Source organism: Paenibacillus sp. N22P23 (assembly GCF_059383735.1).
On sequence record NZ_JBXENT010000003.1, the window covers coordinates 345,854 to 461,196 of the forward strand.

Genomic DNA, 115,343 nt, shown 5'->3' on the forward strand with positions numbered 1-115,343 from the left:
CGTACCGTAAGCGACTTTCCCATCTTCCGAGGCAAACAGTATCTTCCCCGTGTAATTGTTCTGTATCCGTACGAATTGAGACTGACTTCCATCTACTAAACTGGCAGCCTCTGCAGTCTGAGCTCCCCCACCGGGAAAAACAGGGAAGTAAGTGCCCAGCACAAACAGGACCATAACGAGCATCGATAATCGGCGCATCTGGCTTTTCCGCATGAATAGACTCCACCTTGATTAAATTTTGGGCTTCCTAATGCTCGGAGTCCGGGCAACCCCGGACTCCGTTCCTTTAATGCGTATAAATCAGGTATTCCCATGGCGCTAACTCGACTGGCTGTTCTGCTTGGACATCCACTGCTGCCCCTGAAGGAAACGCCTTATAGCTTCCTGCGACTCCCCCCATTTGAATCGTGCTCTTCACGCTTTCGCCCGACAAATTCATAACGACGATTACTGTATTACTGTCTTTCGTTCTCTCAAAAACAAGGATATCGCCGTTGTCGCCGGCCGCTAAGGTGCGATAAGCTCCTCCTGAATTGCCGTTCCATAGTGCCGGATTGTCATGCTTCAATTGAATGAGCTCCTTGTACAACACCGTCATCGACGCAGACAAATCGCCGTTCCAAGCAATCTCATCCTTCTCGAAGAACTGGAGCCGCTTGTTCAATCCGGCTTCCTGTCCCGAGTAGATCAAAGGCATGCCCGGCATGGTGAAACTGAGTGCCGCCAGCGGTTTCACCGCATCTTTCAGCCTTTCATATTCCGTCCCTGTCCAGGAGTTCTCGTCATGATTGGACGTGAAGTTCAGCGGGTAGGTTCCGCCGGGATACGTCTTCGCAAGCCGCTCCCCGTACTTCTTCACTTGATCCGCATTGCCAAGTCCTTTGGCAATCCGATTCATGATGTTGTACAACTGCCAGCCGTAATTGGAATTGAACGCATGCTTTAAGAGTCCAATCTGCTGATCATCCTCCGCCAGCATGTAGACCGGCTTGATCTGCTCCAGCTCCACGCGTGCCTTCTCCCAGAAAGCCGTCGGCACGCCGCCGGCATAATCGCAGCGGTAGCCGTCAATATCGAATTCCGAGACCCAATACTTAAGGGCATCAATCATCGCCGCCTGCATGTCCGAATTGTCAAAATTCAGATCCGCTACATCCGTCCAATTCGTACCCGGAGGCTGCACGATATGGCCATTCTCATCCGTCGTATACCAGCCCGGATTTGCTATCCAAGGATTGTCCCAGCCTGTATGATTGGCCACCCAATCCAGCATGACCTTGAAGCCCATTTCATGGGCCTTGTTCACCAGTGCCCTGAAATCCGCCTCCGTCCCAAACTCCGGATTGACCACTTTGTAATCGTCAACCGCATAATAGGACCCTAAGGTTCCGTTGCGGTTCTTCTTGGAGATGGGGTGAATGGGCATGAGCCATAAGATATCCACGCCAAGCTCCTTGAGCCGCGGCAGATGGGCTTCAAAGGCTTTGAACGTCCCTTCCTTCGTGTATTGCCGCACATTCACCTCGTACATAACGGCATTATCAGACCAAGCCGGAACCGCGGTTCCTTGGCTAGTCTGCTTCTGTTTCTTATCCTGATCCTGCTTCTGATCAGTCAATGCCTTCACCTCCGCTTCGCGATTCGAGCTGCTGCAGGCGGAAGCCAGGCAAGCCAAGCTGAGCAGACAAACCGCCAGAGGCAGAGCAACAAAGCGTTTCATGACTCACCATCCGTTCGCTTATTAACCTTTTACGGAGCCAAGGGTAATCCCTTTGACGAAGTACTTTTGCAAGAAGGGGTAAATGACAAGCAGCGGCAGCATGGAAATGAAGATTTTGGCCGCATTAAGCGTCTGGTTGGATAACTCGGACATTCGTTTGACCGATTCCTCATCCATCTTGGTCGGATCGATCACCACCGCGACCTGCCGGATGTAGGATTGCAGCGGATAGTGAACCGATTTATTCATCAGCACGAGCGCTTGGAAAAACTCGTTCCAGTGGTACACGATCGTAAACACGAGCACGGTAGCGAGCACCGGCATCGCCAGCGGCAAGAAGATGCTGAACAATATTCGCCATGGGCCTGCACCGTCCATTAAAGCGGACTCTTCCACTTCCTTGGGCATATTCCGGAAATAGTTCATGACGAGAATGACATTAAATACAGGCAATCCCCCGCCTAGCACCAAGCCCCAGATGCTGTTGATCATGCCGAGCGATTTCATCGTCAGATACCAAGGCACTAAGCCTCCGTTGAACAGCATCGCGAAGACCAGAAGCCACATGATCACGTTTCTGGCTTTAAATTCCTTTCCGCTCTTCGAAAGCGGATAGGCCATTAAGAGAATAACGAAGAAGGAGATGACAGATCCATAGAGGACCCGCTGCACGGAAATAAAGAACGATTTGAAAAATTGGCCGTCATGCATGATCGACTCATAAGAACCAAACGTGAAACCTTTAGGCCACAAGAACACCTGTCCTGCCGACGCCGCAGCTTTATCGCTTAATGAGATGGATAAGGTATACCAGACCGGCAACAAGCACAAACTCATGACCGCCAAGAGGAGAACGATATTTAACCCGTTAAAAAGTCTGGAAACCGCTGAACGCTCGGTAATCATCATGCTTTCATCCTTTACCTTAGAAAATTCGGTAGTTTGCAAACCGGTAAGCCAAGCTGTACGAAACCGCAATTAAGACGAATCCGACAACCGATTTCAATAGCCCCACCGCCGTTGCTAAGCCATACTGCATGTCAATGAGTCCTGCCCGGTACACCCAAGTATCGATAATATCGCCAGTCGAATAGACTGTCGGGTTATACAAGTTGAAGATTTGATCGAAGCCCGCGTTTAGAATATTGCCCATACTTAGAGTCGCAAGAAGCACAGCAACCGGTATGATGCTCGGAAGGGTAATGCGGGTCAATCGCTTCCACTGGGAAGCCCCGTCAATCGCAGCAGCCTCGTACATCTCCGGGTTAATCGACGTTAAGGCAGCGAAGAAGATGATGGCGTTGAAGCCGAATTCCTTCCACACATCACTTCCGACAACAAGCGCAGGGAAGATCTGCGCATCCGCAAAGAACAACACGTTATCGATTCCAAGACCGGTTAATACTTGATTCACCGGACCCGAATACGAGAAAATATCCAGCATCATACCCGCAACAATAACCCAGGATAGGAAATGGGGCAGATACACGACCGTCTGAACCGCACGGGTAAACACTCTATTCTTTACTTCATTCAGCATAAGCGCAAATGCTAATGGAACAACGAGATTGCCCACCATTTTGGCTAATGCAATGAAGATCGTATTCCGGAAAATAATCTTACTGTCATCAAGCTCAAACATGTATTGAAAATTTTCTAAGCCGATCCAGGGGGACTTCAGGATACCCATGCCCGGATTAAAATCTTTAAAGGCCGTCATGATGCCGTACATAGGAAACAGATTATAGAAGAACAACCAAATCAGTCCGGGCAATAGCATGAGATAATAATGTTTCGCGAATCCTCTGTTCGTCTGCATCCTTGATTTCCCCTTATTAGGAAGTCAAGACGAGTAGCGAGTACCCGTCTTGACCAGTTTCTGGAAGATGCTTACTGCGCCACTTCAGGTCAGCGCCAGCCGTTTCTTCCGAACTATTTAAGTTCGTTAACCTCTTCCGTGATTTTGTCTCCGCCTTGATCCTTCCATTTCGTCACGAACGTATCGAAGGCATCCAATTCTTCACTGCCCATAATGATTTTGAGGAAGGTTTCATCTTCCATTTTCTTGAGGTTCGTCCATCTGGATTCCATTGTTTTCGTTTGAGCCGTTGCAATACTGCGTACCCAATTGATATCCGCATCCACGAAGGTCGAGCCGCCGTTCAGATGGGCATAGATATGCGTGAAGAATCCGGGATCAGCCGCTTGGTCGAACGTTTCGATGTCATAGCTGTCGAATGGCTCTTTCTTAATGGCGTCTACATGCTTCGCCATTTCATAAGCCCAGCCGTAGTTCACTTGATCGAATTCTTCAATCTTCAGTTCACCTTTCAAATGCTTGCGCAGGGAGTTTACAGCGTACTCAAGCTGGTCACCGGCACCGAGAATCAGGAACAGCGGCACTTCTTGCGAAGTCATTTGCTTGCCTGCCGTCAGCTTGTTGAATTCCTCGTCTTTGCCCCATTTATGAATGGAAGTCATCTTCACGATCGCTTCTGGGTGTTTCGCATTTTTGCTTACTACGATATAGCTGCTACCTGTAGCTTGGTTGGAGTTGAATTTGCCTGCAGCATCAAGCGGCGCTGCATACGGTCTCCAGTTTGCTTTCGGATCGTTCTTAATGTTATCCGGGATGTTGTTATAAGCAGACCACCACGGTCCGAAGAAAATACCTGTTTGTCCGGCTGCAACGACTTCAGCTGTACTTTTGCGAACACCTAATTCCTTGTCCAGAATCCCCTTGGCGTACCAGTCTTTCATCATCGCAAGGGCTTGCTTCGTCTCCGGCGTTGTGGAGCCGTACACCGCATTGCCGTCCTTGTCTTTCACCCAAATGCCGGGATAAGCATCGTTCGCGAAGAATAAGGAAGAGAAATTATACCAGTGATCCGTGGAATTCAGGAATGTGGAGTAGAGCGTGCCTCCTTGCTGCGTGCCTACGATCCCAACTGTTTTGTCTCCGCCCATCTTGTTATCAATGAAGGCTTTTGCGATCGTTTCCAGATCCTGCAATGTTTTTGGCGGCTGCAGCCCCAGCTTGTCGAGCCAATCTTTACGAATCCAAGTCAGCGGTGCAGAAGGAAGTGTCGTTTCAGGAAGAGCGTACAGCTTTCCATCGAACGTTACGCCGTCTAAGAGACCCGGGTTGGAATCGTAAACCGCTTTCAATTCCGGACTTGCATATTTGTCATAAACTTCGTTCAAATCTGCCAACTGATCTGCTTTAACCATTTGTCTCAGCTGCGTTTCGTTGACGACCATCGCATCCGGCAAATCATTGCTGGAGATCGCTAGGCTGACCTTCTGCTGATAATCCGGGCCTTGTGCCGCTTCCCATGCATGCTTGACTACAATGTTGAATTTATCCTTCAGCCAATGGGTGTACACATTGTCTTCTGCCGTATCGGTACCGTCAAACTTGTAATTCGGATCAATCCCTCTGCCGATGGATACCTCGGTAGGTTCCGCGAACTTCGCGAACGGATCGATGACTTCATCCGTTGCCGTGTTAACAGCTGCATTATTACTCGCTTGTGTGTTGCCGCTGTTTGCCGCTTTATCGTTGGTCTGCGCCTGGTTGTTGCTGTTGCTGCTGCTGTCGTTGTTGCTGCCGCAAGCGGCCAGACTCGCCGTTACCAGCAGCACAGCCATGGTCGATAATATACCCTTTCTCATCTTGCTCCCCCTCGTGGACATTTCGTTTGTTTCTGACAAATTCAATATAGCATGGCTCTGTATTTTCCCGAGTTAGAGCGTTATTCCGGAATAGGTAGAGGATTCTTCACAAAATAAAGAATGCGTACGAAAAATGTCTACCCATCTTTCGTACGCATTCTACCCTATTTGGTGCGGCCTTCTGATTGCTGCCTGAATTCGCTTGGCAGAACCCCCACCTGCTCCCGGAATAAGCGGCTGAAATATTTCTCGTCGTTGTAGCCGATTTGCTCCGCGATCCACTGAATCGTCTTGGTCGTGTTTCGCAGATACTCCTTGGCCCTCTCCATACGAATATCACGCACGTAGTCCGAATAGGTCTGGCCCACATATTGTTTGAAGCATTGGCTGAAATAGCTGCTGCTCATGTTAACCTGCCCGGCAATATCAGCGGCCGCAATCGGCTCGCTGATGTTCATCTGCGCCAAATTCATCGCTTTCACGATGCTGTTCTGGATCTCCTTGGAGAACAGGGGCTTGGTATTAGCCGCATTGATCCGATCTCGCACATCCGTAAGCCACTCTTCGAACCGGAACCAGCTGGAGAAGAAATCCTCGATCATGATCGGCTCGGACAAAATTTGCTGATACAGCCTATTCCATTCGTCAGAGAGCGAGAAGAAGATACGGGCCAACCGGATTGGCGGCATGCGGTAGCCCTTCAGTTCATGAACCATCGACTCGAATGCAGATGCTTCATAGATCCAATCCGCAGCTAGCCATTTCCCTTTAATCTGCTCTACTCCGAAGCTTCGGTCCGCTTTCTCCCGCTGTAACAGCTCTGCAGCGTTCACGAACTGAACAGACTCCGTGGGGTCAAAGTCATAGAACAAATCGCTCTTCCTATACCCTCGAATGAGCTGCAGTACCGTCTTCCTGTCTATGTTTGTTACATGCTGAAAGCATACCAGTGCAGCATTGGGATCGGGCAAATAGGATACCGGCAAGCTGCCGGTCCAGTACCAGATGCCGGCCTCCGCTTCCATTGCTAGATCAGGGAGGGCGTATTCCGCTGACTTGGAATCCTCGCTCTGCGGATGCAGCGAGTACAGAACAAACCATTTATCGGCTTGTTCCGCTTCCTCGTCCGGTACAGATACCGTCTTAGAGCCTTCTTTCTGCTCCATCAGTGTTTTGATTCTGCCCAGCACTTCCTCGAATTGCTCCCTCTCCAGCTGTACCTTCGCAATATAATCAATGGCTCCAAGCCTTAATGCCTCCTGCACATATTCGAAATCCTGATGAAGCGTCAGCACCACAATCTGAACATGCGGATATTGCTGCCGGACGATTCTCATCAGCTCGATGCCGGACATGACAGGCATGGACAAGTCCGTAATCAGAAGATCGACTTTGCTCTCTTCCATAAATTTGAGCGCATTCTCTCCGTTATTCGCCTCGCCAATGACCTCCATCCCGAACTCTTTCCAGGGCATGGCCGAAGCAAGACCTTTGCGTACCAACTTGTCATCATCTACGATCAACACGCGAATCATCGGTTATATTCCACTCCTTAAGATCGGAAGACGCAGCGATACAATCGTCCCTTTTCCAATCTCGCTTCTGATTTCCAGCACTGCCGTCTCGCCGTAAGTGGCTTGCAATATTCGCTTCACATATCTCATGCCGATGCCCATGCCGACCTTATGGCTGTCTTTGGCATCATCATCTAGCAACCGATCAATCGTTTCCTGCGGCATACCCGCTCCATTATCTTGAATCGTAATCTGCAGCGCTTGCTCGTGCCATTGCACTCCTACATAGATGTACCCATCGTCGCTTACGCCATGATAAAGCGCATTCTCAACTAATGGCTGCATGAGAAACCGAGGGCAAGGAATCGTCAGCGCCTTCTCGTCCACGTCCAGATCCACATCAAACTGGAAATCATACCGAATCTGCTGCAGCTGCAAATATTCCTTCAACGCGTCGATCTCATCGCCGATCGTTGAAACCTCGCCCATTTTCCCAAGATTATAATAGAGCAATTTATTTAAGGAAAGCACCAGCTTGTCGATCTCGTGCTGTCCGTTCATCAAGGCCAGCCAGTGTACGGTATCGAGCGTGTTCATGAGGAAATGAGGATTGATCTGATAGAGCAGCTTCTCTACCTCCAAATCCGCCCTTCGTTTCTCCTTCACTTCGATTTCTTCATATAAGGCCCATATCTTGCCCTTCATGCTGCGCGTCTGATAGAGCAAATAATCGAATTCCGGGATATGCGTCACTTCCGTATGTTCCTTCACATTGGAGTGGATCAAGGACTTAATCTCCGTATTAAACTTATCAAGCGGCCGGTATACCATCTTCCACAGCAGCCAGGAGAAGAAGACTGCACCTACAAAGAAGGCTAGGAAAATGCCCGTTATCTGAAATAACCACCGGTTCCGCTCCTGATTCAGCTCATTCCCCGGCGTAACCGAGACGATGCTCCAGCCTTGATTGCTGGTCTCCCGATTCCAGAAATAATCGCCGTGATACCCGGAAATCTTCTCCGGATTAGCCGACGGAAACACCGTATTCGCCGGAAAAGCATCCTGCACTTCGCTGAAAGCAATCCGGCTCTGATCATCCAGAATGAGTAGGCGGCGAGAGCTTTCTTTGCGGTTCTGAGGGGCGAATAAGGATTGAATAGCGTTTCGGCCGGTCTCTATGTATAAGTACAAATTTTGATCCGGCAAGTTTACCTTCCTCATGATGCTGAAGACAAACTGATTGATCGAGCCATTATAGCTCTTATATGGCCCATAGTAGGTAATCTCCGGATATTGTGCCAATACCGGAAGCTGATCCGGCGCGAAGGTACCCCGAACTCTGAAATTCTCGAAATCATGCGTATCTTTCTTAGGATCATAGAACATCATTAATCCGACATTCGGATTAGAGAAGGAGATGACATTCAGCTCCGTCTTAATATCATTCATCAGCTTCAGCCGTTCATAAGGCTCCTGCTCCACAGCCAGCTGTTCGATCAGTCTGTTCGTTCCTCCGCCGTAGGCCAGCTGCTGGGAAACGTGGTTTAAGTTGTTAATGGCATTCTCCAGCGTCATCAAGTCCTGCTTCAAATTGCTCTGAAGCGCACTCTCCACCTTATTGCTGATAATGGAATCAATCGTATAGAAGGAAATAAACCCCAAGCAAATAAACGGAGTCAAGCTGCTAATTAGGAAGATGATAATAATTCTGTTTTTGAACGTTACGTTTCTAAGCCGCAAGAAGTCCGTCTTCGTAAGCCATCATCCCTCTCTTGCTTCAGTTCCACCCTATCGATGGGGAAATGTGCTTCCCAACTTCTTATCATACCCTGAAACGACAAAATGTGTAGGAGACATTTTTCTTGAAACAGGGGGAGGATTTTTAGTTAGGACAGAAAAACACCCCAACCGTTTCCGGCTGAGGTGGTGTTTACGATCTCATATTTTCGGCGTTACTCTACAATCGTAGCTCTCAATCCTTCCGGAACGCGAACGTAGTCGAAGACACGCGCGCCATTCTCGTCGGTATGCCACTTCACTTCAATCAGTCCGAGCGCGTGCGGCACAGCGCCTTCAGCTTCAGTTACCTCAGCAGTCTGCACATGGATGACAACCTCATCCGGTTTCTCAATCGTGGGCAGATGAACGCCAAGCACATGCGTGGACATGAAGTAAGTCGGACACGCCGACCATGCGTGGCATAGACTTTGTCCCAGATCGTAATACTCCGGCGTCTGCTTCAGTCCCTTCTGCAGGAACCAGCCCCAGCCTTGGCGCATCATCCGCTCCGCCGTGTCCGTAAGACCAATCAAATACAGTCCTTCGAAAATATAAAAGGAGAAGCTCGGAGAAACAAACACGCCGTCTTCCGGCCCATATCCATTGACGAACAGTGACTTCAAATCGCTGCGTACATGTGCGCGCACCGGCTCCAGCTGCTCTGCCGTCAGCACGCCAGCGCGTGCTGCGAACAAGCTTGCATGCGCCGAATGCGACAGCTTCTGCTCGTTATCGCTGTAGCAGCCGCGCTCTTCGTCCCAGAACGTATCGCGGATCGCTCGCTCTACAATAGCAATTCTGCGCTCCAGCTCGCCGACTTCCTCCTGCCTGCCGATGGCCTCGGCCAACTTAGCCGCGGAGCGGAGCGCAATCAGATACGTACAGCTAAACACGCAGTGAATGCCTGTAATGTCCAAGTACCCTTTCACAATTGCGAGATCGCCATGGAACCCGCCGTAATGCGCCTTAATGCCGCGCTTCACATCCCACTCCGCATCGAGCAGCAGATCTTCCCGCTCATCAGCGAGCTCATGGAACCAAGCCAGGTTATGCTGAATCGCATCCCAGTACGTCTCTACCAACTGCGCATCGCCGGTTTGTTCATAGTACGCCCAGAAGCCTTCCAACGCATTCAGCGCAAAATCCGAAATCGTATAGTCGCCTGTATTCGGATAGACCGCTCTGAACTTACCCGTCGCATCCGGCGATTGCCCCATCAGCTGAAGGCTGCGCCGCATAAGCGCATGATCGCCGAAAACCGCTAAATTGTTATGGTATTGGATAATAGTATCGCGGATGTACTGCCCACGCTCGCGCGTCACGCAGTCTGTATAGGCATCCTCCATATTAACCGCTTCTGTCCGAACACCCATCTCCCAAATCTGCTCAAGCAGCGGGTCGGAGCAGCGGAATGTCCCTTTTGTCTCCACCGGGTAGCTGGCTGATGCAAGCTCCAGTCCTCGCAGCACCACATCTTGCTTCGGACTGCGTACCGTTAACTGCACGTAGCGGAAGCCCCTCGGCTGCGTCAGCCGCCAATCCAATTGCGCACACCGTTTGTCACCATAAGCTCTGTCCCCAAGCCCATACCAATGATAATGACGCAGATGCTTGCCGTCCGCGTTCAAGTGCTCGCCATAGGTCAAGTCGATCGTTGCACCGCCAGCACCTTCAAGCACGACACGCGGAAGAACAAGACGAGTCAAGCCTAAGTCGAGCAGTAAAGAGAAGCCGTTCGGATAGTCGGCCAAGGAGAATACGCGATCGGCCATTTGATTCCCATCAATCGATTCGAAAGCATTGCCGTACGTGTCCCAGCCCGTGGACATCGTCGGACTCTCGCCTTGCTCATGAACCGTGACTTCGATCCAGCCGCCAACATCCGCGAGTTCGTCACTACCTGCAAAAGGCAGCTCACGGCCACTTAGCGCAGAAGCGTACAGGTCATGCGAGACAACAGGTGAACGGTAGAACATCACTGTACCTTCGGGATCACGATCCGCTGATACGACGAGCCCGAAACCTTCAGGCAGCGCGAGGTAATGGTGATACATATCTTGAAGCGAATCACATTTGGCAAAATAAGAATTCCAGCCTTTGCGCAGACTTACGCGGTGATTCAGACGCATGCTTTTGTCATCGGCATACAGGCCTTTGGCAATCGTCTCTCCGTTGATCCAGCTGTTCTGATAGAACAGTCCCATCGTAATGACGACGTCCTCCGGTGAATAAATCCAAGTCTTCACCGCCATAAATCGGCTGGTCATCTCCGGCTCATGAATTTCATTCACATGCGGCATCGGCACGCTGAACGAACAGAGTAGCTCTTGCGGCTCAAGCGGCATCAGATGCAGCACGCGTTCTACCGGAACCGGCTCACCGGACATATACGGGATTCCCCGTGCTTCGGGTTCTCCCCAAGCTTGTTGATTCGAGAGCTCTACTCCGCTCAGCCAGCTGCTGTCGTCGAATGCTATCCCGCTCCAATCCCCTGCTTCCTCCAGACGCTGATCATAGAGATCGCCTGCCTTCAAGAACAGGCTCGATTTGGCCGCGTACCGATAAGCCTGAGCCGAGGACGTTTTCCATGCTGCGCTTCCTGTCGCAAGATCGATTCGCTCGCCGCCTGCAAGCGCAACTTCGCCCCAAGCCGTGAAACCGGCTTGCGACAGCATCGTGATGAACGTTTTGTGTCCCACATAGTTGACCTGGACCGAGATCACATTGCGACCTTCGTGAAGCAAACCGCTCAAGTCATGGGAGTCGTACACCGGATGCTGGGGATCGAATCGCAGCGAGCCCAAACGGACATACTTACCATTAACGTACAGCTGGTAAGTCGTATCCGCGAACAAATGGAGAATCGCGTTCTCCGGTTTGCTTTTCAAATCCAGCGTCAGTCTGAACCTTGCATAAAGATTGCGTCCTTGTCCGGACTCATCGTACCAAATCGCTTTTGCCTGCATGAGTGTACACACACCTTTTCCCCAAAATTGTTCGTTCTTATTCGACGTAAGTGATCTGTCTGCCGTCATCATCGGCTGACTGCATCACATTCTCAACTAATCGTAAGCTGCGAAGTCCTTCTCGAATCGGACAAACCTCCGGTCCTTCGCCGCGCAATGCCGCGATGAATGCGACTGTTTCATCTGCATAGACATCGAGCTTGGAATCGAAGCTTTGACGGATTGGCTCCGATCCGCCGGTAAACACAAATTCCGCATCGTTCGCGCTTGTGAAGTAAGCGGTCAATTTACTGCAAATGACCGTAAAGCTGCTGTTCCATTCGCCCGGGACAGCACAGTTGGAAGCCGTGATGGAGGCCATCGCCCCGGAGCGGAAACGAATAACAGCCGCACTCGTATCCTCAACCGTGTAGCCCTCAGCTTCGCGATGGTTTAAATTCGCTGTAAAACCGCTGATCTTATCCGGCGTACCCAAGAAATACATCGCCAGATCGTACGTGTGAATCGCCTGCTCGAAAACTTGTCCACCCGAGAGGCTGCGGTCTCTCCACCAAGACGAATGCAGCGAGTTGCAGTCGTAGCGGCCATCGAACAGCGTAGGAACGCCTGCTGTACCGTCCTCGATCAACCGTTTGAGCTCTTTTACCGCTGCACCGAAACGGTTGTGATAGCCAACCTGCGACACGACGCCCGCTCCCTCTACCGCCGCAGTCATCCGCTCGGCAATGTCAGTATTCAGCGCAATCGGTTTCTCAAGGAAGACCGCAATGCCTTTGCTCGCCGCCGCTTCCACTTGGCCATCATGCGCATAAGGCGGAAGGCATATATATATCGAATCAAGCGTTTCATTCTCCAGCATCGTGTTGAAATCTTCATAGGCGTTTGCCACACCGCCTGTATGAGATTCACAGAACGCTTCAGCCTTTGCAAGCGTGGTACCGCAAACCGCAGTAACTTCAACTCCTGGCAATGTGAGCAAATTACGCGTGTGCATCTGTCCCATCATGCCAAGTCCTGCTATACCGACTCGAATCGTCTTTACCATATCTATAATTCCTCCAATGGGTTAATTGAACTGGCTGCCTGCTCCTCCCGCCAATCGGCTTGTCCTGTATTTGAGCGGGGATAGGCCTGTTTTGCTTTTGAAAAAGCGCGAGAAGTCATCAATGTCCTCATAACCGGTCAACCGCGCGATCTCCGTGATCGGGCGGCTCTCGGTTTCCAGCAATTGCTTCGCTCTGCGAAGTCGAAGCTGCAATTGAAGCCTCGTCGGCGTAATGCCGAACAGCTTCTTGAAGCGCTCCGCAATGTAAGTGGGATGCATATAATAACGTTTGCCAAGCTCCGCAAGGTCGATTCGGCGCTCCGGATTGTCCAACAGCTCCGTCATGATGCTCATGAACGGATCGGAATGCTCCGCTTTGAGCAGCACATCCGGATGATGGATGGCCGCGTCGATCAGAATGGCAACAAGCTCGAGCGCTTTGGCCTTCTTCATCAGGCTGCCCGACAGCGAGCTCATCCCGCCTGCAATTCGGCTATATTCATGGAACACCGATTCAAACTGCGCCGGCTGCGGCAATCGAAAAATAACCGGAAATCGAAAAGCCTGCAGGGCATCGATGCAGCCTGCAACCTGGAGCGTAAAATGCCACCAGAGGAATTCCGTTTCCTCATTGGTGTCTTTGACATGATCGTGCAGCTCGTAAGGGGGAATCAGCACGACGTCCCCAGGCCCTGCAAAATAGTCTTTGCCTGCAATATGGAGCCTGCAAGAACCTTCTTTGATGTAAGAAGCAATATAGAAAGGGAGCTTGCGGTTCACTTGCCGCAGCTCGGTTCGTCTGTGCAAATCATGCTCCAGCATATGAAGCGAGGCTTTCTCAATAACCGGAAGCCACGGGTGATTGTTCGTCATGGTAAGACTCCTCACTGCCCCATAGGATGAGGCATGGGCTGTTTATACATCTATTATACAAACAGCTTGGTTGACCTCGTGAGGGAAAACTGTCTGCTGCGGGGGGATTTCCGTCCACTGGTGATTCGAGACCTTGGGGAGTTTTCCCCGAGGTCTTGATCGTGCCGAAACCCACGGGAGAGATTTCCCGAGGATTTGAATCGGCACCAACAGCTCGAGGAGAGCTCCTGTCTTGGTGCAAGCGCAAAAGTGCGGGAGGTTTTCCCGAGTCTTGGCGCCAGCAGCAAGAGCTAGGGAATAATCTCCGAAGTTTCACCTTTGTTTGGCGCTAACGAATCCTACAGGCCTTATTCCCGCAAAATTAGCCTCTTTCTGTATCTAACGAATTGAAGGAGCCTTATTGTGTGAATTTGCAACGAAAGTAGGCGATTTGACACCAAATAACGGCTGTACGGTTCGTTAGAATTTCAAAGCCGGCCAATTGGTTGAAATAAGACCTCTACGGTTCGTTAGCGTGGGTGCATATCTAACTCAGGAGCTGCCAAACCGCTGCTAAGCTAAGCCTGCTGGGAAATCGTGTTTGACATGCAACCTTTCACCTCTCCCACCAGTCCCAGCCCACCGCCTAAACAAAAACTCCGGCAACTGCGCCGGAGTTTTCAATCACTACCACTAGAATTTCAGTACCACCTGCAACGATTTCTCCGTATTGGCATCGAGCATCCGGTACGCATCTGCCGCTTCTTCAAACGCCACTTGATGCGTAACTAGTTCTGACAACTTGAGGCGACCCGATAACGCCAGCTCCATAATCGTCCGTTCCATACGCAGCCGATCCCAGCGATTCGTCAGCTGCAAGTTAATGCCGCTAATTTGCGAACCGATCAACTGCACGCGGTTATGATGGAACTCTTCGCCGAGGTAGAGATCCTTCGCTCCGCCTTGATAGAAGCCCGCAGTCACCACTCGGCCATTGTAGACTACCGAGCGAATCGCTTCGTGCAATGCACCGGAAGCGCCGGAAATTTCAATCGCGATATCTGCTCCTTTGCCGCCCGTCAGTTCCTTGATGCGGCTCGCCACGTCGCTGCAATTCCGCGAGTTAATCGTATGCGCTGCTCCGAATTGCTCGGAGAACCCCAGCCGATAATCGTCCAAATCGATCGCTATGACTTCCGCTCCATTCAGCCTAGCCAGCTGAGCAACAAGCTGTCCGGGCACGCCTTGTCCGAAGACGGCGACCGTTTCCCCGATGTGTATATCCGCATCCAGAATCGCGTTCAGCGCAATCGCGCCCATTTGCGAATAAATACCTGCGAGCGGATCGAGACCTTTAGGCAGCAGATGATCGCGCGCGAAGTCTTCTGTCACGACATGCGAGCTCTTATGTCCCCATGTTCCATATACGACATCGCCTTCCTTAATGCCGCTAACCGCCGAACCTATTTCCGATACGACGCCGACCTCTTCATAACCCCAGCAGCCGCGTACCGGATACAAGGACGATGCTTCCTCGGTGCGCTCCGTGAAGATCCGCTGTTCCCCATCGAACTGTTTTTTCACAAAAGGATTAATACCGCGATAGGCCATCAATTGCGTTCCGGCGCTGATGCCGGAGTACAGCGTCGTAAGTCTTACTTCCTTCGCTTCCAGCTGACTATTCTCAAGCTCTACAAAAGCAACTTCCTTCGGAGCAATGAAGTCCAAACGTTGTGCCGTCATGATTGTCATCCCTCTCTTCTCAACTTTCACCAGTCGAACCTGAACCTGAAGCTATCGTAGCATTCACCGTTTGAACGCTCCATCTCCGAACGCCAGCGGTTTTTGTCATTTCTACAGGTGGTTAAGAAGAGTGTATATACGACAATTAATACCTTGGGTAATAGCCTTCCACCTCATCATTAGCAGGATTAATAACCACAACAATGGGGCCGAGCAGCCCGTCTTGATCGGTATTGAACGTCACGGTAACAAGCTTATGGTAGCGGAGCTTCGTACGATCCTTATTGGGCACAATCCACTGATTGTTCATAATGATCGTTGTCACTACGGCATCTGTGCTGCGTCCCGTCACATGCTTGCGCTGCCCCTCTTCAACCGTTGCCCAAGCGATTTCGCGATACTTCGCTTTGCTCGATTCCGTCAGTTCCAAAGGTGGATCGGGCACAGCAGCATAACCACGCAGATCCTGAACCACCTTCGCTATACGATCCCTGTTCGACTGGAAATCCGTGATGTCATAGAGCACGACATTGTTGATCTGATAGCGGGTATGTGGAACTACATCGGCAGTCGCCGTCTTATCTTCGAAATCTTTTATCCCCTTAACAGCCTCCCCTTGGGAGGGATAAATATAGATACTAATCGACTGCTTCGTATCCACCAAGAAACGGCTCGGAGTGACGCCATTGTACTTCCTGGAAAATACAGCCTCCGGATTACCGCCCTGTATCGGTACGAGGGGGATCCCATAATGGCCTGCGATTTCTTTGACATCAGCCAGCGAAATGGAACTTTCTTCGTTCTTGCACCCAGCCAGGCAAACAAGCAGCAGCAGGAGCGAAAATATCATTTTCTTCATATCATCATCTCCAACATGATTGCATCGCTAACCCTTCGTGTTTACTTCAACCGTTCTCGTTCCCCCGTTCCACTTCACTTCGACTCCGAGCAGCTTGCCGATATCGCTGACTGGGATGTATAGGCTGCCGCTGAGCACAACAGGCGCAAAAGACAACGGGGTCTGCCCGCTTCCCACGGTTGCGAAAGGAGCTCCATCCGCCAAAATAATCGAGCGGTCGCCGCGCGTGACGGTTGTTTGTTTGGTTTGTGCATTGTAGCTGGTTTTAGCCCCGATTTCGCTCACGAGAAAACGAAGCGGAACAAGCATCCGATTGCCGGTTGTCATCATGCTGGGCTCGAATTTCTTGAGCTGGCCATCGATAGAGAGGCTGGCATCCGCTTTCGTATAAGCACCGGTTCCCAGTCCATTGCCGCTGATCGGCTTGCGCAGTTCGGTCGGAAGCGTAAAGGCATAGAGCTTACCCTCTGCCTGCACAAGCAGCTTATCTCCCGCCACCTGGAAAGGACCATAGGTCCGAGCGGATGTTTGATAGCGGGAAAGGGCTTTGCCTGTCGCAACGTTCAGCGCATACACCTCTCCATCGGTCTGCCCCACATACAGACCCGAATCAATTAGATCTACTCGGCTAGCCGGATTGTCCAGTCCCTGATAGAAAACCGGCGTATGATCGACTATTTTGCGCGCATGCAGACCGATGTTGTCTCCGTTCTTATAAATTAGTTTGCCGTTGTAGGGTCCAGCGATCCAAGTGCCGTCATCCTGGATAATTTCCGGTTTTACAACCGATGGGTCGGCACTCAAATTATAGTGGTAGACCTGATGGTCCTTGGTGGACACGTAGACATCATTGCCTTCAAGCACAAACTTCGTTGCGTACTGGTACATCGGGTCTTCCCCTTGCTTGATGGGGACAAAAGATTGGGTAGCCATGACGCTGCCCGTTTGCAGATCAACGACGTCCAAGTCTACGAGAAATTTGGTGGTATCGTTCTTCGGCCAATCGTTTTCAAAATAAAGCTTCTCCCCATCCACCTTCAGCACATGCGAGTGGCTGCCCGCCAGTCGCCAAATGGTTTTTCCGGTAGTTTCGTCAATGGCATACGTTGTCGTCACCGTTATCGCGCCGAATTCCATCGCCAGTACGAGCAGCTTACTGCCGACTTTCTCAGGAATGCTGTTCACGTCCGTGTTGCGCCATTTCTCATGACCTGTTGCAAGATTGACCGAGACAAGCCCAAGCGAGGAGGCAAAATACAGCGTACTCCCTTCCACCTTAAATTGGCTGAATGTCGACTTCTTATTAGCCTGATATACTTTCTTGGCAGTGCCTGTTTTGGCAGCCACTTGATAGACCGCTCCGTCCTGCCCGCTTATGTATAGGCTGCCGTTTAGTAGTTGAATGGCTCCTGCCTGCAGCTTGGTGCCGTAGGACCAGAGCAGCTTGCCGGTTTGTATCGTTCGCGCTTGCAGCACGCCCGACTTGATGATGTAAAATATGCCGTTGTCGATGACAAGCGGGGCTTGATAGCTGTTCTCTACCGTAGGTTTGTCCAGTTCAATCGTCCAAATCGGCTTAGCAAAAGGCACCTTATTCGACACAGCCGGCATCGTTTGGCCATCGTAGCTCGTATTCGGATCCGGGGTTGCTTGTGCAGAGGCTACCGCGGTGCTGGACATCAACAGCCCAGCAGCCACCAGCGCAAGCGTGGTGTGTTTCCATAACTTCATTGCGACATGCTCCTCTCAGCTCTCGTTTGCGATCATCATCTCTATAGACGGCGCTCGTAGGGAAAAGTTACATGGCGTTCTCGCGCCGGACTTTCGCTGAGAGCGAATATGCCGCTTTCAGCGCTCAAACTAGCCTAATCGCGACCTCGATAGCGGATATACCGCTCTCGTTGCCGCCAACGCTCCATATTCGCTCCTTTCTCGCACCTTTCCCCCGCCGAGAGCGGATATGCCGCTTTCAGCGTTCAAACTAGCCTAATCGCGACCTCGATAGCGGATATACCGCTCTCGTTGCCGCCAACGCTCCATATTCGCTCCTTTCTCGCACCGGTCTTCCGCTGAGAAAGTCGGAAATCAGAATCTCAGCTGGCATTCCGCGAACTAACCCCTTACTCGGCGTCTGAGAAGCCGAAAATCCGACTCTCAGCACCAATGCAACACTAAAAGACAGCTGAGAGTTCCAAAATCAAACTCTCAGCGGACAATCACTCCGGTTTTGAGGCTGAGAGGCGGAAAATCTGACTCTCAGCACGATATCAGCACATAAAAATAGCCGAGAGTAGGAAAATCCTACTCTCAGCTAACCTTCAACTACCCCTTTGTGCTAGAGGTAGCATTTTAGCAACGATAGGGTTGCTCAACTTGCCGTGCCCGTCACTTCGCCGTCTGCATCGATATGCTCGACAGCGGTCAATCCTTCATACACCGTAGCGATAACGATGCAAGACACCGTCTCCCCAGGCTGCAAAACTTGATGCGTCCCGCGATCCAGTCCATCCTGCAAGCCGACAGGATAGCCGGAACATGGCTCCAGCACAACGGTTTGCAGCTCGCGCCATCCTCCATAGGAAGCGAACAGCCAGCATGTCGGCAGCACACGGTTATCATAGCTCAGGCCAAACCCGATGCCTTCCCGCGTATGTGTCAAAGCGCACCAGCCAGCCTGCATGTCCGTGGCATATTGGAACTCGCTGACGCCTGACGAATGCGGCAGCACCTGGCGCATGTCATGCACCTTGCCAGCGTCGTCCTCGGAATAAGGCCACTGGTAGCTGTACGAAGTTTTACCTGTACGCGGCGATCCAAAGCCTTCCATCTCCATGGTGCGGGCAGGCAAATCAATCCGCGAATGCTCATCGGCTGCCATTGCCGCATGCAGCTTCCACAAGTAAGGCTGCGGTTTGCGACCGAGATTCGTAATCGTATGCGCGAATCGCAGCTTCGATTCACCGGCGCGAAGCGTAACCCGCTTGCTCAGTCGCGTTGCACTGATTGGCGTCTCTACCCACATGTGCAGCGTGACTTCTTCAGGGTCCACTCGCTCCAGCGCGTACTGCCACGGCAGCGTCCAAATCTCCCCGTGATCCGGGAACATCTCGCCATCAATTGTCTCCGCGATATCATTCGGATACAATTCATCCCAGCCGCCGAAAAAATGATCGTCATAGACGGTATGCAGCGCGAGCTTTCTCGGTTTCATTCGGGGATGATGCCACAGCAGATCCTTGCCGCGCGGCTTGAACGTGATCTGCCATATTTTCGCGCCTAAGTCAGGCATGATGATGACACGGAGCAGCTCATTCTCCAGCAGCACCGTTCGAAGGTCGTTGTACGTCCAATTGGTATCCACCGTGACTGTCATAAGCATCTCCCCTTTTCGCCTCACAGATTACTGCGATCTACACTGCAAGCTCGACTTCGATGTCGGCTTCAAAATTGCCTCTCATCTCGCCTACCGACCACAACTCCACCTTAGCTCGCCCTACTCCGTTATCGTAGCCAGCAAATCCTCACGCAGCGGCGTAAAATTCTCAATCATCACTGTATCCTCCAGCGCCTTCACCTCATGCACCGCATCGCCTGGCACATGAATTTGCTCACCTGCACTAACGATCGTCGTTTCGCCGTTCATTGTCATGGCGATTTTGCCGCTGATAACAAACGTAAGCTGCTCATGCGGATGTGAATGAGCCGGCCCAATCGAGCCTGAATCGAGCGTAAGCATCATGCTCATGATCGACTTGCCCGGCGGGAAAATTTTGCGGCTGATGCCGGCAATCGGCGAGTGCCATTCATCAAAACGCGGCATTACGATACACCTCCGGGAATAAGCAATACTTTGGACACGTTGCCCGGCGATCCGAGCAAGGTCTCGAACCACTTCGCGCCTTCACTAAGCGGCGCTTCTACTACACCTTCATCAAGTCCGACGCGGCCTTCCTCAAGCCACTCAAGCGCCGTACGGAAATTCATAGCCGAATAGGCAAAAGAGCCCGTCATCGTAATCTCGCTGCGGATCGCAATGTTGATCGGCAGTGCAGATTCTTCCTCATGCAGCCCTGTAAAAACAACACGGCCGCCGGTTCCACAAGCTAACACGCACTGCTTGCGTGTCAGCCCCGCGCCAACAGCGTCAATGGCAATATTCACTCCGCTGCCGCCGGTCAGCCGTTTCACTTCCTCCAGCGTATCCACACCGGCTGGGCAGATCACGTGCTTCGCGCCAAGACGTCGTGCAATCGCAAGGCGATCCTCATTCATGTCCACGGCAATCACTTCGTGAACCCCATATTGCAGTACGGCTTGCAGAGCCAGAAGTCCAATCGGCCCCATGCCGATAATGAGCACCTTGTCCGTCGGCTTCGCAGCTGCAAGCTCAGCAATACGTACAGCGCATGCAACAGGCTCCGCAAGCGCTGCCTGTTGCAGCGTCATCCCATCCGGCACCGCATAGACAAACGCAGCCGGAATCTTCACGTATTCCGCGTTGCTGCCGGGCAGCGCCGCGGAAAGCAGCTTCCGCGAGACGCACAGCTGCTGCTTGCCGCTCGCGCATTTGTCGCAATGCCCGCAGGTCACAAGCGGATTCGCCGTGACACGCTGCCCGAGCGACCAAGCGCCGGAGGCTTCAACACGGCTGCCCATGGAGGCAATGGTGCCGGAGAACTCGTGGCCGAAGATCATCGGAGGCTTACGAAGTGAGTTTTTGCCCAAGAAGCCGCTTAACTCCGAGCCGCATATCCCGCTAAAAGCGACCCGAATGACAATTTCGTCTTCCCCTGCCACCGGCGCTTCGACTTCCCTTATATTCATTTCCTTCGGACCTTCATAGATAAGTGCCTGCATAGCCTCTAATCTCCTCTCAGGATTAAAGAGGCGCAAGGAGCCCATTCTCCCGCACCACTCTCGTTTGTTAAAAGGTTATCGACAATCCGCCGTCAACCGGAATAACGGCGCCGCACATATAAGACGCATCCTCCGATGCAAGGAATGCGATAACGCCGGCCACTTCCTCCGGCTGCCCCTGCCGCCTTTGGGCGATTTTGCCGCGGGCGACATAGATATCTTGAAACCAGTCCGTCTCATGCTCCTTCACGCCATCCACCACCGACATCGGCGTCTCGATAAAACCGAGCGCAACCGAGTTCACGCGGATACCGACATCAATCAGCTCCAGCGCCGTATTGCGCGTTAGTTGGTCCATCGCGCCTTTCGCCGCATTATAGCTCGATGATTCATCCAGCGCGCGGCTGCTGTTAATCGAGGATACATTGATGATCGAGCCACGAATCCCCTTATCCGTCATCATGCGCGCCGCAGCCTGTGTGCAGTGGAAGGTTCCATTCACGATAATGTCGAACACCTTGCGCCAGTCTTTCATCTCCGCGCCGAGGAATCGCATCGGCTCAAACGTTGCCGCATTGTTCACCAGAATATCCAGCTGCCCGTAGATGCTCTCCACTTGCGCGAACATCGCGGCAACCGCCGGTTCATCCGACACGTCGCATGCGATAAACCTAGCGCGATAACCCTGCTCGACCAGCGCCGAAGCAGCACGATCTCCGACATCCGTGCGGCGTCCCGTAATGACGACCGACGCGCCTTCCGAGGCCAAGCGGCACGCCGTTGCATAGCCGACACCTGTTGCGCCGCCTGTAATGAGCGCCACCTTGCCGTCAAACCTGCCCGCTTTCGCCATATGAGATGAAGCCTCCTATTTTACGCGGTATTTTTCCACGACTGCTTCATCGACCCTCACGCCAAGACCCGGACGATCCGGTACGTACACGTAGCCGTCTTTAAACTCAATCGCCTCCGAAACCAATTCACGTGCAAGCGGAGATGTGGAAGCGGTATGCTCGATCATAAAGCCGTTCGGAATCGCCGCAGCAAAATGCGTACTCGCCGCAACCAGAATCCCTGTCTTGAACGCATGCGGTACAACAAGCTTATGACGCTCATGCGCCATGTACGCGATGCGTTTACCTTCGGTCAATCCGCCGCAGCGGCCCAAATCCGGCTGGACAATATCATGTCCGCCATCTTCAATCAACCGGCGAAACGCGGTCACGCCGCTCTCCTGCTCGCCGCCTGCTATGCGAAGCGTCGTCCGTCTGGACAGCTCCTGATAGCCGATCAGATCCTCCGGATGAAGCGGCTCCTCGAGCCAGAACACGCCGTATTTCTCATACACTTCCGCCATGCGGAGTGCGCCTTTCAGATCCCACGCCAGACCGCCGTCGATCATCACATCAATGTCTTCGCCCACGGTTTCACGGATGGCGCGAATTTGCTGCTCATCGAATTTCGGATCGCGGCCGATCGGCCCCCAGCCAAACTTCATCGCCTTGTAGCCTTCCGATGCGAAATGCCCTGCCAGGCGAACCGCTTCTTCAATCGTGTCAGGCATAAGCGAGCTTGCATAGGCTTTCAGCTTGGAACGGTACGTGCCGCCGAGCATTTCGGACACCGGACGTCCAGCTTTCTTGCCCGCAATATCCCACAGCGCCATATCGATGCCGCTCATGGCATGCATCACCGGACCGCCGCGGCCGAAATAAATGGTACCCCGGTACATTTTGTCCCATAAACGGTCGATCTCAAGCGGGTTTTCACCAATTAGAAGCGAGCGAAGTCCCGTAGCAATGGAATGGGAAGGCGGTGCATCAATGGCAGCCTTCGCCACGAGCGGAACAGAGTCAACCTCACCATAACCGGTAATGCCTTCATCCGTATGAATGCGGATCATAAGCGTGTCTTGCGTGCCATCGCACTTCTCAGCATCCAAATCCGGAATACGCAGATAAATCGATTCCACTTCTGTAATTCTCATTGCTGGTTCCCCCTGCTCGCGTAGTGTCTTCATGCCGTAAAATGTTCATCGTATTAATAACCGCCAACCTGCAAATATCGGCAATATGACTGCAATAATCAACTTCATAGTATAGCGCTTACATTGGAATAAGCTTATTGTAGTTCCGGGCTCGAAATATTGTCAACAATATTTACCGACATTGTTTATTGTAGATTGTCAACAAAATACAAACAAAGTGCTTTTTTTCGGCTTTCCACGTATACTAAGATTTATCCGGTTACACGGGCACCATCAAGTGGGTCTTACTCTTATAAGGGAGCAATTCTGATATGGCTGAATTTACATTCAAGCAGCAAGCGAATACGTCGCTTCGCGAGAAAGTGACGCATGATTTACGAGAAGCGATACTCAACGGACATTTGCAGCCGGGCGCGCGCATTAAAGAGATGGAAATCGCAGAGCAAATGGGTGTCAGCCGCGGCCCTATTCGCGAAGCGATCCGCCAGCTCGAACGCGAAGGCCTGCTGCTATCCGTTCCCTATAAAGAAACCGTCGTTGCCGATCTGGATGCCGATGAAGTGCAGAACATACTCATGCCGATCCGCTTCCATATTGAATGGTTCGTTGTGAAACGGTATTTGGATAAGCTTGATGACCACTTCTTCAGCAAACAGCAGGGGATCATTGATGAAATGAGAGAAGCTGTAGCGAGCGGTGCGAAGAGCCGCCTCGTCGACCTCGATATTCTTTTTCACCAGTCCATCCTGGAGATGGCTTCTGAACGGACGGTTATGCTCACGTGGCAAAGCATCGTCAATCAGATCCGCCTGCATTTCTCCAAAAACTTACCGTTCTACGACTTGGACCACATGGAGAAGGATCATCAGGATCTGCTCGATGCGTTTCAAACCAAGGATCTGGAGCTGATTCAGCAAGCGATATTGGACCATCTTCACAGCGACGACAATCTGCTTTGCTTTACCAAATAACGATTATTCTCCTCAAACGGGACCGCCATGGTCTCGTTTTTTTGTTTTCTCCCCGTATTCTCTAACAAAACTAACAAAAACCTAATCGTTTTCCCCTCCTTTTCATAAAATTATTTAATAGTTTAGGTGGATAATGATTATAAAATGAGATGATAGAAAGTTGGTCCTATTCATGAAACGCACTTTATTCTCACTAACTCTACGAAACAAGCTTATTCTGGCCTTCACGGCTATCCTGCTTATTCCGAGCCTTGCTATTGGCTGGTTCTCGTACGGAACTGCCAAAGATCAAATTGAAGAACGAATGAACGCGACCGTTAACGAAAATGTTCGGGTGCTGGATCAAATGCTTACCGGCTATGTCGAGCCGATTCGCAGAGACGTCGATTTCCTCTCGCAAAGTCTGTCCGCGGCTGCCCCCGTTGATCTTCTAGGAAAGTTGGAGAAATTCGGGAATCTTCACCCGGAGATCGACAACACGTTTGTCGGCACCGCAACAGGAGAAATGCTGCTCACGCCTAAGCAGGAACTGCCGGAGGATTTTGACCCGCGAACACGTCCTTGGTACGAGCACGCGATGAAGCAGGACGGACAAATTATCGTGACGGCTCCTTATGTCAACGCAACGGACGGCAAGATTGTCGTGACGATCGCCAAAGCCGCACCGGACCATTCGTATGTGATTGGCGTTGACCTTAATCTGGGTGCTTTATCGAAGCAGATCCAGATGGTGAAGATCGGCAAGAAAGGATATGTCACGATCTCCGGTGCAGACAAAACCTACTTGATTCACCCGAGCTTGCAGCCGGGCGCTCCCGTTCCTACAGCAATCGCGACTCCGATGTATGCGACCGATTCCGCGTTCTTCACCTATGAAGAGAAGGGTCAGACGATGAAGGAATCCGTGATTACGAACACCATGACAGGCTGGAAGCTTGCAGGAACGTTCAGCGTGGATGAGATCAATGAGGATGCGGCAGCGATTCTGTATCAAACCATTCTTGTTATCGTGATCTGCATGGTTGTCGGCGCAGCAGGGATCTATCTCATCATTCGTTCCATCGTTGCTCCAATTCGCAGACTGATCACCGTTTCCAAACAAATCAGCGGCGGCGATTTAACGGTCGCTATCGATACATCACGAGGCAACCATGACGAAATCTCGCAGCTGGGCACAAGCTTTAACGACATGATTCATTCACTCAAAACCTTGCTGACCGAGGTGAACGAAACCTCTCATCAGCTCGCTGCGTCTTCCGAGCAGCTGTCCGCCAGCTCCGATCAAACGTCGGTGGCCACGCAGTTCATTGCAGAGAATATTCAACTGATGGCAATCGGCGCCGAGAAGCAAGTTAACAGTGTGAAAATCGGTTCCTCCTCGGTCGATGAGATGTCTAAAGGCGTTGAGGAAATTGCCTCCAATGCACAGCAAGTCACTGAAGCGGCGGTTCAGACCTCTCATATCTCAGTTGAGGGGAACGAAGCGATTCAAACTGCCGTCGCGCAAATGCAGTCCATCGAGCGTACGTTTGAGCATCTGTCTAACGTCATTACCAATTTGTCCGGACAATCGGTGGAAATCAGTCAAATGGTCGGCATGATTCAAGATATATCGAGCCAAACGAACCTGCTGGCCTTGAACGCATCCATTGAAGCAGCCAGAGCCGGCGAGCATGGAAGAGGTTTTGCCGTGGTCGCTCAAGAAGTGAAGAAGCTTGCCGAACAAACCGCCCTTTCCTCCAAAGGCGTTATCGAGGTCGTCCAATCGATGCAGAGCAGTACGCATATGGCCGTTGAATCCATGCAGGCCACATCCGTTGAAGTAACGGAAGGAATTGCCGTTATCAGCCGCGCAGGTGTCTTGTTCAAACAAATTCAAGGCTCTGTGCTCGAGGTGGAATCGCAGATTAAAGAAGTTACTCATGTCTCTCAGCAGATTTCAAGCGATGGCAGAGAAACCGTTGCTGCAATCGGGGCCATTTCCGAGGTCGTGGAAGAGAACGCCATGGCTACGCAAAATGTGTCCGCCGCCGCGCAGCAGCAGCTCGCATCGATGGAAGAAATCGCTGCATCAGCCGCCTTCCTGACGAAGATGGCGGAGGATTTGCAGGAACGTGTAGACCGTTTTAAATTATAAGCTTGGAAGGGGGCAGCAGCTCTTAGGCTCATCGCGAGATGGCATAAGGCTGCTGCCCCTTTATTTGTTACCCGCGCATGTTCCGAAACTGCTCCGGCCCTTGCTCGCATTTCGGCGAGTTTAATCCCATGTAGATCTCCCAGTGTGCTTCTTTCTCGATAAGCCTCACCTCCCCACCCAAAAAAAGAAGCCCCACATAGTAACGGAAACCGTTACTCAGTGGGGCTTTACAATTCAGGGCATCCCGACCCTCAACGGCAGGCGCGGGAGATGCACGGTCCGCTTGGCGTAGTCGCCGCAGACGGAGTCGACCTGCTCCAGATGTTTACGCCGCTCCTCTGTGGCACTGCTTAGCATCGCTTGACCGTAATAGTGGTCGCGGCGAAAGTGGGCATGCATCAGGATGTAGCTGCGCAGCTCATCTATCTCTTCATTCTTAAAGCGCTGGCACAAGTTCAAGGTGAACATTCTGCGCTGTGAGCTTCCACCGAAGGAAGCGTGAAACAGATTATGATCGAACACCAGCACATCGCCGGGAACGACGTCGAGGATCTGCGCAGGGATTTCAGTACCATCAATGCCAAGCTTCCCAGCGGACTGGTACACTTTGGTCGCATCCTGACCGTACTGGTCATCTAACCGATGCGTACCCGGCATCACACGAAGCGCACCGCTTGCCCCGTCCAGCTCATCTAAGTACAGCGCCATCTTAATATGCCGACGCGCCCGATTCTCCCCATCCCGATGCCAAGGTGTGTCACCGGTGTAATAGTTCCCGTCACTGCCCATGTAATTAAAATCCTCACCTAGCAGCGACTTCGCTATTCCGGCAATTCGCGGGTCATCGATCAGCGAGCACAGTCGCTCACGCTGATCAGCGAAGGGAACGATCATCGTTCGCTTAGTACCGTCATGCTTTTCCTCAAGCATCGGAAAAACCGCTTCGAATTCCTCCGTAATCCAGCTGCTCTCAGCCTTCAAGAGTCCGGCAAACTTAATAAAGCCAAAGGTGTCAAAGAACGCAAGCTGCTCATCCGTCAACTTCATCATTCATGCTCCTCCCATTGTCTTTCATGCACAACACTCTATCCTGAACTGCAGAACTACTGCTGCTGCCTCTACTGAACTCTCACTCCGGCGAGCAGTTCCTTCAACCCAACCTCCGGCGCGGCAACCGGGAAATATTCCAGTCCCATATAACCTTCGTAGCCAGCCGCATCAAGCGCATCGAAAATCCGACCGTAATGCAGTTCCCCCGAACTCAGCTCATGACGACCCGGATTGCCCGCAGCATGGAAATGACCAATCAGTTCCAAATTCGGAAGGATGTTCGCAAGCAGATTGCCCTCCATAATTTGCTGATGATAGATATCGAAGACCAGCTTCACGTTCGGACTTCCGACCTGGCGGATAATATGAAAAGCTTCTTCGGATGAGGATAAATAATAGCCTTTGTGATCAACAAGCGTGTTTAGCGGTTCCAGCACAACGGTGATGCCTGCTTCCTCAAGCAGCGGCGCGCTCGCACGAAGCCCGTCAATAATGGATTGCTGCTGTACTTCCCGCGGCACATCGACTAATTCTTGGCCAACGGTCAAAATCAATGTCCGGCAATTTAGCTGCTTGGCAGCGGCAATGGACTCTCGAAGTCCATTCAGATAAGCCTCTCGCAACGATTCATCGACCAAGTTCGCCGATTTCACGCACATGGACGCAATCGTCATGTTGTAATCGCTTGCATATTGCGCAAGACGGTCCACATCCTTATCCCACCACGACCAGAACTCAACGGTGTCATACCCGATGCCGCGAACTTCCTCCAAGCTGGCGAAAAAATCCTTCCCGTTATACAGAGCGTCCAAACATACTGACAGTTTCATTACAGCATCCCCTTAGACCACTGAATTTTCCACAACTTCCGCGAATCCAATTAAAGCATTCTATACTTGGTCTTACAGCTACTTATGTCTGATCGGTCAGCCTAATTAAGTACTACCCGAGTCGATTATAGGTCTGCTGGCAGGCAGCTGTAAAGAAGATATTGGAAAAGGGCTGAGCACCGGATTTGATCCGAATGCCAGCCCTTAAAAGTAAGCGACGTTTTATCCTTCCACTTGAAAAGCTTCCTTCAAAGTCTGAATCCCTTTGCTGGCTACTTCAAGTGCCGTAAGCGTTTCAAAATCCTCAATGAACAATTCCACCGATAGAAAACCGCGGTAGCCGGAAGCATATAGCACTTCAGCAATCTCTTTCAGTGGAGCAACACCTTCACCGGGGAATACCCGTTCCGCATCCGTAATGGATTCTCTAGAAGGGGAGGCCGGATAGTCATTGGCATGCACAATGCCGATCTGACTGCCCTGCAGCTGTTTCAAGTCCTCAACACGACTTCCGCCAGTGTACATATGGAATGGGTCCAGCAGTACCTGTGCTTGCTCGATGCCGGAAGCAAGAACGACTTCCTTCGCTTCGTTAACGGTCGAAAGCTTGCTCGCTCTGCCCCAGAACTCCAAATAAACATCAATGCCGATTTCACGGCCAAGCGCCGTCAGTTCCGCATAATACTGTCCCATTTCGCTCAAGGAAACACTGGCCACATCGCCAAAAGGAGGCGCAGCCGCAGCGCGGCAGCCAAGTTCAGCCAGCATACGCAGCTCGCGCTCCGCTTGGGCAAACCCCTCTGCACGTACTGCTGCATCCGCATCCGCCCACTTAAAGAAAGCAATCGCGTTCGCGAACACAACGTTGTTATGGCTCAAGCACGCTCTGATTTGCTCAGCTGTGCCGCCGCCTGTCAGGAAAGCTTCAATATCCGAAACCCAAAGCTCAATACCTTCATAACCTGCTTCGGCAGCAACCTTGATCTGCTCCAGCACATTCAGCTTAAAAGGAAATAATGTCGAAGCGTTCAATGACGCTTGGAATGGAAACATATCTTCGTTCCTCCTATTTTGCAGACGAGCCCGTCAGCCTAGAGCTTAACCGGCAGCGTTCTGCCTTCCTCACTGCTTTGAAGCGCAAGCTCGATCAAACGGATCGCATTTCTCGCTTCTTCCGGCTTCACATTCAGTTCTGCTTGTCCAGTGATATGCTTGTAAATATTCTCGTAATACCCCTTGTAGGACGAGTGAAACGTTTCAACAACGCCTTCAAAGTGCATGCTTCCGATCGAAGAATTGAGCTTTCCCCAATTTTCTCGCGGTTCCATACCGAATCCGTGGTCGCCCGGCATCCCGCCGCCAAGCAGCGTAGCCTCCTGCGGATCGGTTCCGTATTTGATGAAAGAGCCTTCCGTGCCATGCAATACATAACGCGGGCTGGCTTCACGCACAAACTTCGAGGACTTCACTCGTACTCTCATCTCATTGCCATAGAACAGCGTCACATCAAAGAAATCATGAGCCTCTGCTCCTTCTCGCTGCACACGCACATCGCCGTTGATGGCATCAGGTATGCCGAAGAGCGTAAGTGCTTGGTCGAAGAAATGAACGCCCAGATCGTAGAACACGCCTGATCCAGGTTGTGCGCCTTCACGCCAGTTTGTTGAATTCATGACCGGATCGAAGCCGTCCCATGAGAAGGTAACGTCTTTCACTTCGCCGATCATGCCTTGACGAAGCAGTTCTTGAATGGTCAAGTAATCGCCGTCATATCTGCGGTTATGATAGACGCTGAGCACTTTGCCCTGCTCTTTGGCCAGGGCAATAAGCTCGTCCGCTTCTGCGGAAGTTGGCGTGAAAGGCTTCTCTACGACCACATGCTTGCCAGCGAGCAGCGCGTCTTTTACGAATGCGTAATGATCCGTACTTGGTGTCGTCACGATAATAAGGTCGATGCTCGGATCCTCATACAGATGTCGGACATCGTTAACGACGTTCACCCAAGGGTATTTCTCCTTGGAATGAGCGCTTCTGCGCTCGACAACGGCAGCTAGTTCCAGCCCGTCAACAGCGTCTACAAAAGGCGCATGAAAAATACGGCCGGCAAAACCGTAACCGATCAGTCCAACTCGAATTTTTTCACTCATGATTTTAAGACCCCCATCTTATTTCAAATGTGCTATGCGTCTAGTTGATTATATTTCAAGCCAAGCGGCAGTGGAGCCGGCACTTCGCATGGTGCTGTAACTGCAATATGTTTGCCGCTCTCAGCGCTGTCGAGTATACCAATTGTAATATCAAGCACATGCCTGGAAAGCTCTCCGCTTGCACGGTGCGGTCTTCCGGATTGAATCGCATAAGCCATGTCGGCTACGCCAATGCCGCGGCTGTTCTTCGAGAAACCGTGGGAATATGGGAACTCTCGCACCGTACCGTTCGCTTGCTGCAGCGTAATCGCACCATCAAACATGTTCGGATCATTTACAACCAGATTGCCTTCTGTACCGTAAATCTCCAGGCGCGGCGTGTAGCCGAAGCTCTCTTTGCCGACTTGCAGCGTTGCGGAGACGCCGTTATCAAACTCCAGCAAGGCAGAAACATGCATAGGCGCTGTAACCGGTACCGTTTCGCCAAAACGAGGCGATTTCGGGTTCGTCACCGTAAACTCACGATTCACATTGCCTACGGAGCCAGACACTTTACGAACCGGACCAAGTAAATTAACGAATGCCGTCAGGTAGTAAGGCGCCATATCGAAAATCGGATCCCAGCCGGTTTGCAGGAAATTGTGGAATCCCGGATGCATCGCGTCGTAAGCGTTGCCCATAATAATCAATCCGCTTGCCGCATACGGTGTACCAATCCAGCCATCTTCGATCAGCTTGCGAGCGGTTTGAAGGCCTGCACCAAGGAATGTATCCGGCGCGATTCCGACACGGAGACCTTTCTCGCGAGCCAAATCAAGGACGCGGTCAGCATCTTCACGTGTTAGCGCAAACGGCTTCTCCGCATAGACATGCTTGCCAGCATGTAGGATCTGCAAGTTTACTTCAGTATGAACAGTCGGGGAAGTTAAGTTAATGACGATTTCTACCTCAGGCATAGCCAGCAGTTCTTCAACCGAACAAGCCTTAGGGATGCCGAACTCCTCTGCACGCTTTTGCGCAGATTCTACGAACAGATCTGCGATGGCGACAACTTCAAGCACACCGCTGAAAATGCCCGTGCAGTTCTCCAGATAAATGCCGCTGATTGCGCCGCAGCCAATGATACCCACTTTCGTTTTACGCATACGTCCACCTTTCCTGATCCAATACCATTAGGTTTATTAGAATAAACTTACTATCGTTCAACTTCTCTCTATAATGCCGTAACTCCTTCTTTCTTTCCAGTCTAAAATTTGGTGGAACGGCGTCCATGTTTTATTTTCTCGGTTCTACTATGGTAAAGTTTGAATTAGCAATGTAGAGAACAATTCGGAAAAATCGCATCTGGCGGAATGGACGCCTACGGGAGGCAGAACGATGATTGAGCGTATTTTTGAGCTGCAATGCGAAGACGGTACCATTCGTCATGCTTGTGAATGGAGGCCCGAGAATAGGCAGCTTGTTCGAGCCGTTATATGTCTCATCCACGGAATGGGTGAGCATATCGGCCGTTACCGGCATGTTGCTGAAATGTTTGCGGCAGCCGGGTACGCGGTCTTCGGCTTCGATCAAGTAGGCCATGGGAAGACCGAAGGCAAACGCGGACACACATCGTCTTATGATGCACTGCTTCGCGGTGTTGATTCCATGCTGATTACGGCAAATGAAAGCTTCCCGGATACACCGGTATTCCTATACGGACATAGCATGGGCGGCAATGTTACGCTGAACTACGCCCTCCGGCGGAAACCGGATGTTGACGGGGTTATCGTCACGGGTCCTTGGCTGATGCTCGCCTTTAACCCGCCTCCGCTCCAAGTCATGATCGCACGTATTGTAAACCGATTATTCCCGTCTTATTCCAATAATAGACCTATGGTCGGTGACCATTTGACTTCTGATCCGGTCATGATCAAACGGTTTCAAGAGGATCCGCTTGGCCATGGCTCCATCACCGCTCGCTTCTTCCTCAGCGTGCAAACTGCCGGAATGTGGGCTTTAAAGCATGCTGCCGAGTGGCGATTGCCGCTGCTGCTCATGCATGGTGGGAGCGACAAAGTAACCTCAATTAAAGCCAGCCGGCAGTTCGCCGACTTGGCTGGTGCTCCCTGCACCTTCATCGAGTGGCCCAGCCTCAAGCACGAGCTTCATAACGAGCTCGATCGCGAGGATGTGTTCGACACGATGAAGGAATGGCTGGCGCAGCAGCTTGGGGAGTAGCTCGCTTGGCGCGAGGTGCGCGTCGGTGGGGTGACGCTTAGGCGCGGCCGGCGCTGGCGTTTGGAAGCTGAGAGTCGGGTTTTGCGACTCTCGTGCTTCGGCACGAGCCGGATTGTAGGTTTTTCGATGCTGAGAGTCAGGTTTTACGACTCTCAGCTTCTTTTTGGGGCGGTTTGGCCGGTGAGAGTCGCATTTTGCGACTCTCGCGCTTCGGCGCGAGCTGGATTGTAGGTTTTTCGGAGCTGAGAGTCGGGTTTTGCGACTCTCAGCTCCTTTTTGGGGCGGTTTCGCCGATGAGAGTCGCGTTTTGCGACTCTCACCGCTGCTATCGGTGGTCGATATCATGCGCTGGAGGTTACTTTTCTGCGGCTGCGAATACTTTAAGCGGAATATCCGCTTATCTCGCCTCTTTCGAGCTATTTCCACCACTATTAGCGGATATGCCTCTTACATCGGTGGATATCATGCGCTGGAGGTTACTTTTCTGCAGTCGCGAACTCTTTAAGCGCAATAGCCGCTTAACTTGCTTCTTTCGAGCCATTTATTCCACTGTTAACGGATAAGCCGCTTATTCCGGTGGAAATCACCCGCAGGATGCAACTTTTCTTCGGTCGCGTGCACTGTAAGCGGAATAGTCGCTTACAGTGCCACTTTCGAGCCGCTTCTTCTTCTATTAGCGGATATGCCGCATATGGCGGGGGATCATGCGAGGGCAGCTACTTTTTCGCAGATGCGGGCACCGGTAGCGGATATGCCGCTTATAGCGGTGGAGATCATGCGCAGGAAGCTATTTTTCTGCGGTTGCGGGCAGCGAGCGCGGAGGATATCAGCTCGGTCCAAGCACCTCGCTGCCACAACAAAAAAAGTCGAGAACAAGCCGCATCGCTCAGCCTGTTCTCGACTTCCTCTCTACCCTAGGACGATCCGATCGTCCGACAGCTGGCGGCCGCTGATTTGCTCGAATTCGCCGAGCAGCTGCGGAACCGTCAGGTCGCGTTTGCGTGATTCTGGGATATCCAGAATGATGCGGCCTTTATCCATCATGATCAAGCGATTGCCGAGGCGAATCGCCTGCTCCATATTGTGCGTAACCATGAGCGTCGTCAGCTTCATTTCGCGGACGATCTCTTCTGTTAAGACCGTGATGAGCTCCGCGCGAGCCGGATCAAGTGCTGCCGTATGTTCGTCCAGCAGCAAAATTTGCGGCTTCGTAAACGTCGCCATCAGCAGGCTGAGCGCCTGACGCTCGCCGCCGGACAGCAAGCCGACCTTCGCGCTCATCCGTTCCTCGAGCCGAATGCCTAAGCGCTGCAACTGCTCGTGGAAAAGCTTGCGCTTCGCTTTACTAGCACCCCAGCTGAGGCCACGCTTCTTGCCGCGCATATAGGCCATCGACAGGTTCTCCTCGATCGACATCGTCGGAGCGGTACCTGCCATCGGATCCTGGAATACACGACCGATCCAGCGGCTGCGTTCATGCTCCGGCAGATGGTGAATCGTCTTGCCATCGATGCGAACCTCGCCGATATCCGGCTTCATGACGCCGGAGATGATGTTCATGAGCGTCGATTTACCTGCGCCGTTGCTGCCGATAACCGTAACGAAGTCGCCTGGATTCAGCTTCAGCTGAATGTTCATCAGCGCGATCTTCTCATCCGGCGTTCCGGGATTAAATAGCTTGGATACTTGTGCAATTTCCAGCATGTTAAGCTCGACCTCCCTTACTGCCAGCGCCAATGAGCAGCTCCTGGGTTCGTTTTCGGGCCAAAGCCTTCTGCTTCATGGAGCGCCGAACGGTCGGAATAACCAGTGCAGCGACTACGATCAGGGCCGTAATCATTTTCAAATCTGAAGCATCGAAGAACTCGACACGCAGCGCAAGCGCGTAGATAATCCGGTACACAATGGAGCCGAGAACAGCTGCCAATGTTGCTTGAAACACGGTGCGGAAGCCGAATATCGCCTCCCCGATGATAACCGAAGCAAGCCCCAGTACGATCGTTCCGACCCCCATGGACATGTCCGCAAAACCCGACTCCTGCGCGATTAACGCACCGGATAGCGCAACGAGTCCGTTCGATAGACTCACGCCGATGATTTTGGTCGTATCCGTGTTGGCACCGAGGCTGCGAATCATGCGGGCATTATCACCGGTTGCACGAAGCGCAAGGCCCACATCCGTATGAAGAAACCCATCCAGCAGCAATTTAACGAGCAGCACAAGTACGGCAAGAACCGGAATGAACACCCAGCTATTGTCCGAAATAGCCGAGAACAAGGTGTCTGTATTCACAAGCGAAATGTTCGGCTTACCCATAATCCGCAGATTAATGGAGTAGAGAGCGATCATCATGAGAATACCGGCAAGAAGCCCATTGATTTTGCCTTTTGTATGAAGAAGGCCTGTCAACGCACCCGCAGCCAACCCGCAAAGAAAAGCACAAATGGTTGAAATCCACGGCTCATAGCCATGCGTAATCATGATCGCCGCAACAGCGCCGCCTGTCGTGTAACTGCCGTCAACAGTCAAATCGGGAAAATCGAGTATGCGGAACGTGATGTAGACGCCGATCGCCATTAAAGCATACAGCAGACCAAGCTCTACCGCTCCGATCATTGATCCTAGCATCGTCATTGCCTCCTTAATAAAATAGAAAAGGAGCGAGCGACAGGAACCGCCCACTCCGATTAACCTTTAATTATTTAATGATGTTAGTGTCTTGATCTTTCACTTCGCTCTTCATCTCGTCTGTGACCGTGATGCCTTGTGCTTCAGCGGCTTTCAGGTTAAGGATAAGATCCAGCTTCTCCGGCACAGTTACTTTCATGTCAGCTGGTTTCTTGCCATCCTTCAAAATTTCAACAGCCATTTGACCAACTTGGTAGCCATGATCATAGTATTTGAAGCCTACCGTTGCAAAAGCACCTTTCTCAACTGTATCGCGATCGCTCGAGAAGAATGGGATTTTGTTATCGTTAGCTACTTTAATGATGGAGTCAACACTGCTTACGACTGTGTTATCCAGTGCGATGTAAAGTGCATCTGCACGACCAACCAACGATTCAGCCGCTTGGCTTACTTCGGAAGTTGCCGTTACAGGCGCTTTAAGCAGCTTGATGTTGTGCTCGGCAAGAGCTTTCTCAGCCAGGTCTGCCATAATTACCGCATTCGGCTCGCCTTCGTTGATGACCATACCTACTGTTTTCACGTTCGTGAATTTACTTGCGACAAATTCCATCAGCTGTGTAATCGCTGCAGGGTTCGTATCGGACGCACCGGAAACGTTACCGCCCGGCTTGTCCAAGCTGCTGACGATCTTCGCCGCAAGCGGATCGGTTACAGCCGCGAACAATACCGGATTTTCTTTCTCTTCTTGTACAACAGCAAGCGCTGACGGTGTTGCGATACCTAGAATGAGATCGTAATCTTTGGAAGCGATCTTCTGAGCGATAGATAGATTATTGCTGGCATCCGCTTGCGCGTTATTCATATCAACCTTCAGGTTGTCACCTTCTGTAATACCGGCATCCTTAAGTGCTGCCAGGAAACCTTCACGTGTTGCGTCAAGCGACGGGTGCTCGACATACTGCGAAATCGCGATCGAATACGTTTTGGAATCTGCGTTGTTGCCAGAACCTGACGTGTTGTCATTTTTGGCCCCACAGCCAGTTACCGCTACAAGTGCAGCCGCTGAGATAAGGAGAGAAGCAATCATCTTTTTCTTCACAATTATTACCCCTTTTCATAAATGTTTGTCTAGTAACCCGTTAACGCACATATGCTTTGACTCGGAAAAGTGCCAAAGTGATAATCCTTATTCTAACGGCGAGGACACAATTTCGTCAATTTATTAAACAAATTTAATAGTTTTCCATTGTTTAGGGGTTGTTCGGTACGTTTTTTTGAATAATCGGATAAAATAACTCGTCTCCATCCCAAGCTGCATTGCGACCTTCTCCACACTGCCGCTCGCACCCCCAAGCTCCTCCAAGAGCTGTACCGCCCGCTTCATTCGGATGCGATTCATATACTGATTTGGCGTCATCCCATAGTGGCTTACGAACAAGCGATGAAAATGCTGTGCCGAGTAACCGGACGCTCGGGCCACATTAGTCAGCAGCAATCGTTCATTATAATGGTCATGCATCAGTTGAACGCCTGCTTTCAGCGCGGCATTGCCGTCGCCCCCGGGGGTAACGGATTGCTTCAGCTCCCTGTCGCCTTTTCCCCGAATGGCAGCTAATAGCAAATCATAAGCGCCAAGAGAAGCCTCCCAATAGCCGTCTTCACCGCTTACGCCGATCAGATGCCATAGCTGTTCGAGCTTCTCCCACAGCTCGTTAAAGTTAGATGGGTTAAAAAGATAATGGTTGTCCCGCGCTGCCGCTTCCGTTTCCGTTTCGGATGATCCAATGATCGTATCCAGCATCACTTCCGCCGCTGTACCTCGAAACGCCACAAAACCAAGCTCCCACTCCCCATCCGCGACAGAGTGAGGATAATATTCATGGCTCACATGCTCCTTCAGCAGCAATGCACTTCCCGGCCTCAGCACGATATCCTCACTGCCTTTGATGCAAAATATGCCTGTCCCTTGTCGAGTCAGAAACAGCTGATGGGTGGGGAATCCTTCGGGCCTTATCAAATGCTTCTGCTCATGGCTGCCTATGCAATATATGGACAGCGGCAGTGGTTTATTTCGCTGAGGCAGCTCTGCCAGTACAAAAGGGAGCATACGGTCATCATCCTTTTATGTTCAAATTGTCCGATTTATTATTCATTTCGTTCGATGCGAATCATTCACTAATATTCTAATATGGAGTTCATACGGACTGCAAACCAATAATCCTAATGCGTGAATTGTACGATAATAGTTCAGGAGGATTTCAATCATGACAACGATGACGCAAAAGTTTCCACCGATCAGTGATAAGCTCCCTGCTTTCATGCACGGCGCCGACTACAATCCGGACCAGTGGCAGCAATACCCGGAGGTCCTTGCCGAAGATATTCGACTGATGAAGCTCGCAGGCTGCAATACGATGGCTGTAGGCATTTTCGCATGGGCTGCACTGGAGCCGGAGGAAGGTGTATTCACCTTCGAATGGATGGACCGCCTTCTGGATACATTCGCAGCCAATGGGATCTTCGCTTGGCTTGCTACACCAAGCGGCGCGCGTCCGGCATGGATGGCTCAGCAATATCCCGAAGTACTCCGCATAGAAGCTAACCGTGTACGTAACCTCTTCGGTATGCGCCATAACCACTGCTTTACTTCGCCTGTTTACCGCGAGAAGACCGCCATTATGAATACGAAACTGGCCGAGCGGTATGGTAATCATCCTGCTGTCCTAGGCTGGCATATCTCGAATGAATTTAGCGGCGAATGTCATTGCGATTACTGTCAGGATGCTTTTCGCGATTGGCTGAAAGCCAAATATGGCACGTTGGATGCGCTGAACGCTGCATGGTGGACGACGTTCTGGGCGCATACCTATACGAATTGGGAGCAGATTGAGTCTCCCGCTTTCCATGGTGAATTTCTGGTCCATGCTCATAATCTGGATTGGCGTCGTTTCGTCAGCGACCAGACGGCGGATTTCTGCAGGCACGAAGTGGCCTCGGTTCGACCGGCTAATCCTAAGCTTCCGATTACGACCAATATGCATATGATTGAAGGGCTGGATTACCGCAAGCTGGCCAAAGAAATTGATGTCATTTCGTGGGACGCTTATCCGACTTGGCATTCAGCCGCCGACGACAGCGGACAGGCTGGTTTCTTTGCCTTCTATCACGACTTGTACCGTTCTTTGAAACGGAAACCTTTTCTGCTGATGGAAAGCACGCCGAGCTTAACGAACTGGCAGCCCGTCAGCAAGCTAAAGCGTCCCGGCATGCATCGACTTTCTTCGCTTCAAGCCGTGGCGCATGGCTCCGATTCGGTGCAATACTTCCAGTGGCGCAAAAGCCGCGGCTCCAGCGAGAAGTTTCACGGTGCTGTCGTCGATCACGACGGCACCGAGCATACCCGCGTATTCCGTGATGTTGCCGCACTTGGGAAGACGCTGTCCGGCTTGGCGGACGTGCTCGGCAGTGCCACGCCTTCGCAAACAGCGCTGCTCTTCGATTGGGATAATCGGTGGGCAGTCAAAGATTCGCAAGGACCGCGGAACATCGGGCTGCGTTATGAGGAAACCGTCATTGCACATCATAAGGCATTCTGGGATCTCGGTGTTCCCGTTGATGTCGTGGGCTCCGATGAGGACTGGTCTGGCTACAAACTCATCGTCGCTCCGATGCTGTACCTGTGCACGGAAGAGACGGGCCGCCGCTTAGAGGCGTTTGTCGAGAACGGCGGCACGCTCGTCACAACCTATTGGTCGGGCATTGTCGGTGCAACCGATCTCTGCCATCTCGGTGGATTCCCGGGGCCGCTGCGTAAGACGCTGGGCATCTGGGCAGAGGAAATCGAAGGACTGTATGACCATGATCGCAACGGTTTGGTACTGTCCGAAGGTAATTCGCTGGAGCTCAGCGGCACATATGAGTCGCATGAAATTTGTGAGATCATCCATGCAGAAGCCGCTGAAGTCCTTGGCGTTTATGAGAGCGACTTCTATGCTGGACAGCCGGCGCTGACCGTGAATCGACTTGGTGCAGGTCGCGCTTATCATATGGCTACGCGGCTCAAGGGTGATTTTCTGCGCGACTTCTATGCCCGTGTTGTGGAAGAGGCGGGAATCAGCCGTACATTGGACTCGGAGCTGCCGAATGGTGTGACTGCGCAGCTGCGTTCAGATGGAAAACATGATTATATCTTCGTAATGAATTTCAGCGGCAAAGCACAACATGTAACGCTGGATGGACGGGCATACGAGGATCTGGAGAGCGGAGCTGCGGTCAGCGAGTCTGTCCAGCTTGAGACGAACGGGGTCGTGCTGTTGAAGCGGAAATCGCGGGAGTAAGTCTAGACAGGAAAAGAAAAGGCGAGCTGCGTGGGATTCAGAATCCCTGCAGCTCGCCTTTCTTCAATTTAGTGAATGGATTATGCTTGCTGCACGCGGGAACGCTCACGTTTCTGCAGCAGATAGCCAATTGCGATGACAAGCAGTCCACAGATAAACGGGAAGATATTGTCCGCATACTCGGAAACTTTGTGCAGCCCCGATTTCACCGTTTCACTCTCTTCCAGCATCTCACCAGCCGTATAGCCCAGTATACCAGCGCCTATGTAGACGAGAATCGGAAACTTGTGCAGCAGCGACATAATCAACTGGCTGCCCCATACGATAATCGGGATGCTAAGCGCGACCCCCAGCGACATTAGCCAAATATTGTTGTTGGCAATGGCGGCGATCGCCAGTATATTGTCCAAGCTCATAATAAAGTCAGCCATCACGATGATACGAATGGCTTTCACGAGGGATTGCGCACCTTCAATGTCTTTGCTGTCGCCATCATCCTTGAGCAGCTGTATCGCTACCCAGAACAATAGCAACGCGCCGGCCACTTCTATGAACGGGATTTGGAGCAAATATACGGCAACTGCAGTCAAAATAATCCGCAGTCCTACAGCGGCCATCGCTCCCCACCAAACCGCTCTCTTACGGTGCTGCACAGGCAAATTACGGCTCGCAAGCGCGATTACAACAGCATTGTCGCCGCTAAGCACGAGATTAACCAGCATGATTTCTGCAAGCAATAATAGGTATTCCATTCCTCAAACTCCTTACGTCAGACTTATTATTGCAACTCCTTTGCGAAAAAACGCCGTTCTCCTTCATGCGGCTGAGGGCTCGACCTTCGCTTATCTGGCTGGCGTAGATCTTGATCTTCTTCAGCTAGTATCGCCGAATTTGCTCTTTTGTAGATCTTCTATAGCGGATTTACCGCTATCGAAGAAACAGCCGTGCCTCCGCGGCAATCTTCAGCTCACTATCCACAGCTTTACGCACAAACTATCCACATTCGATCAACAGTCTGGGGATAACTGCCATAGTTATCCCCGTTATCCCACTCCGCAGCTCTTCTTCGCAGTTGCAGTTGCAATTCCGCCTGCTCCCGCGGCAAGCTGCTGACCTTTCTGTCCTTGCGAATGACGGTACAGCTCCTCATAGTATCCGCCACGAGCGAGCAGCTCCCTATGATTGCCTTCCTCGACAATCTCGCCCTGCTTCATAACGATGATCCGGTCAGCCCCCATTATGGTGGATAAACGGTGCGCGATAACCAGCGTCGTGCGACCTTGGGAGACGACTGTCAACGCCTCTTGAATAAGCTGTTCGGAATGCGAATCCAAGTTGGCCGTCGCTTCGTCGAGGATAAGAATCTTCGGCTTAAACACGATGATTCTCGCGAATGAAATCAGCTGGCGCTCACCGGCAGACAGCCCGCTTCCCCGCTCAGACAAGCGTGTATCGTAGCCATCCTTCATCCGTCCGATCAGCGTATCTACGCCTACCAGCCTGCACGCCTCCATGACTTGTTCCCTCGTAATCGTCTCGTCAAACAAGCGGACGTTGTCGATGATGCTGCCGGAATAGAGATATGGCTCCTGCTGCACCAAGCCTATCAACCGATGAAGCATATCCTGCGGCAAATCGCGAACATCGGTGCCGTCAATCGTGACGCGGCCTTCCTGCACATCGTAGAATCGGCAGAGCAGACTGATCAGTGAGCTTTTGCCTGCCCCGGTTGTGCCGACGATCCCGATCATTTCGCCCGGCTTCACATGCAGATCCAGGTGATGAATAACCGGCAAGCCATCCTTGTAGCTGAATTTCACGCCGTCAAAATCAATCTGCCCCTTCACGGCCGAAACATCCAAGCTCCGTACCTTCTCCGCATCCCGCACATCCGGCACCGTACCGAATATTCCCCAAATCCGGTTTAAGGATACCGTTGCGGATTGAAGCGTATTCCACTGCTGCGAGATATTATTGATCGGCTGGAAGAATTGGCGAATGTACGTAATAAACGCGAAGAGTACACCAAACGGCAGACTTTCGCCAAGCACCGCATTCCCGCCAAGCCACGTGACGAAAGCAACGGACAAGTTGCCCATAATTTCAAAAGAGCGGTTAAACAGCACGTTCGTCCGAATCTCCCGCAGATTGGAGCGGAAGTAGAGCCGATTCTTCTCATCGAACTGCTTCTGCTGTTCTCTCTCCTGATGGAACACTTGAATGATGCGCATTCCGGCCAAATTTTCTGCAACAAACGCAACCATCCGCGACAGATTGGTTCTCGCCATCTGATAGGTCTTATGCATATAGGAACGGAATGCGATCGCATTCAGTGCTATGATCGGCAGCAAAATAAGGCAGTAGAGCGTCATCCTTACATCGAGCTGAAACATTAACGCGATAATGAACACCAGTGTCAGGCCGTCGCGCAGCACACTAAGCAGCACTTGCGAGAAGAACTGATTGAGCGACTCCGTATCGCTCGACACATGTGTAATAAGACTGCCGCTTGGCACGCGGTCGAAATAGGACATCGACTGCTTCGAAATATGACGGAACAGCTTCTTGCGAATCGCAGCAACGATGCCTTGGGCGGCCTTCTGAAGCAGATTATTTTGCAAGAACGTAAAGACAAAGCCTGCGATTGAAAGTAGAAGATAAAGGCCTGCAATGAGAAAAAGCGTGTCCGGGCTGCGATCACCCTTCATCAGATGATCATCGATCGCAATCTTAACCAGGTAAGGCTGCAGTAAATCCGCCGCGATGGCAACGATAATACAGCCAAATACCGCCAGAAAAGTCAACCGATGCGGCTTCGCATAAGCGATAAGCCCCTTGTAAGCGATCTTGTTACTCTCTTTGCTGGGAGCAACCGGATTATCTAATCTACCGTCTATCTTCTCGTTGTTGATTATTTTAGCCAACGCCGCTTCCCTCCTCCTGAATGGCATGGAGCATGGCATAGATGCCGCCCTGCGCAAGCAGTGATCCATGCGTTCCCCGCTGCACAATCCGGCCCTCGTCGAGCACGATGATTTCATCGGCATGTTTGAGCGCGCTGATCCGGTGAGCGATAATAATCGTTGTTTTATTCTTACGCTGCTTACGAATCGTATCAATAATGGCTGTCTCCGTAACGGCATCGACGGCACTTACGCTGTCATCCAGTATGAGAATAGGCGCATCCATCATCATGCCGCGTGCAAGTGCAGTCCGCTGACGCTGACCGCCGGAGAGCGTAACTCCCCGCTCGCCAAGCCTCGTCTCGAAGCCATCGGGAAACGACATGATGCTCTCGTGAATCTTCGCATGCCTCGCTGCTTTCTCCACCTGGGCAAAATCTGCGCTGCGTTTGTAGAACGAAATATTATCCCGAATCGTCGAGCTGAATAGGAACCCATCCTGCGGAACATAAGCAATTCCACCGCGCAAATTTTCAAGCTTCAGATTGCGTAAGTCCTTGCCACCGATGGTTACGGCCCCCAGAGGAGGATCGTAAACGCGAAGCAGCAGCTTGGTAAGTGTTGTTTTGCCGGAACCGGTTTTCCCTACGATGCCGATGGTCTTGCCCGGTGCCACCTGAAGCGAAATATGCTTAAGCGCCTCTTCCGGCGAATCCGGATACGCGAAGGACAAGTCGTTGATCGACAGCGTCTCGCGCTCCCAATCGACCTCCACCGCAGAAGGCTCTTCTATAATTTCCGGCTGCTTATTCAGCAGATCATTCAATCGCTCGACAGACGCACGAGAACGTTGAATCGTATTGATTACATTTCCGATCGCCTGCAGCGGGTTAACCATCATGCGAACGTAGAGCGTAAGGGCAACGAAGTTACCGAGCGTAATCGTACCGCCAAGTGCCAGATACCCGCCGTAAGCCAGTGTAATGATGAGGGATAGTGCCCCGAGAAAAGGAATGAGTGCTTGAAAATAAGACGAGATACGCACCAGCTTCAGCTGGTTATCCATGATTCGGTCTACTGATTTGCCGAAGCGATCATTCATAATGTCCTCTACGGCAAATTTCTTCGTCACGCGAATGCCGCCGAACTGTTCTTCCGCAGATTCCGTCATAGCACCAAGGGACTCCTGTACGGCAAGAGAGCGCTTACGAATATCCGGTCCGATTCGCACAACAACCCATGGAATGAGCAGCAGCGGCGATATACAAACCAGAATCAGATAAATCGGAATGTCGCTCAGAATCATCATGACGATAACCGATATAATGAGCATCACAGCGTTCGCCGTCTGATTAACGCCCATCGCAATCGATTCTCGAACAGTCGTTACATCATTCATGACATAACTAAGCAGCTTACCGACACCGTTCTTCGAATAGTACTGCTCGCCAAGCGTGGTGAAATGGCTAAACAGCCGCCTGCGTGTATACCATTCAAATTTTCGGCCCACATACATAATATGAAACTGCCCGATCCCGCCCAGCACGCCGTATGCAACGCCGATTAAGAGTAAGATCATGCTGGAATCCCAAACTGCGTCTTTGGTAAGTCCACCCTGCTGGAGTTGATCCGTGAAACTGCCAAGCACCTTCGGAAAATAAGCCTGAAATAAATTAGCCGCAATTGTAAACGAAATGCCGGATGCGTAGATATACCAGTTAGCTCGTATATACGTCATCAGCAACCCTCGCTGACTTGCCATGAAACAGCTCCTCCCTCTTACCAGTAATTGCATATCCTCACACAAAATTGTGTGCACAATTTAACGATCTACTCTTAGATAAATCAAGCAACTCACGCAAACATATGATTATCCAAATTTTTCTTTTTTCACACAAAATACTCAGCAAAAAAGCCTCTTCCAGGTAGATGGATAATAGAGGCTTTGCGTCACAACCATTCGATTAGTGCGGCGCTTGCGATTGGACGATAAGATGAATTTCGATGCCGGACGGGTCGCGTACGATGACCGTTCCGCGGTCGGTTTGCAGGGGTACACTCGCAGCCTGCAAACGTGCGAAGAGCTCCATTTGTGCCGCTTCGGACCCAAGCACGATTTCAAAATAATCGAGTCCCGGCGCGTTCTCCGGTGTAAGCTCCGCACCGATTCCGGCCCATACATTGAGTCCAATGTGATGGTGATAGCCGCCTGCTGCGATGAAGAGCGCAGAATCCGCCATTTGAGCGACAATCTCGAAGCCGAGCACATCGTGGTAGAAATGTTCGGTAGTTGGCAGTTCCGAGACATGGAGATGGATATGTCCCACTGTCGTGCCTGTAGGCAGTCCGCTCCAAGGTGTATCTGCGGCTTCAGCCAACAAGCCGTCCCAGTCGATCGGATCGAGGCCCATGACATACTGCCCCTTCTCATCGCGTTTCCATTCTTCGCGCGGACGATCTCGGTAGATTTCAATCCCGTTGTTGTCGGGATCTGCAATATATAGTGCTTCGCTTACAAAGTGATCAGCCTGCCCGATGTGGATGCCGCTTGCAATGAGGTTGCGCAGCGCTTGGCCGAGTGACTTGCGGTCCGGCACCAGCAAAGCAAAGTGGTACAGACCTGCTCCTGATCGGCGTGGACGCGGCACTGCATTCGGAATTTCCCGCAAATGCAGCAGAGGCGCAGAGCTATCCTGTGCACTCAGCTCCGCAGTCCCTTCTCCTTGAGAGAGAACCTGAAGTCCTACAACCTCACGGTAGAACGCAAGCGAACGATCCAAATTGCTTACCCGCAGATGGACCATTCCAATTCGGGTTTCGGCATCAATGACAAAGGACATTCTAATCACCTCTTCTCTATAAATATTCCGCTACGATCCCTTTAATCCGGTCAAGTCCTGCCCACATGTCGCCAGGGCCATCATAGATGAGCACGATTGCACCGTTAAACTCGGCTGTACGCACGGTTTCTAAGCATTTTAGAAATTCTTCTCGATCGGGAAATCCATCGCTATCATATTGCGCCTTGGCGTGAACAGATACGCTGCGCGGCAAGGTCATCGCGAATTCTTCGTATTTGGAAGGGCATGCGAAATTGCCGAAGTCTGTAATGAAATCTGCCGCATCACCGATGCTTTCCAGCAGCTTCACACTCGATGAGCCTGTTGAGGTGAGCGGCTTGAAGTTCTCCGTAACGACGCGTACACCTTTCTCCGAGGCATATCGGCCAAGCTCGATAAGAGCATCCGCTGACTTACGGATCGCTTCTTCCTGATCCGGCTTCGCCTCTCCGGCAACGATGCGAATTTGCTTCGCGCCTGCCAGCGATGCGATATCAATCCACTCGCGCATGAAGCGAATGTCTGCTTCGCGCTTCACCTCGTCCTCAGAGGTTAAGTCTCCGTAATCAAGCAGCAACGTATCGAAGGACAGTGCTGCAGCGCTGAATGCTTCCCGCAGCTCAGCTAAATAATCGGGATCTACCGATGGAAAATGAAAATGGCATACTTCTGCGGCTTGGTAGCCTCTTCTCGCCAATTCGGCTGGAAGCTCCATCAGGGTCAACGCTTGCGGCTGTTCCTGAACACTTTGTTCATGCTGCCCGGTCGCGCCATTCCACGTCGTAAACCGAAGCGGCCCTAGCAACCGATGCAAACTCCACGTGCTAATCGATAAATAAGACATTCCAAAAACCTCCCCATAACTCGATTAAAAATAAACAAAGAATGTCTACATCGTATCATATTACGGATGATTTACCAATTTCGGGAAGGCAAAAACATCTATCATTTTTTACATATGTACTTGCAACCACCACTGCCGATGCATCACTGCATGCAAAACAGGCTACGATGAATTTTCCATCATAGCCTGTGACTCTAATATTCTTTTTAAGAAGGCGTATAAGACAAACTGGCGCTAAATGAGAGTTGCGTGATATCAGCTGCTGAAGGATCCGTCGACTGAAGCGTCCTTATACGAATCCCAATTCGATCTCCTGCAGCAACTACTAATGATCCCACATTAATATTCGTTGCGGCACGGAAAGTGCCCGCTGTAATGACATTATTCGGAAAACCGAATCGAACCGAACTGGTTAGCGGCGTTGTCACGTAAGGTGAAGCGCTGTGATCAATCCCGCTATTAGGAACCGACGGTGCTAGGAATACTGTGAAATCATATTGAAGGCCGAGCGTATTTATGGAAACCACGGAAGCAACCAATAGATCCGCACTGATTTGTAAATTTTGAACGGTACCCGCGAATGGAATTGGGAAAGCAAACCCCCCTGCTTCCGGTGGCATCGTCGATTCTCCGGAACCGTCAATGACTTCAACCGTGTGACTACCAAAGCCCATCAAAATTGGAGCAGCTGATACGACTGTAGCACCGCTAATGATAATCCCCGTCGAAAATGGAATTAATCCTCCAGCTCCCGCAGCTCCTGTTGATCCTGTTGGTCCTGCCGGCCCTGCTGCTCCGGGAGCCCCGGCTGCTCCTGCTGCTCCGGCTGGTCCTGCCGGTCCTGCTGGTCCCGCTGGTCCTGCCGGTCCTGTTGCTCCTGCCAGCCCTGCTGCTCCAAGTGCCCCGGCAAGTCCTGCCAGCCCTGCAGGTCCAGCTTCGCCAATGGCTCCTGCAAGTCCGGCTAACCCAGCTGGTCCAAGCGCTCCCGCTAGTCCTGCGGGTCCTGCAGCTCCAATTGCTCCGGCAAGCCCTTGAAGCAATTGCGCCCCTTCTGCCAGAGGCCCTGGAGGTCCTTGGGGCCCTCGCGGTCCTTCCGGTCCCGGAGGTCCAGGAGGACAGTTCTGTTTACCCATATAGTCTCGTCTCCTTATTAGTAAAGTAAAGCTGTTTCATCATATTCATCATCCGGCAAATGGATGGGAGTAGTTGCCTACATATTTGAAAATGGGTGGAAATTAATGTCTATTTTTCCAACCTATTATGTTGTTGTCCCTATCAAAAATACCACTCCAGCATTTAATAGTACTAGCGATCGAAGACTGGGAGAGTGGATAGATTGGAGAGTCAACCGTTAGTAGGGATTTTAGTAACCGAGAGAAACAATAGAAAAAGTATTTTGAAGCTCTATCAGCGGTATGACAAATTGAACATGAAGCTTTTTGCCTTTACCCCGGCGGATATTGATTGGAAGGAACAACGTATCCAGGGACTTAGCTTAAATAAAGGCTTATGGAAACAAGGACTGTTTCCTTTTCCTCATGTCGTCTACAATCGCAGTTTCAACAAGAAAACAATCACCATTCAACGCCTGGAGAATGTCATTGGCAGGAACAAATGCTTCAACAATATCAACTTTTTTAACAAATGGGATCTCTATAATCTATTGAAACAGTCATCTCTTAGCCCCTATATACCAGACACTTATCTATACAATGATGTGAGCGTATCAGAGCTCATCGAGAAATATAAAATCGTATATATAAAGCCTACGTACGGTTTTAAAGGAAAATCCGTCTATCGAATTGAGCAAACGGACACAGGGGATACACATATCTCCCTGAACGCCTTAGCTCCAAAATATATTTGCAGAGCGAATGAGAGCATCTCGCAAAAGTTAGATGAGCTTCTCGGATCAGAGAACTATATGGTTCAGCAGGGAGTTAGCATACGTCAACTGAATCATCGTTATTTCGATATTCGGGTTCTGGTTCAAAAAGACATTCAGGGTGAATGGACGGTATCCACCCTTGCATGCAGAGTGGCTTATCAGGACTATTTCAATACGAGCGTTTGCGAATTCATTTATGATGCCGCGGAAATATTCCACCTCTTATTTAGCCCGGAAAAGACAAATGAGATGCTCCAATCCCTTCATGAGATAAGTGCAGCGGCTGCACAAACAGCAGAAGCTCATATGGGTTCGTTAGGCGAATTGAGTGTCGATTTTGCTTTAGATGACGCAGGCAAGCTATGGATCATCGAACTAAACGGGAAACCGCAGAAAAGTATGTTCAACGACCTGCGTTGGTTTAAAGACAAAGACATCATTTACAGCAGACCGCTGGAATATGCCTATTATCTTGCTCAGTCTGAGCGATAATCCTTGTGTTCTCTTTTTCACAGAATGGTTCCTGGTATATAATACGGGGGACTCTTACTGTGAAGATAGGAGAAATCATATGGATATTATTCAAATTGCGACTCATTTGATCGATGAAGATACCGACCAGCCGCGTTATCAGTTTGATGAAGAAGCGCTGCAGGAGCTTATGAAGAGCATCGAGGAGATTGGCCTGCTCTCCCCGATTAAAGTGAGAACAACCCCAGGCGGACGCTACAAAATCATTTACGGCAACAGACGCTACAAAGCGAGTAAAATGCTCGGTAAAGAAACAATTCCATGCATCGTATCGACGGTGACCGATGAAATGGAGATTTATTTGGAGCAGATCGCGGAGAATTTGACGCGCGAGGGCTTCTCGCCGATTGAGGAAGCGGAAGCCTTCCACAAGCTGATGAATGAGTCTAAGTTCAACAGCTCGATCAAATATCTTGCCGGCAAGCTCGGCAAGCCCGAGAGCTATATCAAGAACAAATGCGAGCTGCTCAAATTCGGGAATTCCGTGCGCAAGCTGATTGTCAGCGGCACGGAAATCCGCAAGGACAAGCTTACCGAGGATCAGCTGCTGCCGATCAAGGATCTTCCGATTGAGCATCGCGATCCGCTTGCGCTTATCATCGCCCGCGACGAGCTGCCGGTCAGCGATGTGAAGAAGATCGCCAAGCTGTTTAAGGACAAAGAAATTTCGTCCGGCACGAAGGACAAGCTGCTGTACAAGAACGGGCATGAGCTTCTGCAAACGTGGTCCACTGTGCAGCAGAACAAGGCGGAGCGCGAACGTGCCGCGGAGCTTGCGGCCGAGAAGGCCGAGCTCGCCGCGGAAGCGAAAGCCGAGCGAGCGCGGCGTGCAGCCGAGGCAGCGGCCGAAGCGGAAGCGCTGGCTGCTGCGGCGGTGACGCTAGCCGCGAGCGGGGCGATGTCGACGGCTGCTGTAATCGGCGGCGGCGATTTGTTCGCTGCCGTGGCGGTCGAGACGGTCATAGCTGCGGGCAGCAAAGTCGCAGCTATCTCGGCAGCGGCTCGCGAAGAAGCTCGGCTTCTTCTGTCCGCGCTGCCATTGCCGAGCAGCTTGGCGGATGACTCCGCCTCTGGCGTGGAACTGCAGGCTCTGATCACGGACATCGACGGGGCCTTGGCCGCTCTCGCTGCGCGCGCAGCAGCATGGCAGTCGCTGCGCGAGCTTGCAATCGCCGCCACTCGGGAACGGTAGCGCTGTCATTTCCATTTTCTTTTATCAGATTAGGATTGCCAATCGAGCAGCCTCCTGTGGTACTATTAGCAGGAGGTTTTTTCTTCACAGGATTAAAGACGAGAGAGTGAGGATGTTTACACATGAGAGTTGTTATCCTAGGCGGTACCGGCAATATCAGTACAAGCATTGTTCGTCTTCTAGTGGCACAGGGTCATGAAGTGACTTGTTATAACCGCGGTCAAAGCAGCGTCGAGCTGCCTGCCGGCGTCCGCATCATTAATGGCGATCGTCAGGATCGCGACAAATTCGAGCAAACGATGCAGCAGGAGAAGTTCGATGCCGCTATCGATATGATCAGCTTTAATCGTGAGGATGCGGAGAGCAGCATTCGTGCTTTCCGTGGCGTGAAGCATTTTGTCCAATGCTCGACGGTTTGTACGTATGGCGTGGATTATGAGTGGATGCCTGTTACTGAGGATCACCAGCTTCGTCCGATCAGCGGCTACGGCCAAGGTAAAGTCGATGCCGATACGGCGTTGATGGAAGCTTACTACCGCGAGGGTTTCCCGGTTACGATTCTGAAGCCTTCGACTACTTATGGTCCTGCAAGCGGCGTTCTGCGCCAAGTGGCATGGGACTTCTCTTGGATCGACCGTATCCTCAAAGGCAAACCGATTCTGATTTGCGGCGACGGCAAAGCGCTGCATTCCTTCCTGCACGTGGATGATGCGGCAAAAGCATTCGCAGGCGTACTGGGCAAGAATCACTGTCTTGGCCAAACGTATAACGTGGTTCCGCGCGGCTTTACGACTTGGGAGCAGCAGCATAAGCTGGCAATGAAGGTTCTTGGCAGAGAGGTTGAGCTTGTAGGTGTACCGCTGCAAACCTTGAAATCCACGGACGCCGGCCGATTCGGCATTTGCGAAGAGATTTTTATGCACAATGATTACTACAGCTCCGAGAAGCTGATGCGTGATGTTCCTGAATTTGATCCGACGATCTCGCTGGAGGAAGGCATGCGCCAAGTGTTCGAAGTGATGAAACAAGAGAATCGCATTCCGAACTCCGACAACGAGACTTGGGAAGATGAAATCATTGCAGCGTACCGCGGCGCTTTTGCACCGCTTGCAGCCAAAGCTTAATAAAACAGGCGAAATCCCCGAGGATAATGCTCCGGGACTTCGCCTTTTTATATGCCTTTTTTTGATTTACTAGGCGAGTTGCGTGATAACAAGATGTGCTGAAACTGGCCTTGTTCCTCCAGCGACAGGAGTTATGGTTAATGCCGTGGCATTGCCAGCAGGATTTCTTACAGTGAGTATGGAGTTGGCAGCTACCGTTTGCACAAGAGCCATTCCTATTATTTGAGAAGTGCCTGTTGCTCGCCCGACCACCGTATAGGGGAGCTCTACGTTGTTGAGTGACAAATCCAATTGACCTGCTTCGTCCACGCTTACCTGGAACAACACCTGATAAGTGCCGGTTGCAGTTAAGTTAAATGTACTGGGACTGGTTCGGGCAATAGCAGTCCCACTGGAAGGACCATTTTGCGGAAAACTAACGTCTGTACCAGGAGCAACTGTCGCTGCATTGTCAGATGGCATCAACGCATAAAAATCTGCAAAGTTCAAGACTGCGTTGGCGCCGGTTGCTCCCGTTACCCCTGTCGCACCGGTTGCTCCTGTTGCACCTGTTGCTCCGGTCGCACCGGTCGCGCCGGTTGCTCCCGTTTCCCCGGTCGCACCGGTCGCCCCTGTTGCTCCCGTTGCTCCGGTCGGTCCTGTTGCTCCTGTAGCCCCGGTCGCCCCTGTTGCTCCCGTTGCTCCGGTCGGTCCTGTTGCTCCTGTAGCCCCGGTCGCACCTGTAGCCCCGGTCGCACCTGTAGCTCCTGTTGCTCCCGTTTCCCCGGTCGCCCCGGTTGCTCCGGTCGCTCCTGTTGCCCCGGTCGCACCGGTATCACCGGTTGCTCCGGTTGCACCCGTTGCCCCTGTTGCTCCCGTTGCCCCTGTTGCCCCTGTTGCTCCTGTTGCTCCGGTCGGTCCTGTTGCTCCTGTAGCCCCGGTCGCTCCTGTTGCTCCTGTCGCCCCAGTTGCCCCGGTCGCACCGGTTGCTCCGGTTGCTCCGGTTGCTCCTGTTGCTCCTGTTGCTCCGGTTGCTCCTGTTGCTCCGGTCGCCCCTGTTGCTCCCGTTTCCCCGGTCACCCCGGTCGCACCTGTAGCTCCCGTTTCCCCGGTCGCACCGGTCGCTCCTGTCGCCCCAGTTGCCCCGGTCGCACCGGTTGCTCCTGTCGCTCCTATTGCCCCGGTTGCTCCTGTTGCTCCCGTTTCCCCGGTCGCCCCGGTTGCTCCCGTTGCCCCTGTTGCCCCGGTTGCTCCTGTTGCTCCCGTTTCCCCGGTCGCCCCGGTTGCTCCTGTTGCCCCTGTTGCCCCGGTTGCTCCCGTTGCTCCGGTCGGTCCTGTTGCTCCTGTCGCCCCAGTTGCCCCGGTCGCCCCGGTTGCTCCTGTCGCTCCTGGTGCCCCAGTTGCCCCGGTCGCCCCGGTTGCTCCTGTCGCTCCTGTTGCCCCGGTCGCTCCGGTATCACCTGTTGCGCCGGTTGCCCCTGTTGCTCCTGTCATCCCGGTTGCTCCGGTCGGTCCTGTTGCTCCTGTCGCCCCAGTTGCCCCGGTCGCCCCGGTTGCTCCTGTCGCTCCTGTTGCCCCGGTCGCTCCGGTATCACCTGTTGCGCCGGTTGCCCCTGTTGCTCCTGTCACCCCGGTAGCTCCGGTCGGTCCTGTTGCTCCTGTCGCCCCAGTTGCCCCGGTCGCCCCGGTCGCCCCGGTTGCTCCTGTCGCTCCTGTTGCCCCGGTCGCTCCGGTATCACCTGTTGCGCCGGTTGCCCCTGTTGCTCCTGTCACCCCGGTAGCTCCGGTCGCACCTGTATCACCTGTTGCGCCGGTTGCTCCCGTTGCTCCTGTCGCTCCTGTTGCTCCGGTCGCCCCGATAAATCCCTGCACTCCGGTTGCACCGGTTACTCCATTTAATCCAGCTAACCCGGTTGCTCCGGTAGGTCCTGTTGGTCCCGTGGTTCCTGTCGGTCCTATAGGCCCACCTGAAGGACCAGTCGCCCCTGGTATACCAGGGGCACCAGTAGCACCGGTGGCACCGGTATCACCTGTTGCTCCCGTTGCTCCTGTGGCTCCTGTCCCCCCGGTTGCTCCAGTCACTCCTGTTACTCCGGTCGCCCCGATAAATCCCTGCACTCCGGTCGCACCAGTTACTCCATTTAATCCATTTATTCCATTTATTCCAGCTAACCCGGTTGCTCCGGTAGGCCCTGTTGGACCCGTGGTTCCTGTCGGTCCTATAGGTCCACCTGAAGGACCAGTCGCCCCTGGTATGCCAGGGGCTCCAGTGGCACCGGTAGCACCAGCTAGCCCTGGCAATCCAATAGCACCTCTAGCTCCTGTTGAACCTGTTGGTCCTATTGAACCTGTATATCCTGTTGCACCCCTGGCACCAGTTGCTCCCGTTGCACCTGTTACTCCTGTTGAGCCTGTTGCACCTTTGACACCCGTTGCTCCCATTGGAGCATTTATGATTATTTTAGGAGAAGGGCACTTCACGATTTTCTTTTTCTTAACGACTTCTTTTTTACATTTGTCTCTCTTTTTTAGACGAACTACTTTACAATTTTTTCTGTTGGATTTATGCATCTATATAGCCACCTAGATTTCCATTTTGTTCATATTATGGTGTTTGTCTAGGTCGGTGTTTAGCTTGGGCGTCAATATATTAAAAATGTGCTTATTTCACAGGTTGAGTTATTCATCCAACAATCTCTTTGTAGTTAAGCTTATTTAGTCGAGCAACAGACGGTCGAGTCCAATGGCACTGATCAGCATGCGTTCTTTCTTGCTGCCAATTAACCGCTGGGTCCAATCGACGAATCCTCCATCGCCAATGTAATGCACCTTGCCGCTGATCGTCGTTTTGATCGTGAATTGAAGTCCTTTATAGTAGGCATTGTCCGATGGCTCACTGTTGACGGTTACTGTCAGTTCCGGCGCTTGCTCTCGGATATGTTGAATCAAGCGACTGTTAAGCCCTTCTGGATCCGTGTAACCCGGGCGAGCATTCATTATTATCTCAATCTCCGCTCCAAAACGCGCTCGGAATATCTCGCGGTACACCGCTATATGCTCCCATATAGCCTGCTTCTCGAATGAGTAGGAGCCACTGTCCTTCCCCGATGTCACCATTGCATATAGGCCAAAATGCGGCAGCATCCCCGGCGCATCCGGGAACTTCTGCGCCCGAACATGGCGGTGGGTTGTGCAGTAGCGCAGCATCTTCGGTGCATTGGATTGATTGCCAGACTTTAAACCATTCGCGATATAAAGCGCCAACAGGTTAGTCACATCTGCGACAACCTCGGTGCCTCGGAGGGCGGAGATGATTTTGTTCTGATCGGCCGGTGCTACGATTGAGCAGGAGCCAAGCGGCGCAACGGGCGATAGCTGCACCGGCTCATAAGCTTGCTGCTGCGCGATCCGCAGCAGATCGATCTCCAACTGCTTCAGCGCAAGCGGATCAACGACCGCCGGCTTCACGAAGCGGTTCTCCTTGTAGCTGCGCAGCAGCTCACTCGGCTGCCGTTTGGCGATACGCTGCCTGAATACTTCCAGCAGCAGCGTGCTCAGGTCCGAACCGGACATGCGCTCGGACAACACTTCCACGAGCTCCTCTTGCCCCAGCTCGCTGAGAATTCGCTTGAGCTCGCCTCGCTCGGATTTATTTTGCGTAGACATGGCCTGGCTCCCTCCTCATAAATGATCAAGGTGAAACGGCTATCGCCGTCCTCTTAGCGGCGCAGCGCGTTTCATTCCGGTGAAATATAAGCCTTGTATAAGGTGAAACTTATACTGTCTTATATTTTAAAAAAGAGTATACTCCACCGTGGAGCTGAATGGAACTCCGTATGTAAAAAACACAATTCCCGCAGGAATCGTGTTTTCATCGCGATAGTTGCGCTTAAGTACCGAACACGCTGCGAATCGCTTCTAAGTATTTCATGCCATGAATCGTATCCGGCTCCAGGTAGCCGCCCTCGGTCCACTCGTTCCATGCATAAATGGTAAACATGCGTGTAGCGAGGTTGGATTGATCGAGATAGTCTTTTACCTCTTGAAGATTCGCCTCGAAGGCGTCGGGAGTATTGCCGGTCAGGATTGGCGTGTACGGATATTCACCGCGCACGAGCGGAATATCTTGTCTGCAGCGCGGCGAAGGATCCCAGCCCATCGTCGAATTGGGGTAGTACGGAACCTCGAACGCATCACGGAACTCGGGCCATTTGGCGACTGCCGCTGTGGCACAATCTGTGTATGGAGAATCCGGGAACGATGCCGGCTCCACGTGATGAATCCACACGTAGGAAGTAACACTATCGATATTCAGCGTCCGAATTAGCTCATTCGTATCGGGCCCGATGATGTCGCGATTGGCCTCGTTTAACCCCCACTCCACCAGATTGAGATGGAGCTCGCCGCAGCCGGCTTCACGTGTTTTCTCACGGAAGGACTGGAGCGCAGCTCTCGTTTCCTCGATGCCGCCGAGTCCTTTGATCAAGGTGTGGCACTCGTAGATGGAGAAGTAGAGTTTACCTTCGATTTTGAGAAAATTAGGCTCGTTAAAATATCGGATAATTAAATAGTCCGTCATCGCATCGAACCGCTCACGGGACACCTCGTTGTGATTCGCCCACATGATGCCAAAACGCAGCCGGTCGCGATTAGGCGCCTGCAGGAAACCATCCTCAAGCGCGCGATGCAGGAACGGCCCTTCTCCGCCGCCCATATCCCAGTACCAATCATAGATGAAAGAGGTAATGCCGTGATCCGCGGCTGCATCAATCTGCTTTTCAGACACTGCAGGATCCGACTCGTCAAGCTCGCCCCAGAGCGGCACCTTCGGCTGCTCATGCCCCGGAAAAAGTGGCTTCGCTACCCGAAGTGACGGCCACTCCGTCCAACCCTCACCTTTGGCCGCCTCATTCTTCGGATCCGGATGCCACTGTGGAAAATAGTACACCGCTACTTCGTACGCTTGGTTATGCTCTGCCATATCTGTTCATCGCCTCCTGCGAATATACTAGTCGCGCTCGCGGCACGCTTCTATCTAGGTCAATTCTCCGCTGGTTTGCTGATGTAGATCTCCACGTGGGCTTCTTGCTCCCAATTGAGCTCATTCTCGACAATGTAAATCTCCTGGTTACTCCCTGAGCTACTCTTTCACCCATTCAGCCACTTTTCCACCGATGTGTTGCTCCTAGAGCCACTCTTTCTCCCATACTGCTACTTTCCCGCAAATGTGTTGCTCCCTGAACTACTCTTTCACACATTCAGCTACTTTTCCGCCAATGTGTTGCTCCCAGAGCTACTCTTTCACGCGGTTAGCGAAATCCGCGGCCCCCTACCCCTTCACCGCTCCCGCGCTTAAGCCGCGGAGCATGTATTTCTGCGTGAACGCGAACAGCACGACGAGCGGCAGCACGGCCAGCACGCTGACGGCGAACACGGGGCCGTAGTTGACGGACTGCTTGTTGAACATGAATTGGACGATTTGGGGCATGAGGGTCATTTTCTCCGGCTGGTTGAGGAAGATGAGCGGGGTCAGAAAATCATTCCATACCCCGTACACATTCGTCACGATAAACGTCCCCGTCGCCGGCAGCAGCAGCGGGAAAATAATCCGCCAGTACAGCCGCAGCGGCCCGCAGCCATCTAAACTCGCCGACTCCTCCAGCTCCCGCGGAATCGACTTTGTAAACGCCGCATACAGAAACGACGCGAACGGGATGAACCCCGCCGTGTAGATAAGCACGAGCAGCGTTCGCGTATTCATCAGATGAATATCGACCGCCATCGTAAAGAGCGGAATCAGCGAGCCTACCGCCGGAATGACCATCCCGGAGAGAAAGAACATGTAGGCGAAGCGAAACAGCTTCTCCTGCCTGCGCGACAACACATAACCCGCCATCGAGGCCACCAGAATGGTGAGTCCAAGCGCACCTGCTGTAATCAACAGCGTATTGGACAACCCACGGAAGAACGCCATATCGGTGAAGGCCGATTTGTAATAGCCCAGATAGAAACTATGCGGCAGCTCGTACGGTTTGAAGAAATAACGCGGCTCCTTGAAGCTCATCTCCACCAAGAAGAAAACCGGGAACAAGAAGCATAGTGCAGCTGCAAACAGCAGCACCTCAAGTACAATAGAAGGTCTTCTATTCAGTCCCATGCTATAGCTCAACCTCCCTGCGCCGCGTGATGCTGAGCTGAATAATGGTTACGATGATAATGAACACCGCCAGCACAATGCCCCCAGCCGTCGCATACCCATAGCTCTGGTTCTTGAACGCCGCATTATAAACAGCGAGAAACAGCGTATAAGAAGACGAACCCGGCCCGCCATTCGTCAGTAAGAACGGCAGATCGAACAGACGAAGCGCTCCTACAATGGTCAAAAACAACACGATCGTCACAGACGGCATCAGCATCGGAAAGGTCACCATACGAAACAGGGCAAAACCCCTAGCGCCTTCGATGTCCGCGGCCTCATATATATCCGTCGGAATCGCCTGCAACCCAGCGAGATAAATCAATGCACAATACCCAATCGCCTGCCACTGGGTCAGCAAAATAATCGTCGGGAACGAGGTATACACCGTGCCAAGCCAATCCTGCACATTCGCCTCGCCAATGATCGAGGTCAGAATGCCGTTGATAAAGCCGTCATACTTCAGCAGCTCGCCCCATACGACCGAGGTCACGACGAGACTGATGATGACCGGCAAATAGAAAGAGGTACGCAGAAAGCCGCGCGTCCGAAACTTTCGATTGAGCAATAATGCCAGCAGGAGCGCCAGCGGGTTTTGTACGACGAGGCCAAACAGGACCATTTTGAGCGTATTCTTCATGCCATCAAGCATTTGCACGTCCTGAAACAAATACTTGTAGTTGTCGAGTCCGATATAACGCGGCGCTTTAATTCCGTTCCACTCCGTGAAGGAATAATAGATGCTCTGCAGGAACGGATAGTAGAAGAACATGCCGAAGATGGCAAGCGCCGGCACGAGAAACAAGCAGGCGATCCAATATTGCTTGCGATTCAAACTCACTGACATCACCTACTCAGGTTGGACTTTGTAAAACACGTTCAGCCTTCCGGCTGAACGTGTTCATCATACTGTGGATGCTGATGCATGCTTTGGAGTGCTAATTAGTGCTTATTCTGCCGGAGGTGTTACAGTCGCTTTGTCTTTCTCGAAGCTGCTTTGCGCTGCTTTCAGATCATCCGGATTGAATTTGATACCCGATACAACCTTCGTGAGCAAATCAAGCATATTAGTCGTCGCGCTCGCCGGAATGTAGCTTGTAATGTTCGATGTGACAACCGTGCTGTTCGCAACCGCTTCTTGAACGGCATCCATGGCCGGGTCATCATATTTCACCGTTACATCAGTGAAGGAAGTCAGTGCGCCGTCACCTTTCATGAACGGGCTGATAATGTCTTGCGTCGTCATGAGGTTAATCAGGTCTTTGGACTCCTGCATCAGTTCGGTCTTCGCATTAATACCGAGCGCTTCGTTGCTGCCAAGACCCATTGCCACTTTACCTTCGTCGTTAGCAAGCGGGAAGTAGCCGATATCGAACGGTTCGAAGCCGCCTTTGGAGATATTATCCACATTCGCGCCAGGCATCCACGGACCTTGAACGATCATGGCCGCTTCGCCGGAAGCGAACATTTGACCGGATTGCGGCCAGTCGATGCTGATCGCGTTTTTGTTGAAGTAACCTTTGGATTTCATCGTTTCGAAGTTGGAATAGACCTTCTGAATAAGCGGATCTTCATTGATTTTCACTTCGCCGTTGTAAATTTTCTTACCAAGCGTTGGGTCGCTCAGTTGGTACGAGCTCATCCAGTTCGTGAAGAATAGCTGCGCCGTCCACTGATCCTTGAAGCCGAGCGTAATCGGCGTTTTTCCGGCGCCTTTGATTTTCTCAGCAGCATCGAACAGCTCTTGCGTTGTTTTCGGAGGTGTAATGCTGAGGTCAGCAAAAATTTTCTTATTGTACCAAACGCCGCCGCCAATCGACAGTCCCATCGGTACGCCGAACGTTTTGCCGTCTGCGTGCGTTTGGAAATCCTTTTGACCGCCGTCGTTCAGGCGCGGGACCCATGGCTCTGCGGAGAGGTCTAGCAGATTGCCGGATGTTGCAAAATCCACCCCTTGGTAGAACACGACATCCGGAGCGGAGCCCGAGGCGAATTGTGCTTTCAGCTTGTCGAAGTAAGTCGCGCCGAGCACGACATCCCATTGGATCTTCGCTTTCGGATAAAGCTTCGCGTATCCCTCTTCAACGGATTTCTTGAAAGCCACCATATGCGGGCGATCATCGAGGAACCAAGCGCCAACGCGGATCGTGAACTCTTTGTCATTGGCGGCCGGCGTGTTCGTCGCAGCTGCATCGTCTGCAGCCGCTTCGTTCGTGCTGGTATCATTGGTAGCAGCCGTATTGGTGGTCGTGTTCGTCGTCGTTGTGCTGCCGTTGTTCTTCGCCGTATTGCCTTCGTTGTTGTTTGAATTTCCGCAAGCTGACATGACCGTTGTCAGCAGCAGTACACCCGCCAGCGCTGATAGTCCTTTGAGCTTCATTGCCACAACACCCTCTTTTCATCTACTGTTATCTCACAAATTAAGTGTAGCGCTTACATGATGTCGAGAGGATAGCTGCATTTTACCGTTTCTATGCTGGAATTGCTTTCTTACTCCTCCACGAGCCCTTGTCCGCCTCTGACATGCGCGCGATAGGCACTCGGAGAGAGACCAACCTTCTTCTTGAACATGAAGCTAAAATGAGCCGTATCCTTAAACCCGACCGCATAGGCAACCTCATAGGTTTTGAGATCCTCGCGAAGCAGCTTCGTCTTAGCCGCTTCAATTCGGTAATCCCACAGCATATCGGTAAAATTATGACCGGTCTCCTTCTTGATCAACCGGCTCAAGTACGAATAGTTGACGTTTAGCTTATTCGCCACGGTCTGCAGCGTCAGTTCCTCGGCGAAACGTTCGCGAATAATCTGCTTCACATCCGAAATCATCCGTAGCGGCGAATCTTGCAGCTCCTGCTGCATGAATACTTGATAGGCAATGAGCTGGCGCTCCAACTCCTTCATGATGTCAGTCAGCAGCACAGCTTTAATCAGCTTCTCGCGGATGTCGACGGACAAGCCGTGCGCAGGATGGATGCCGAGATCCGCCAGAGCTGCCTCTGCTTTCTCAATCAGATGAAGCGCATAATGCTGCATGTCCTTCTTGCTTGCGCCGACAGAGAGCATGCTGCGGTAAGAATCCTTCAGCAGAGCGCGAATCCCCTCGGGATCATTGCTGCGCAGCGCATCCGCAATCAGGCTAAGCGATGCATCGGTTTCCTTCTCTTTCTCCGTCAGGAACGATTCCATGGCATCATAGGCAATGACGGAGTTTTTGCCTAGCAGCATCCGGTACTCCATGCATTTCTTCACTTGGCGCAGCGCTTCCGGCAGCCTGCAGAAGGTCGAGAAGGTCTGGCTTATGCCGACGGACAGCGACATGACACGAGACCCGCTGATCGATGTAATTTCTTTGGCGAAAGCCATCAATTGCTCGCGGCTGACAGTCAAGCCGGATTGCTGTCTTAACGGTACGAATAAGTAAATCCCGCTCGCTGATGACGCGGTCCAGCCCTGCAGCCCGATGCCCCCGGCAGCCGTCTCAATTTGTCCGCGCAAATGTGCCGCCGCAAACGGGAAATGCTCGTTATCGGAGTCTCGCGGTGCATCGAGCTCCGCATACAGCAGGATGAAATCGCCGTCCTGCAGTCCGCTTGTTTGCAGCCACTGCTGCTTGTCCGTCACCGAATGCTGCTCATCTGCCAGCAGTTCGAAGAACTGATCATGCTCACGCCAACCAGCCAGCATCGGCTCATGCTCACGCAGCGATCCAACCGTGCGGATCAGCTCCTCCGGCAGGAACGGCTTCGTCATGAAATCCGAGACGCCGAGCTTCACCGCTTGCCGTGCATAGTCGAACTCGTGATAAGCCGTTAGAAAAATAATCGGCATATCGGCATACCGCTTGCGCACCTGTTCAGCAAACGTAATGCCGTCCATAACCGGCATCCGAATATCCGTAATAATGACATCCGGAAGCGATGTGCACGTGTTCAGCACACCCAGCGCTTCTTCCCCATTGGCCGCCGTCCAAGCCACCTCGCAGCCAATAGCTGCCCAGCCTTCCATCCCCGCCAGAAACTCGCGGATCTCGCGTTCATCATCCACAATCATAATTCGCATGTGCTCAGCCCTCCTCGTTCTCCTGCAAAATCTGTATTGGCATTAGCACCTTCGTCAATGTTGTACCTTCAAGGTGGAGCAAGCTGACTCCGTAGGTGTTCCCGTAATGAAGCCGCAGTCTCGCGTTGACATTATCAAGGCCGGTTCCCAGTCCCTTCGGATGCTTTTGCAGCGAATCGCCGCTGCTTGCAGCCGCCTCCAGCAGTCCGCCGCCAACGAGCGAGCTGTTCTCAATCTCGATGACCAGCTCATATTGCTCTTCTTTCACGGTGATGGAGATTGAGCCTCCCTCGGGCAGCCGGTCGATGCCGTGAACTACGGCATTTTCCACCAGCGGCTGGAGGAGCAGCTTAGGAACGGCGATTTTGCGATACATATCAGGCAGGTCGATCGTGTAGGTTAAGCGCTCCCCGTAGCGGTAGCGGTGAATTTCGAGATATTTGCGCACAAACTCCATCTCGGTACCCAGCTCGACAAACTGATTGCCCGGCGTAATCGAGAATCGGAAAATACCGGATAAATGCTGCACCATCTGCGGAATATGCTTCGCTTTCTCCGGCGAGTGAGACATGATGCTGATGTATTCCATCGTGTTGTAGAGGAAGTGTGGGTTGATATACATGCGGATGGCTTTAAGCTCTGCCTCGCGGACGAGCAGCTCATTCTTGTAGTTGGTTTCGATTAGATGGCTCGTCCGCTGCACCAAACTGTTGAAGCCATTACAGAGCATCGCGATTTCGTCCGTCGTAGTGATGCCGCTTATCAGCTGGTACTCCTCCCGCTCCGCTGCACGCATTAACCGCGTTAATCGCTGGATCGGAATCGTGATTCTACGCAGGATGACGTAGGTTACAATCGTAATAGCAAGCCATGCTGCGACCGTCACGCCAATGGAGAACAGCGCTTGCTTCTGCACAAGTCCGCCTGTTCCCGGGTTCGCGAGCAGGACATATTGAAACTCGGAGTAACGCGACTTCTGCTGAATAACGAGCTCGCTCTGCAGCTTACGGCTGTCGAGCAAATGTCCGATTTGATTTTGCAGGGAGGCTGTCATGATCTGATTATCTGCATTCGTAATATAGAAGGTTCCGGGGGCGTAATCCACGAACAATGATTGTACCTTGGCGGCATCGAGTGTTATGATCAGGCGGCCGATCTCGGAATCAGCGGAGGGGCGCTGGCCTTCATCGAAGATTTTGACAACACAGGCCATACGTTTATCGTCGTTAAAGAATGCCCATTCCGGCATACGGTCGAATTCGAACGGCATCTCCCAGAACGCTTCCGCGTAGAGCAGTCGCTTGTTGGCGTCGGTGCTGTACAGGACCTTGTTATTGATGCCAAGCACATACAAGTCGCCGACAAAATCGCCAATCTTGAACTTCGCCGTAGCCAGCTCCGACTGCAGCAGCTCCGAGACTGATGCGTTTAAACTTGCGTTGGCTTGGCCTTTCTTTACGTTGCGGAACATGGCTTGGAGGAGTACATTTTCGCTGATGGGGAGCAGTTGGCTCTTGACGGCATAAAGCACTTCATCAAACTTCTCGGCAGAGCCGGACAGTCCTTGCTGCGCTTCTTCGGTGGCTTTCTTCTCGATGAGATGACTGGAGCGGATGTAGAAGGTGGAACTGACGATGATTAACGGAATTAAAGTAAGCAGCGAGTAGATGATGAGCATCTTGTAAAACAACCTGGAGCGAATGGGATCTAGCAGATGCGAGGTCAGCCATTTCATAGAGGAGTCTCCTATTCGGTTATAAGCTGCTAGTGGGGTTTGCCTCTATTATGCTATAAACGATAGGATATTCAAGAGGAAAGGTGTCTGTCCAGTATAGAATGTTGCTTAACAAGCAGCATCTCTGGATAAAATGGGAGAATCTTATAGGAAATGCTGCCCATATATAAAAAAGCCGAGAGCACGAAATTCGTCTCTCCGCTTCACATTTTACTGCTGGACTTGTTTGGGCCGGACTGTGTCCCTCGTTAGACGACAGCTCGCAATCTCGCTTCAACTTGCTCCACCCAAGCGCCTTCGCGATCCGCCAAGAGTGTCTCCCACTCCAGCTCCCGTGCTGCCTTTAAGTTTCGCTCCGCGTCGTCAACGAACAAGATGTTATTCGCTTGCTGTATCCGGGAGCTCACCACTTGATAAATCGACAGGTCCGGCTTGCAGCATCCTTCCTCACTCGATATGGTTACACTCGCTACATGGCTGCGAATGGGCTCCAGCAACGGGGCAATCCATTCATGACGATGGTTACTCAGCAGATGAATATCCGCCATTTCACTCCACGCCGGAATGCGATGGAATGCAGGAAGGTGCTTCAGATGTTTGGACATGCCTGCTTGTGCAAGCTGCACATCAAGCCCTGGATCTTGCTCACCCAGCCAGTGCCAGAACGCATGCTCATCGATTCGGCCCGTCCATAAATCTTCGCGAATGTCTCGTTTGAAAGCAGTCCGCAGCGTGTCGAAGGAGACAGTTGCACGACCCGCCGCCTCTTCCCAGAATTCCGGTGTGAAATTCGTCAGCAGCACGCCTCCGACATCCAGCACCAATTGAGGTCTGCTCATCATGTTGCATCAACCTCGAAGATCGAATCCACCACAATAGGCAGATTATTCCTAAGCGATACTGCCCCCAGCACCGACCTTGCATGGTTCCCTTTGTTATCGCCAAACACTTCAAACAGCAAATCGGAATAGCCGTTTAGCACTTTGTGATGCTCCTCGAAATCGGGTCCTGCATTAACGAAGCCTTGGATTTTCACCGCCCGTTTCACGCGATCGAGTGAACCAAGCGCATCCTTCAACACAGCTAACACTTCAAGACCCGCCAGTCTGGCAAATCGATAACCTTCCTCCGTCGAATAATCAATCCCCAGCTTCCCCTTCGGGTTGCCAGCCGGCCCTTTGCCTGATACAAACAGGAGACCGTTCACAATCATACAATTTGCATATTTGGCGGCGGGCTCGCTTGCGCTTGGCAGCTCAATATTTAATGCCTTTAACCGCTCTTCAATCGATTGTTCAGACATACGAAAACCTCCTCTTATTTTCTTGATGGAAATCCAAAAGCCATCAGTACAAATCCGATTAACAAGAAGAACCAGACGAAGAAGTTGCCGAAAAACAGGCCGACGCCCCCAAGATGATTTGCATACAAATCCATATTTGCGCTGCTCGCGGTCGCCACTGCATAAGCAATCATCTTCACGCATCGCTCGATCGTGTAGATACCTGCGCCAACCATCATAAAGATCGCACCGAGCTTCATATAGGTTTTATTTTCCATTCTATACCCTTAAGCAGGATTGAAAATTATCATGCTTAGATTTGATCCATAATGAGCCTCGCAAGCTCATCCCAATTCTTCTTATCCGTATTGATTTCCACGGTAGGCACTTTGGACAATTGCGCATGAATGCGGCACTGCTCTTGCGTTTCCAGCAGCTCCTGGCATGCTTGTCTGACTTCAGCTTCGGATTTATTGACCCATTCTGACGGTACTCTGCTCTTGATCCGTTCCTCCGTCACTTCTGGAGAAATCGTGAGCAGCACGCATTTCGCGCCTAGCGCTGCCAAATCCTCTTCAAGTCTCGTAATCTCAGTCGCATCTTCCTCTGCAAAAGCAACCCGGTGATTCAAGTGGAACCGCTCCAGCACATAAAATAGTCCTCTTGACTTCCGAGCATGCTTCCCCAGATAGACCGCCCAATCATTTAACTGCTTTAACATGTCGACTCTGCTTCGTAATAGCTGCAGATGTGTCTCTCGCGACAACCGCTCGTACGATCCTTGGACGTTATTCAAAACCTGCGAATAATGCTCGCCGAGGACGACGACGCTATTTTCTGCCGTTTCATCCTGCGATTGAAGTTTCTTGATTGCCCGCAGCAGCGAGGTTTTGCCAGCATTAGAGTAACCTTCTAGAATGATGCCTCTTATGTGCAATGGGATTCTTCCTCCGATTGTAAAGTTCTTTGCTGCGCCGCAAAGGTAAGCCAATTGCCCCTAAATTCGATGGCTCGTCCGTTCTTCTTCTCGGTGATGCACTGGGGGATATAGCTTACAATCCGTATATCCCAATCACGGTAGAGCTCTCTCAAGAGATTGATTGTCTCTTCCGTCCTCAGATGCAGCTCTATAACGCCGGGGCGCTGTTCGCCGAGCTCAATATCATATTCCACCACTTCTGTATTGATTAGGATACAATTGATCCCCTGATCTTTCGTTCCTCGGATCATCCGCTTCACGACCGCTTGAAAAGCGTCGAGATTCGAAACATGCTCCAGACAAGAGCAAGCGACGATATAGTCAAAAGCATGCGGTGAAATCTCATAGTGCTCAACATCCGCCACCACCGTCTGAATAGCGCTTTCGACCTCGTATCGAGCAGCATATTGCTCTAGTTTCTCGATTGCAATGGGGAGCAAATCGACGCAAACGACTGATCCTCCCGCAGATTGAACGACCTGAGCGATCGGAATACTGTTGCGCCCAACTCCGCAGCCCAGATCAAGAACATGGAGCGGTCTGCTTTGGCTAAGCTCCTGCAGCAAATTCATGACCGTTGCAACCGGCTTGGCGAGCCAAGTTCCGGGTGTAAACAGCTCCGTTTCCCGGTAGAACTCTTGGTGGTACCTCGTTTCCTGCTCTCTGGCTTTAGCAAAACGGTTCATGTCGTCGCTGCACCTACTCTCTCATTTACTTATTTCGCAAACCAACAACATTTTCCTTTTTCGCTTGGAAATTGCTGAAATCAGGCTGCGTGTAGGCATTATCTTAGTTAAAGCTGCGCTTCGGATACAGAGCATGCAGAATTATCTAACGAACCGTACGGGCCTTATTTGCGGTAAAATAACGCCGAAAAAAATCTAACGAACCACAGAGGTCTTATTTGGTGTTATGGGGGCAAATTGGAGCCTTATTAGCTGCAATAAGACCTCCACGGTTCGTTAGAATCTGAAACCTCTGAAATTGGCCCAAATAAGACCTGTATGGTTCGTTAGCGTACCTGCTGCTAGTTGCAACGAGCCGATGTCGTCCTTCAGCGGCCGCGCGGCCTATGAAAGGCCTTCTTTGAAGCTACGTCCTATGAAATGCGTACTATGAAGCTAAGTTCTATGCAGCTGCAGCTAAAATAGGCAAGCCACATTAAGTGGCTTGCCTATTAAGCATCTTATTTCCGCACCACGCGCGCCTCCCGGCACTGCCATCACGGCACGTGGTGCTCGATCACACGTCGGCGGTCAACCCGCGTGCGGAGCGATGCGCTCCGCGAGCCTCCGTCTATCCTTCATGCTCCGGCCGATCGGCCAGCCAGTCTTCCAGTGTCGCAACGCGCTCGGAGAACTTGCTGCTTCTGGCTAGGAACCCTGCGCCGTGCTGCGGCATTGGATCTTGATCCGTCGGCTGATAGCGCAGGTCCACGCTCCAGCGGACATGATCGGAATTGTTCGGCGTCGACATATGGAGCAGCCGGTCGTTGAACAAGATGGCCGTGCCTGCCTTTACCGGCAGCGCGACGGTTTTACGAGAACCAAGCTGGTTCTCGTGCAGCGCGGTATAGCCTGTTCCGCTGTAAGACTCCGAGTGCCATTCCAGCAGCTTCGTGTTCTGGGTGCGCGGCTTAATATGGAGACAGCCATTCTCGAGTGTGGCATCTACGAAAGAGATCCATACAGTGATGACTGGATTCGCATTGGAATCCGGCCAGTAGGATTTGTCTTGATGCCAAGGCACGGCACCAGCCGCCACACGAGGCACTTTTGGACGCACATTATATACAGGGCTTGCGAAGATTTCATCGCCGATCAGCGACTCTACGGCATCAATGATTTTCGGATTACTCATGAGATGGTAGTACCCCTCAAGCCGGTCTCTCCACCCGCGTCCGAATTTGAGAAAGTCCTTATCCGTTAATTCGGCAAACAGCTTCGCGAGCCGATATGGAAAGGGTTCATCCTCCAATTTGTCCGTAATCAGCCCATTTGCAAACAAATCATCGGCAATCATGGTTACCTTATCAGACATAGCCTGTCTCGGCGCTGCCATATCCTCATCGTTCAGTAAATCCTCCAAAATCAGGTACCCGTCCCGATTGTACTGCTCCAGCTGCAAGTTGGTTAAACTTCCACGCGTTACACGGTGAATGGCCATTCCGATACCTCCATAACCTGTAGTCCTTACGTGATAAATGTAACATCTGAGGCTCCAGATGTATTTATTTCCCTTTCCACAAATTTATCATAACTTCCGCTAAATCTTTCATCTACTCCACGGTTATCGTCGTATAAACTTCACCATTATAATGACTATCCACAACATCCTGGGTAAGTGAGAAAACACATACCGCTGAGATATAATAGGTGCCCGGCGGAAGCCGCAGCTCCTTCTCGGCATAGAATGCTTGCCAGAAGTCAGCATCGGGATCATCGGCACTATAACCGCCGCTTTTGAAGAATGGATATTCGATCGTCTTCCCTTTCGAGAGCTTAGTCGCTGCTAATTCGCTTGTGTTGGCACCCTCCATTGCGAACTTCTTCCCATCCGTAATGGTGAATCCGACATAGGTGTGGCCGCCCCAAATCGTTATGGAATCGCCATCGCCGACATAGGTCAAACTGGCCGAATAGACGATCGGCTCGTCTTTGGTAAAGGTTGTTTTGGCGATGTTCAGCTTCATCTCGAACAGATCATCTTTGTACTGCAGCCGCGGTGCGGACATTTTCTTCTGTAGGGCGGGGTCAATGGCAGCCTCCTCAAGATTCTTACTGCCCGAGCTGCCACAAGCTGATAACACCAACATCAACATAATCATGATCATCGATTTCATAACGTCCTCCTACTGGTCCGTCTTCTTATCCACCAGACGATAACTTACAGTAAAAGGTTACTTTACTGCATATAAAAGAGCGAAAGACCGGCGCTCTCTCGCCGGTCCTTCACCCTTATTAAGCCTATACCTGTATGCTACTTAATCGTATCTAAGATATCTTTGTTTTGTTCGTTGAAGTATTTTGTCATGGCCTCCAGTGATTTCTCGTCGGCACCTTGTTGAACGGCAAGCGCTTGGAACGCCTTCCACATGGACTCGAATTGTGCGTCGTCCTTGGCCGCCATCGTTTTCGTCAATGCCTTCTCGAAGGCATCGCGGTTTTTCCAGAAGGCATCCGCCTCAGGAACGCTGCCGAAGAAGCTCCAAATTTCATAGTCTTTCTTCACTTTCGTTTCGAAATTGGATTGCGCTTGACCAGGAAGGTTACCCGGGTCGAAGAAGCCGAGCGCGTCGCCTGCATTTAAGACTCTGTCATAGTTGTTGTATGGAGCCAAAGGACCCGCTCCCCACATGTAACTAGGGTAATATGGCCATGCGAAACCGTAGCCGTCCGTCGAGGCAATGCGCGTATTAAATAAATTATAAGACATCTGAGCTCCGTTGGTTTGATCGGTGTATACCATGGCGTTTTCTAAGTCTTTGTTCGTGAATACGCGTTTGCCGTCCTTCTCTTCGAACAAGCCTGCGCTCTTAGGACCCCACTCGTACATTTTCTCGCCCGTCTCGGAAATCATGTAGTCCAAGAAACGAATGACTTGCGGCAAATCCTCTTCGGAAACTTTGTCTTTGAAGATCATGATCGAGAAGTTGATTCCGTTCTGCCCACTCGGAATGAACGTTTTGGATAGGTCAATTGGCTGGTCGATCCACAATTTTCTGTAGCGGTACGGTTTGCCTGCAGCCTTCAATACAGCAGCATCCGGCGATTCGTACGGATATGGCATTGCATATTGACCATTGTTCAGCTTCTCGAGATGGGTAGCGTTGTTCTCGAGGAGTGAGTTTGGATCCATGACTTTGTCGCGCACGAGCTTGTTGAATTGCGCGATACCGGCTTTGAACCAGTCTTGTTGAAATTCATACTGAATGCTCTTCGTTGCCTTGTCGTAGTACGTAAAGTATGTGTTGCCTGCAGGCATGCGGTAAAGGTAACTGAAGAATTGAGTCATCAAGGCCCAGTTATCTCCGCCGCCGAAGGCGTAGCTGACTTGAACCGGTTTACCGTTTTCCTTAATGTCCTTGTCTTTGATTAGCTTCTGCATATCGTACATGAATTTGACCAAATCGTCCGTCGATTTAATTGGCACATCGAATATGTCTTCATGAGAGAATTTGCCATTCTTAATGTACAGCGCTTCCAATTCATCCTGCGTTTTGGCGTTCGGATAAAGCATCTTCAGAAGATCGTCACGTACCCAGACAAAGCTGTTGCCTCCCGCTCCGTTTAGCGGACTTGGAGGAACAAAGTCAGCGTTCAACTGCTTGATCGAGCCGTCCGGATTACCAACCATCGTTGGGAAGCCCCAAATTTTATTGCCGTCCAGATGCTTGCTCGTAATTTGTTCTTCAATAAGTGGGAACACGTCGAACGGCATTCTCTTCGCCACGTGCGGGGCGTACTTGGCGATCGCATCGGTTAGGTCATACACTTTGCCCGCCTTGATCAAGTCTTGGAAAGGAGCCATGTCGCCGTCGACAAAGGCGATATCCGGCCAATCGTTGGAAGCGTTAAGCAAGCCCATTTTGACTTTGACGTCTTGGCCGCCGTTGTCGAACGAGCCGTCTTTATCGAAGGAAACGCCGGTTACGCGTTTGATTTCAGGAGAAACGACGTCTTTGTCTGCGACCGGACGTTTAGCATCGCCAGGACCGTGCGTATACCAAACTTTCAAATTCAATTGCTTGCCCGTCCAGTCCGGCAGTTCGGAGCTGTCGGATACTGTGTCGAGCATGTCATAGTACGCAGCAGGCTCTGCAGCGGTGTTCGTCGAATCGGTTTCGTCTGTCGTCTCTGTGCTTGTATTCGTACTCGTGTTCGTTGCCGGTTCGTTTTTGGCGGTGTTGGTATTGGTATTATTATTGCCATTCGAGCATCCAGCGATTATGGTAACGACCATGATCACTGAAAGTAACACGGAAAGCGTTTTTCTGGTTCTATTTTTCATCGTTTAGCCTCCTGATTTTATCGGTATCGGTTTGGCATCATACATGAAATATAAGAATTCGCACGCAACTCGCCTACCAAGCGTGTTTCTCCAGTCCCCCTCTCCTTCGATGTACCCCTTAAGCGGAATTGGATATCATGCTAACGGCTTGACGTTCCTGACTCACCTCCTGAAAATAGTAAGGATCGTTCTACTCTTTCACTGCCCCAAGCGTGACTCCCTTTACGAAAAAGCGCTGCAGAAACGGATAAATGATGACGATCGGAATCGTCGTGATAATAATGTTCGCCGCCCGGATCGCTTGCGGCGTCGTATGTGCCTGACCCGTAGAAGTGATGTTTATCCCCTTGATGATTGATTCTTCCAGCAGCTTGGCTACGCGTTCTCCCTCTTTCAATATTTGCATGAGGATATATTGCATCGTGAACAGCTTGCGGTCGGTGACGTAATAGAGCGTCGTCGTCCAATCGTTCCAATGGTTGACTGCTGTCCACAGCGTCATGACGGCAATGATCGGCATCGACAGCGGCATGTAGACGCGAGTCATGATCGTCCAATCGTTCGCTCCGTCGATCCGGGCCGACTCTCCCAAGCTCTCGGGAATCGTGTAAAGATAAGAACGGATGATGACCATGTTATATAGGCTAAAGCCCACCGGAAGGATATACACCCAGAATGTGTTGGATATGTGCAGCTCCGAGTAGATCAGGTAAGTCGGAATCAAGCCGCCGTTGAAGTACATCGGAATAATTAAGAAGACAAGAAGAGCGCCTCTGCCGAAGACATCTTTCAACGTAAAGGCGTAAGCGCAGGAATATTGAACGATAACCGCGATTGCCGTGCCTGCCGCTACCCGTGCAAGTGAAATCCAAAGCGCGTGGATCACTTCGTCATTCGCGAACAAGAGCGTGAAATTATCCAACGTGAACACCCGCGGGAAAATCGTGATACCGCCGAATTGGGAATCCATTGGATCGTTGAATGCAAGAGCCAGGACGTTCACATAGGGGAAAATCATCGCGAACACCAGTACCGACAGGAAAGCGATATTCACGACCTTGAATATTTTGTATGACGTGGATTCATGGTTCATATGCGCCTGCTCCTTTAGAAGATCGAGATCTGGGACAACTTTTTGGCGATTTTGTTCGTAGCGATGATGAGGGAGAATGCAACGACGCCTTCGATAAAACCAACCGCGGCGGCTGTCGAATAGTTACCTTGCTGGATGCCTGATGAATAGACGACTGTTGAGATGACAGGGAAGTCAATGAAGGCGTTCTGCATCCCGTAGACAAGCTCGAAGTTGCTTCCAAATAACGATCCAAGCGTGAAAATCAGCATGATGATTGCCGTCGTTTTGAGCCCTGGTAACGTAATGTATAAATGCTGTTTGAATCGGTTGGCGCCATCTATCTTCGCCGCTTCGTACAAATTGGGGTCAATCGACGTAATCGCAGCCAAGAATACGATCGTCCCCCAGCCGACTTCCTTCCAGACGCTCAGTAGGAGGAGCAAGGGTACAAATAGCGCTTGATTGGACAAAAACATCGATCGTTCGTCGCCTGAGCCGAGGATCATCATTCTCAAATCGTTAATGGGTCCATCGATATCAAGAAGCGAATACGTCAAGCCGACGACCGCGATCCAGGACAGAAAGTGCGGCAGGTAGCTTAGCGTTTGCACCGATCGTTTGAATAGCCCGTTACGAAGCTCGTTCATCAGAAGCGCGAGAATGATCGGAGCCGGAAAACTGACGAGAATTGTGAGCATGCTGAGAATTAGTGTGTTCAGTATCGCTTGCCTTAGCATTGGGACGTGAAACACCTCATTAATGTGCTTAAAACCGACCCAAGGACTATGCCACAATCCAGCGAAAATATTATGATCCTGAAAAGCAACCAGGATACCAGGCATTGGCAAGTAACTGAAAATGAGCGTCAGGACGACGGAAGGAAGCATTAATAAATAAGCAAAATAGCTCTTCTTCATCTTTCGCTTCCAATTCGGTTTCTTCGACAGCATAACAGGTGCAGCGATGTTTCCTTCACTGGTTGTAACCGCCTTCACTTTAACTCACCCTCCTAAACGCAATTGGTTGACTTGGATTTAGCATACCTATTGAAAGCGCTTAATTAAAGCTAATATGCGGAAATGTGATATAAGAATCAGGAGAATGTGATAAAAAAAAACCTGCACACTCGCGCAGGTTCAACGGGCTAATTCTAACGAGGAACCCTCGTCGATAGCAGCCGGAATCCGAATCATAACCGTCGTGCCATTACCGGGCTCGCTCTGGATTTCCAGCTTGTGCAGCTTCGGATAAAAGATATCCAATCGCTTCCTTACGTTCTTCATTCCATAACCTCCGTACAGTCCGTTAGCTTCGCCTTCAAGCAGCTGCTCGATCTGGGCAGGCTCCATTCCTGCTCCATTATCGGATATGGCGAATACGACATCGTCACCTTCCTGCTTAGCCGATATTCGAACGATGCCGCCTGTCTCTCGTCCGATTAACCCATGCAAGACAGCATTCTCCACGACCGGCTGCAGCAGATGTTTGAGAACAGGTCGGTAACCAATTTCCTCATCATATTCGATGTCGTAGTGGAATTCGGTACCGAATGCAAACTTCTGAAGACGCAAGTACTGCTCAATCATTTCGAGCTCCTGAACAATCGTTACAATGCTGCTGCCCTTGTTCAAGGCGATTCGGTAATATTTGACCATGGAGTTGATGACGTCCTTCACCTGCTTGTCCCCGCTAATCGAACGAATCGTGGACAATGTATTGTAGAGGAAATGTGGATTAAAGCGCTCCTGAAGCAACTGCGTCTCCAGCATCTTTCGTTCAAGCTCGTAATCCGTGATTCGTTTGTAATATTCTTTGACTCTCAGGATCAGTTCAAAATAAGAATTGCCCATTCTCTCAAATTCGTCGTGGGTGGTATAGGTCAGTACCGTATCGTCATCGCTTATGAGACTTTCCACGTTTTTGTTCATTTTGCGAAGCAGCGTTTCGAGTCTCTTGGTCAAATAGTACGAGACGACCTCGACTGTAAAGATGAGAATGGCGATGATAATGAGGAAAATAACGCCAACAGAAACCCAATACCATTTCAATTCTTGGAAAACGAGATTCTTCGGAATGTACCAGGAAATGTGGCCGACCGGTGTGTGTAAGGGCAGGCTTAGTACATAAAATGAAGATTCCGGATTCGTGTCGGCGTCAGCCCTCAGCTGATAATCACCATATTGTCCGGCTCCCTCGAAATTGATATAACTCCCTTTAGGGATGTCATGCGGGAAGAAGCCGGTAAGCTGATTCAGCTGGACGCGCATTTCGATAATGGCGAGCGGCTTGTTGAGCGAAATCAATTTTTTATAGGCATAGATGTAATCTGCCTGAATGGTAGAGTGGACATTCAGCTTCGCTTTCTTAATTAGCCAGAAAAGTTCTGAGTTATTCGTGTTCAAGATGGCGTCCTTGAGACTTGTCGCAGCATCTATTTGTTCATTCTCCAAATTGACGATGCTTCGCATGTATTCCCCGTCGTAATTCGTATCCTTGAGGGCATAAATGACCATCTCCGTCTGGATGTTCTCCGTTTTGGCAGCCTTCATAACACTCTGCAGATATTCGCTAAAATCCATGATGCGGACTAAATTATTATCCTTATAAGTTGTCTCTAAATAATTGATAATGAAGTAGTTGTTGTTAATGAATTCGACTTTATTGACGTTGGAGTCCAGCATGGCATTCACGCTGTTCACGCTGGTTTCAAGCTGCGTTCGCTTCTCGGCCAAAATATCCTTTACTTTACTGCTGTAGATCCGGCTTGTCAGGAAAGAACCGAGCACGAGCATAGGCAGCAGCGCAAACACGAAGATGATCGCCGCGACTTTATGCCGGTACCTCAACCGATTCAATTTGAACATCGTTTCGCCCCCGATCTTACTGCCATGAGCTTTAAAGCGCGGCCTTGCTTTTGAATTCAGCCGGTGTCATGCCTACGTTTTTCTTGAACGCCAGAATGAAGTAGGATGTACTCACATAACCGACAGCTTCCGCTACTGACGCGACTTTGCTGCCTTCTTCCTTGAGCAGCTGCTTCGCCTTATCCGTTCGGAATTGGACCAGATAATCGAAGATGGTCTGTCCGGTTTCCTTCTTGAACAATCCGTTGGCGTGGCGGCCGCTCAAATAAACGGATTTCGAAATTTCCTCGATGGAGATTTGATCGCGGTAGTTATCATGGATCATCTGTTTGATCGCGGCGATTATTTTCACATTCTTGGAGCTGTTTCGGTCGGTCACCCGCTCCTTAATCACCTCGAATGATTGCCTGATCCACTGTACGACCTCTTCCTTGGTGCTCATCCGGTTCAATTTATCCCACACCGCCATGTTGTCGCCGAAAATGTCCTTCATAGACTGGTTTGCTTCCATAAACAGGATACCTGACAGATGGGAGCAGAGCAGCGCGAAACCCTTCACATAATTCTCGCCTTGCCTCACGTTAGCGGCGTTCAAGTACTTATCGATAAATTCCTCGACGTCTTGTCCGTTTCCGAACGTCATGAGTGCTTTCATATCCTGGTAGACTTCCACCAAGCTCGGCATGTCCTCCATAGGAATGTCCGAACGATCGTCGATTTCTTCGAAACGAATAATGGGGTTGCTTCCACTGTAAAACCGCGTATTTACCGCTTGCTGCGATTGCTGATACAAGTGCTCCAGCTCTGTCAGCTCACGGGAGCTCTTGCTGATTCCCATCGTCGTATTGATGCCCAGCTCTCCGTTAATCGCTGTATGAATCTGGACTGCCGCGTCGATGACGTCCTGCCTGTCGGTTTCAAGATCGAAAACAATAACGGCATACTCGTCCGCCGAAATTTGGACCGGATACATCGATCTGGAGACATTTCCAGCTTTAGAGATCAGGTTCTTCATGGAGTAGGAGAGAAAGTAGGCATCTCTGGCGCTTCGGTGTTCCCGCTTGCTATCTGAGGCTAGGAAATTCATGGAGATGACGCTCATATTCGCATGATCGACGATCGGGAGCGCGAGGAATTCAATCTTGTCCAGGATTTCTTCTTTATTGCGGAAGTTACCCAGAAGCACTTCCTTCAGAAATTGTTCCTGCACAAGCGGAAGCATCCCTTCCAGCTGTTTCAGCATTCGCTCTTTCTCTATTTGCTCACGGTGCTGCTGCGTAAATTCAGCAAGAAGCTTATGAATCGCCAGCTCCAACTCATCAGGCATAATCGGCTTAAGCACATAACCATAAATCCCAAGCTCGACGGCGGATTTGGCAAATTCGAAATCGGTGTGGGAGCTGACGAAGATGATTTTGACGTTCGGATGCGATTGCCTGATTCGGACGGACAGTTCTATTCCGTTCATTAGAGGCATTGCGATATCTGTAATTACGATATGAGGTCTGAGGTCATCCATACGGGAAAGCGCTTCCAATCCGTTCGTGAAAAGTCCTACTACTTCTATGCCAAGCGACGTCCAATCGATCAATTCTTTGATGGTATTCCGTTCGTATTTGTTGTCATCCACGATGAATAATCTGAACATCGCATTCACTCCTTATCCCCGGATGAACTGCTATCTCCATTATTTCAACAAAAGAGCAAGGAACACAATACCCTATCCGCCATCCCGATACTTCCGCGGCGTAACGCCGTTCACTTTCATAAACACATTATAAAAGGACGGCTCGCTCTGGTAACCGACGATCTCAGCAATTTCTTTGACTTGAAGAGTTGTCGTGCGCAAATACCGCTTAGCTGCCTCCATTCGGCAATAGATCAGAAACTGGATTGGACTTACACCCATCTCATTCTTGAATAGATGCGCCAGGTGGTATTTATTCAAGTACGTTTCCTCGGCAAGCGACTCCAGCGTGAGCGGAGCGCTGTAGTTCTCCTCCATGATCCGCTTTGCTTTCCAAACCGCTTCCTTCGAGGGCACCCGCGCCCGGTCCGCCGCATCGCTGTAATGAGCGATCCGCGCCAGCTTAGCAAACAGTATGCCCAAATAATGATTCGCAATGGTCTGCGATTCCGGCTCTCCCCTGCTAAACTCCGAAATACAATCACGCATCAAATTGCGGATGACCGGCAATTGATCATGCAGATGAATGATTGGCGCAGCGTCAGGCGGGAGAAAGAAATCCGGCGGAAGCTCCTCGACCTGCAGTTCTCTAAACCCGATATAGGTTGCGCGAAATGGATGCTTGGTTGACTGCTCCTTATGCCACACGCCGCGATGATAGACAAGCATCGTTCCGGCTCCTGCCGTGCAGCTTTTCCCGTCGATCTCAAACTCGCCTTCGCCTTCTTCGATCAGCAAGATTTCGCTGTGGTCATCATGCTTGTGCAGCTCCAGCAGGAACCGGTCCGGATCGCCGCTTAAATCAAACGAGCTGCCTGCCAGGAACAGCGGCAATCTACGAAATATTGTCGAATCCCCCATGCTGGATTCCTCCTTACCCCCGCGCAAGAATGGATAGTTTTTCGCCCAAGTTCACTTATTGTCTCTCTTGGCCGGATGACATAACCTTAATATAGATAACGCTTGCAATCTGTATTTTCAGCATAATTCAGAAAGCCGATTTCGTACAACATTAAATAGTTTGCTAAGGAGCGTGCGTGCTTTGCTTCAATTCAAGAAGAGACAGCTGTCCGAAGAGAAATACGAGGCTTGTGCTGTGTTTGATGTGAACGGAGACGGCATTGCCGATATCGTCAGCGGCGCCTATTGGTATGAAGGGCCGGACTATGAGAAGAAGCATTTTATATGCGATGTATTGGAGATTTCGGAGTATCACGATGATTTCTCCGATTATCCGATGGATGTGGATGGCGACGGACGACTCGATATCATTACCGGCGCATGGTGGGGCGAGACGCTTCGCTGGCGCCGCAATCCGGGCGAAACCGGCACAGCTTGGGAAACGTTCGATATCGACAAATGCGGAAGCATCGAGACGATTCGTTATTACGATATTGACGGCTGCGGCGTGCCGGAAATCTTCCCGAACACGCCGGGGATGCCGCAGGCTTTCTACAAGCTGGTTCGCGATGCGGATGGCCGTGGAACCGGACAGTTTCAGAAGGTTGTTATTAGTGAAGGGGCAAGCGGCCATGGCATGGGGTTCGTCGATGTGAATGGCGACGGCCGCATGGACATTGTGCTGTGCGGCGGCTGGTTGGAGCAGCCTGAGGATCCTTTTGCCGGACTGTGGACCTTCCACGCCGAGTTCTCGCTTGGCAGCGCAAGCGTGCCCGTGCTCGGCCATGACGTCAATGGCGACGGACTGATTGACCTGATCGTCGGCCAAGCGCATGATTACGGGCTGCATTGGTATGAGCAAGGCCGGGCTGCGGACGGATCTCGGACGTGGACGAAGCATGAAATCGACATGTCGGGCTCCCAGTTCCATGACCTGTGGCTCGTTGATCTTGACCTCGACGGCGAGCTGGAGCTCATCACGGGCAAGCGATACCGCGCTCATAATGACGGCGATCCGGGGGCACATGATCCCATTGGCATCTACTATTACAAGCTGGATGGCGGCAAGTTCAAGAAGCATGTCATCGACTTTGGCCCTGCAGGCGAGGCGTCAGGAGCCGGCATCTACTTCTGGGTGCAGGATCTGACCAGCAACGGGTATCCCGACATCGTCGCTCCGGGCAAGGACGGATTATATCTATTCGAAAATCATGGAAAAAGAGAGGGATAGTCGAATGAGCAAATTACGAATCGGATTTGTCGGCGGCGGCGGCATGGGGCAGATGGCACATCTCAGCAACTATTCGGTATTGCGTGATCAGTGCGAGGTTGTAGCGCTCGCTGAGGTGCGGCCGCAATCTGCGCGGTTGGTAGCAGATCGCTATGGCATTCCGGAAGTGTATGCGAGTCATCATGAGCTGCTCGCTCAGGCAAAAGTGGACGCCATCGTGGCGCCGCAGCAGTATCGGCATCATCCTGCTCTTATTCCGGATATTTTGCGAGCCGGCATACCTGTCTTCACCGAGAAGCCGCTTTGTTTAACCGTTGAAGCCGGGCGAGAGCTGGTGCGCATCAGCGAAGAAACCGGCACGCTTCATATGGTCGGTTACCATAAACGGTCCGATCCTGCGATGGAACGCGCCAAGAAGGAAGTCGATGCTTGGCGAGCAAGCGGCGATTACGGCAAGCTGCGCAGTATTCGCGTTGCAATGCCGCCAGGCGATTGGATTGCCGGAGCCGATATGCCGCTGAGTGCCGGCGAGCCGTATCCATCGCTCGTGCTGGAGCAAGGTCCCGCGGATTATACGGATCAGCAGACGCGGGATCTGGATGCATTCGTGAACTACTATATTCACCAAGTCAATGCGATCCGCTTCTTCTTAGGCGAGAACTACAAGCTGACCTTCGGTGACCGCGCCGGTGTGCTGCTAGTCGGCGAGAGCGAGAGCGGCGTAACCGTCTCGCTTGAAATGGCCGCCTATCAAACGTCGATCGAATGGCATGAGCAGGTTATCGCAACGTTCGAGCAAGGCTTCGTCCGCGTTGATCTGCCAGCCCCGCTCGTTCGTCAGCAGGCGGGCAAAGTGACGATATACAAGGACAATCCGCAGCTCGGCGCGCCGGAAATCGTACAGCCGATCATGCCGAACGTCTCGGCGATGCGCAATCAGGCGCTGAACTTCCTCGCAGCCGTGCGCGGCGATCGCCCTGCGCCATGCACATCCAAGGAGGCGCTAGAGGATCTCATCCTCGCCCGCTCCTACATTGATTTTATGACGCGCACTTACGGGCAGCAGCCCGCGAACACGTAGGTTGGCGCTGGCGCTCGGGGATTGGGCTCGGCGCTGGCGCTTGGGCGCATCGGGCCCGGCGTTGGCGCTTGGGCTTGGCGCTGGCGCTCAGCGTTGGCGCTTAGCGTTGGCGCTTAGCACTCAGTGCTGGCGCTTGGGCTGGGCGCTTGGCGATTGAGCTTGGCGCTGGCGCTTGGCGATTGCGATTGGCGCTTTCGCTCGGCGATTGGCACTCGGCGATTGGCACTCGGCGATTGGCACTCGGCGATGGGCGCTCGGAACCCCCGTTTTCCCCGTGTGAAATTCTAACGAACTCCACGGGCCTTATTTGGCCCAAATAAACGCCTAAAAATGGCTAACGAACCGTAGAGGCGCTATTTGCTCCAAAAGTGTGCTTTTTACTCGAAATATGGCTAAATAAGACCCCTACGGTTCGTTAGATTATTTTAGCAGCCATAATTGCCGAAATAAGACCTGTAGGGTTCGTTAGAATTTTCCGAGTGCGTTGGAGTTGTGCGTGTTGGGTTGTGTGTGTTGAAGTTGTGCATGTTGAGGTTGTGCGTGTGCGGTTGTGCATGTTGGGTTGTGCATGTTGGGTTGTGCATGTTGGGTTGTGCGTTTTGGAGTTGTGGATGTGCGGTTGTGCATGTTGGCGTTGTGCGTGTAAGGTCAAGGCTAGTCGGTTGTGCATGTTGGGTTGTGCATGTGCGGTTGTGCGTGTAAGGTCAAAGTTAGTCGATTGTGCATGTTGGATTGTTTATGTTGCGTTGTGCGTGTTGGATTGAAAGTGTTGGAGTTGTGCGTGTTAGGTGGTTAAAGTGGGGCATGGCCCCGCAAAAACGTTGAGGAGCTGATACCATGAGAAGAATCGCGATCATTGGTGCAGGCAGTATTGTGTTCTGCAAGACGCTGATGCTGGATATTATGGCGACGAAGGTGCTCGAGGAGACGGAGTTTGTGCTCATGGCACCGTCCACGAGCAAGACGACGCAGGTGAAAGCTTTTGCCGATAAAGTGATTGCCCACAATGGGTTGAAGTCCAGAGTCACCATTACGACGGATCGCCGGGAAGCGCTGCGAGGGGCCGACTACGTCATTACTTCCTTCCAGGTCGGCGGCGTTGATCTGTTCGAGAAGGATTACAAGATCCCACTCTCCTACGGCGTTGACCAGTGTATCGGCGATACGCTCGGACCGGGCGGCGTATTCAGGGCGCTGCGCAGCATTCCGATCATTCTCGACGTTGCCCGCGACATGGAAGAGCTGTGTCCGAATGCGACGCTGCTGAACTACGTCAATCCGATGGCGATGATTTGCTGGGCGCTTGGCGAGACGAAGATTAAGTATGTCGGGCTTTGCCACGGCGTGCAGACCACACTGGATCTGATCTCCGGCTATGTCGGCGTACCGAAGCAAGAAATCGACTACGTGTCTGCAGGTATCAACCACATGGGCTGGTTTACGAAGCTTTCGCACAAAGGCGAAGATCTGTACCCTCGTCTGCGTGAGAAATTCGAAGAGCCGGAATTCTACGTCAACGAGAAGGTGCGCGGCGAGGTATTCCGTCACTTCGGATATTTCATGACCGAATCGACCGGCCATCTCTCCGAGTACGTCCCATGGTTCCGCTCCAGTCAGGAGGCGCTCGATCTCTACTGCGACGAGCCATCCTTTGGCGGCGAAAGCGGTGCGTACTATACATGGTGTACGTATGTTGCTGACAAATACCGCGAGAAAGATGTCCTAGCCGATGAGCCGGTGGATCTCCCGCCGCGCAGCGTGGAGTACTGCGCTTATATTATCGAAGCGCTGGAAACAGGCAACACCTTCAAGTTCAGCGGCAATCTGCGTAATAACGGTATGATTTCCAATCTGCCCGAAGATTGCTGTGCAGAAGGCCTTGTCTTCGCAGACCGTAACGGCCTGCACCGCACGGTCAATGGTGATCTGCCGCCGCAATGCGCCGCGCTGAACATGACCAACATCAACGTGCAGCGCCTGACTGTGCTTGCCGCAAAGACCGGCGACCCAGAAACGGTCGTGCAAGCCGTTGCGCTCGATCCGCTCACCTCCTCCGTTCTTACGCTGAAGCAAATCCGCGAGATGGTGACAGAGATGATGATCGCGCAGCAGCAATATCTGCCTCAGTTCGAAGGCCGACTGCCGCGTCCAACACCAACCATCAACATCCCGGCCAATGTACAGCGCGCAGATGTGCCGATCGATCCGGCACTCGCGGTCTATTCCCGATTCGGGGAGCTGGCAAAGTAAGCTTATATCATGCGTTCATCAAAAAAGCCTACTGCGCACGCGGTTTCAGCGAGACCGTGTTGCCGAGTAGGCTTTTTTCAATTAATAGGGTAACAAACAATAGACAACCGTTTCAGCAGAAAAGCCTATCCGCAGCGGATAGGCTTTTTCTCAATTAGTAATATTGATTCTCCTTGTATTGGATAACGAGTCGCTCTTGCATCTTTGCTTCCACTGCACTCAGCTCACGATCTAGCTGCTTCAACAGCTCATCTGTCAACTGAATCGCCCCCGGTGCAAGCTGCGCATGATGCTGCAGCGTTTGAATGCGATAGGCGGTTGGCGGATGCGTCCGGTCTAGCGTAGAACCCTCCATCATCTCGACGCGCCGAATGCGTTCAAACTCACGTGGCGGAATGGAGCGCACAGCTGCCTTAAGCTCGTCAAAATAGTTCCCTTTTGCCCCCCTAAGGACAAATCGCTGGCGCGATAACACAAAGGTATTATAACAAAACATTTTACGCGATAATCCTAACGCTCCCTCTGTACCGCCGACTTTTGCCCCGAGGTAATCTGCCATATACTCGGCCTTCTGGCTCTCATAATAATTAACATGGATAAACAGCTTTATAAGCAAGTCCGGAATAAGAGATAAGATCTTCATCAACAACCCTACAATTTGAGATAAAAGTCCTGATAAGCTGCTTTCAACCTTATTCTCATCCATCGGAGTGAGCAATCTATACCAATTCTCCAATGTGGCGATCGCAGTATAGGTGTATAAACCTCTAATGGAATCCCCGTTTATACCATGTCCCACTTCATGCCCGATAAGCGCCGCTTTCTCGGCTGGACTTAAGATACTGAATAAGGGAAGCCCTAGCGTCAAATACCGTTTCTGTTTAAACCCTGCTTGCCGGTAAGACGCATTAAATTCCTCATCTATAAGAATACCCTCAAAATGAGGCATATGGAGATAATCGGCAATCTGATCCGCGAAAGCATACAGAGTAGGAAATTGCTCTCTTGGTACAATGTCCCGTCTTTCCTCTTTGCTTAGTTTCGGGATGCGCGGTCGCTGCACCCATAGCGATATCAACAGCAGAGCAGCAATAATCGCTAGCACCGGGTACTCCCGATATAAGGACAGAGCATATAAACAAAGCAGAAGCATGCCAAGGGAGATGGCATGAATGATCGTCGCCAGTACGATCGCGAACAGTTTGGTTTTACTTGGCTTAGGCATTAACTGTGCAAGCACTTCCATATCGCCGAGCAACTGCTTCCCTACTTTTCGTCCAAGCCGCTCATAAAAGGAGGCAAAGACGGATGAAGCATGTTCTTGGCGATGAGGCTTCAAATTCCAGCCGCACTCGCACCAAGACATAAAATTCAGATGTGCAGCAACCTGCGAATGGCATTGTGGACATTGCTCGGTTTGTACCGCCGCCCCATTCTCTTGAACCACGACTATGCTATCTGGCATGTGCAGCCTTCCCTTCCCGGCATGTTAATCTTAATCTCATTAAATGCAAGGTATAGTTTAGCACATAAAATGTAAACGCGGTTACATCCATTTTCACTATTCCGAGGGAGCTACATTGCAGGCAAAATAAAAGCGCAAGGGAATGTTCCCTTGCGCCATCTTACGTGCATCGCACGTCTTCTCTATGCTTTCAATGCACGCATAATCTCCTGCAGAAAATCCCAAGTTCGTTCCACGGACGAGATCGAAACATGCTCTTCCGGTGTATGGAAATTGTACATGTTTGGCCCGTAGGAAACCGCATCGAGATACGGCATTTTCTCGATAAAGATGCCGCATTCCAGGCCGGCGTGGATCGCCTTTACTTCCAGCGGCTTGCTGTATTTGCGCTCGTAGACCGCTTGGAATACTTCGCGCACCTTCGAATCCGAGCGGTATGGCCAGCCCGGGAAATAATGATCGTGGCGGTACGTCACACCCACAGCCTCGCCAAGCGTTGCCATCTGCTGCAGCACCGCATCCAGCTGCGATCGATGCGAGCTTCGAATGAGGCTCTCGAAGACGACCTCATTCTCGCGAGTCGACAAGGTCCCGATGTTCGTCGATGTCCGAACGAGGTTCTCAATCGCCTTGTTCATGCTAAGCACGCCGCTAGGAATCAGCGCGAGCAGACGGATAACCGTCAGCTTCGTCTCTTCCGAGAACCAGCGCGCAGCCGCCCCAGCGTCTATCGATACCTTCACGCCTGGGTCCGATACTTCATACTCGTCCTGCAGAATACGATTCCACTCTGCAATCCGCTCCTCCGTCACACGCAGTCCATCTTCGCTTAATCCAACAACCGCTTCCGCCTCACGCGGAATCGCATTGACCTTCATTCCGCCGCTAATGCCGGCTAAGTCAAATGCCGTATGCCGGCGCAAATCATCCAGTACCCGCCCGAGCAGTTTGTTGGCGTTGCCGCGCTCGTGAATAATGTCATCGCCGGAATGGCCGCCTTTCAGTCCCTGTACGGCAATGGTATACGACTTGCCAGCATGGCCTCCATCCTGCCAAGCAATGGGCACCGTATGGAACGCCGATGCGCCCCCGGCGCTGCTCACGAACAGCACGCCTTCCCGGTCGGAGTCGAAGTTGATGAGCATCTTCCCGCTCAGCTTCGAGGCATCGATATGCTCCGCGCCGGCCATGCTCGTTTCTTCCTCCGTCGTTAGCAGGATTTCAAGCGCGGGATGCGCTAGATCCGTTGCATCGATTAACGCCATCGCAAACGATACCCCGATGCCGTTATCCGCCCCAAGCGTTGTATCCTGCGCATAGATCATGTCGCCGTCCAGCTTGAAGCGGATCGGATCTTTGGTGAAGTCATGCTCCGTCGATTTATTTTTCTCGCAAACCATGTCTAAGTGGCCTTGGAAAATAACCGCCGGTGCCTGCTCGTACCCCGGCGCGGCCGGCTTCTTAATGATGAGGCTGTGCCGTTCATCCTGAAACACGGTGCAGTTGCGCGCTTCCGCAAACTGCTTCATGAAATCGCTGACCGCCTTCTCATTCCCCGATCCTCTTGGAATCGTAGACAGCTCTTCGAAGAAACGAAGCACCTTGCAAGCTCCGGTGTACACTCTATTTAGTTCTGGCATCATAATCCTCCTATAGGTAGACACAGATTAGGCCCGACTTGCCCTAGGCAGGCAAAGTCAGGCCTTTTCCATTCGATATCGTCTAGTTTAACGCATGCATCGCGAGGAATCCAGTGATCGCTTAAACGCCGCCATTCTGCTCGAAGAAGCTCTCGTAAACCTTCGTCATTTCGGCTTGCTTGCTCGAGATGATAAATAGCACGTAGTTACCTTTCGTCAGCAGCTTGTAGTTCTTCGCATTCTCATATTGGTCAGCCTTCTGGGATTCGAACGCCTTCTGCACTTCCTCAGCCCGCTTCTTAATCGCCGCTTCCACTGTAGGAATATCTTTGGCATCCTTTACTTTGAAGACAGCAACTTCATTCGAGGACAGGTTCGCCATCGGCATGCGCACATTGAAATCCTCCAGCAGTGCCGCATCGAGCTGATAAAATTGCTTCAACGTCAACTTGTCGAGCTCCAAAAACATCGGCTGCCCGGCCTGCTTCGTCATTTGATTAATCATCTCTTTCGCAGACAGCTTGGATTCGACGACCTGCTCCTGCTCCTGATTCTCATTCTGGTTCTCGCTCTGGTTTTGTCCCTGGTTCTGTTCCTTGCTGTCATTGCTGCCGCATGCGCCAAGCACAATCGCGATGATAACGGTCAACAGGAGTATCATGATTTTCTTCATTTTGTACATTCTCCTTGGTGTGAGGTTGGACGAACTATTGTATGCGTCTATTGACGAATGAAGGAGATGAAAGGTTACATGATTACAGTTCCCAATTTCTGTACAAAAAAAAAGACTTTCCCTCAACAAAAGCTGAAGGAAAGTCCTTTTTACTCAAACAAATGCAGCTGCTAACTTGTAAACAAGCGGCCCGTAGGAATGATTTGCTTCGCTTGCGAAGCACTCGACCAGGAGAGCTGCGCGTGCGCATTGCCGCCGTTCTCGATATACTCCATCTTGATGTCGTATTTCACGCCTGCTGTAAGTGTAATGGTCGCGCTGAGTTCTCCGTTCATGGCGACCCAGTTGTTAATGATTTGTTGGCCATTCACCCACAGACGCACACCATCATCCGTGTGTGTGTAGAACGTGTAGGTCTCCGAGTATTGCGGTTGAACTTTACCGGTCCATCTCACGGTAAACCATTCACCCGGCACATCATCGGTTGGCCTTCCGCCGCCCCAATCGAAATCAACGGTGGCATCGGTTCTGCTCATGGCCAGCGTACCAAACTCTCCGGAGTAGTATTGTCCCAGCAACCCATTCGTTCCCGATGTCGGTGCATTCGTCGTGACGTTCAGCGTGGAGCTGGCAGCGGATAAGTTATTGGCCGCATCCTTCGCCTTCACCGTGAAGCTGTAGGCAGTACTTCCAGTCAAACCAGTGACCGTGAACGTCGTTGCACCTGTTGTGGAACCTGCAAGAGCAGCTCCGTTATAGATGTTGTAGCCGGTGACGCCGACATTGTCCGTCGATGCCGTCCACGACAGATTGACACTCGTATCCGTCTTGGATGGCGAACTCAACCCGGTCGGTGCCGTAGGAGCCGTCGTGTCCGAAGACGCGTTCGTCGTTACGCCAAGTCCGCTGCTTGCTGCCGACACGTTGCCCGCTGCATCTTTGGCCTTCACCGTAAATGTATAGGCCGTACTTGCAGTTAGGCCGCTCACTGTAAAAGTTGTCGCACCAGTAGTGGAACCTGCTAACGAGCTTCCGTTATAAATATCGTAACCCGTTACACCCACATTGTCGGTCGATGCCGTCCAAGACAAACTGACGCTCGTCGAGGTTTTCGATGGCGATGATAAACCTGTCGGAGCCGAAGGAGCCGTCGTATCCGAGGCTGCATTCGTCGTTACATTCAGCCCGCTGCTCGCTGCCGACAAGTTGTTAGCTGCATCTTTGGCCTTAACTGTGAACGTATAGGCCGTATTTGCCGTAAGTTCGCTCACTGTGAAGGTTGTTGCACCCGTAGTAGAACCTGCTAACGTGCTTCCGTTATAAATATTGTAGCCTGTTACGCCGACATTGTCCGTCGATGCCGTCCAAGACAAACTGACGCTTGTCGAGGTCTTAGATGGCGATGTTAAGCCTGTCGGAGCCGTTGGTGCTTGTGTATCGCCGCCTGTGCCGCCAGCTTGATTGACGTCACATGTCTTGTATTGCCCAGCTGCCGGATCCGTTCCGAAGCCGTTATTGGAACACATGACGGTGTTCGTGAACGTTCCGTATACATAACTGCCAGGTACCCCATAGCGAACTTGCTTCGTACCCGTGAAATTACAAGGATTGTTCTCGCCGGCACAATTTACCCAGTTTGCAGCAGGATCCGTTGTCACAGTTAACGCGTTGCTGGCCGCCGAAATGTTGTTGGAAGCGTCCTTCGCTTTAACTGTAAACGTAAAGGCCGTGTTGGACGCGAGTCCCGTAACGGTGAAGGATGTCGCACTCACGCCAGTAGTCGTACCTGCCAAAGTTGCACCGTTATAAATGTTATATCCTGTTACGCCGACGTTGTCCGAAGAGGCCGACCACGACAGGCTTACGCTCGTATCGTTCTTCGTTGGCGAAGATAGACTAGATGGCGCCGTTGGTGCCTGTGTATCGCCGGCATCCGTCGTCACGTTCAAGGTATTGCTTGCTGCGGATACGTTGCCTGAAGCATCTTTCGCCTTAACCGTGAAGCTGTACGCCGTGCTTGGCGTTAAACCTGTAACGTTGAACGTCGTTGCACTTGTCGTCGAACCGATCAATGTACCGCCTCTATACACATCATAACCGATGACACCTACATTATCCGTGGATGCTGTCCACGAGAGATCTACCGTAACATTCGATTTCGTAGGTGCGGACAAGCTGCCGGGAGCGGTAGGAGCCGTCGTATCCGGCGGGCCGGTAAACACCGTAACCGTCTGTTCCTTCACGCTTGCTCTTCCACCGTTATCCCATACGCCAAGAATAACTTTGTAAGTACCTGCCTTCAGGTACGTATAAGTCGGGCTTGCCGTTGTAACCGGGATGCCTTCACCCAAATCCCACAGATTCTCAACGATCGTTCCGTTGTCCGTGGACGTATTCGTGAACGTAATCGGCTGCCCCAGCTGTACCGTCAGCGGAGCCGTGAAATTCGCGATCGGCTTTGCGTCGCTGAAGCCTCTGCTCGTAAGCTGCGTATTCGTTGCATTCCCGCTCACCGTATTGTTGGTCCACTCCAGATCCGCCGCGGAAGAAGGGTACTGGTCAATCGAAGGGCCGCCATTGCCCGTAATTGTATTGTTAATGAAGCTGATACGGTCCGTTCCGCTCGCTGTCGTAATCTCAATGGCTTTGCGGCCGTTATTGAGGATTTGGTTGCTGTCGAATACGATATTCTTCGTATCGCCATGGATTCGAACCGCGTTACCGTCATACCCCGGATAAGCCGCAGCAGGATTGCCGGTCGGTCCGTTCTTCCAGGTGTTTTTGTAGAAATACTGATATTGCTCGGTAAATCCGGTGCCTGCCCCTTGGAGCTGCATGCCCCACATGACGATGTTTTGAACCGTATTGTAGTTCCACAGCTGGTAGCCTGTTCCCGGTGACTGCTGCATCCCTACCTGCTGACCGCCATCGACGAGATTGCCGGATGTAACGCCGTGATCGACCATGACCTCAAGGCCCATATGACCTACTGTGCCATCGTTCGCTTTCACGATGTTATTACGTACCGCGATGTATTTGGAACGCACCGCACTAATCCAGTGGTCGACGTTGTTATTCTCTATGAGTGAATAATCGACGTTAGTGTGCAGCTCGATGCCGAGACCTTCCATCTTCTTGCCCGTTCCTGTGATCGTATTGCCTCGAACAGTCGCATAAGGGCTGTCATCATTGACGAAAATCCCGCCGCGTCCGGTATTAGAGATCGTATTATTCTCAATTAGCGCATGGCTCGAACCCCAGCCTGCGCGCACTCCTCCTCCCCAATCCGAATTCACGCCGGTATTGGTCACGATATTATCGGAAATTTCGAGGTTCGTGGAGCCAATGGCATAGAGTGCGAACGGCCCGAAACCCGCCGATGCGGCCAGATCCTTGACTCGCAGATGACGCATTTTATTGTTATTGCCCGACTCGGATGTTACTGCGGACAACAATACCGCGCTGCTGTTGCCGTCCAGCGTCATATCCGCCACTTCCGCGTTCGAAACGTTATGAAGATAGAAGAACATAGTAGAGGCCGAAGCCGATGTCATTCTCACAGTCGTTAGATCACGGCCCGCGCCTGCAATTTTGACGCCGGTTTTACCGTTGACATTCGCAGACAAATAGTAGGTACCTGCTGGGAGAAGTACCGTATCACCGCTTGCTGCAGCATTGACGGCATTCTGAATAGCTGCCAAATCATCTGCCGTATCGCTTCCATTCGCTCCGTAAGCGGTTACATTAAGTGTCGCCGCAAAAGCAGATGTAGCTGGAATAATCGGAAGCATAAGCGATAATGCAGATAGAATTGTAATGACCCGCACCTTCAACGTTCCAATCTTGCCATTCTTACTTCTAATCCTCAACAATCCCTCATTTCGTCGATTAAAATCGTCTGTCTGTTTTGCCGAATACCGCTTACGTACCACCCCTTCTGAAGTTGAGCCATCCCTCCTCTCAAGCTCCATACTGCCATGCCTTCTACGTCCCGTAAACTGTAACAAATGCGAATATACATACTGAGCGATTGTATTAAATAGGAATTCATGCACCTCACTTACACGATCTCTTATAACCCTTCACGAATCGCTATACGACTCCACCCTGCGCCTCGATTTATGCGGAATTATGCGGTGGAAAAATAAAAAGACTTTCCTCACATTACGTGAAGAAAGTCTCTGATTGTCGCTACTATACGGCAGCATTCTCGTCCGCTATTTCCTTGAGGTGCAGTTGATCCTCTTCGTTATCGCGGATCGTCTTCTGCAAGACGAGGCAAGCAACGATGAGGAATGCACCGCCGATAGCGTAATAGCCTTTTACATAGAACGGCTCTTCCAAGGTGTAGAGGCCGATATATTCAGCTAGAATCGCGAGCACGAAGCCGGCCCATGAGAGGAAGGTGAAGGCCGATGTATTTCTTTTGCGGTAGCTCGGATTAAACTCTTTCAGGAAATTGTCTTCGTCGTTATCTCGCGCAACCTTCTGCAGCAGGAAGGAGGTGATGATCAGCAGAACGCCTGTTACCGCGTAATAGCCTTGGACTGACAGCGGCTGCTCCAGCGTATAAATCCCCACAAATTCGAATCCGCATGCCAGCACGAATGCTGCCCATGCCATAAAGGTGTACGTTGGTGTGTTACGGCGACGGTAAAAGTTTCTGCGATTCGTCGTTTCCATCATGGCTTAAAGCCCTCCTGTATAACCGGTTCGGTTATTTGTTATGGCTTAAGCATACTGCGAACCTTCTACTTTCAGAAGTACCATCTTGTTCTAGTACCTGGTATTAGCCCGGCTTCCGATTGTATGCTGCACACAATTCCCCCCTCACCAGTACACAACTTTGCCTTTACCATAAAAATCCACTTTGGTAACCTCTTACTGAAGGAGGTTGAAAGCGCTTAATTTCTTGGGAAACACGGCAGTCTTACACCACTATTCAAGGAGGCATATGTAATGCGGAAATGGCTTTCGATTGTACTGGCAATTGCCCTCATTTGGTCTTTTACAGCGTATCGCGATGATACCACGGTGATGGCAGCGACAGATATTACGTTAAATCCGGTCGCAGACACAGACACGCAAAGCGATGTTGCTGCAGGAACGAATGCGACATTGAACGTCAGTCAATGGAACAACCTCTTTACCAAATTCAGCTTGTCAGGCGTGCCGAGCTCCATTGCAAGCGCGAAAGTCAGAATTTATCATTCAACTCACACCACGAATCACAACCTGATCGTTAACGGCGCCTCGACCGAAAGCTGGAGTGAAGGCACTGCCAAACCAGCATTAGGCTCGCAAATCAATACGAAAGCCGTGTCCGCTATCGGCTACGTAGAGCTTGATGTAACTGTAGCCGTACAGAGCAAATTAAGCACCGCCAGCTCCTCCGTCACCTTCGGCTTCAGCTCGAATATCGGCGGCTGGGAAGTATACCAATCTCGGGAAAGCAGCAACAAACCGGTGCTCGTCATTACGCCAAACACCACCAGCTCAACCTCTACGCTGAATCCGGTCGCTGACACGGATACGCAGAGCGATGTCACTGCCGGTACGAATGCGGCATTGAATGTCAGCCAGTGGAACAACCTCTTCACTAAGTTTTCGCTTAGTGGCATCCCCACTTCAATCTCAAGCGCGAAGGTGCGGATTTACCATGCCAGCCATGCCAATAACCATACCCTCATCGTAAACAGCGCCACGACCGAGAGCTGGAGCGAAGGCGGCGCGAAGCCTGCATTAGGCTCGCAAATCGCTACCAAATCGGTTACAGCGAACGGATACGTTGAACTCGATGTGACTTCAGCTGTACAGAGCAAGCTGAGCGCGGCCAGCTCCTCGGTCACCTTCGGCTTCAGCTCGAATATCGGCAGCTGGGAAGTGTACCAATCTCGGGAGAGCAGTACGAAACCGGAGCTTATTATTACAACCGGTACAGGCGGCGGCACCACCAACCCTCCGGGCGGTGGTACGGGGACGATGAAGATCGGGACGAACTTCTGGTTCATGGGCACTTGGAGCGGAGAAGTTCCGTTCAAATCGACCGTGAACTGGGCAACTGCCTATGCGAACGGTGATGACGTGTGGAACCCGACTTTTATTAGCGAGCTCGCACCTTATTCGACGCTTCGTTTCATGGATTGGGGCGGAACCAACAACTCCAAGGTACAAACGTGGTCGCAGCGCCGTTTGCCGAATGATGCCGTCAACAGTGACATCGGCTACATCGGGCCAACCGACCCGATCAGAGCCGGCCTTGCCTATGAATGGATGATCGATCTCTGCAACCGGACCAACAAGGATATGTGGGTCACCTTGCCACATATGGCGGATAACAACTATGCCAACCAGCTTGCCCAGCTCATTAAGTCCAAATTAAACCCGGCACTGAAAGTATACGTTGAATACTCCAACGAGACATGGAACGGCGGCTTCGCACAGTTCCAATATACGCTCGATCAAGGCGTAGCACAGGGCTTGCCCGGCTCCAATCAATGGTACCAAGGCGGTGCATTCAGCCTGTACCGATCGGTTCAGATCTGGAACCAATTCGCGACCGTGTACGGCTCCGAAATGGCTGCACGCGTCGTGCGCGTTGCTTCCTTCAGCGGCAATTATGATATCTTCGACCAAGGCTACGCGAATGTCGTGAACAGCACGACTTGGAACCCGACGAATCAGAAAGCGGACATGATCGCCATCGCACCTTATGTCGGCAGCGGCTTGGATGGTGCGAGTGCCAGCATTCAAAGCCAGTTCCACGCCGATATCGATGCAACCCTCACGGATCGCGTGCTGACTGCAGTCGCCATCGCGCAGAAATATAACGTGAAGCTCGGCTGCTACGAGGGCGGACAGCATCTGCTGACCAATGCCGATCAATGGAGCGGCAACCAGAATATCTACACCGAATACACGTACATGCTGAACAAATTCGCTCCGTATTTCGTGTTGTATAACCATTACGCACATGCCGGCTCGTGGTCTTCCGGCGGCGCTTGGGGCTCCAAGTCGTCGACCGGCCAACCGATTGCCAATGCGCCAAAATACCGCGCCATAGTCGACTGGGTTGCAGCTCACCCGTGATGAACCGCATCCTATAAACTAAAGGCACCCCCTATGGAGGACAATGGAACGGAACATTCCACTGTACCTACTAGGGGGTGCCTTGTTGTAACGAGCTATGAGCGTACGGTAATCGCCCGCTTAATGCTCATCTCCAGAGGTGAATACTCGGTACCGTCGTTTCGTTCAAACTGCATGCGTTCTTTGAGCGGCGTCGTCCGATTGCACATGAAACGCGTAATTCCGCTATGGTTCTGCGATGGCGTATGGTAAAGGAACGGATGGCACAAGATGACGTCGCCGGGAGACGAAGTAGTCTCGATAACGCGAAGACGAGTTCCTTGCGCATCGGTGTAAGCATGGTTCATAAATTTATCGATGCGATTCGTGCCGGGCAGGAATGAATCAACCGCTTGCCCCGTTAATGCAGCCAGCCAAGGATGCTCACGGCTGCACGCATCAATTCCTTCCTGCGAATCAATGCCCTCCGGCTTCGAGGCTAAGAAACGAGCAACAACCTGATGCGAGCCCTCCGCAATCAATGTGCCGCCGCCCTGTGGGCCAATTTCCGAGAATATACACAAGCAGAGCAGCCCCTGCTCCGGCGCGTCGACATAATGACGGAAGTGCGCGCCATCCCAGTGCCATCCCTTGGAGGGCACAGTCCACTCTTCATCTCCGCCAAGATGGAAGTTCACCGGCCACCAGCCCCACTCCGGATAATTTCGGTGCGGATCACCATTCCACAGCACCTTCTCCGTCCATCTGTCTGCTCCGATCAAATCTTCGATGGCTGCACCGAGCAGCTCTGTATTGCAGCGGTCGAAGGACGGGCTTCGGAATGCTTCTTTCATGAACAAGATCGGCTTGTTCCACGTCGCCCGATCAGACCTGTCAATGTCATATCGCGCTAACTGCTCCCATAGGAAGTCCTGACATTCCAGAGCAAGCTCTCGCGGAAAGGCTTCCTCCACTTTAACCCAGCCAAGCTCTATAAATTGTTCGATTTGTGCTTGAGACAATACTCGATTCACGTTCATTTCTCCTCTCTGCCATAACAAAAGAAGGGCCGGCGCGGAATTCCACGCCGACCCTTCAGCCGTGGCATCATTCTCACTTCGATGCTTGCCACTTATCCACTTGCGATTGTGCTTCGTTGTACACCTTATCCATGCCGATTGCATTCATCTTATCAAGGAATTTCGGAAGCACTTCATTCGGATCAACAGTACCCGTATGCAGCGCAGGCGCATATTCCTTGTACGCATTTTGGAAAGCAGCCACTTCGTTTTTCACCGGATCCACATTGAAGTTAAAGCCCAGCAATTTAGACTCTACAGCTTCTTTATTGAACTTATCGAAGTTTGTCCATTTGTTCGGATCTTCATTGGCAAACAGATAGTCGTTGAACATGTTACCGTACATCCAAGCTGTGCCCGGATTGTAACCGGAAGTGGACGGGTCCATGCCATCTGGGAAGGATACGATATTATCCGATTTCTTCACATAATGCGTTCCTTCGATACCGAAGGAGAGCAGGTTAACCAAGTATTTGTCGGTGTACAGCAGGTTCAAGAACATCATTGCTCTTTCCGGATTTTTGGAAGAAGCGGAGATAGTCATCATGGAACCCGTTGCGTCGCCCGTTCCAATAATCGGTTGCGTAATGTTGACTTGCACCATCGGAATGCCGTGGGAGTTTGTTTTCTCCGCGTCTTTACCCGGCTTCAGCTGGTCTGTAAAGGCAAACCATTGGCCTGCTTTAATCGCACCATCGAAATCTTGAAGCGTTGCAGCATCTTTATTGATATAGCCTGCTTGGTACCATTTGCGAGTCAGATCAAGCTGCTCTTTGTAACGCGGATCTGCGAACATGTTGAACACTTTGTAACCATCGACATTGCGATCAACTGCAGCGCCGCCATCATTAACGCCAAGAATGAATTCAGCTTGGCCGCCGAATGCGACGTTATTGCTGACTGGGTTAACAGAGCTGTTCATCAAGAACGGCGTAACGCCTGGCTCATTCTTCTTGATGGTTTCCAAATACGGCTCAAGGTCAGTCAATGTCTTGATCGTAGTAATGTCAATCTTGTACTTATCAACAAGGTTTTTGTTGAGCAGAAGTCCAAGCTGCGAAGCGATTTCTTTATTTACCGGCATGCCGTAATTTTTACCGTCAACAAGACCGCCTTTCAGCAAAGCAGGGTTCAGAATCGCTTTCGCTTCTTGACCATACTGATCCAGCAAATCATTAAGCGGCAAGTACGAGCCTTTTTGGACTCTCGTCAAGTAATTATCCCAGTTTGCAGCCCAGTTGATATCGAATTCTTCATTGGAGGCGAATTTCAGGTTCATTTTGTCGCCCCAGCTGCCCCAGTCGATAATCGTCAGGTCCAGCTTTGCATTTATTTTGTCTTTCAAGTATTTGCTTGCTTCTTCATTTATGAGTCCGATGTCTTTCTGAGGCACGCCTGGAACGAACACTTTCAACGTTACTTCCGGCAAGTCTGCTTTTGCAGTATCCGCCGCATTCGCAGAGTCTGTTGCAGCCGCCGAGTTATTAGCAGTGTCAGCGGAGTTACCGGAGTTATTGGATTCACTTCCACAACCCGAAAGAACCATCATTACGGAAAACAAAAGCGTCAATGTGGTGACCCAAACCTTTTTCGACCTTTTCATGTTCATCCTCCTAAGATGCTTACTTTTCCTATTTTAACCGGCATTGCCGGGTGAAACCATTTCTCGCGCTTAACCTTTAACTGCACCAATCGTTAAGCCTTTAACAAAGTACTTCTGGAACAACGGGTACGCCAGTATGATCGGCCCCATCCCCACGATCGCCATCGCCATGCGCACCGTTTCACCGGGCAGCTTGGCAATTGCTCCGCTTGCATTCCCATTATTAGCGGAATTGGCCACAAGGAACTGCAGGTTCATCATGGTTTTGTACATCAGATATTGCAGACTAACCAATTTATCCTGTTGGATAAAGACCAGGGAATTGAACCAATCGTTCCAATAGCCGATCGTATAGAACAATGCAATCGTAGCCAAGACCGGCGTGGAAAGCGGCAATATGATTCGGAAGAAAATGCGCAGCTCCCCTGCCCCGTCAATGCTGGCCGATTCGATAATAGACGGATGAATCGACGTCTGGAAGAAGGTACGCATAATGATGACGTAGAAGGCATTGAACAGAAGTCCGGGCACGATTAGCGCCCATATGGAATCGCGCATGTCGAACCAGTTCGAGAATACGATGTACCACGGAACCAATCCGCCTCCGAAAATCATCGTGAAGAAAAGGAAGAAGGAAAAGAAGGTACGGAATTCGAAGTCCCTTCTGGACAGCGGATAAGCGAACAATGCGGTCATGAGCAAGCCGAGCAGTGTCCCAATGACCGTGACAGAGATCGATACGCCGTAAGATTGCACAATTTGTGATGCGTCGTGAAACAGATACGAATACGCTTCCAGGCTGAATTTTCTCGGGATAATATTGTAGCCGTGCAGCGTCACTTCCTTCTGATCCGAGAACGACACAGCCAGCACGATTACAATCGGGAACAGACAAAGAATCGTGTAAATCAAGAACAGGATGTTCAATGTCACGTTCGCGCCGTTTGAAATGGCGTTGACTTCCTTTGACTTCACGGGGTTGTCCGCATGTACAGCGGAACGTTGTTCAATCGCGGTATCCATCTGTAACCCCTCCTAGAATAATGAGTTTTCCTTGTTGACTTTGCGAACGACCCAGTTCGATGTGATGACAAGTACAAATCCGACCGTAGCCTGATAAACGCCGGCTGCCGAGGACATGCCCAGATCGCCAAGTCTTAGCAGCGCCCGGTATACATACGTATCGATCGTTTGCGTGACCGGATATAACGCGCCTGCATCAAGCGGGACTTGGAAGAACAGGCCGAAATCCGAGTTGAATATCTTCCCTACTGCAAGCAAGGTCATAATCGTGATTACAGGTGCGATCAATGGAATGGTGATCTTCTTGATTTGCTGCCACTTGGATGCGCCGTCAATGACTGCAGCCTCGTAATATTCGTTGTCGATGCCGATGATGGCCGCCAAGTAGATAACACTCAAGTAACCGATGTTCTTCCACAAGTTGACGATTGGCAGAATGAACGGCCAATACTTCGTCTCTGCGTACCAGGATACCGGCGGGAAGCCCAGAGGCTCCAATACGCTCTTGTTTATGTAGCCAAATTCTTGGCTGAATAGGGACAATCCCAGATAACCGACGATAATCATCGATAGAAAATAAGGAAGAAACATAACGCTTTGATAAAACTTCGCGAGCAGTCGGTTTCGAACCTCATTCATGGCGACCGCTGCGGCTACTGCGACAACCGTGTTTAGAATAATGAAGACCGCGTTATACCCTACCGTGTTGCGCGTAATAATCCAAGCATCCGGCGTCTTGAACAGAAACTCGAAGTTTGCGAAGCCGCTCCAATCACTGCCCAGAATGCCTTGATGGTAATTAAAATCTTTGAAGGCAATGATGATGCCGAACATCGGCAAGTAATTGTTTAGGAGCAAATATAGCGTTCCCGGCAATAGAAGCAACAGCAGATATTTATTCTTGTTTAGCTTCCTGAGAAACGAAGTCTTCCGGATTGCCGTAGTCGTCTGCATGTGGTGTTCATCCTTTCTCTACTCATCTAAGCTGCTAGGCTTATTATAAGATATCGCTTACATGCAGCAGGATAGCGTAATGTGACCGAAGTAACGTTTTTATGATACTCAAATTAAAAAAAACGAACCATCTCCACGACATTGCGCGGAAATGGTTCATTTCTACCCGATCGACTGGTATCGTTTGCGAAAATCATGCGGCGTTATGCCTACCACCTTCTTGAAGGTCTTCGTAAAGTGCGACACGTTCTCGTAGCCCAAGCTATCGCAAATGTCACTAACCTTCATATTGGATGTCGTAAGCGCCTGTTTGGCACGGTTCATCTTCACCGTAATAATATACTCCATAATCGACATGCCCGTCTCGCGCTTATAGAGTCTGGACAAATAAGCCGAATTCAGAAATACCGCCGCTGCAATTTCTTCTCGTGACACACTTTGAATATGACTCTCCACGTACTTCCTGACTCTCTCCACGATTGCAGAGCTCTCCGACCGGTTCCTATCTAGATATTCAGCAGTTGAGAGGAGCAGTCTTCGCGCCCAAGTCAGAAACTGCGGCACGGAACGCGTAGCCATCCCCGCTTCCATCCATTTGGACGCTCCCATGAACTGCTTGACGGAGCCCCCTTTCTGATGAACCGATTGGTATACGAATCCGAGAAGCATATGGTACAAGGCATCCAGCGTCTCTGCGTTGATACCGGCAGCCGCATCGCCTTTGAACAATTTCTCGATTTGCCCCATGACCTCGTCCGTTCTTCCGGCTTCAAGAAGATGCATCCATTCCGACAAATCGAGCGGGATGGCAGGCATCTTATGGGGAAACAGCGCATCCGCGCTTTCATAATCGGACATGAACAGCACCTGGCCTGTTTTCACCACATTGGATTGCTCCAACTCGATCAAGCGGTGATACACCATCGTGATCTCGGTTATCGGGACAGCCACGCCTATATAACAGGATATATTGCAGTAAAAATACCCGGAGCATGCTTGAATATACTTCTCGCATGTCTCTTGCAGGATGTTCCTATCCACATCTGTCTGCTCTGTTACATCCAGCAAGGCGAATAATATACCGTTACGGTCCTCAATGACATCGATATCCGATGCCGATGGGCTTAGCATTTCAGAGGCTGAATTGCGAAGCGCATATTCTAATATACGTTCCTCTCGTTCGGTAAACTCTTGTTTCCACTGCTCCACACTGATCAGGACCGGCATGATGAGTCGATCCATACTGAGCCGGACTTGATAGGTGTTCCTGATTTGCTCCCAGTGATCGGGACCCGGATTCATTCGTTTGGACAAGAGATCCTGCCAGAACAGCTCCTTGAGCAGCGGCTTCTGAGTCTGCTGCAGCTTGGCGTATGTCTTGTACGTTTCCTCAAGCTGCTTCGCCTCCTTCCGGCTCTCCACCTCCAATAAAGCGCGGTTCACCACGGTTTGAAGCTGCTCGTATCGGACCGGTTTAAGCAAATAGTCGAAGCCGGCAAGCTGCACAGCTTGCTGGGCGTAGGTGAAATCCGCATGCGCCGTTAGAAAAATCGTCACCGTTGCAGGCGAGTACTCGTTCGCCCATTCCAGCAGTTCTACTCCGTTACAGCCCGGCATTTCAATATCGCTGATCATGACGTCAACCGGGTGATCCAGTAATATGCTCTTTGCTTCTTCCGCGTCATAGGCACAATGTATATCGGTGAACCCTTGCTGGGTCCAATCTATACCGGTCTCAATCGCCTCCACGGCGTAGAACTCATCGTCAACGATAAGCAATCTATACATGTGGATCGTCGCCCTCCTTTATTTCTCCGGATGGAATGCGCAGAATAACTTCTGCACCTTCGGTTTGTTCGCCATCTGGTCCTTCCTTACGATTACCGAAATGAATGCTCGCCGCTCCTGCATATTTATGTTTGATGCGATTCTGCACGTTAAGGATACCCAGACTCTTGGCTCCGGCAATATCCGTCGTCAATAGTCCGTCTCTGAATCGCTCCAACACTTCGGGCGAAAACCCAATTCCGTTATCGGCAATGACAATCTCCATGATCTTCTGATCCTGCGAGAACGGTCTGACTTCGACGGAGATATGGAACACATGCTTCCCGCTCTTCATGCCATGAATAACCGAGTTCTCCACGAAGGGCTGGATCATGAGCGGCAGAATGTTTCTGTCTTTGTAGACATCCGGCACTTTCATCTCAAAGGTCAATTTCCTAGGGAACCGCAGCTTCTGAATCTCCAAATAATTGCGTATATGCTCGGTCTCTTCCTCGAGCGTAATATATTCTCTGTTCGCCCTCGTAATAAATCGGAAGAAGTCGGACAGGTGATGCGTCATCTGTTCAATGAGTTCGGTACGCCCCAGCTTCGCCAAACTATTCACGATGTTAAGGGAATTGAGATAGAAGTGAGGATTAATCTGTGATTGCAAATGCCTAAACTCGGCCTCCTGCGTCTTCAGCATCTCCTCGTATACGTTTATTTTCAAAATGCGAATTTCAGAGACCATCCCATTAAATGTTTCGTTTAAGAATTCGAACTCTTGGGTGGTACCGCTGCCTAGGCGCACGGTAAAGTCGCCTTGAGCCGTTCTTCTCATGCCGCGTATTAATGCATTCATTGGTTTATGAAGAACCTGCTTCAATAGGAACGAGAATAAGAACAGCAATAAGATAATCCCGACCGGAATCAGGTACGTCGCACGCTGGAAGAAAGGAAGCTTCTGCAGCAGCGCCGTATCTTGAATCGTCACCGCAAGCGTAATAGGCGCCTGCATCACTTGATAGCCAACCAATATGTAATCCTTCTTGTCAGTCGCATTCTTGATGATTTGATAGTTCTTTGATGACTTGGTCGACAGCTTTCCCAGCATCTCTTGAAGACTAGGCTTGTCCCATGTCGTCTCCGTCAGCGGTTCCGCCTTGTTCGAGATCAGCATTGCTTGTCCCGTGGAACCGAGGTCTACCGCTCGTAACGCTTCCATTAAATTCTCGACCGGAATTAACGCCCCGACATACACATTGGGTTCGGTCTGGATCTGCTCCGTCCGGACCAGGAAGAAGCGCTTATCCTGCTCGACGATTTGCCACATGTGGCTTTTGCTTAATGAACCATTATGAATAAACTCAGTCAGCATCTGATTCACTTTCTTCGAGGCCAGATACTCCCCTTGCGATGCGATAAGCTCTTCATTCTTCTCGGTATAGGTGAAGAACGTATCCACGACGACAAAAGAATTGGAGTTGATCTCGTCTTGAAAGCTGTTGAAGATTCGCTGCTTGGAGAAGAAATAATCGCTGCTGTCCTGCGGATACAAGTTCAAGGCGATTAAATCCGCGTAATAGCTCTTACTCGAGACAAGCCGCAGCAAATAGTCGCCGACTTTCTGGAGGCTGTTGTCGATTTGATTGACATGAATCGAGAGAAAGCTGGTCGTGGACTGCGAGACCTCGTCTCGTACGACCTTCATGGCATATATGTTTTGTATAATCAACGCTGCCGCAAGTGGAACGATAATGGAAATGAAGCCCACAAGCAATCTGAAGCGTATCGTTTTCGTGATCAGCATCGTTCCATTCTCCCTCTCGATCGGCTTCTCATTACTATAGCAGGAGTGCGGGTCCATGACTATTCTTCCCATTTCGTGGAAAAACACCGTGTATGCAGTGAATGAATCAACTGCAGCACGGTGTATCTAGAACTTGATAAAGGATCAATCTATGAATAGGATTGCCGATAGGTCGGCCTGCGTCATGCCGTTCCCAATCCGCAGCCGGTATCTGCCCGGATCCGGTACGAAGCGCATTGCCTTGTCCCATTGACTCAGCTCCTGCAAGCCAAGCTTAAACGCGACCACCTCGCACTGTCCCGGCTCCAGTTTGATTTTGCGAAAAGCTTTCAGCTCGCTGTTACGCGGCGTAATACTCGACACTCGTTCGCATCCGTATAGTTGAACGACCTCTTTGCCCGGCACCGAGCCGCTATTCGTCACCTTCACGGTTACGGTTACCGTCTCTCCAGCTTGCAGCTGCTCGAACGATATCCGTTCTGTGCTAAGCGAGAAATCGCTGTATGTGAACGAGGTGTAGCTGAGGCCATGGCCGAACGAATAGAGCGGTTCATGTGCGCCGTTGACATAGGCAGATGCATGCATAGAGGCTTTAAGATTATAGGACACCGGCAGCTGCGCGGTGGAAGCAGGAATGGAAACCGACAGCTTGCCGCTCGGATTGGCCTTACCGAATAAGAGCTCCGCGATCGCGATGCCGCCTTCTTCACCCGGGTACCATGCCGTTAATAGGGCTGGTACATGCTCCTTTATCCAAGGAATCGCATGCGGTCTCCCTTGAATGAGGACAACGACGACCGGCGTACCCGTTGCATGAATGGCTTGTACGAGCTCCATTTGGAAACCGCCAAGCTCTAGGTCAGCAACGTCCACACCTTCCCCGCAGTCCATCTCGCTCGGCAGGTCGCCGCTGTCTATGATTGCAGCGCCATTGTCGGCGAATTGAAAGTTGAAATCGCGAGCGCTGCTGCCGCCCATGACCAGTACGGCAACATCTGCCCCTTGAGCAGCTTGAACGGCTTCCGCGAACCCTTCTCTAGACATGTCGCGAATACCGCAGCCGCGGGCATAGATGATTTCTGCATCTTCGGCTTCTTCCTGCAACAGCTGCTTGATCCCTTGAAGAACGGTCGAACCCTTGCCTTCGGGCTGGGTCGGCGTATAGTCCCCGAGCTGGTTATACATATTGTCAGCGTTCGGACCGATAACGGCTATTTTCTTAGTTTGGGTTACAGATAGCGGCAATAGTTGGTTCTCGTTCTTGAGCAGCACAACGGATTCCTGAGCCAGTTGCTTGTTTATTGCACGTGTTGCAGAGCGACCAAGCACGGAGGAAGCCTGTTCCTCATCGCCATATGGACGCTCGAACAGACCCAGCTCGAATTTAAGACGCAGCACACGGCGCACGGCTCGTTCGATAACTTCCTCCCGAATGAGCCCCTCTGCTAGTGCCTTCGCAATAGCGAGGTACGACTCGTTCCACAAGTTCACATCCACGCCGGCATTTAATGCCATCGCAACTGCTGCCGCTTGGCTGCCCGCTTGCGGAATCATACTGTCGACCGCGAAGCCGTCGGACATGACGATACCTTGAAAGCCAAGCTCGCCGCGCAGGATATCCGTCAGCAAATGATCATTCGCATGGCAAGGAATGCCATCGATTTCATTGTAAGCGGCCATACACGCAAGCGCCCCGGCGTCTACTCCAGCACGGATGCCGGTCAGATGCATCTCTCTGAGCTCGCGCTCACCAATTGTAGCGGCCCATGCATTATGTCCGCCTACACATGCCCCTTGCGCAGCCAGATGCTTCAGGCATGCGACGACCTTGTCCGGCCCGGCCAATTGTCCGTCGTTCCTATCACCCTGCAATCCCTGCACGATCGCTTCGGTCAGTTGACCTCCCAGATAGGGGTCTTCGCCGAAGCATTCCTCCGAGCGTCCCCATCTCGGGTCGCGCAGCATATCCAGAACGGAGACAAGTCCAATATGACCGCCGCGTGAACGAATTTCTTCCGCAACGCAGGCGTATGCTTCCCTGCACAGCTCCGGATTCCAGGAAGAGCCGATGCCCAGATTGGTAGGCAGCATCGTCCCTCCCAGCGCTTGATGCCCGTGCGGACATTCTTCAGACAGTAGAACAGGAATGCCAAGTCTCGTATTCTCGATCACGTACCGCTGGATTTGATTCGCCATCTTCATGCTCTCTTGAGGCGGAATGCCATTGGCGAACGTCACCTGCGACCACGGATCTGCACGAAACAGACCGTATAAAGCGCCTACTCCAGCACCGAAAGCAATCTCCTCGCGGAACCGTTCCGTCAATCGGAAGCCGTCTCCGCTCTCATTGTTCTCGTAAGCCTCCCAGCCCAGCATGCGTTGATTCAATTGCCCGATTTTCTCCTGCACCGTCATGCGTGAGAGCAGGTCCTCGATACGTTCGTCGATCGGTTTATGTTTGTCTTTGTACATTTCCATAGGTTTCTGATCCTCCAAATGAAGCTGCCAGCGTCTTCGCCTGCCGCTTAGTTTAAAGCTCACGGTACGTGAAGTAGTCGAAGTCGGCATGCTTGCGTTCTCCGCTCAAGTCCTGTGCACAAACGCCGGCAAAAGCACCGGTGAACCCCCAGTCCGGACCTTTGGTGCAATATTCATCAGAAAGCTTCGACAGGTCCAGAACATCTCCGACCGCAATCCACTCTCTGCCGTTCAGGGAGTAGTAGAATTGCAGCTCTGCCTGGTTCATAGCGGCTCTCATATAACACCTCTCGCCTAGGGGGAGCTGAATGTCTTCGCTTAGCGGCTCGTCATACTCGCCTCCGTCCTCGGTTGCCAGACGCAAGCAGATGCCTTTCTCCTCATCCCATGAGATCTGCAAATAGTAATAATGCCTAGTATTATAGTACAAAATAAGTCCTGCCATCTGTTGGAACGTCTCCGGCTCGAACGCCACGCAGGTTTCGACCTCCGCCTGTAAGTTCTGCACCCGCCGAGCGACCAGACTTTGATGGTGAACGGAATTCAGCGATTCCCTACCGTATAACCGCAGGTACCCCGGTCGTTCCGTTAGACTCAGCCAGCTCTCATCCGCCGGCTCTCGCAATGTGTTCCAATTCACCCCTAGGATCGGCGCATCAAATTCGTCCCGTTCTGCTTCCGCCGGCCAAGATGCTTCCGGCAAATCAGGAGCCTTCAACTGTTCATAAGGACTGTTACCGCCTTGAACCAGTCGAAGCCAGCCGTCCTCTGTCCAGCAGACCTGCTGAAGCGCCGTCTCCCGTCCAAGCGGGGAGCGTTCCAATCCGGGAATCGGCCGCGAACACAGATGTGCAATATACCATTCTCCGTTCTCCGTTTCCACCAGACTAGCATGCCCCGCCTTTTGCAGCACGTTCTCCGGCTTGCCGAAGGACGTCAACATCGGATTGGCCGGGTCCGTCTCATATGGCCCAAACAATGAAGCGGAGCGCGCTATTGACACGGCATGTTCATAGCCTGTTCCACCCTCTGCGGTGACGAGGTAGTACATGCCATTACGCTTATAAATATGAGGAGCTTCCGTACGTCCAAGCTCCGTTCCTTTATAAATCACCCTTTTCTCACCTACAAGGTTCTGCTCTTGTACGGAATATTCCTGCAGTACAATGCCGGAGAAGGGATTGCGATTCTTGCGATGATCCCACACCATGTTTAGCAGCCACTTGCGCCCATCGTCATCATGATACATAGAAGGATCGAAGCCGCTGCTGTTTAGATGAACAGGGTCACTCCATGGACCTGTTATGCTTGTTGCTGTCGTTAAATAGTTAGGCGTATCCTTGTAGCCCGCGTGCCACCGCACATTCGTATAGATTAAATAAAATAACCCGTCCGCATAGGAAAGACAAGGCGCCCAAATCCCGCCGGAATTGGGATTACCTCGCATGTCCAGCAGACGAGTAGAGTCCAGCGGACGCGTCAGCAGACGCCAATGGACCAAATCTCTGGAGTGGTGGATTTGAACGCCGGGATACCACTCGAAGGTAGAGGTTGCGATATAGTAATCTTCTCCCACTCGCAGAATGGAAGGGTCGGGATTAAAGCCTCGTAATATCGGATTTTGAATGATGCTCATAAGTGAAATCCTCCTTCAAAGGTGTGCGTACTTGCGTCTAGTTATTCTCATTATAGAAGAGGTAAGATCGTGCCTATATCTGCTTTCATGACCGATATAACGTTTTTAAAGCTTTATCCGATCCCATACCTCCTCGTTGACGACCACATTCGCTTCCTTCTGCATTCGTTCCGCTTCTTGCTCGTAAGCTTGATCGGCTAGATAGTCGTTAATCGCCTGCTTCACCTCATCGAAGGCTTGATATCCGCCAGATTGCTTTCCTACACATTGAACGAGCCAGTACTGGCCGTTCTCCTGAAAAACTTCCGTCAACTGCCCTTCGGAGAGCTGCTTCACTTTAAACGTCAACAGCGGATTGCCTAGTGAATCACTATGAGCAGTCGATGCATCGAAGGTTTGACCTTCAAGGTGTATAAGATCTTCATAATCGGCGGCAGCTTCAGTGATATTCATGCCGTTAACCATTTAGCGTGAATGTCTTCCATGATCTGCTCAGCATGCCGCTCAGAGCCCGCAAGCGATAATTTCTTAATCTTAATCGCATCCGGCTGCCTATATTGCTCCTTGTTCGAGTCGTAGTAGTGCCTAAGCTCCTTGTCGGTAAACGTCCTCTCCTGCTGGACCAGCTGCTTGGTTTGCCCTACGATATTCGATTGAACAAGGCGATAATAGTCGGTTTCGTTATAGTGCAAAGACCCAATGACAGCTTCACCGCGTTTCGCCGCATCGGCCCTTCGTTTATTTTCTGTCGTTAAATGTGCGAGGAAAGCTTCATATGTGATGTCTGCAAGGATGCCTTTTTCTTGCTCGTTCACATTGGATGTCTTTCCAAGCTCTCCCATAGATTATTATAAAAGCGCTTCCATTTGGGAACTATGGCGTAACATGACCATGTTAACGCTTTTGTGATTTTTGTTGTCTGTCGGAAAAGGAGAACACGTATGTTTCAAAAAGCTATTCGTTACCTCCTATCATTTAGAAAGCGGCTATGCACTATAAGTGAGGTAACTGTTACCTCTCTTCGGTGGAGCTTATCTATTAAGCCAAAAACAAAGGAGCTAAGCGAAATTAATTCGCTTAGCTCCCCAGAGTGTCGAGTTTTCGGAACTGCATAAGAACCATCATCCAACCTGTAACGGTTGTGAGAGTGGTTATTTGGCCTCATGAGCCCGTTTTTATTTTCTTACGGTTGTAAGCGGGCTTATTTGAACATTTTCTGTTAGAAATCAACCATATTGCAGTAAATAACGATGCTCACAACCGTTAGACTTTTAAAAGGCGTTCATTTCATGAAATAGCCACGCTGACAACCGTTAAAGTTTATTCGGGGTCCATTGAAGAAAATTGCCCTCAGACAAACCGAAAACGAAGAAACTCGGCGTCATTTAACGCTGGATTACTCGACAAAATCGATCATCGATTTGACGGTTAACCGGCCCGGTGATGCAGGAGCGAACGGCGCCTCATCACGATTCCTCTTCCTAAATTGGACCGTCTTTGGAATCCCCGGAATGAGGTCGAAGAAGTTATCGGAGAAGATCCCTTCCTCTTCCGATTGCAGCCACACTTGTTTAGCTAAGCTTTGAGCCGTCAAGGTGAATACGCTGCCTTCCGTTCCGTCTACCGATTCGATTTCAACGCCCGGCTCATCCAGCTCTAAATATTTGGAATACGCGAAATAGTGCTCTGCGCTTGCAATGACCTTGCCACCATCTTGCACAAGTTGTCCAATGAGCACGATTCGATTCGGATCGAATGTGCTGAAGCGCTCCGACGCCGATACCGTCAGCACATGTGCAGCCAAGTTCGATGCCAAGCTTACTTTCTGGGAGTCCTGCAACAGCTGGTTTCCTACAAAATCGTATAAGCTCCACTCCAGCATCCCTTCGATCGGCTGCTGCTGATCGGAAACGAGGTGGAATTCGATGCTGTCGTCCTGCTGATCGATGGACAATAACACGTCGGCGAAGCTTCTTTTCGCATAATATTGCAGTGCCTTCCATCTGCCTAAGTAGTCCATGCCGGACCAAGAGGCGACAGGCCAGCAATCGTTCATTTGCCAGTAGAGCGTCCCCATGCAGTAATCCATTTTCCGTCTATGGGCTTCAATCGCCCGCTTCATCCCTTCAGCCTGAAGCACTTGGCTCATGTAGAGGAACGAAGGAAAGTCCTTCGGATCCTTCATGTATCTCTCGGAATACTCCTTGATGAGGAAGTTGCCTCTCCCGTTCTTCTGATGATGCAGCATCACATCGGAGTCGAGCGCCATATCGGTGTCCTCGGCATAGGTGCGCACCGTCTTATATTCGGGGAACGATTGAAAGCCATACTCGCTCATGAACCGGCCGATGTTATGGTTATAGTTCTCGAACGGCTCTGATGCGTGCCAAACCGCCCAGAAGTGGATATCTCCATGTGCGGAATTGTTGGTCGCATGCTGGTTTACGTCATCCGTAATCCCCTGCATCGGGGAAGATGGCCAATAGGCAATATCCGGTGCCATCGCTTCGACAACCTCAGGAAGTACGCCGTGGAACACAGACTCGTAATCCGCCCAAATATCCTCCCTCTGCTGTTCGGTGTACAGCTTCTTCCAGCCCCAGCCGCCTTCTTCCGCATAATGTGCCCAAGCGCTGTCGATTTCGTTATTGCCGCACCAGAGCGCAATGCTCGGATGATTGCGCAGACGGCGGACATTATCCACCGCTTCAGCCCGCACACTGTTCAGAAATGCTTCATCGCCGGGATACATGCTGCAGGCGAACATGAAGTCCTGCCATACCAGAATGCCGTGCTCATCGCACAAATCATAGAAGATATCCTGTTCATAGAACCCACCGCCCCAAACGCGAAGCATATTGAAATTCGATTCTACCGCGCTTACGATTTCATGGCGATAACGCTCCGGTGTCACTTCATTTGCGAAGCTGTCATTCGGAATGTGATTGGCGCCTTTCGCGAAGACGGGAATACCGTTCACCTCGAAATAAAAGGTTGAGCCATGCGCATCCGGTTTGCGTACCAGCTTCACGGAACGAAGACCTGTCCGAACGGATTTCTGTGCAATCGATGTCCCCTCTTGATCAAGCGATGCTTGGAAGGTATGCAGATGGGGTTCCCCAAGTCCGCGGGACCACCACAGCTGAGGTTGTTCGATTTCCATCGGGAAATCTACGGACTGTGCACCTGGCTTTAATGTGACGCTGCGCTTCCATTCCTGGCCGGCTGTCGTGCGCAGGCAGAGCTCAAACTCGCCGCCTGCCTCTGACTCGATTTCGAATACTGCGGCAATCTGCGCGCTAGACTCGCTTACATCATCCTGCCGAATAAACAGATCGTTGATTCGGGTGCCGCTCCAGCCTTGTAAGTAAACGGGACTGCAGATGCCGCTCGTCACGAAGCGCGGACCCCAATCCCAGCCGTAATGATAAGGTGCTTTGCGCGTAAAGGCGCCAACCTTCGTATCGCCGATTTCACCGGTAACCGAGTCATCGTTCGGGGCAGGTAGTCCGAATCCATATTCCTGCAGCTTCGCAAGTCCCTCCTGAATCGGTGAACGGAAGCGAATACGCAGCCGGTTGCCCTGCTCCAACACATACGGCTTCACATCCACGATCCACGTGCGGAACATATTGTCTGCTGATAGAATGTGATGCTCGTTCATGTAAACATCGGCGTACGTGTCCAAGCCTTCAAATACGAGCTCTAATCGGGAATGGCTGAGCAGCTCTGCCGATGCATCGAAATCCGCTGCATATTCCCAGTCCTTCTTGTCGATCCACTGCAGACTCTTCTCATTGGTCCCCACGAAAGGATCCGGAATCAAGCCGTTTTTCAACAAATCGGTATGAATGCATCCGGGTACAAATGCCGGCAGCCACTGTTCTTGCTCACAATCCTTGAATGTCCAATTCTTAAGTTGCCATTTCATTTCGCTCATGTGAATCCCCCTAGTAGGCGATGTTTAACGACCTAAGTGATCAATATATCTATGTTAAAATCACGCTTACTCCTTGTCTAGGATCTAATGTAACCAAGTTAACGCTTTTGTGATTAATCCCCTTAACCATTCCGGCATGCCAAAAATCCACAACCCATTCGGTTGTGGATTCCTCTGCTTTTACCATGAACAATCTATGAACGCACGATCCGAAGCGCGATGTCTACGACATACAGCGGAGCTTCGATCGTCACACTATAGCCCACAGACTGAAGGCTTTCCCGGCCAATTACGCTGCCTGACTTCGGTTCCACCCATTCAGCTGCATATTCGCCAGCCGGCAAATCGAGCGTCAAACGCGTACGCCGTTCATCCGCTATCACCGTGTAAACCTTCTTATCACCGGTCAGCACACCGTGATGCAGGTACAGCGCGTATTGTTCTCCAGGCTCGCTGATGCTTCTGAGGCTGATATTCACATCAGGAGAATCGATATGCTTCACGAATTGTTTGTCTTGGTGCATCTTCTCGAACGAGAAGGAATGCATGAAGGTCTTCAAATTTCGAAGCGCGTTCAGCAGCTCGAAATTATCAGGCGTACGTCCTCCCGGGTCTTTCACGGTGTAGCAGCCGTTCAATTGATTGAAGCCCGCTCCCCCGCCTACGATGAATTCCCATGCTTCCACTCTGGACGCGCTAAGCATGTCACCGTTGTACCAGCTGGGATAATAGCCTGTTTCGTTCAGTTCAATGGGTTTCACCAGATCATACTTCACATCCAGTGCCTCAATGCCGCCGATCTCCGTCCAACCATTATGATTGATATACTGGGCTACGATGACGTCCGTTCTCGGATCAGCACTAAAGTCGAGCTTGGTCTCCAACTGCTGGGCAAGCAAGTGTTTCTTCGGCAAGCTGCGCTCCGTCTCCACAACGACATCGATTAGCCGCGATACCCACGGAATCGCCAGCTCAGCCGTCGTCCCCATCATGGTCGGCTCATCGCACACCTCTAGGATGATGTTGTCAAACTCGTTCACTTCCTGCACGATTTGACGAACATAGTCCTCTTGAACACGTACCAAGTCCGGATGCAGCAGCGTCTGCACATCCTTTGCCTCACAATCGCCAATGCCCTGCACGTTATTAGGCGCATGCAGCGGACTAGCCGGCCAGCCCTCATTGTACTGACAGTTGAACAAGCAAATTTCAACCACGATGCCACGATGCTGCGCCGCACCTATAAAACTCTTCAATCGGCGAAAATACGCCTCGTCCCACTGCTTAAGATCAAACTTAGCCGGATCCGCGCTGCTTCTGGCCCATGGAACGATCAGTTTGCCGGGGGCTGGCGCAAGCGTGTTCTCATCCGTGAACATACCTGCTACCTCGGTATAGGCTCCCGGATAGATGCGGGTGTAATTCATGCCGAATTCCTGCAGCGTGTTTAAGTATGCTTCGTAATCGAATTCGGCATTGATCACTGCTCCATAATGCTCGGCAGAGGTGATCAGAAGGATCGGCTTGCCGCCTCGCGCATAGTAATGGGGGTTATCCGCATAGACGCCGATCGGACCGGCTTCTTGATTCACTTGTACTGGCATGTGCAATTCCTCCCACAAAATATCCGCATGTGTTTGAAGTCCTCAAATTCTCCCATCATCGTATCATCGCTTTTTTCGCTTGAATACTACCAAACATGACCGAAATGTTCTAATTATGCACATCTAATCTGCTTCGTTTTATGTGCACCTACTTTACCGCAATGAAAAGCACCACCTGTAGTTTCATTGTTTGAACACGAAGGTGTGTGTCCAATGATCCCTACAAGTGGTGCTTTATGTTCTTATATGATTCTTAGCTGTTGGTAAGCAGCCTGTAAACAATAACAGCCGCTTCTCCTCTGGACGTGTGCGCCTTAGGTGTTAGTCTTCCCTTATCATCACCATCAATAAAGCCAGCTTCATTCAGCTTCATTACATCGGCCGCAGCGTAAGCAGCGATTTGATCGGCATCAGTGAATTGGATTGGCTTACGGGTTACTGCCGTCTCCACCTCTGCTGCCTTGAGTGCTCTTGCTGCCATAACCAGCATTTCTTCGCGGGTAATCGAACGTGCCCCTGCAAAACTGCCATCCTCATAGCCGCGTAAGATCCCCAGTTTCACAGCGGAAGCCGCTTCATGATAGTACCAAGCACTGCCGGATACATCCGTAAAATCCGCTGTTGCTTGCGTATCCAGCAGATCCAGCGCTTGAACTAGCATTTTCACAAATTCGGCACGCGTAACATCCCGTTTCGGTTCAAATGAACCCTGTCCATCACCCGCAACAATGCCACGTGCACTTAATCCGTAAATGCTGCTTTGCGCCCATTTCACCTTATCCAGATCTTGAAATGACGGGTGAGCGACGGCTACCGCATACTTGCTGAAATGCGCCGCATGAAAACTCACTTGACCTGTTGCCTCATCATAGACGGCGTTCTTGACGATCTCAAGCTTCCCGTCTTCTGTCACATAGTAAATGATAATTGCGTTCGGATCTTCGCCCGTCTTAGGTTTATAAGGAATAGAGATCTGCATCGCATCTTTCCCGTTGAACGAACTAACCGGTTTACCATCAACCTTTAAGCTAAAATCAAAAACAGGCTTGTCTTGAACAATAGCCGCGACACCGGATGGAAGCGACGACAATTTTACTTGTTCGGCGGATAATTCGATTTTCACCGCCTGATTGCCGAGGGATGCAATGGCATCTGACGCCATGGTGAAGGTGGCAAACTGTGATATTACCTGTACCTTCTTAAGTCCAAATGTATCCGCGTCTCTCAATAAGCTTGCTGGGAACTCCACACGAATCGCAGCAGCATTCTTCACTTCAGTGACTTCAATCGTCACAACGCCCTGCTCCTTCTGTACGGCTTTCTTAATGGCATCTACCATTTCCAATCCAACGACAGCTTCATTAACCCCGCCTACAAGCTTTCCTTCAAGCTCGATATGACTTCCTGAAATGACAGGCGCCTTCGGCCTGGCTGGCGGAACAACAGGTCCGCCGTTAGTTTCCGCTGGAGCTTCATAAGTGAATTCGGCAGTTGCAGGAATGCTTACCCCCGCGCCCCCTACCGTAACCGAATAGGTACCTTCTGTCGGTTGACTCAGCTTGTACGATAATCGGTAAGCACCGTTCTCTCCACTTTTCACTTGGTTGACGTAGAGTTTCCCCGTTGGATACACAATCTTAATTGAAACAGACTGGTCGCTCCCTGACGAGATTACTCCTTCAACGGTAATCATCTTTGTACTTGCATTTATCGCTGCTGTCGCTGTAATAGAAGCGGTATCTGCAGCATAGGCACCTACTGAGCTTATGGAGAAGAGTATAAGCAGCAGCAAGGTGACAATCGATGTTTTCTTCACGCGTACCCCTCCTAAGGTTTGCTGAATGTTCCTTAAGTCGAAGCCGCAGGAATAAGATACTTCCCGGCGGCTTCGCAGCTCATCCCTTATAATTCAATCGCATCCGCAAGCGGCTCCATGTCTTCGAAATTGTTCCAGAGCATGACCTTCACCGAGTAGCCTTCTGAGTCAGCCGGCAAATTGAAGCCTCCTGAGAAGGATACGGTTTCTCCTTCCTCTACTGTTTTCTGAACATAAGAGAGTGAGGCAATATCCCCATTGACGTCATACAAAGCAATCACCATCAGAGCAGATTGTGCTTCATCGTGGTTAGTAACCGTAACATCGGCAGACAACAATCCGCTTGCAGGCAAGCTTTCAACTACATCGCCTGCTGCATTATGGAAGATCGCGGAGTCAATCACAAAACCTTGTGGATCCACCGGATCTGTTGGTTCTACCGGAGTTGTCGGTGTCTCGTTTGTTTCCACCAATTGAACGTTGTCGATCAGCAAATCGACATCGACTGTATTTTTCCAGATGAACACGTTAGACGCCGCTACACTCGCACCTGTTTTAAATACAACCTCTTTCTTCGTCCATTCCGTCGAGTCAAACGACAGCACATGCTTGATTTGATCGGTATCCGGCGATTGGTCTGTCGGCTTGTATTGGAAACCCGCCGCAGCGCCATCTGCCGCCTCAGTTGCCCCGCTCACCTTGCCCCAAATCGTCAGTTTGTAAGTCGTATTCGGCTTCACGGTTATGAATTGACCTCCGCCGCCTGCTCCGCCTGCCGTTACTTTCAACGCCTTCGAGCCGCTTATTCCGGCACCTGCTGCGGCTTCAAGACGTCCCCAGTTCATCCATGCATCCAAATCCTTCTCGAAATCGCCATTGACGATAATCGGAGGCTGCTCAGCAAGCGACACGTTGTCAATGAGAAGATCGACGCCTTCGGCCGACTTCCATACGAATACGTTAGCTCCGGCAACGCTTGCCCCTGTCGTTAATGTCACTTCTTTCTTCGTCCATTCCGTCGAATCGAACGACACAATAAACTTAATCTGATCGGAATCCGGCGACTGCTCCGTCGGCCTATACTGGAAGCCGGCATCGGCGGTGCCTCCCTCAACCACTCCGCTCACTTTGCCCCACACCGTAAACGTATACGTCGTGTTCGGCTTAATCGTGACGAACTGACCGCCGCCTCCCGATCCGCCTGCAGGTACTTTAAAGGCTTTCGAATTATCGATTCCACTCTCCGCGGCCAGCTCGGCGCGCGACCAGTTCTGCCAACCGTTCAAGCCATCTTCAAAGTTGCCATTGACCATGACAGGAAGATTAAGTGTCACCGGCAGCGTCAACGAATCATGGTTGTCATCCCACACCTGCGTGCCTAACCAGCTGAGATTCGTCGGGCGAGTACCGTCCAACTTATCGACCTCCCAGCCGCCGCCTTTAGTGGTATTGGCTGTAAGATCGAATATGTCCTCGCCTTCCCATGCCCATACAAGGCGACCAACCTGACGCTGCACGGCTTCATTGAACATCCCGGCCGTAACATTCGTAGTTTGGCTGTCGCCACCGCCATATTCCCCAATAATAAGTGCAAGGCCCTTGATTGCTGCTTCATCGAGATAATTCGCAAGTCGCTGCTGTCCGTTAAACCATTCTCCGTACATATGAAGTGAGAACACCAGATTATCGTACGTTGCTGCTAATTCCTCACCTGTAGACAGAATCGCGCTGTCAGACGTTCCATTTCTGAATCCGCCCTCTTGGCCGTAGAAATGTCCATCCAGTACGATGATATTTTCAGCCCCGATTGCACGAATAGCTGCGATTATTTCTTCATGCACTTCTTTCCAACGCGCAATGGATTCGCTTGTCGAATAACCTTGACCGGCTTGGCCCGGTTCGTTCATGATGTTGAACCAGACGTACGGGTTGTCCTTATACTTCTCGGCCAAATCAACCCAGTAGGCCTTCAACTCATCGACGGACATCGAGTAGCTGCCATCCGATGCCGTGACACCTTCTTCCTGCGGATACGATCCCGTAAAATCATGATCTTCAATGATCGTTACGACATGCTTGGAGGTGAACGCGTTTACGATGCCGTCCAAATCCATGTTATTGTTGATGTTCCAATACTCCATCTTCGGGAACATGTTTACACGAACCGTATTGAATTTCCATGTGTCCACGATCAAATTCACGTCCGGCAATGTCGGACGAGACCATGGCCAACGCGGCCCATTCACGTTAACGCCTTTTGCAATAAATGAATTCCCGCTCGGGTCCTTAATTTCACTCCCTTGCACTTCAAAGTTGCCGTCTGCCATGCTAGGCGTTTCAACAACCGGAACTTCCGGCAGCTCCGGTGCAGTCAATGCCTCCACACCTCTGACAACGAGGAAGTTATCATAATCGATCTGGCTGCTTCGCACACCGATACCGATTTTGCCTGATGTATACGTTTGGTCTGCAACCTGATCGTACAAGCTGCTAACTGTATGATTTTGAAGAGCATTGACCGAGATATGTCCGTCTTCGTTTGAGATAACCTGCAGCGTCGTCGTTTTGCCGCCGACTCCGAAGACGATGTCGGATGCCAGGCTGACTTCGGCATTATTTACGAATTTCTTCAAAGAAACGTTTGCTGCATTGTTAGCTGTACTTCCGTTACCCAGCACCAATTCATAATAATTGCTGGCATCTTGATAACCCCAGATTATGCGCGTCGCGTTCCAATGTCCGCTTGATAACGGCGCTTCGACATCGACCTGGAACGAGTAGGAGCCATCAAAGCTTTGCTCCGTGATAGCCGATTGAAGATAGCCACTCCAAGAATCCGAATGCAGTTTATCGCTTACAATTGAAAGTGTAGAGTCAAGTACCCACCCATCGGAATTGCTAAAATCGCTCTCAAACAGAACCTCCTGATTATTGGAAGCGCTTGCGAGAGCAGGCGCAACTTGGATTGCCAGCGAGAAGACCATTAGAAAGGCCGTCAATATCGCTGTCCACTTCTTCATACTTACCATGCTCATCATTCCCCTTCAAATTTTTGATGTGACATGCTAGTAACCGCAATTCCTATTATATTTTTAAGCGGACCGTCCCAATATGGAAATTAGTAGGCAGAACAGTGAAATCTGTCTTCTCATTTTTGCACATCGTACATAAATCTCCCTACCCATAGAAAAGGACCGCTACGTTTTAGTAGACGGTCCTATAAATTGGGGTTACATGAATTGGATCTTCCGGCTCAGCTCCACGACCATCTTCGCTTCATTCGCGCCGTGAAGCGGTTCGCCACGATAAGTGAGGTTGCTGATCGTGACTTCCTCGATCATATGCGCAGCATCATAGCCGCGAATAATCGAAACCGGCAGCAAGCCGCCTACAATGGCGATATCCTCGAAACGAATGTCACGGACATGGCCGCGCTCAGCATCCTTGGAGTATTGGGAGAACTGCACTTTAATATCGATGAGCTTCTCGCGTGAATCCTCTACTCGGATGTTCTTGTACAGCACGTTATGTACATCCGCACGGTCACCGTTATGAATCGTGAAGGTACCCCCTGACTCGTAACCTTCGAATTCGCAGCGGATAATGTCGCAGTCGCTAAATTCGACTTCGGAGATGGAAGCGCAGCGCGTTTCATAGCCGATTTCGAGCGCATTGCCCCACTCTGCATTCCAGAACACTGAACGGGTAATGCGTACATTTCTTACATCATGCAAGCCTGCCTTGTGGAAATAATCGACCGCTTTAATGGCAATGCAATCATCCTTCGAGCGAACGAACACGTTATCTATCGTCACATCC

Annotated in this window: 86 protein-coding genes and 1 pseudogene (2 of these 87 running past the window's edge); 12 read left to right on the forward strand and 75 right to left on the reverse strand. The window is 51.3% G+C overall.

The window, feature by feature from the left end; all coding sequences use genetic code 11:
• The 18 genes from AC506A_RS16885 to AC506A_RS16970 all read right to left on the reverse strand — a co-directional run.
• On the reverse strand, positions 1–213 hold the start of the coding sequence (locus tag AC506A_RS16885) for an S-layer homology domain-containing protein (protein ID WP_495462179.1). 6,300 nt of this gene lie to the left of the window's left edge; only the first 213 of its 6,513 coding nucleotides appear in the window; it begins with the start codon at positions 211–213; its stop codon lies beyond the left edge, outside the window.
• A 73-nt stretch (positions 214–286) separates the two neighbouring features.
• Entirely contained in the window at positions 287–1,720 is a 1,434-nt protein-coding gene (locus tag AC506A_RS16890; protein ID WP_495462180.1) for an alpha-amylase family glycosyl hydrolase, read from the reverse strand.
• 21 nt (positions 1,721–1,741) lie between these two features.
• On the reverse strand, positions 1,742–2,626 hold the full coding sequence (locus tag AC506A_RS16895; RefSeq protein ID WP_495462429.1) for a carbohydrate ABC transporter permease: 885 nt from the start codon (positions 2,624–2,626) through the stop codon (positions 1,742–1,744).
• Positions 2,627–2,645: 19 nt separating this feature from the next.
• Positions 2,646–3,539 (reverse strand): ABC transporter permease, encoded by an 894-nt coding sequence (locus tag AC506A_RS16900; RefSeq protein WP_495462181.1) that lies wholly within the window; start codon positions 3,537–3,539, stop codon positions 2,646–2,648.
• A gap of 113 nt (positions 3,540–3,652) precedes the next feature.
• Positions 3,653–5,395: an extracellular solute-binding protein gene (locus AC506A_RS16905; protein WP_495462182.1), complete on the reverse strand. Its 1,743-nt coding sequence runs from the start codon at positions 5,393–5,395 to the stop codon at positions 3,653–3,655.
• Between the two features lie 164 nt (positions 5,396–5,559).
• Positions 5,560–6,930 (reverse strand): response regulator, encoded by a 1,371-nt coding sequence (locus AC506A_RS16910; RefSeq protein WP_495462183.1) that lies wholly within the window; start codon positions 6,928–6,930, stop codon positions 5,560–5,562.
• 3 nt (positions 6,931–6,933) lie between these two features.
• Positions 6,934–8,649 (reverse strand): sensor histidine kinase, encoded by a 1,716-nt coding sequence (locus AC506A_RS16915; protein WP_495462184.1) that lies wholly within the window; start codon positions 8,647–8,649, stop codon positions 6,934–6,936.
• A gap of 212 nt (positions 8,650–8,861) precedes the next feature.
• Positions 8,862–11,654 carry an alpha-L-rhamnosidase-related protein gene (locus AC506A_RS16920; protein WP_495462185.1) on the reverse strand — a complete coding sequence of 931 codons (2,793 nt, stop codon included), beginning with the start codon at positions 11,652–11,654 and terminating at the stop codon, positions 8,862–8,864.
• A gap of 37 nt (positions 11,655–11,691) precedes the next feature.
• Entirely contained in the window at positions 11,692–12,699 is a 1,008-nt protein-coding gene (locus tag AC506A_RS16925) for a Gfo/Idh/MocA family protein (protein WP_495462186.1), read from the reverse strand.
• A 21-nt stretch (positions 12,700–12,720) separates the two neighbouring features.
• A complete protein-coding gene (locus tag AC506A_RS16930; RefSeq protein ID WP_495462187.1) occupies positions 12,721–13,572 on the reverse strand; it encodes a helix-turn-helix transcriptional regulator in 852 nt (283 codons plus the stop codon).
• 672 nt (positions 13,573–14,244) lie between these two features.
• The gene (locus AC506A_RS16935) at positions 14,245–15,294 is read right to left on the reverse strand and encodes a zinc-dependent alcohol dehydrogenase (protein WP_495462188.1); all 1,050 of its coding nucleotides are present in this window, start codon (positions 15,292–15,294) and stop codon (positions 14,245–14,247) included.
• Positions 15,295–15,439: 145 nt separating this feature from the next.
• Positions 15,440–16,153 carry a hypothetical protein gene (locus AC506A_RS16940; protein WP_495462189.1) on the reverse strand — a complete coding sequence of 238 codons (714 nt, stop codon included), beginning with the start codon at positions 16,151–16,153 and terminating at the stop codon, positions 15,440–15,442.
• A gap of 27 nt (positions 16,154–16,180) precedes the next feature.
• On the reverse strand, positions 16,181–17,884 hold the full coding sequence (locus AC506A_RS16945; protein WP_495462190.1) for a stalk domain-containing protein: 1,704 nt from the start codon (positions 17,882–17,884) through the stop codon (positions 16,181–16,183).
• Between the two features lie 637 nt (positions 17,885–18,521).
• Positions 18,522–19,526, reverse strand: coding sequence for a DUF4432 family protein (locus tag AC506A_RS16950; RefSeq protein ID WP_495462191.1), 1,005 nt, complete (start codon positions 19,524–19,526; stop codon positions 18,522–18,524).
• A gap of 120 nt (positions 19,527–19,646) precedes the next feature.
• Positions 19,647–19,973 carry a cupin domain-containing protein gene (locus tag AC506A_RS16955; protein ID WP_495462192.1) on the reverse strand — a complete coding sequence of 109 codons (327 nt, stop codon included), beginning with the start codon at positions 19,971–19,973 and terminating at the stop codon, positions 19,647–19,649.
• A complete protein-coding gene (locus AC506A_RS16960; protein WP_495462193.1) occupies positions 19,973–21,010 on the reverse strand; it encodes a zinc-dependent alcohol dehydrogenase in 1,038 nt (345 codons plus the stop codon). The genes AC506A_RS16955 and AC506A_RS16960 overlap by 1 nt, the downstream gene beginning before the upstream one ends.
• 67 nt (positions 21,011–21,077) lie before the next feature.
• A complete protein-coding gene (locus AC506A_RS16965) occupies positions 21,078–21,863 on the reverse strand; it encodes an SDR family NAD(P)-dependent oxidoreductase (RefSeq protein ID WP_495462194.1) in 786 nt (261 codons plus the stop codon).
• Positions 21,864–21,878: 15 nt separating this feature from the next.
• Entirely contained in the window at positions 21,879–22,997 is a 1,119-nt protein-coding gene (locus AC506A_RS16970; RefSeq protein WP_495462195.1) for a mandelate racemase/muconate lactonizing enzyme family protein, read from the reverse strand.
• Positions 22,998–23,308: 311 nt separating this feature from the next.
• Here AC506A_RS16970 and AC506A_RS16975 point away from each other — a divergent pair, with 311 nt between their 5' ends.
• Positions 23,309–23,968 (forward strand): GntR family transcriptional regulator, encoded by a 660-nt coding sequence (locus tag AC506A_RS16975; RefSeq protein ID WP_495462196.1) that lies wholly within the window; start codon positions 23,309–23,311, stop codon positions 23,966–23,968.
• 172 nt (positions 23,969–24,140) lie between these two features.
• Positions 24,141–26,105: a methyl-accepting chemotaxis protein gene (locus tag AC506A_RS16980; protein WP_495462197.1), complete on the forward strand. Its 1,965-nt coding sequence runs from the start codon at positions 24,141–24,143 to the stop codon at positions 26,103–26,105.
• A gap of 234 nt (positions 26,106–26,339) precedes the next feature.
• On the opposite strand, the gene AC506A_RS16985 is transcribed toward AC506A_RS16980, so the two are convergent.
• From AC506A_RS16985 to AC506A_RS17005, 5 genes are all read right to left on the reverse strand, one after another.
• On the reverse strand, positions 26,340–27,155 hold the full coding sequence (locus AC506A_RS16985) for a phytanoyl-CoA dioxygenase family protein (protein WP_495462198.1): 816 nt from the start codon (positions 27,153–27,155) through the stop codon (positions 26,340–26,342).
• A gap of 68 nt (positions 27,156–27,223) precedes the next feature.
• Complete coding sequence (locus AC506A_RS16990) at positions 27,224–27,985, reverse strand: hydroxypyruvate isomerase family protein (protein WP_495462199.1); 762 nt, start codon at positions 27,983–27,985, stop codon at positions 27,224–27,226.
• A 222-nt stretch (positions 27,986–28,207) separates the two neighbouring features.
• On the reverse strand, positions 28,208–29,038 hold the full coding sequence (locus tag AC506A_RS16995) for a sugar phosphate isomerase/epimerase family protein (protein WP_495462200.1): 831 nt from the start codon (positions 29,036–29,038) through the stop codon (positions 28,208–28,210).
• Positions 29,039–29,076: 38 nt separating this feature from the next.
• The gene (locus AC506A_RS17000; RefSeq protein WP_495462201.1) at positions 29,077–30,132 is read right to left on the reverse strand and encodes an oxidoreductase; all 1,056 of its coding nucleotides are present in this window, start codon (positions 30,130–30,132) and stop codon (positions 29,077–29,079) included.
• A 32-nt stretch (positions 30,133–30,164) separates the two neighbouring features.
• A complete protein-coding gene (locus AC506A_RS17005) occupies positions 30,165–31,277 on the reverse strand; it encodes a Gfo/Idh/MocA family protein (RefSeq protein ID WP_495462202.1) in 1,113 nt (370 codons plus the stop codon).
• A gap of 232 nt (positions 31,278–31,509) precedes the next feature.
• Between AC506A_RS17005 and AC506A_RS17010 the strand changes: the two genes are divergently transcribed.
• On the forward strand, positions 31,510–32,352 hold the full coding sequence (locus AC506A_RS17010; protein ID WP_495462203.1) for an alpha/beta hydrolase: 843 nt from the start codon (positions 31,510–31,512) through the stop codon (positions 32,350–32,352).
• Between the two features lie 909 nt (positions 32,353–33,261).
• On the opposite strand, the gene AC506A_RS17015 is transcribed toward AC506A_RS17010, so the two are convergent.
• The 4 genes from AC506A_RS17015 to AC506A_RS17030 all read right to left on the reverse strand — a co-directional run bounded on the left by AC506A_RS17015 (position 33,262) and on the right by AC506A_RS17030 (position 37,088).
• On the reverse strand, positions 33,262–34,056 hold the full coding sequence (locus AC506A_RS17015; protein ID WP_495462204.1) for an ABC transporter ATP-binding protein: 795 nt from the start codon (positions 34,054–34,056) through the stop codon (positions 33,262–33,264).
• A gap of 1 nt (position 34,057) precedes the next feature.
• Positions 34,058–34,981: an ABC transporter permease gene (locus AC506A_RS17020; protein WP_495462205.1), complete on the reverse strand. Its 924-nt coding sequence runs from the start codon at positions 34,979–34,981 to the stop codon at positions 34,058–34,060.
• 70 nt (positions 34,982–35,051) lie between these two features.
• The gene (locus AC506A_RS17025) at positions 35,052–36,080 is read right to left on the reverse strand and encodes an ABC transporter substrate-binding protein (RefSeq protein WP_371264848.1); all 1,029 of its coding nucleotides are present in this window, start codon (positions 36,078–36,080) and stop codon (positions 35,052–35,054) included.
• A gap of 123 nt (positions 36,081–36,203) precedes the next feature.
• Positions 36,204–37,088, reverse strand: a complete 885-nt coding sequence (locus AC506A_RS17030; protein ID WP_495462206.1) for an AraC family transcriptional regulator — start codon at positions 37,086–37,088, stop codon at positions 36,204–36,206.
• Positions 37,089–37,254: 166 nt separating this feature from the next.
• Here AC506A_RS17030 and AC506A_RS17035 point away from each other — a divergent pair, with 166 nt between their 5' ends.
• Positions 37,255–39,318: a beta-galactosidase gene (locus AC506A_RS17035; protein WP_495462430.1), complete on the forward strand. Its 2,064-nt coding sequence runs from the start codon at positions 37,255–37,257 to the stop codon at positions 39,316–39,318.
• A gap of 80 nt (positions 39,319–39,398) precedes the next feature.
• Here the strand turns inward: AC506A_RS17035 and AC506A_RS17040 are convergent, their stop codons facing one another.
• The 6 genes from AC506A_RS17040 to AC506A_RS17065 form a co-directional block, all read right to left on the reverse strand.
• Positions 39,399–40,070 (reverse strand): TerC family protein, encoded by a 672-nt coding sequence (locus AC506A_RS17040; protein ID WP_495462207.1) that lies wholly within the window; start codon positions 40,068–40,070, stop codon positions 39,399–39,401.
• Positions 40,071–40,361: 291 nt separating this feature from the next.
• The gene (locus tag AC506A_RS17045; RefSeq protein ID WP_495462208.1) at positions 40,362–42,242 is read right to left on the reverse strand and encodes an ABC transporter ATP-binding protein; all 1,881 of its coding nucleotides are present in this window, start codon (positions 42,240–42,242) and stop codon (positions 40,362–40,364) included.
• Positions 42,235–43,983, reverse strand: a complete 1,749-nt coding sequence (locus tag AC506A_RS17050) for an ABC transporter ATP-binding protein (protein WP_495462209.1) — start codon at positions 43,981–43,983, stop codon at positions 42,235–42,237. The genes AC506A_RS17045 and AC506A_RS17050 overlap by 8 nt, the downstream gene beginning before the upstream one ends.
• A 202-nt stretch (positions 43,984–44,185) precedes the next feature.
• Positions 44,186–45,061, reverse strand: coding sequence for a VOC family protein (locus AC506A_RS17055; protein WP_495462210.1), 876 nt, complete (start codon positions 45,059–45,061; stop codon positions 44,186–44,188).
• Positions 45,062–45,077: 16 nt separating this feature from the next.
• Positions 45,078–45,905: a sugar phosphate isomerase/epimerase family protein gene (locus AC506A_RS17060; protein WP_495462211.1), complete on the reverse strand. Its 828-nt coding sequence runs from the start codon at positions 45,903–45,905 to the stop codon at positions 45,078–45,080.
• A gap of 206 nt (positions 45,906–46,111) precedes the next feature.
• Positions 46,112–47,038 (reverse strand): hypothetical protein, encoded by a 927-nt coding sequence (locus tag AC506A_RS17065; protein WP_495462212.1) that lies wholly within the window; start codon positions 47,036–47,038, stop codon positions 46,112–46,114.
• 194 nt (positions 47,039–47,232) lie between these two features.
• Between AC506A_RS17065 and AC506A_RS17070 the strand changes: the two genes are divergently transcribed.
• The 3 genes from AC506A_RS17070 (at position 47,233) to AC506A_RS17080 (ending at position 50,640) form a co-directional block, all read left to right on the forward strand.
• Complete coding sequence (locus AC506A_RS17070) at positions 47,233–48,285, forward strand: YheC/YheD family endospore coat-associated protein (protein WP_495462213.1); 1,053 nt, start codon at positions 47,233–47,235, stop codon at positions 48,283–48,285.
• Positions 48,286–48,364: 79 nt separating this feature from the next.
• Positions 48,365–49,516 carry a ParB/RepB/Spo0J family partition protein gene (locus AC506A_RS17075; RefSeq protein WP_495462214.1) on the forward strand — a complete coding sequence of 384 codons (1,152 nt, stop codon included), beginning with the start codon at positions 48,365–48,367 and terminating at the stop codon, positions 49,514–49,516.
• 122 nt (positions 49,517–49,638) lie between these two features.
• Entirely contained in the window at positions 49,639–50,640 is a 1,002-nt protein-coding gene (locus tag AC506A_RS17080) for an NAD-dependent epimerase/dehydratase family protein (protein ID WP_495462215.1), read from the forward strand.
• A 69-nt stretch (positions 50,641–50,709) separates the two neighbouring features.
• Here AC506A_RS17080 and AC506A_RS17085 read toward each other — a convergent pair whose 3' ends face one another.
• Positions 50,710–52,737 (reverse strand): collagen-like protein, encoded by a 2,028-nt coding sequence (locus AC506A_RS17085; RefSeq protein ID WP_495462216.1) that lies wholly within the window; start codon positions 52,735–52,737, stop codon positions 50,710–50,712.
• Between the two features lie 151 nt (positions 52,738–52,888).
• Here AC506A_RS17085 and AC506A_RS17090 point away from each other — a divergent pair, with 151 nt between their 5' ends.
• Positions 52,889–53,206, forward strand: coding sequence for a hypothetical protein (locus AC506A_RS17090; RefSeq protein WP_495462217.1), 318 nt, complete (start codon positions 52,889–52,891; stop codon positions 53,204–53,206).
• Positions 53,207–53,334: 128 nt separating this feature from the next.
• Here AC506A_RS17090 and AC506A_RS17095 read toward each other — a convergent pair whose 3' ends face one another.
• The 20 genes from AC506A_RS17095 to AC506A_RS17190 form a co-directional block, all read right to left on the reverse strand.
• Positions 53,335–54,285, reverse strand: coding sequence for a hypothetical protein (locus tag AC506A_RS17095; protein WP_495462218.1), 951 nt, complete (start codon positions 54,283–54,285; stop codon positions 53,335–53,337).
• Between the two features lie 223 nt (positions 54,286–54,508).
• Positions 54,509–55,600, reverse strand: coding sequence for a glycoside hydrolase family 99-like domain-containing protein (locus AC506A_RS17100; protein ID WP_495462219.1), 1,092 nt, complete (start codon positions 55,598–55,600; stop codon positions 54,509–54,511).
• A gap of 348 nt (positions 55,601–55,948) precedes the next feature.
• The gene (locus tag AC506A_RS17105) at positions 55,949–56,776 is read right to left on the reverse strand and encodes a carbohydrate ABC transporter permease (protein WP_495462220.1); all 828 of its coding nucleotides are present in this window, start codon (positions 56,774–56,776) and stop codon (positions 55,949–55,951) included.
• 1 nt (position 56,777) lies between these two features.
• Positions 56,778–57,656 carry a carbohydrate ABC transporter permease gene (locus tag AC506A_RS17110; RefSeq protein ID WP_495462221.1) on the reverse strand — a complete coding sequence of 293 codons (879 nt, stop codon included), beginning with the start codon at positions 57,654–57,656 and terminating at the stop codon, positions 56,778–56,780.
• A gap of 108 nt (positions 57,657–57,764) precedes the next feature.
• Positions 57,765–59,195, reverse strand: coding sequence for an ABC transporter substrate-binding protein (locus AC506A_RS17115; protein ID WP_495462222.1), 1,431 nt, complete (start codon positions 59,193–59,195; stop codon positions 57,765–57,767).
• A gap of 110 nt (positions 59,196–59,305) precedes the next feature.
• Positions 59,306–60,874 (reverse strand): response regulator transcription factor, encoded by a 1,569-nt coding sequence (locus tag AC506A_RS17120; protein WP_495462223.1) that lies wholly within the window; start codon positions 60,872–60,874, stop codon positions 59,306–59,308.
• Between the two features lie 4 nt (positions 60,875–60,878).
• Positions 60,879–62,609, reverse strand: a complete 1,731-nt coding sequence (locus AC506A_RS17125) for a sensor histidine kinase (protein ID WP_495462224.1) — start codon at positions 62,607–62,609, stop codon at positions 60,879–60,881.
• Positions 62,610–62,857: 248 nt separating this feature from the next.
• Positions 62,858–63,451, reverse strand: coding sequence for an HAD-IA family hydrolase (locus AC506A_RS17130; protein WP_495462225.1), 594 nt, complete (start codon positions 63,449–63,451; stop codon positions 62,858–62,860).
• Entirely contained in the window at positions 63,448–63,912 is a 465-nt protein-coding gene (locus AC506A_RS17135) for a RidA family protein (protein WP_495462226.1), read from the reverse strand. The genes AC506A_RS17130 and AC506A_RS17135 overlap by 4 nt, the downstream gene beginning before the upstream one ends.
• Before the next feature lie 14 nt (positions 63,913–63,926).
• The gene (locus AC506A_RS17140) at positions 63,927–64,169 is read right to left on the reverse strand and encodes a hypothetical protein (RefSeq protein WP_495462227.1); all 243 of its coding nucleotides are present in this window, start codon (positions 64,167–64,169) and stop codon (positions 63,927–63,929) included.
• Positions 64,170–64,204: 35 nt separating this feature from the next.
• A complete protein-coding gene (locus AC506A_RS17145; RefSeq protein ID WP_495462228.1) occupies positions 64,205–64,828 on the reverse strand; it encodes a hypothetical protein in 624 nt (207 codons plus the stop codon).
• Positions 64,819–65,556 carry a class I SAM-dependent methyltransferase gene (locus AC506A_RS17150; RefSeq protein ID WP_495462229.1) on the reverse strand — a complete coding sequence of 246 codons (738 nt, stop codon included), beginning with the start codon at positions 65,554–65,556 and terminating at the stop codon, positions 64,819–64,821. The genes AC506A_RS17145 and AC506A_RS17150 overlap by 10 nt, the downstream gene beginning before the upstream one ends.
• A gap of 610 nt (positions 65,557–66,166) precedes the next feature.
• Positions 66,167–67,036 (reverse strand): phytanoyl-CoA dioxygenase family protein, encoded by an 870-nt coding sequence (locus tag AC506A_RS17155; protein ID WP_495462230.1) that lies wholly within the window; start codon positions 67,034–67,036, stop codon positions 66,167–66,169.
• 112 nt (positions 67,037–67,148) lie between these two features.
• Positions 67,149–67,712, reverse strand: coding sequence for a hypothetical protein (locus AC506A_RS17160; protein ID WP_495462231.1), 564 nt, complete (start codon positions 67,710–67,712; stop codon positions 67,149–67,151).
• A 137-nt stretch (positions 67,713–67,849) separates the two neighbouring features.
• A complete protein-coding gene (locus tag AC506A_RS17165) occupies positions 67,850–69,880 on the reverse strand; it encodes a type 2 periplasmic-binding domain-containing protein (RefSeq protein ID WP_495462232.1) in 2,031 nt (676 codons plus the stop codon).
• Positions 69,881–70,070: 190 nt separating this feature from the next.
• The gene (locus AC506A_RS17170; protein WP_495462233.1) at positions 70,071–70,973 is read right to left on the reverse strand and encodes a carbohydrate ABC transporter permease; all 903 of its coding nucleotides are present in this window, start codon (positions 70,971–70,973) and stop codon (positions 70,071–70,073) included.
• Positions 70,974–70,987: 14 nt separating this feature from the next.
• Positions 70,988–71,950, reverse strand: a complete 963-nt coding sequence (locus tag AC506A_RS17175; RefSeq protein ID WP_495462234.1) for an ABC transporter permease — start codon at positions 71,948–71,950, stop codon at positions 70,988–70,990.
• A gap of 141 nt (positions 71,951–72,091) precedes the next feature.
• The gene (locus tag AC506A_RS17180) at positions 72,092–73,819 is read right to left on the reverse strand and encodes a sensor histidine kinase (RefSeq protein ID WP_495462235.1); all 1,728 of its coding nucleotides are present in this window, start codon (positions 73,817–73,819) and stop codon (positions 72,092–72,094) included.
• A gap of 31 nt (positions 73,820–73,850) precedes the next feature.
• Positions 73,851–75,467, reverse strand: a complete 1,617-nt coding sequence (locus AC506A_RS17185; protein ID WP_495462236.1) for a response regulator transcription factor — start codon at positions 75,465–75,467, stop codon at positions 73,851–73,853.
• 72 nt (positions 75,468–75,539) lie between these two features.
• Entirely contained in the window at positions 75,540–76,367 is an 828-nt protein-coding gene (locus AC506A_RS17190; RefSeq protein WP_495462237.1) for a helix-turn-helix transcriptional regulator, read from the reverse strand.
• A 181-nt stretch (positions 76,368–76,548) separates the two neighbouring features.
• On the opposite strand from AC506A_RS17190, the gene AC506A_RS17195 reads away from it, so the two are divergent.
• The 3 genes from AC506A_RS17195 (at position 76,549) to melA (ending at position 80,968) form a co-directional block, all read left to right on the forward strand.
• The gene (locus AC506A_RS17195; RefSeq protein ID WP_495462238.1) at positions 76,549–77,637 is read left to right on the forward strand and encodes an FG-GAP repeat domain-containing protein; all 1,089 of its coding nucleotides are present in this window, start codon (positions 76,549–76,551) and stop codon (positions 77,635–77,637) included.
• Positions 77,638–77,641: 4 nt separating this feature from the next.
• A complete protein-coding gene (locus AC506A_RS17200; protein WP_495462239.1) occupies positions 77,642–78,718 on the forward strand; it encodes a Gfo/Idh/MocA family protein in 1,077 nt (358 codons plus the stop codon).
• 837 nt (positions 78,719–79,555) lie between these two features.
• Positions 79,556–80,968, forward strand: a complete 1,413-nt coding sequence (melA, locus tag AC506A_RS17205) for an alpha-galactosidase (protein ID WP_495462240.1) — start codon at positions 79,556–79,558, stop codon at positions 80,966–80,968.
• 154 nt (positions 80,969–81,122) lie between these two features.
• On the opposite strand, the gene AC506A_RS17210 is transcribed toward melA, so the two are convergent.
• The 6 genes and pseudogenes from AC506A_RS17210 to AC506A_RS17235 all read right to left on the reverse strand — a co-directional run.
• A complete protein-coding gene (locus AC506A_RS17210) occupies positions 81,123–82,433 on the reverse strand; it encodes a M48 family metallopeptidase (protein WP_495462241.1) in 1,311 nt (436 codons plus the stop codon).
• A gap of 182 nt (positions 82,434–82,615) precedes the next feature.
• On the reverse strand, positions 82,616–84,076 hold the full coding sequence (locus AC506A_RS17215) for an aminoacyl-histidine dipeptidase (RefSeq protein ID WP_495462242.1): 1,461 nt from the start codon (positions 84,074–84,076) through the stop codon (positions 82,616–82,618).
• A 118-nt stretch (positions 84,077–84,194) separates the two neighbouring features.
• The gene (locus tag AC506A_RS17220; protein WP_495462243.1) at positions 84,195–84,746 is read right to left on the reverse strand and encodes a DUF4358 domain-containing protein; all 552 of its coding nucleotides are present in this window, start codon (positions 84,744–84,746) and stop codon (positions 84,195–84,197) included.
• Positions 84,747–84,916: 170 nt separating this feature from the next.
• Positions 84,917–88,615 carry a fibronectin type III domain-containing protein gene (locus tag AC506A_RS17225; protein ID WP_495462244.1) on the reverse strand — a complete coding sequence of 1,233 codons (3,699 nt, stop codon included), beginning with the start codon at positions 88,613–88,615 and terminating at the stop codon, positions 84,917–84,919.
• Between the two features lie 325 nt (positions 88,616–88,940).
• The gene (locus AC506A_RS17230; protein ID WP_495462431.1) at positions 88,941–89,201 is read right to left on the reverse strand and encodes a YiaA/YiaB family inner membrane protein; all 261 of its coding nucleotides are present in this window, start codon (positions 89,199–89,201) and stop codon (positions 88,941–88,943) included.
• A 30-nt stretch (positions 89,202–89,231) separates the two neighbouring features.
• A pseudogene (locus tag AC506A_RS17235) lies at positions 89,232–89,432 on the reverse strand (YiaA/YiaB family inner membrane protein); the annotation flags it as partial.
• A gap of 273 nt (positions 89,433–89,705) precedes the next feature.
• Here AC506A_RS17235 and AC506A_RS17240 point away from each other — a divergent pair.
• A complete protein-coding gene (locus AC506A_RS17240; RefSeq protein WP_495462245.1) occupies positions 89,706–91,835 on the forward strand; it encodes a CBM96 family carbohydrate-binding protein in 2,130 nt (709 codons plus the stop codon).
• Between the two features lie 95 nt (positions 91,836–91,930).
• On the opposite strand, the gene AC506A_RS17245 is transcribed toward AC506A_RS17240, so the two are convergent.
• The 15 genes from AC506A_RS17245 to AC506A_RS17315 all read right to left on the reverse strand — a co-directional run.
• Positions 91,931–92,848: a phytanoyl-CoA dioxygenase family protein gene (locus AC506A_RS17245; protein ID WP_495462246.1), complete on the reverse strand. Its 918-nt coding sequence runs from the start codon at positions 92,846–92,848 to the stop codon at positions 91,931–91,933.
• 79 nt (positions 92,849–92,927) lie between these two features.
• On the reverse strand, positions 92,928–94,496 hold the full coding sequence (locus AC506A_RS17250) for an ABC transporter substrate-binding protein (RefSeq protein ID WP_495462247.1): 1,569 nt from the start codon (positions 94,494–94,496) through the stop codon (positions 92,928–92,930).
• A gap of 69 nt (positions 94,497–94,565) precedes the next feature.
• Positions 94,566–95,519, reverse strand: coding sequence for a carbohydrate ABC transporter permease (locus AC506A_RS17255; protein WP_495462248.1), 954 nt, complete (start codon positions 95,517–95,519; stop codon positions 94,566–94,568).
• Positions 95,520–95,531: 12 nt separating this feature from the next.
• Positions 95,532–96,473 (reverse strand): ABC transporter permease, encoded by a 942-nt coding sequence (locus tag AC506A_RS17260; protein ID WP_495462249.1) that lies wholly within the window; start codon positions 96,471–96,473, stop codon positions 95,532–95,534.
• A 162-nt stretch (positions 96,474–96,635) separates the two neighbouring features.
• Positions 96,636–98,261 (reverse strand): response regulator transcription factor, encoded by a 1,626-nt coding sequence (locus AC506A_RS17265; RefSeq protein ID WP_495462250.1) that lies wholly within the window; start codon positions 98,259–98,261, stop codon positions 96,636–96,638.
• On the reverse strand, positions 98,254–100,050 hold the full coding sequence (locus tag AC506A_RS17270) for a sensor histidine kinase (RefSeq protein ID WP_495462251.1): 1,797 nt from the start codon (positions 100,048–100,050) through the stop codon (positions 98,254–98,256). Before AC506A_RS17270 ends, AC506A_RS17265 begins: the two co-directional genes overlap by 8 nt.
• Positions 100,051–100,194: 144 nt before the next feature.
• Entirely contained in the window at positions 100,195–102,528 is a 2,334-nt protein-coding gene (locus AC506A_RS17275; RefSeq protein WP_495462432.1) for a glycoside hydrolase family 3 N-terminal domain-containing protein, read from the reverse strand.
• 52 nt (positions 102,529–102,580) lie between these two features.
• A complete protein-coding gene (locus AC506A_RS17280; RefSeq protein ID WP_495462252.1) occupies positions 102,581–104,164 on the reverse strand; it encodes a glycoside hydrolase family 43 protein in 1,584 nt (527 codons plus the stop codon).
• 105 nt (positions 104,165–104,269) lie between these two features.
• Positions 104,270–104,617 (reverse strand): peptidylprolyl isomerase, encoded by a 348-nt coding sequence (locus AC506A_RS17285; RefSeq protein WP_495462253.1) that lies wholly within the window; start codon positions 104,615–104,617, stop codon positions 104,270–104,272.
• Positions 104,614–104,979, reverse strand: coding sequence for a peptidylprolyl isomerase (locus AC506A_RS17290; RefSeq protein WP_495462254.1), 366 nt, complete (start codon positions 104,977–104,979; stop codon positions 104,614–104,616). Before AC506A_RS17290 ends, AC506A_RS17285 begins: the two co-directional genes overlap by 4 nt.
• A gap of 581 nt (positions 104,980–105,560) precedes the next feature.
• The gene (locus AC506A_RS17295) at positions 105,561–108,104 is read right to left on the reverse strand and encodes a beta-mannosidase (RefSeq protein WP_495462255.1); all 2,544 of its coding nucleotides are present in this window, start codon (positions 108,102–108,104) and stop codon (positions 105,561–105,563) included.
• 194 nt (positions 108,105–108,298) lie between these two features.
• A complete protein-coding gene (locus AC506A_RS17300; RefSeq protein WP_495462256.1) occupies positions 108,299–109,708 on the reverse strand; it encodes a hypothetical protein in 1,410 nt (469 codons plus the stop codon).
• Positions 109,709–109,961: 253 nt separating this feature from the next.
• A complete protein-coding gene (locus AC506A_RS17305; protein ID WP_495462257.1) occupies positions 109,962–111,524 on the reverse strand; it encodes an S-layer homology domain-containing protein in 1,563 nt (520 codons plus the stop codon).
• A gap of 86 nt (positions 111,525–111,610) precedes the next feature.
• The gene (locus AC506A_RS17310) at positions 111,611–114,553 is read right to left on the reverse strand and encodes a cellulase family glycosylhydrolase (protein ID WP_495462258.1); all 2,943 of its coding nucleotides are present in this window, start codon (positions 114,551–114,553) and stop codon (positions 111,611–111,613) included.
• Positions 114,554–114,754: 201 nt separating this feature from the next.
• A protein-coding gene (locus tag AC506A_RS17315; RefSeq protein WP_495462433.1) for a glycosyl hydrolase family 28 protein crosses the window boundary here: on the reverse strand, positions 114,755–115,343 show its 3' portion. 266 nt of this gene lie beyond the right edge of the window; the window shows 589 of its 855 coding nt (coding positions 267–855); its start codon lies off the right edge, out of view; it ends in the stop codon at positions 114,755–114,757.

Excerpts from the sequence above, each read along its gene's own strand:
- AC506A_RS16890 (WP_495462180.1), bottom strand. The coding sequence starts at position 1,720 with ATGAAACGCTTTGTTGCTCTGCCTCTGGCGGTTTGTCTGCTCAGCTTG.
- AC506A_RS16895 (WP_495462429.1), bottom strand. The coding sequence starts at position 2,626 with ATGATTACCGAGCGTTCAGCGGTTTCCAGACTTTTTAACGGGTTAAAT.
- AC506A_RS16900 (WP_495462181.1), bottom strand. The coding sequence starts at position 3,539 with ATGCAGACGAACAGAGGATTCGCGAAACATTATTATCTCATGCTATTG.
- AC506A_RS16905 (WP_495462182.1), bottom strand. The coding sequence starts at position 5,395 with ATGAGAAAGGGTATATTATCGACCATGGCTGTGCTGCTGGTAACGGCG.
- AC506A_RS16910 (WP_495462183.1), bottom strand. The coding sequence starts at position 6,930 with ATGATTCGCGTGTTGATCGTAGATGATGACAAGTTGGTACGCAAAGGT.
- AC506A_RS16920 (WP_495462185.1), bottom strand. The coding sequence starts at position 11,654 with ATGCAGGCAAAAGCGATTTGGTACGATGAGTCCGGACAAGGACGCAAT.
- AC506A_RS16925 (WP_495462186.1), bottom strand. The coding sequence starts at position 12,699 with ATGGTAAAGACGATTCGAGTCGGTATAGCAGGACTTGGCATGATGGGA.
- AC506A_RS16930 (WP_495462187.1), bottom strand. The coding sequence starts at position 13,572 with ATGACGAACAATCACCCGTGGCTTCCGGTTATTGAGAAAGCCTCGCTT.
- AC506A_RS16935 (WP_495462188.1), bottom strand. The coding sequence starts at position 15,294 with ATGACGGCACAACGTTTGGACTTCATTGCTCCGAAGGAAGTTGCTTTT.
- AC506A_RS16940 (WP_495462189.1), bottom strand. The coding sequence starts at position 16,153 with ATGAAGAAAATGATATTTTCGCTCCTGCTGCTGCTTGTTTGCCTGGCT.
- AC506A_RS16945 (WP_495462190.1), bottom strand. The coding sequence starts at position 17,884 with ATGAAGTTATGGAAACACACCACGCTTGCGCTGGTGGCTGCTGGGCTG.
- AC506A_RS16950 (WP_495462191.1), bottom strand. The coding sequence starts at position 19,526 with ATGACAGTCACGGTGGATACCAATTGGACGTACAACGACCTTCGAACG.
- AC506A_RS16955 (WP_495462192.1), bottom strand. The coding sequence starts at position 19,973 with ATGCCGCGTTTTGATGAATGGCACTCGCCGATTGCCGGCATCAGCCGC.
- AC506A_RS16960 (WP_495462193.1), bottom strand. The coding sequence starts at position 21,010 with ATGCAGGCACTTATCTATGAAGGTCCGAAGGAAATGAATATAAGGGAA.
- AC506A_RS16965 (WP_495462194.1), bottom strand. The coding sequence starts at position 21,863 with ATGGCGAAAGCGGGCAGGTTTGACGGCAAGGTGGCGCTCATTACAGGC.
- AC506A_RS16970 (WP_495462195.1), bottom strand. The coding sequence starts at position 22,997 with ATGAGAATTACAGAAGTGGAATCGATTTATCTGCGTATTCCGGATTTG.
- AC506A_RS16975 (WP_495462196.1), top strand. The coding sequence starts at position 23,309 with ATGGCTGAATTTACATTCAAGCAGCAAGCGAATACGTCGCTTCGCGAG.
- AC506A_RS16980 (WP_495462197.1), top strand. The coding sequence starts at position 24,141 with ATGAAACGCACTTTATTCTCACTAACTCTACGAAACAAGCTTATTCTG.
- AC506A_RS16985 (WP_495462198.1), bottom strand. The coding sequence starts at position 27,155 with ATGATGAAGTTGACGGATGAGCAGCTTGCGTTCTTTGACACCTTTGGC.
- AC506A_RS16990 (WP_495462199.1), bottom strand. The coding sequence starts at position 27,985 with ATGAAACTGTCAGTATGTTTGGACGCTCTGTATAACGGGAAGGATTTT.
- AC506A_RS16995 (WP_495462200.1), bottom strand. The coding sequence starts at position 29,038 with ATGTTTCCATTCCAAGCGTCATTGAACGCTTCGACATTATTTCCTTTT.
- AC506A_RS17000 (WP_495462201.1), bottom strand. The coding sequence starts at position 30,132 with ATGAGTGAAAAAATTCGAGTTGGACTGATCGGTTACGGTTTTGCCGGC.
- AC506A_RS17005 (WP_495462202.1), bottom strand. The coding sequence starts at position 31,277 with ATGCGTAAAACGAAAGTGGGTATCATTGGCTGCGGCGCAATCAGCGGC.
- AC506A_RS17010 (WP_495462203.1), top strand. The coding sequence starts at position 31,510 with ATGATTGAGCGTATTTTTGAGCTGCAATGCGAAGACGGTACCATTCGT.
- AC506A_RS17015 (WP_495462204.1), bottom strand. The coding sequence starts at position 34,056 with ATGCTGGAAATTGCACAAGTATCCAAGCTATTTAATCCCGGAACGCCG.
- AC506A_RS17020 (WP_495462205.1), bottom strand. The coding sequence starts at position 34,981 with ATGCTAGGATCAATGATCGGAGCGGTAGAGCTTGGTCTGCTGTATGCT.
- AC506A_RS17030 (WP_495462206.1), bottom strand. The coding sequence starts at position 37,088 with ATGCTCCCTTTTGTACTGGCAGAGCTGCCTCAGCGAAATAAACCACTG.
- AC506A_RS17035 (WP_495462430.1), top strand. The coding sequence starts at position 37,255 with ATGACGCAAAAGTTTCCACCGATCAGTGATAAGCTCCCTGCTTTCATG.
- AC506A_RS17040 (WP_495462207.1), bottom strand. The coding sequence starts at position 40,070 with ATGGAATACCTATTATTGCTTGCAGAAATCATGCTGGTTAATCTCGTG.
- AC506A_RS17050 (WP_495462209.1), bottom strand. The coding sequence starts at position 43,983 with ATGGCAAGTCAGCGAGGGTTGCTGATGACGTATATACGAGCTAACTGG.
- AC506A_RS17055 (WP_495462210.1), bottom strand. The coding sequence starts at position 45,061 with ATGTCCTTTGTCATTGATGCCGAAACCCGAATTGGAATGGTCCATCTG.
- AC506A_RS17060 (WP_495462211.1), bottom strand. The coding sequence starts at position 45,905 with ATGTCTTATTTATCGATTAGCACGTGGAGTTTGCATCGGTTGCTAGGG.
- AC506A_RS17065 (WP_495462212.1), bottom strand. The coding sequence starts at position 47,038 with ATGGGTAAACAGAACTGTCCTCCTGGACCTCCGGGACCGGAAGGACCG.
- AC506A_RS17075 (WP_495462214.1), top strand. The coding sequence starts at position 48,365 with ATGGATATTATTCAAATTGCGACTCATTTGATCGATGAAGATACCGAC.
- AC506A_RS17080 (WP_495462215.1), top strand. The coding sequence starts at position 49,639 with ATGAGAGTTGTTATCCTAGGCGGTACCGGCAATATCAGTACAAGCATT.
- AC506A_RS17095 (WP_495462218.1), bottom strand. The coding sequence starts at position 54,285 with ATGTCTACGCAAAATAAATCCGAGCGAGGCGAGCTCAAGCGAATTCTC.
- AC506A_RS17100 (WP_495462219.1), bottom strand. The coding sequence starts at position 55,600 with ATGGCAGAGCATAACCAAGCGTACGAAGTAGCGGTGTACTATTTTCCA.
- AC506A_RS17105 (WP_495462220.1), bottom strand. The coding sequence starts at position 56,776 with ATGGGACTGAATAGAAGACCTTCTATTGTACTTGAGGTGCTGCTGTTT.
- AC506A_RS17115 (WP_495462222.1), bottom strand. The coding sequence starts at position 59,195 with ATGAAGCTCAAAGGACTATCAGCGCTGGCGGGTGTACTGCTGCTGACA.
- AC506A_RS17120 (WP_495462223.1), bottom strand. The coding sequence starts at position 60,874 with ATGCGAATTATGATTGTGGATGATGAACGCGAGATCCGCGAGTTTCTG.
- AC506A_RS17125 (WP_495462224.1), bottom strand. The coding sequence starts at position 62,609 with ATGAAATGGCTGACCTCGCATCTGCTAGATCCCATTCGCTCCAGGTTG.
- AC506A_RS17130 (WP_495462225.1), bottom strand. The coding sequence starts at position 63,451 with ATGATGAGCAGACCTCAATTGGTGCTGGATGTCGGAGGCGTGCTGCTG.
- AC506A_RS17135 (WP_495462226.1), bottom strand. The coding sequence starts at position 63,912 with ATGTCTGAACAATCGATTGAAGAGCGGTTAAAGGCATTAAATATTGAG.
- AC506A_RS17140 (WP_495462227.1), bottom strand. The coding sequence starts at position 64,169 with ATGGAAAATAAAACCTATATGAAGCTCGGTGCGATCTTTATGATGGTT.
- AC506A_RS17150 (WP_495462229.1), bottom strand. The coding sequence starts at position 65,556 with ATGAACCGTTTTGCTAAAGCCAGAGAGCAGGAAACGAGGTACCACCAA.
- AC506A_RS17155 (WP_495462230.1), bottom strand. The coding sequence starts at position 67,036 with ATGGCCATTCACCGTGTAACGCGTGGAAGTTTAACCAACTTGCAGCTG.
- AC506A_RS17160 (WP_495462231.1), bottom strand. The coding sequence starts at position 67,712 with ATGAAATCGATGATCATGATTATGTTGATGTTGGTGTTATCAGCTTGT.
- AC506A_RS17165 (WP_495462232.1), bottom strand. The coding sequence starts at position 69,880 with ATGAAAAATAGAACCAGAAAAACGCTTTCCGTGTTACTTTCAGTGATC.
- AC506A_RS17170 (WP_495462233.1), bottom strand. The coding sequence starts at position 70,973 with ATGAACCATGAATCCACGTCATACAAAATATTCAAGGTCGTGAATATC.
- AC506A_RS17180 (WP_495462235.1), bottom strand. The coding sequence starts at position 73,819 with ATGTTCAAATTGAATCGGTTGAGGTACCGGCATAAAGTCGCGGCGATC.
- AC506A_RS17185 (WP_495462236.1), bottom strand. The coding sequence starts at position 75,467 with ATGTTCAGATTATTCATCGTGGATGACAACAAATACGAACGGAATACC.
- AC506A_RS17190 (WP_495462237.1), bottom strand. The coding sequence starts at position 76,367 with ATGGGGGATTCGACAATATTTCGTAGATTGCCGCTGTTCCTGGCAGGC.
- AC506A_RS17200 (WP_495462239.1), top strand. The coding sequence starts at position 77,642 with ATGAGCAAATTACGAATCGGATTTGTCGGCGGCGGCGGCATGGGGCAG.
- melA (WP_495462240.1), top strand. The coding sequence starts at position 79,556 with ATGAGAAGAATCGCGATCATTGGTGCAGGCAGTATTGTGTTCTGCAAG.
- AC506A_RS17210 (WP_495462241.1), bottom strand. The coding sequence starts at position 82,433 with ATGCCAGATAGCATAGTCGTGGTTCAAGAGAATGGGGCGGCGGTACAA.
- AC506A_RS17215 (WP_495462242.1), bottom strand. The coding sequence starts at position 84,076 with ATGATGCCAGAACTAAATAGAGTGTACACCGGAGCTTGCAAGGTGCTT.
- AC506A_RS17220 (WP_495462243.1), bottom strand. The coding sequence starts at position 84,746 with ATGAAGAAAATCATGATACTCCTGTTGACCGTTATCATCGCGATTGTG.
- AC506A_RS17240 (WP_495462245.1), top strand. The coding sequence starts at position 89,706 with ATGCGGAAATGGCTTTCGATTGTACTGGCAATTGCCCTCATTTGGTCT.
- AC506A_RS17250 (WP_495462247.1), bottom strand. The coding sequence starts at position 94,496 with ATGAAAAGGTCGAAAAAGGTTTGGGTCACCACATTGACGCTTTTGTTT.
- AC506A_RS17255 (WP_495462248.1), bottom strand. The coding sequence starts at position 95,519 with ATGGATACCGCGATTGAACAACGTTCCGCTGTACATGCGGACAACCCC.
- AC506A_RS17260 (WP_495462249.1), bottom strand. The coding sequence starts at position 96,473 with ATGCAGACGACTACGGCAATCCGGAAGACTTCGTTTCTCAGGAAGCTA.
- AC506A_RS17265 (WP_495462250.1), bottom strand. The coding sequence starts at position 98,261 with ATGTATAGATTGCTTATCGTTGACGATGAGTTCTACGCCGTGGAGGCG.
- AC506A_RS17270 (WP_495462251.1), bottom strand. The coding sequence starts at position 100,050 with ATGCTGATCACGAAAACGATACGCTTCAGATTGCTTGTGGGCTTCATT.
- AC506A_RS17275 (WP_495462432.1), bottom strand. The coding sequence starts at position 102,528 with ATGGAAATGTACAAAGACAAACATAAACCGATCGACGAACGTATCGAG.
- AC506A_RS17280 (WP_495462252.1), bottom strand. The coding sequence starts at position 104,164 with ATGAGCATCATTCAAAATCCGATATTACGAGGCTTTAATCCCGACCCT.
- AC506A_RS17285 (WP_495462253.1), bottom strand. The coding sequence starts at position 104,617 with ATGAATATCACTGAAGCTGCCGCCGATTATGAAGATCTTATACACCTT.
- AC506A_RS17295 (WP_495462255.1), bottom strand. The coding sequence starts at position 108,104 with ATGAGCGAAATGAAATGGCAACTTAAGAATTGGACATTCAAGGATTGT.
- AC506A_RS17300 (WP_495462256.1), bottom strand. The coding sequence starts at position 109,708 with ATGCCAGTACAAGTGAATCAAGAAGCCGGTCCGATCGGCGTCTATGCG.
- AC506A_RS17310 (WP_495462258.1), bottom strand. The coding sequence starts at position 114,553 with ATGGTAAGTATGAAGAAGTGGACAGCGATATTGACGGCCTTTCTAATG.